The 115,343-nt window shown below is 32.9% G+C and carries 103 protein-coding genes and 1 tRNA gene (2 of these 104 cut by a window edge); 57 read left to right on the top strand and 47 right to left on the bottom strand.

Annotated elements, in window-relative coordinates:
• From ACEN2I_RS05735 to ACEN2I_RS05680, 12 genes are all read left to right on the top strand, one after another.
• On the top strand, positions 1–716 hold the 3' portion of the coding sequence (locus tag ACEN2I_RS05735; protein WP_441765131.1) for a sugar phosphate isomerase/epimerase family protein. It extends 172 nt beyond the left edge of the window; the window shows 716 of its 888 coding nt (coding positions 173–888); its start codon lies beyond the left edge, outside the window; it ends in the stop codon at positions 714–716.
• A 154-nt stretch (positions 717–870) separates the two neighbouring features.
• On the top strand, positions 871–3,603 hold the full coding sequence (locus ACEN2I_RS05730; RefSeq protein ID WP_441765130.1) for an alpha-d-galacturonidase: 2,733 nt from the start codon (positions 871–873) through the stop codon (positions 3,601–3,603).
• A 209-nt stretch (positions 3,604–3,812) separates the two neighbouring features.
• A complete protein-coding gene (locus ACEN2I_RS05725) occupies positions 3,813–7,310 on the top strand; it encodes a malectin domain-containing carbohydrate-binding protein (protein ID WP_441765129.1) in 3,498 nt (1,165 codons plus the stop codon).
• A gap of 73 nt (positions 7,311–7,383) precedes the next feature.
• The gene (locus tag ACEN2I_RS05720) at positions 7,384–9,819 is read left to right on the top strand and encodes a glycoside hydrolase family 2 TIM barrel-domain containing protein (RefSeq protein WP_441765128.1); all 2,436 of its coding nucleotides are present in this window, start codon (positions 7,384–7,386) and stop codon (positions 9,817–9,819) included.
• 45 nt (positions 9,820–9,864) lie between these two features.
• On the top strand, positions 9,865–10,086 hold the full coding sequence (locus tag ACEN2I_RS05715) for a hypothetical protein (RefSeq protein ID WP_441765127.1): 222 nt from the start codon (positions 9,865–9,867) through the stop codon (positions 10,084–10,086).
• Positions 10,087–10,152: 66 nt separating this feature from the next.
• Positions 10,153–10,404 carry a type II toxin-antitoxin system RelE/ParE family toxin gene (locus ACEN2I_RS05710; RefSeq protein WP_441765126.1) on the top strand — a complete coding sequence of 84 codons (252 nt, stop codon included), beginning with the start codon at positions 10,153–10,155 and terminating at the stop codon, positions 10,402–10,404.
• A gap of 309 nt (positions 10,405–10,713) precedes the next feature.
• The gene (locus ACEN2I_RS05705; RefSeq protein WP_441765125.1) at positions 10,714–11,472 is read left to right on the top strand and encodes an AAA family ATPase; all 759 of its coding nucleotides are present in this window, start codon (positions 10,714–10,716) and stop codon (positions 11,470–11,472) included.
• 181 nt (positions 11,473–11,653) lie between these two features.
• Positions 11,654–12,169, top strand: a complete 516-nt coding sequence (locus tag ACEN2I_RS05700; RefSeq protein WP_441765124.1) for a hypothetical protein — start codon at positions 11,654–11,656, stop codon at positions 12,167–12,169.
• Between the two features lie 41 nt (positions 12,170–12,210).
• Entirely contained in the window at positions 12,211–12,558 is a 348-nt protein-coding gene (locus tag ACEN2I_RS05695) for a DUF4160 domain-containing protein (RefSeq protein WP_441765123.1), read from the top strand.
• A gap of 59 nt (positions 12,559–12,617) precedes the next feature.
• Positions 12,618–12,983: a hypothetical protein gene (locus tag ACEN2I_RS05690; RefSeq protein WP_441765122.1), complete on the top strand. Its 366-nt coding sequence runs from the start codon at positions 12,618–12,620 to the stop codon at positions 12,981–12,983.
• A gap of 160 nt (positions 12,984–13,143) precedes the next feature.
• On the top strand, positions 13,144–13,314 hold the full coding sequence (locus ACEN2I_RS05685) for a hypothetical protein (RefSeq protein ID WP_441765121.1): 171 nt from the start codon (positions 13,144–13,146) through the stop codon (positions 13,312–13,314).
• Positions 13,315–13,920, top strand: coding sequence for a hypothetical protein (locus tag ACEN2I_RS05680; RefSeq protein ID WP_441765120.1), 606 nt, complete (start codon positions 13,315–13,317; stop codon positions 13,918–13,920).
• Positions 13,921–14,069: 149 nt separating this feature from the next.
• Here ACEN2I_RS05680 and ACEN2I_RS05675 read toward each other — a convergent pair whose 3' ends face one another.
• On the bottom strand, positions 14,070–15,332 hold the full coding sequence (locus ACEN2I_RS05675; RefSeq protein WP_441765187.1) for an MFS transporter: 1,263 nt from the start codon (positions 15,330–15,332) through the stop codon (positions 14,070–14,072).
• A gap of 603 nt (positions 15,333–15,935) precedes the next feature.
• On the opposite strand from ACEN2I_RS05675, the gene ACEN2I_RS05670 reads away from it, so the two are divergent.
• The 4 genes from ACEN2I_RS05670 (at position 15,936) to ACEN2I_RS05655 (ending at position 20,534) form a co-directional block, all read left to right on the top strand.
• Positions 15,936–16,292: a BlaI/MecI/CopY family transcriptional regulator gene (locus ACEN2I_RS05670; protein ID WP_441765119.1), complete on the top strand. Its 357-nt coding sequence runs from the start codon at positions 15,936–15,938 to the stop codon at positions 16,290–16,292.
• A gap of 12 nt (positions 16,293–16,304) precedes the next feature.
• The gene (locus tag ACEN2I_RS05665) at positions 16,305–18,200 is read left to right on the top strand and encodes a M56 family metallopeptidase (protein WP_441765118.1); all 1,896 of its coding nucleotides are present in this window, start codon (positions 16,305–16,307) and stop codon (positions 18,198–18,200) included.
• Positions 18,201–18,658: 458 nt separating this feature from the next.
• On the top strand, positions 18,659–19,849 hold the full coding sequence (locus tag ACEN2I_RS05660; protein WP_441765117.1) for a cation:proton antiporter domain-containing protein: 1,191 nt from the start codon (positions 18,659–18,661) through the stop codon (positions 19,847–19,849).
• A 316-nt stretch (positions 19,850–20,165) separates the two neighbouring features.
• A complete protein-coding gene (locus tag ACEN2I_RS05655) occupies positions 20,166–20,534 on the top strand; it encodes a hypothetical protein (protein ID WP_441765116.1) in 369 nt (122 codons plus the stop codon).
• A gap of 102 nt (positions 20,535–20,636) precedes the next feature.
• On the opposite strand, the gene ACEN2I_RS05650 is transcribed toward ACEN2I_RS05655, so the two are convergent.
• Positions 20,637–21,038, bottom strand: coding sequence for a DoxX family protein (locus tag ACEN2I_RS05650; RefSeq protein WP_441765115.1), 402 nt, complete (start codon positions 21,036–21,038; stop codon positions 20,637–20,639).
• A gap of 564 nt (positions 21,039–21,602) precedes the next feature.
• On the opposite strand from ACEN2I_RS05650, the gene ACEN2I_RS05645 reads away from it, so the two are divergent.
• Positions 21,603–21,920: a hypothetical protein gene (locus ACEN2I_RS05645; protein ID WP_441765114.1), complete on the top strand. Its 318-nt coding sequence runs from the start codon at positions 21,603–21,605 to the stop codon at positions 21,918–21,920.
• 122 nt (positions 21,921–22,042) lie between these two features.
• Positions 22,043–22,477, top strand: a complete 435-nt coding sequence (locus ACEN2I_RS05640) for a hypothetical protein (RefSeq protein WP_441765113.1) — start codon at positions 22,043–22,045, stop codon at positions 22,475–22,477.
• A gap of 404 nt (positions 22,478–22,881) precedes the next feature.
• On the opposite strand, the gene ACEN2I_RS05635 is transcribed toward ACEN2I_RS05640, so the two are convergent.
• Positions 22,882–23,076, bottom strand: coding sequence for a hypothetical protein (locus ACEN2I_RS05635; protein ID WP_441765112.1), 195 nt, complete (start codon positions 23,074–23,076; stop codon positions 22,882–22,884).
• 174 nt (positions 23,077–23,250) lie between these two features.
• Between ACEN2I_RS05635 and ACEN2I_RS05630 the strand changes: the two genes are divergently transcribed.
• Both ACEN2I_RS05630 and ACEN2I_RS05625 read left to right on the top strand, forming a co-directional pair.
• The gene (locus ACEN2I_RS05630; RefSeq protein WP_441765111.1) at positions 23,251–24,156 is read left to right on the top strand and encodes a LytTR family DNA-binding domain-containing protein; all 906 of its coding nucleotides are present in this window, start codon (positions 23,251–23,253) and stop codon (positions 24,154–24,156) included.
• Positions 24,157–24,257: 101 nt separating this feature from the next.
• The gene (locus ACEN2I_RS05625; protein ID WP_441765110.1) at positions 24,258–25,409 is read left to right on the top strand and encodes an acyltransferase family protein; all 1,152 of its coding nucleotides are present in this window, start codon (positions 24,258–24,260) and stop codon (positions 25,407–25,409) included.
• Positions 25,410–25,840: 431 nt separating this feature from the next.
• On the opposite strand, the gene ACEN2I_RS05620 is transcribed toward ACEN2I_RS05625, so the two are convergent.
• From ACEN2I_RS05620 to ACEN2I_RS05610, 3 genes are all read right to left on the bottom strand, one after another.
• Positions 25,841–26,539, bottom strand: a complete 699-nt coding sequence (locus ACEN2I_RS05620) for an abortive infection system antitoxin AbiGi family protein (protein ID WP_441765109.1) — start codon at positions 26,537–26,539, stop codon at positions 25,841–25,843.
• 172 nt (positions 26,540–26,711) lie between these two features.
• Positions 26,712–27,983, bottom strand: a complete 1,272-nt coding sequence (locus ACEN2I_RS05615) for a caspase family protein (RefSeq protein WP_441765108.1) — start codon at positions 27,981–27,983, stop codon at positions 26,712–26,714.
• A gap of 609 nt (positions 27,984–28,592) precedes the next feature.
• Entirely contained in the window at positions 28,593–30,290 is a 1,698-nt protein-coding gene (locus ACEN2I_RS05610; protein WP_441765107.1) for a reverse transcriptase domain-containing protein, read from the bottom strand.
• Positions 30,291–30,615: 325 nt separating this feature from the next.
• On the opposite strand from ACEN2I_RS05610, the gene ACEN2I_RS05605 reads away from it, so the two are divergent.
• Positions 30,616–31,989 (top strand): hypothetical protein, encoded by a 1,374-nt coding sequence (locus ACEN2I_RS05605; RefSeq protein ID WP_441765106.1) that lies wholly within the window; start codon positions 30,616–30,618, stop codon positions 31,987–31,989.
• A 368-nt stretch (positions 31,990–32,357) separates the two neighbouring features.
• On the opposite strand, the gene ACEN2I_RS05600 is transcribed toward ACEN2I_RS05605, so the two are convergent.
• The 11 genes from ACEN2I_RS05600 to ACEN2I_RS05550 form a co-directional block, all read right to left on the bottom strand.
• A complete protein-coding gene (locus ACEN2I_RS05600) occupies positions 32,358–32,822 on the bottom strand; it encodes a JAB domain-containing protein (protein ID WP_441765105.1) in 465 nt (154 codons plus the stop codon).
• Positions 32,823–33,559: 737 nt separating this feature from the next.
• Positions 33,560–34,468: a DUF5655 domain-containing protein gene (locus tag ACEN2I_RS05595; RefSeq protein WP_441765104.1), complete on the bottom strand. Its 909-nt coding sequence runs from the start codon at positions 34,466–34,468 to the stop codon at positions 33,560–33,562.
• A gap of 46 nt (positions 34,469–34,514) precedes the next feature.
• Positions 34,515–37,598 carry a type I restriction endonuclease subunit R gene (locus ACEN2I_RS05590; RefSeq protein ID WP_441765103.1) on the bottom strand — a complete coding sequence of 1,028 codons (3,084 nt, stop codon included), beginning with the start codon at positions 37,596–37,598 and terminating at the stop codon, positions 34,515–34,517.
• Positions 37,599–37,602: 4 nt separating this feature from the next.
• Positions 37,603–39,816 carry a GmrSD restriction endonuclease domain-containing protein gene (locus ACEN2I_RS05585; RefSeq protein ID WP_441765102.1) on the bottom strand — a complete coding sequence of 738 codons (2,214 nt, stop codon included), beginning with the start codon at positions 39,814–39,816 and terminating at the stop codon, positions 37,603–37,605.
• A 4-nt stretch (positions 39,817–39,820) separates the two neighbouring features.
• Complete coding sequence (locus ACEN2I_RS05580) at positions 39,821–41,620, bottom strand: DUF262 domain-containing protein (RefSeq protein ID WP_441765101.1); 1,800 nt, start codon at positions 41,618–41,620, stop codon at positions 39,821–39,823.
• A 15-nt stretch (positions 41,621–41,635) separates the two neighbouring features.
• Positions 41,636–42,985, bottom strand: coding sequence for a restriction endonuclease subunit S (locus ACEN2I_RS05575; protein ID WP_441765100.1), 1,350 nt, complete (start codon positions 42,983–42,985; stop codon positions 41,636–41,638).
• 1 nt (position 42,986) lies between these two features.
• On the bottom strand, positions 42,987–45,335 hold the full coding sequence (locus ACEN2I_RS05570) for a type I restriction-modification system subunit M (RefSeq protein WP_441765099.1): 2,349 nt from the start codon (positions 45,333–45,335) through the stop codon (positions 42,987–42,989).
• Between the two features lie 456 nt (positions 45,336–45,791).
• Positions 45,792–46,193, bottom strand: a complete 402-nt coding sequence (locus ACEN2I_RS05565; protein WP_441765098.1) for a hypothetical protein — start codon at positions 46,191–46,193, stop codon at positions 45,792–45,794.
• 23 nt (positions 46,194–46,216) lie between these two features.
• Complete coding sequence (locus ACEN2I_RS05560; RefSeq protein ID WP_441765097.1) at positions 46,217–46,450, bottom strand: hypothetical protein; 234 nt, start codon at positions 46,448–46,450, stop codon at positions 46,217–46,219.
• Between the two features lie 107 nt (positions 46,451–46,557).
• A complete protein-coding gene (locus ACEN2I_RS05555; RefSeq protein WP_441765096.1) occupies positions 46,558–46,815 on the bottom strand; it encodes a hypothetical protein in 258 nt (85 codons plus the stop codon).
• A 92-nt stretch (positions 46,816–46,907) separates the two neighbouring features.
• Positions 46,908–47,324, bottom strand: a complete 417-nt coding sequence (locus ACEN2I_RS05550; RefSeq protein ID WP_441765095.1) for a helix-turn-helix domain-containing protein — start codon at positions 47,322–47,324, stop codon at positions 46,908–46,910.
• Positions 47,325–47,497: 173 nt separating this feature from the next.
• On the opposite strand from ACEN2I_RS05550, the gene ACEN2I_RS05545 reads away from it, so the two are divergent.
• The 6 genes from ACEN2I_RS05545 to ACEN2I_RS05520 are packed head-to-tail and all read left to right on the top strand — an operon-like array spanning position 47,498 to position 51,303.
• Positions 47,498–49,135, top strand: coding sequence for a hypothetical protein (locus ACEN2I_RS05545; RefSeq protein ID WP_441765094.1), 1,638 nt, complete (start codon positions 47,498–47,500; stop codon positions 49,133–49,135).
• An 11-nt stretch (positions 49,136–49,146) separates the two neighbouring features.
• Complete coding sequence (locus ACEN2I_RS05540; protein ID WP_441765093.1) at positions 49,147–49,593, top strand: hypothetical protein; 447 nt, start codon at positions 49,147–49,149, stop codon at positions 49,591–49,593.
• On the top strand, positions 49,554–49,982 hold the full coding sequence (locus ACEN2I_RS05535) for a hypothetical protein (RefSeq protein WP_441765092.1): 429 nt from the start codon (positions 49,554–49,556) through the stop codon (positions 49,980–49,982). The genes ACEN2I_RS05540 and ACEN2I_RS05535 overlap by 40 nt, the downstream gene beginning before the upstream one ends.
• Positions 49,969–50,331, top strand: a complete 363-nt coding sequence (locus ACEN2I_RS05530; protein WP_441765091.1) for a hypothetical protein — start codon at positions 49,969–49,971, stop codon at positions 50,329–50,331. The genes ACEN2I_RS05535 and ACEN2I_RS05530 overlap by 14 nt, the downstream gene beginning before the upstream one ends.
• An 11-nt stretch (positions 50,332–50,342) precedes the next feature.
• Positions 50,343–50,906, top strand: a complete 564-nt coding sequence (locus ACEN2I_RS05525; protein WP_441765090.1) for a hypothetical protein — start codon at positions 50,343–50,345, stop codon at positions 50,904–50,906.
• Between the two features lie 52 nt (positions 50,907–50,958).
• The gene (locus ACEN2I_RS05520; protein WP_441765089.1) at positions 50,959–51,303 is read left to right on the top strand and encodes a hypothetical protein; all 345 of its coding nucleotides are present in this window, start codon (positions 50,959–50,961) and stop codon (positions 51,301–51,303) included.
• A 247-nt stretch (positions 51,304–51,550) separates the two neighbouring features.
• Here the strand turns inward: ACEN2I_RS05520 and ACEN2I_RS05515 are convergent, their stop codons facing one another.
• Both ACEN2I_RS05515 and ACEN2I_RS05510 read right to left on the bottom strand, forming a co-directional pair.
• Positions 51,551–52,708, bottom strand: a complete 1,158-nt coding sequence (locus tag ACEN2I_RS05515; RefSeq protein WP_441765088.1) for an IS3 family transposase — start codon at positions 52,706–52,708, stop codon at positions 51,551–51,553.
• Positions 52,709–52,743: 35 nt separating this feature from the next.
• Positions 52,744–53,844: an IS3 family transposase gene (locus tag ACEN2I_RS05510; RefSeq protein WP_441765087.1), complete on the bottom strand. Its 1,101-nt coding sequence runs from the start codon at positions 53,842–53,844 to the stop codon at positions 52,744–52,746.
• Positions 53,845–54,093: 249 nt separating this feature from the next.
• Between ACEN2I_RS05510 and ACEN2I_RS05505 the strand changes: the two genes are divergently transcribed.
• The 4 genes from ACEN2I_RS05505 to ACEN2I_RS05490 all read left to right on the top strand — a co-directional run bounded on the left by ACEN2I_RS05505 (position 54,094) and on the right by ACEN2I_RS05490 (position 56,957).
• Complete coding sequence (locus tag ACEN2I_RS05505) at positions 54,094–54,417, top strand: hypothetical protein (protein WP_441765086.1); 324 nt, start codon at positions 54,094–54,096, stop codon at positions 54,415–54,417.
• Between the two features lie 141 nt (positions 54,418–54,558).
• Positions 54,559–54,996: a conjugal transfer protein MobA gene (gene mobA / locus ACEN2I_RS05500; protein ID WP_441765085.1), complete on the top strand. Its 438-nt coding sequence runs from the start codon at positions 54,559–54,561 to the stop codon at positions 54,994–54,996.
• 298 nt (positions 54,997–55,294) lie between these two features.
• On the top strand, positions 55,295–55,450 hold the full coding sequence (locus ACEN2I_RS05495) for a hypothetical protein (protein WP_441765084.1): 156 nt from the start codon (positions 55,295–55,297) through the stop codon (positions 55,448–55,450).
• Positions 55,434–56,957 (top strand): recombinase family protein, encoded by a 1,524-nt coding sequence (locus tag ACEN2I_RS05490; RefSeq protein ID WP_441765083.1) that lies wholly within the window; start codon positions 55,434–55,436, stop codon positions 56,955–56,957. The genes ACEN2I_RS05495 and ACEN2I_RS05490 overlap by 17 nt, the downstream gene beginning before the upstream one ends.
• Here the strand turns inward: ACEN2I_RS05490 and ACEN2I_RS05485 are convergent.
• From ACEN2I_RS05485 to ACEN2I_RS05455, 7 genes are all read right to left on the bottom strand, one after another.
• Positions 56,948–57,022 (bottom strand) — tRNA-Val (locus tag ACEN2I_RS05485). The two genes, ACEN2I_RS05490 and ACEN2I_RS05485, sit on opposite strands and share 10 nt — an antisense overlap.
• A gap of 174 nt (positions 57,023–57,196) precedes the next feature.
• Complete coding sequence (locus tag ACEN2I_RS05480; RefSeq protein WP_441765082.1) at positions 57,197–58,423, bottom strand: bifunctional folylpolyglutamate synthase/dihydrofolate synthase; 1,227 nt, start codon at positions 58,421–58,423, stop codon at positions 57,197–57,199.
• Positions 58,424–58,481: 58 nt separating this feature from the next.
• Positions 58,482–59,279, bottom strand: a complete 798-nt coding sequence (locus ACEN2I_RS05475) for an energy transducer TonB (RefSeq protein WP_441765081.1) — start codon at positions 59,277–59,279, stop codon at positions 58,482–58,484.
• A 14-nt stretch (positions 59,280–59,293) separates the two neighbouring features.
• Positions 59,294–59,686: an ExbD/TolR family protein gene (locus ACEN2I_RS05470; RefSeq protein ID WP_441765080.1), complete on the bottom strand. Its 393-nt coding sequence runs from the start codon at positions 59,684–59,686 to the stop codon at positions 59,294–59,296.
• Between the two features lie 2 nt (positions 59,687–59,688).
• The gene (locus ACEN2I_RS05465) at positions 59,689–60,393 is read right to left on the bottom strand and encodes a MotA/TolQ/ExbB proton channel family protein (protein WP_441765079.1); all 705 of its coding nucleotides are present in this window, start codon (positions 60,391–60,393) and stop codon (positions 59,689–59,691) included.
• A 117-nt stretch (positions 60,394–60,510) separates the two neighbouring features.
• Positions 60,511–61,737 carry a Glu/Leu/Phe/Val dehydrogenase dimerization domain-containing protein gene (locus tag ACEN2I_RS05460; protein WP_441765078.1) on the bottom strand — a complete coding sequence of 409 codons (1,227 nt, stop codon included), beginning with the start codon at positions 61,735–61,737 and terminating at the stop codon, positions 60,511–60,513.
• 90 nt (positions 61,738–61,827) lie between these two features.
• Positions 61,828–62,415: a chalcone isomerase family protein gene (locus ACEN2I_RS05455; protein WP_441765077.1), complete on the bottom strand. Its 588-nt coding sequence runs from the start codon at positions 62,413–62,415 to the stop codon at positions 61,828–61,830.
• A 425-nt stretch (positions 62,416–62,840) separates the two neighbouring features.
• On the opposite strand from ACEN2I_RS05455, the gene ACEN2I_RS05450 reads away from it, so the two are divergent.
• From ACEN2I_RS05450 to ACEN2I_RS05385, 14 genes are all read left to right on the top strand, one after another.
• The gene (locus ACEN2I_RS05450; RefSeq protein WP_441765186.1) at positions 62,841–63,983 is read left to right on the top strand and encodes an acyl-CoA dehydrogenase family protein; all 1,143 of its coding nucleotides are present in this window, start codon (positions 62,841–62,843) and stop codon (positions 63,981–63,983) included.
• Between the two features lie 104 nt (positions 63,984–64,087).
• Positions 64,088–64,765 (top strand): Crp/Fnr family transcriptional regulator, encoded by a 678-nt coding sequence (locus ACEN2I_RS05445; RefSeq protein ID WP_441765076.1) that lies wholly within the window; start codon positions 64,088–64,090, stop codon positions 64,763–64,765.
• Positions 64,766–64,855: 90 nt separating this feature from the next.
• On the top strand, positions 64,856–65,452 hold the full coding sequence (locus ACEN2I_RS05440) for a peroxiredoxin-like family protein (protein ID WP_441765075.1): 597 nt from the start codon (positions 64,856–64,858) through the stop codon (positions 65,450–65,452).
• Between the two features lie 5 nt (positions 65,453–65,457).
• Positions 65,458–65,916 carry a YHS domain-containing (seleno)protein gene (locus tag ACEN2I_RS05435; RefSeq protein WP_441765074.1) on the top strand — a complete coding sequence of 153 codons (459 nt, stop codon included), beginning with the start codon at positions 65,458–65,460 and terminating at the stop codon, positions 65,914–65,916.
• A gap of 6 nt (positions 65,917–65,922) precedes the next feature.
• Positions 65,923–66,309, top strand: a complete 387-nt coding sequence (locus ACEN2I_RS05430) for a DoxX family protein (RefSeq protein ID WP_441765073.1) — start codon at positions 65,923–65,925, stop codon at positions 66,307–66,309.
• 2 nt (positions 66,310–66,311) lie between these two features.
• Entirely contained in the window at positions 66,312–66,800 is a 489-nt protein-coding gene (locus ACEN2I_RS05425) for a DinB family protein (RefSeq protein ID WP_441765072.1), read from the top strand.
• The gene (locus ACEN2I_RS05420; protein ID WP_441765071.1) at positions 66,788–67,498 is read left to right on the top strand and encodes an NRDE family protein; all 711 of its coding nucleotides are present in this window, start codon (positions 66,788–66,790) and stop codon (positions 67,496–67,498) included. Before ACEN2I_RS05425 ends, ACEN2I_RS05420 begins: the two co-directional genes overlap by 13 nt.
• A 10-nt stretch (positions 67,499–67,508) precedes the next feature.
• Entirely contained in the window at positions 67,509–68,543 is a 1,035-nt protein-coding gene (locus tag ACEN2I_RS05415) for a D-alanine--D-alanine ligase (protein WP_441765070.1), read from the top strand.
• 2 nt (positions 68,544–68,545) lie between these two features.
• The gene (locus ACEN2I_RS05410) at positions 68,546–69,202 is read left to right on the top strand and encodes a hypothetical protein (RefSeq protein WP_441765069.1); all 657 of its coding nucleotides are present in this window, start codon (positions 68,546–68,548) and stop codon (positions 69,200–69,202) included.
• Between the two features lie 28 nt (positions 69,203–69,230).
• A complete protein-coding gene (locus ACEN2I_RS05405; RefSeq protein WP_441765068.1) occupies positions 69,231–70,205 on the top strand; it encodes a M20/M25/M40 family metallo-hydrolase in 975 nt (324 codons plus the stop codon).
• 20 nt (positions 70,206–70,225) lie between these two features.
• Positions 70,226–70,903 carry an SDR family NAD(P)-dependent oxidoreductase gene (locus ACEN2I_RS05400; protein WP_441765067.1) on the top strand — a complete coding sequence of 226 codons (678 nt, stop codon included), beginning with the start codon at positions 70,226–70,228 and terminating at the stop codon, positions 70,901–70,903.
• Positions 70,904–70,942: 39 nt separating this feature from the next.
• A complete protein-coding gene (locus tag ACEN2I_RS05395) occupies positions 70,943–72,226 on the top strand; it encodes a hypothetical protein (RefSeq protein WP_441765066.1) in 1,284 nt (427 codons plus the stop codon).
• 38 nt (positions 72,227–72,264) lie between these two features.
• The gene (locus tag ACEN2I_RS05390) at positions 72,265–72,867 is read left to right on the top strand and encodes a SprT-like domain-containing protein (RefSeq protein ID WP_441765065.1); all 603 of its coding nucleotides are present in this window, start codon (positions 72,265–72,267) and stop codon (positions 72,865–72,867) included.
• 178 nt (positions 72,868–73,045) lie between these two features.
• Positions 73,046–73,600, top strand: a complete 555-nt coding sequence (locus tag ACEN2I_RS05385; RefSeq protein ID WP_441765064.1) for a hypothetical protein — start codon at positions 73,046–73,048, stop codon at positions 73,598–73,600.
• A gap of 77 nt (positions 73,601–73,677) precedes the next feature.
• Here ACEN2I_RS05385 and ACEN2I_RS05380 read toward each other — a convergent pair whose 3' ends face one another.
• The 6 genes from ACEN2I_RS05380 to gcvP all read right to left on the bottom strand — a co-directional run bounded on the left by ACEN2I_RS05380 (position 73,678) and on the right by gcvP (position 81,178).
• On the bottom strand, positions 73,678–74,439 hold the full coding sequence (locus ACEN2I_RS05380) for an ABC transporter ATP-binding protein (protein WP_441765063.1): 762 nt from the start codon (positions 74,437–74,439) through the stop codon (positions 73,678–73,680).
• Complete coding sequence (locus tag ACEN2I_RS05375) at positions 74,436–75,185, bottom strand: MlaE family ABC transporter permease (protein WP_441765062.1); 750 nt, start codon at positions 75,183–75,185, stop codon at positions 74,436–74,438. Before ACEN2I_RS05375 ends, ACEN2I_RS05380 begins: the two co-directional genes overlap by 4 nt.
• Before the next feature lie 80 nt (positions 75,186–75,265).
• Complete coding sequence (locus ACEN2I_RS05370) at positions 75,266–76,114, bottom strand: glycosyltransferase (protein WP_441765061.1); 849 nt, start codon at positions 76,112–76,114, stop codon at positions 75,266–75,268.
• 87 nt (positions 76,115–76,201) lie between these two features.
• The gene (locus ACEN2I_RS05365; RefSeq protein ID WP_441765060.1) at positions 76,202–76,729 is read right to left on the bottom strand and encodes a methyltransferase; all 528 of its coding nucleotides are present in this window, start codon (positions 76,727–76,729) and stop codon (positions 76,202–76,204) included.
• Positions 76,730–76,967: 238 nt separating this feature from the next.
• Positions 76,968–78,026: a 3-oxoacyl-ACP synthase III family protein gene (locus ACEN2I_RS05360; RefSeq protein WP_441765059.1), complete on the bottom strand. Its 1,059-nt coding sequence runs from the start codon at positions 78,024–78,026 to the stop codon at positions 76,968–76,970.
• 302 nt (positions 78,027–78,328) lie between these two features.
• Positions 78,329–81,178, bottom strand: coding sequence for an aminomethyl-transferring glycine dehydrogenase (gene gcvP / locus ACEN2I_RS05355; protein WP_441765058.1), 2,850 nt, complete (start codon positions 81,176–81,178; stop codon positions 78,329–78,331).
• A gap of 221 nt (positions 81,179–81,399) precedes the next feature.
• Here gcvP and ACEN2I_RS05350 point away from each other — a divergent pair, with 221 nt between their 5' ends.
• On the top strand, positions 81,400–82,206 hold the full coding sequence (locus tag ACEN2I_RS05350) for a hypothetical protein (RefSeq protein ID WP_441765057.1): 807 nt from the start codon (positions 81,400–81,402) through the stop codon (positions 82,204–82,206).
• A 451-nt stretch (positions 82,207–82,657) separates the two neighbouring features.
• Positions 82,658–83,071: a DUF1842 domain-containing protein gene (locus ACEN2I_RS05345; protein WP_441765056.1), complete on the top strand. Its 414-nt coding sequence runs from the start codon at positions 82,658–82,660 to the stop codon at positions 83,069–83,071.
• Between the two features lie 147 nt (positions 83,072–83,218).
• Here ACEN2I_RS05345 and ACEN2I_RS05340 read toward each other — a convergent pair whose 3' ends face one another.
• The 7 genes from ACEN2I_RS05340 to ACEN2I_RS05310 all read right to left on the bottom strand — a co-directional run bounded on the left by ACEN2I_RS05340 (position 83,219) and on the right by ACEN2I_RS05310 (position 87,097).
• A complete protein-coding gene (locus tag ACEN2I_RS05340) occupies positions 83,219–83,557 on the bottom strand; it encodes an SRPBCC family protein (RefSeq protein WP_441765055.1) in 339 nt (112 codons plus the stop codon).
• A gap of 118 nt (positions 83,558–83,675) precedes the next feature.
• The gene (locus ACEN2I_RS05335) at positions 83,676–84,587 is read right to left on the bottom strand and encodes a TIGR01777 family oxidoreductase (RefSeq protein ID WP_441765054.1); all 912 of its coding nucleotides are present in this window, start codon (positions 84,585–84,587) and stop codon (positions 83,676–83,678) included.
• A 1-nt stretch (position 84,588) separates the two neighbouring features.
• Positions 84,589–85,038: a hypothetical protein gene (locus ACEN2I_RS05330; RefSeq protein ID WP_441765053.1), complete on the bottom strand. Its 450-nt coding sequence runs from the start codon at positions 85,036–85,038 to the stop codon at positions 84,589–84,591.
• A 14-nt stretch (positions 85,039–85,052) separates the two neighbouring features.
• Entirely contained in the window at positions 85,053–85,409 is a 357-nt protein-coding gene (locus ACEN2I_RS05325; protein ID WP_441765052.1) for a hypothetical protein, read from the bottom strand.
• 53 nt (positions 85,410–85,462) lie between these two features.
• Positions 85,463–86,188, bottom strand: coding sequence for a YqjF family protein (locus ACEN2I_RS05320; RefSeq protein ID WP_441765051.1), 726 nt, complete (start codon positions 86,186–86,188; stop codon positions 85,463–85,465).
• A gap of 4 nt (positions 86,189–86,192) precedes the next feature.
• Positions 86,193–86,525: a hypothetical protein gene (locus ACEN2I_RS05315; protein WP_441765050.1), complete on the bottom strand. Its 333-nt coding sequence runs from the start codon at positions 86,523–86,525 to the stop codon at positions 86,193–86,195.
• A 68-nt stretch (positions 86,526–86,593) separates the two neighbouring features.
• The gene (locus ACEN2I_RS05310) at positions 86,594–87,097 is read right to left on the bottom strand and encodes a GbsR/MarR family transcriptional regulator (RefSeq protein ID WP_441765049.1); all 504 of its coding nucleotides are present in this window, start codon (positions 87,095–87,097) and stop codon (positions 86,594–86,596) included.
• Between the two features lie 505 nt (positions 87,098–87,602).
• Between ACEN2I_RS05310 and ACEN2I_RS05305 the strand changes: the two genes are divergently transcribed.
• Together ACEN2I_RS05305 and ACEN2I_RS05300 are read left to right on the top strand one after the other, a co-directional pair.
• On the top strand, positions 87,603–89,162 hold the full coding sequence (locus tag ACEN2I_RS05305) for a hypothetical protein (protein WP_441765048.1): 1,560 nt from the start codon (positions 87,603–87,605) through the stop codon (positions 89,160–89,162).
• Between the two features lie 138 nt (positions 89,163–89,300).
• A complete protein-coding gene (locus ACEN2I_RS05300; RefSeq protein WP_441765047.1) occupies positions 89,301–90,851 on the top strand; it encodes a hypothetical protein in 1,551 nt (516 codons plus the stop codon).
• A 44-nt stretch (positions 90,852–90,895) separates the two neighbouring features.
• Here ACEN2I_RS05300 and ACEN2I_RS05295 read toward each other — a convergent pair whose 3' ends face one another.
• Together ACEN2I_RS05295 and ACEN2I_RS05290 are read right to left on the bottom strand one after the other, a co-directional pair.
• On the bottom strand, positions 90,896–91,555 hold the full coding sequence (locus ACEN2I_RS05295; protein ID WP_441765046.1) for a SanA/YdcF family protein: 660 nt from the start codon (positions 91,553–91,555) through the stop codon (positions 90,896–90,898).
• A 141-nt stretch (positions 91,556–91,696) separates the two neighbouring features.
• Entirely contained in the window at positions 91,697–93,724 is a 2,028-nt protein-coding gene (locus ACEN2I_RS05290; RefSeq protein WP_441765045.1) for a M3 family metallopeptidase, read from the bottom strand.
• A 223-nt stretch (positions 93,725–93,947) separates the two neighbouring features.
• Here ACEN2I_RS05290 and ACEN2I_RS05285 point away from each other — a divergent pair, with 223 nt between their 5' ends.
• The gene (locus ACEN2I_RS05285; RefSeq protein ID WP_441765044.1) at positions 93,948–94,616 is read left to right on the top strand and encodes a hypothetical protein; all 669 of its coding nucleotides are present in this window, start codon (positions 93,948–93,950) and stop codon (positions 94,614–94,616) included.
• Between the two features lie 109 nt (positions 94,617–94,725).
• On the opposite strand, the gene purE is transcribed toward ACEN2I_RS05285, so the two are convergent.
• The 5 genes from purE to ACEN2I_RS05260 form a co-directional block, all read right to left on the bottom strand.
• Complete coding sequence (purE, locus tag ACEN2I_RS05280) at positions 94,726–95,211, bottom strand: 5-(carboxyamino)imidazole ribonucleotide mutase (RefSeq protein ID WP_441765043.1); 486 nt, start codon at positions 95,209–95,211, stop codon at positions 94,726–94,728.
• A gap of 117 nt (positions 95,212–95,328) precedes the next feature.
• Entirely contained in the window at positions 95,329–96,480 is a 1,152-nt protein-coding gene (locus tag ACEN2I_RS05275; RefSeq protein WP_441765042.1) for a 5-(carboxyamino)imidazole ribonucleotide synthase, read from the bottom strand.
• Between the two features lie 54 nt (positions 96,481–96,534).
• Positions 96,535–97,086, bottom strand: coding sequence for a hypothetical protein (locus tag ACEN2I_RS05270; protein ID WP_441765041.1), 552 nt, complete (start codon positions 97,084–97,086; stop codon positions 96,535–96,537).
• A gap of 19 nt (positions 97,087–97,105) precedes the next feature.
• The gene (locus tag ACEN2I_RS05265) at positions 97,106–99,202 is read right to left on the bottom strand and encodes a TonB-dependent receptor (RefSeq protein ID WP_441765040.1); all 2,097 of its coding nucleotides are present in this window, start codon (positions 99,200–99,202) and stop codon (positions 97,106–97,108) included.
• A gap of 89 nt (positions 99,203–99,291) precedes the next feature.
• Positions 99,292–100,566, bottom strand: coding sequence for a PQQ-dependent sugar dehydrogenase (locus tag ACEN2I_RS05260; RefSeq protein WP_441765039.1), 1,275 nt, complete (start codon positions 100,564–100,566; stop codon positions 99,292–99,294).
• A gap of 185 nt (positions 100,567–100,751) precedes the next feature.
• On the opposite strand from ACEN2I_RS05260, the gene hpt reads away from it, so the two are divergent.
• The 5 genes from hpt (at position 100,752) to ACEN2I_RS05235 (ending at position 106,905) form a co-directional block, all read left to right on the top strand.
• Positions 100,752–101,282, top strand: coding sequence for a hypoxanthine phosphoribosyltransferase (hpt, locus tag ACEN2I_RS05255; protein ID WP_441765038.1), 531 nt, complete (start codon positions 100,752–100,754; stop codon positions 101,280–101,282).
• A gap of 74 nt (positions 101,283–101,356) precedes the next feature.
• Positions 101,357–101,929 (top strand): adenylate kinase, encoded by a 573-nt coding sequence (locus ACEN2I_RS05250; protein WP_441765037.1) that lies wholly within the window; start codon positions 101,357–101,359, stop codon positions 101,927–101,929.
• A 201-nt stretch (positions 101,930–102,130) separates the two neighbouring features.
• The gene (locus tag ACEN2I_RS05245) at positions 102,131–103,405 is read left to right on the top strand and encodes a hemolysin family protein (protein WP_441765036.1); all 1,275 of its coding nucleotides are present in this window, start codon (positions 102,131–102,133) and stop codon (positions 103,403–103,405) included.
• A gap of 179 nt (positions 103,406–103,584) precedes the next feature.
• Entirely contained in the window at positions 103,585–104,586 is a 1,002-nt protein-coding gene (gene obgE / locus ACEN2I_RS05240) for a GTPase ObgE (RefSeq protein ID WP_441765035.1), read from the top strand.
• 174 nt (positions 104,587–104,760) lie between these two features.
• A complete protein-coding gene (locus ACEN2I_RS05235; protein ID WP_441765034.1) occupies positions 104,761–106,905 on the top strand; it encodes a S46 family peptidase in 2,145 nt (714 codons plus the stop codon).
• A gap of 112 nt (positions 106,906–107,017) precedes the next feature.
• Here ACEN2I_RS05235 and ACEN2I_RS05230 read toward each other — a convergent pair whose 3' ends face one another.
• Entirely contained in the window at positions 107,018–113,347 is a 6,330-nt protein-coding gene (locus ACEN2I_RS05230; RefSeq protein ID WP_441765033.1) for an alpha-2-macroglobulin family protein, read from the bottom strand.
• A gap of 129 nt (positions 113,348–113,476) precedes the next feature.
• Between ACEN2I_RS05230 and ACEN2I_RS05225 the strand changes: the two genes are divergently transcribed.
• On the top strand, positions 113,477–114,163 hold the full coding sequence (locus tag ACEN2I_RS05225) for a tetratricopeptide repeat protein (protein ID WP_441765032.1): 687 nt from the start codon (positions 113,477–113,479) through the stop codon (positions 114,161–114,163).
• Between the two features lie 69 nt (positions 114,164–114,232).
• A protein-coding gene (locus ACEN2I_RS05220; RefSeq protein WP_441765031.1) for a UDP-N-acetylmuramate--L-alanine ligase crosses the window boundary here: on the top strand, positions 114,233–115,343 show its 5' portion. Its footprint extends 245 nt past the window's final position; 1,111 of the gene's 1,356 nt are visible here — the first part of the coding sequence; it begins with the start codon at positions 114,233–114,235; the stop codon falls past the right edge of the window.

Genomic DNA, 115,343 nt, shown 5'->3' with positions numbered 1-115,343 from the left:
AAATCAAAGCCGACGGTATAGAACTCGATATGGGCGGTTTAGGAAACAGACCCACTTTCGACAGTAAATTGGGAGATCCAGTTGAAAGACGAAAGTTTTTAGACAAATCTAAAGAGTTCAATGTTGGAATAAGTTCCATTGCAATGTCCGGATTTTACGCACAGTCATTTGCAGCAAGAGAAATTATACCCATGATTACGGATTGTATAAAAACCATGAAGGATATGAAGGTGAAAGTGGCTTATTTACCACTTGGAACACAATGTGACCTGACAAAAAATCCTGAATTACGTCCTATTATTATCGAAAGATTAAAATGGGCAGGAAAACAAGTCGGTAAAATAGGAGGAGTGATCGCAATCGAAACGTCATTAGACGCTACCGAAGAGAAAAAACTATTGGAAGAAATTGGCTGTATGCATATCAAAAGCTCTTTCAATTTTGCGAATGCTGTAGATAATGGACGAGATATTTCAAGTGAATTAAAGATTTTAGGAAAAAAATATCTGGCACAAATTCATGCCTCAACAACAGATAGAGTCTGGTTGCAAAATGATAAAAATGTTGATCTGCCAAAAATTAAAAAAGCACTTGATGAAATGAAATGGAGAGGCTGGCTTATCGTAGAACGCTCAAGGGATGTAACAATGGTTCGCGATGTAAAAGCCAATTACGGAGCCAACGTAGCTTACTTGAAGAAAATTTTTCAGAATTAAAATAAAAAATCTGCAGAATCTGCGTGAGTAAAATTAGCACGCAGATTTAAAAAGATTCAAGTAGATTTAGCAGATTTTTTAATCTGTGACAAAAACATACACGATTGTAATTTGTGCTAATTTGTGCAATTTGTGGTCAATAAATAAAAATACAATGAAATATCTAAGTTTACTTTTTTTAGGACTATATGTAACTTTTGCATCAGCGCAAAACATCACCATCGTTCGTGATGCCAAAGCGCCAAGAGCAAAATTTGGTGCACAGAAATTAGCAGAAACAGCAACCGAAAAAGGATTCAAAGTAGCGTTCGCAGACAAAATGCCTAAAAAATCAAAAGATAAAGTAATCGTTATTGGCGAAAAAGGAACCGATTTTTGGAAGAAGAATGTCAAAACTGCCAAAATCGATGACAGCCTATTAACCAAGAAAGAAGGCTTTCAAATCCGAACGCAAAAAAATACCATTTTCATTGAAGGTAGCGATGCAACCGGAGCTTTGTATGGCGCTTTGGAATTGGCAGACCGAATCAAAACTTCAGGTGAAATCCCATCCGAAATCAATATCGAAGATAGTCCCGAAATGGTCTTGAGAGGTTCTTGTATTGGAGTACAGAAAACGACTTATCTTCCGGGAAGAGACGTTTACGAATATCCATACACACCCAAAACTTTTCCTTGGTTTTACGACAAAAAACTGTGGACCAAGTACCTCGATATGATGGTCGAGAACCGACTGAACTCTTTGTATTTGTGGAACGGTCATCCGTTTGCCTCTTTGGTAAAACTAAAAGAGTATCCTTTTGCATTGGAAGTTAGCGAAGAAGATTTCAAAAAGAACGAAGAAATCTATAAATATCTTACAGTAGAAGCTAACAAAAGAGGAATCTGGGTGATTCAGATGTTCTATAATATCATAGTTTCCAAACCTTTTGCGGAGCATTATAACATTAAAACCCAAGATCGTTCACGCCCGATAACTCCTGAAATTGCTGATTATACTAAAAAATCAATCACCGCATTTATTGAAAAATATCCAAACGTAGGTTTATTAGTTTGTTTGGGAGAAGCCATCAACACCATCGATGATGATGTAGAATGGTTTAATAAAACCATTATTCCGGGTGTTCAGGATGGTTTGAAAGCGTTGGGGAAAACCGAAGAACCACCAATCATCCTGCGTTCACACGATACCGATGCGCCGGCAGTAATGGCTCAGGCGTTGCCAGTGTACAAAAATTTATATACGATGAGCAAGTACAATGGCGAATCGTTAACGACTTATACACCGCGTGGTCCTTGGTCTGAAACCCACAAACAATTAAGTTCTTTGGGTTCCATTCACATCGAAAACGTCCACATTTTGGCAAACCTGGAGCCTTTCCGTTACGGATCTCCGGATTTTATTCAAAAAACCGTTCAGGCAATGCACAGTGTTCACGGTGCCAATGCACTTCATTTGTACCCGCAGGCATCGTATTGGGACTGGCCTTACACGGCTGATAAAACCAAAACGGGGGAACGATTATTAGAAATGGATCGCGACTGGATTTGGTACAAAGCCTGGGCAAGATACGCCTGGAATAGCAAAAGAGACAGAAACGAAGAAATTAAATATTGGAGTGAAGATTTAGCTGATAAATACGGAACTGATTTAGAAGCAGCAAATAACATCCAAAAAGCATACGACGAGTCTGGAGAAATTGCCCCAAAAGCATTAAGACGTTTCGGAATCACTGAAGGAAATCGTCAAACTTTATTGTTGGGAATGTTCGAAAGTCAATTAGTAAATCCAGCTAAATGGCGCGTGTATCCGGGATTCCACGAATCTTGCGGGCCAGTTGGTGAATTGCTTTTGGAGTATGCCAAAAAAGAATGGAATAAAGAACCGCACGTTGGGGAATTGCCAACGCAAATCATCGCTGAAATCACGCAACACGGAAAATTAGCCGTTGAAGCCATCGACAAAGCGGAGTCAAAAGTGACGAAAGACAAAGAAGAATTTCTGCGCCTAAAAAACGATATGCACGCTTACAAAGCCTTCGCCGATTTCTTTTCTGAAAAAGTGAAAGCCGCCATTTTGGTCTTGCGTTACAGTTATTCCAACGATATTTCTGATTTGGATAAAGCGCTTCCACATCTCGAAAAAAGCATTGAATATTATGAAATTTTGGTCAATTTAACCAAAGACCATTATTTGTACGCCAACAGTATGCAGACCGCACAACGCCGAATTCCGATTGGCGGTGACGATGGAAATAACAAAACGTGGGCTGAATTATTACCGCATTACGAAAGAGAATTAGCGAATTTCAAGCGAAATTTAGATTTGCTGAAAGCATCCAAAGACGGTAAAATCGTAACCAAGGAAGGCAAGCCGTGGAAAACCGCTGAGGTAACTTTACTAAGTGAAAGCAAAGGAACTTACGCTGTCAAAAACGGAACAAAAGTATACGGAACACCAATTTCAGAACTGATAAAAGTAGCTCCTGAATTGCAGAACCTAAGAGGAATTGCATTCGATGAAGCGTCGCAAAACGAAAAAGGAACACACCTGAAATTCAAAAATAACAAAGCTGTAAAACTGGTTATCGGTTATTTCAACAGTGACCAGAAAAGATTTTTATTTCCGCCAAGTTTAGAGACAGACGCAGCCGGAAATGCCCACGGTCAGGCTGAAGTAATCCTGGCAAGTGCGATGAATTTGAAGGAATTGCCGCGAATCAACATTCACACCTATACCTTCGAACAGGGCGAAAACAAATTGGATTTAGGCAAGGGAAGAGTCTTGATTTTGGGCTTCATCGACGCCAATCAAACCATAACAACCCGTGATGTCGGCTATATCGACGAAGGTGAAAAAGGGGCTGTAGACTGGTTGTTTTATTAAAATAATTTGTGCGTGACCCTCCGTGAAAAACTTCGGGTCGGGCTGTACGTTCCCGCTTTTTTTTGATCCCGTTTTTTTACGGGATCAAAAAAAGAGCTCCACTGCCATCCCTCACGCGAACCCAAATTAGTTAGACGATTAGGTTTCAAAATAATAAAACTTAAATGACCTTAATATCACTTATATGGTTTAAAAAAGGTCAAAATAATATGAAGAAAATAGTTTTTTTTATTTTTTGTTTTTTTGTAGGTGCTTGCTTTGTATGGAGTCAAAGTAGCAAGGAACCAGCGAAGTTTCGTAAAGAAATTTCGCTGAACTCCGCTTGGAACACTATTGTTTTGGATAAGCGTCCCGAGTCCGAAGAAACTTTTGTGCAAAATCCAAAAGTAGATGCACAATGGCAGCAAGTAAACGTACCCCACAACTGGGATCAGTATTACGGATTCCGAAGAACCAAACACGGTAATTTACACGGAACTGCCTGGTATCAAAAGACCTTAAAACTTGATAAAAAAGACAATTCCAAAAGACTTTTCCTCTTTTTCGAAGGCGTAAGTTCCTATGCAACAGTTTGGGTAAACGGCAAAAAAGTAGGTGAACACAAAGGCGGAAGAACCACTTTTACAGTCGATATTACCAAAGCCATTTCTTTCGAAAAAGCAAATGACATAATCGTCAAAGCCTCGCATCCATCTTTCATTGCCGATTTGCCTTGGGTTTGCGGAGGCTGTTCCGGAGAATGGGGATTCTCGGAAGGTTCACAGCCAATGGGTATTTTCAGACCCGTAACTTTGGTTGTTACCGACGAAGTTCGCATAGAGCCTTTTGGTGTTCATATTTGGAATGACAAAGCAACTTCCAAAGAAAAAGCAATCCTGAATATTACTACCGAAGTCAAAAACTACGGGACTTCAAACCGAAACATCACTATCGAAAACACCCTTTTTGATAAAAGTGGAAAGAAAGTTGTTGGTGTAAAAAATGATATCAAAAATACTTCAGGCGAAACAAAACAAATAGCACAAACGCTTCCCGAAATTGTAAACCCGAAATTATGGTCGCCAGCGGAGCCGTATTTATATGAATTGGTCACCACAATTTCGGAAAACGGAAAAAAAATTGACGAACTAAAAACACCTTACGGAATTCGTTGGGTCAGCTGGCCGGTAAGCCGCGTAGGAAAAGACAATCGTTTTTACATTAACGACGAACCTTTATTCATCAACGGAACCTGTGAATATGAACATCTCATCGGAAACAGTCATTCATTTTCAGATGAGCAAATCCATTCCAGAATCGAACAAATCAAAGCGGGAGGATTCAATGCTTTTCGCGAAGCACATCAGCCTCACAATTTAAAATATCAGGAAGAATTAGACCAAAACGGAATCCTGTTCTGGAGTCAGTTTTCGGCACATATTTGGTACGACACACCTGAATTCAAAGAAAATTTCAAAACTTTATTGCGAGAATGGATTAAAGAACGCCGAAATAATGCTTCGGTCGTAATGTGGGGATTGCAAAACGAAAGCACGATTCCGGCAGCATTTGCCGAAGAATGTACCCAAATCATCCGCGAAATGGACCCGATGTCCGCTTCTCAACGCATCGTTACGACTTGTAATGGAGGAGAAGGAACCGATTGGAATGTGGTACAAAACTGGTCGGGAACTTATGGTGGCGATCCATTCAACTACGATGTCGAAATGAGCACACAATTGCTAAACGGAGAATATGGCGCCTGGCGTTCACACGATTTACACACCGAAGGCGAATTCGACCAAAAAGGAACTTTAAGCGAAAACCGTTTCTCGCAATTAATGGAAATTAAAGTCCGCGAAGCCGAATCGGTAAAAGATAAAATCGCAGGACAATTTAACTGGATTTTTGCTTCACATGAAAATCCGGGACGTGTACAAAACGGCGAAGGATTTAGGGATATAGACAAAGTTGGACCAGTCAATTACAAAGGGCTTTTCAGTATTTGGGGTGAACCTTTGGACACTTATTATATGTACCGCGCTAATTATGTTTCGAACAAAACCAATCCAATGGTCTATATCGTTTCGCACACCTGGCCGAATCGTTGGGATGCTCCAGGAGTCAAAAATGGAATCGATGTTTATTCGAATTGCGATGAGGTCGAATTGTTCAATGATATCAATAAAGCATCACTCGGAAAATTAAAAAATCCGGGATTAGGTCAGCATTTTCAATGGAACAATGTCAATATTCAATACAATGTTTTGTATGCCGTTGGTTATGTAAACGGAAAAGCCGTTGCCAAAGATTATATCGTTTTGAACAGTTTGCCAAAAGCGCCAAATTTAAGTGCGTTGGAAACTAAAAAAGAAACACTTTTACAGCCTCAAAAAAACTACAACTATATTTACAGAGTCAATAGTGGCGGTAGTGAAATTACAGATTCTCTCGGGAATTTGTGGCAGGCAGATGTTCATAAAAGTGGGGGCAATTCCTGGGGTTCTTTGTCGTGGACGGATAATTTTAAACAATTACCTGATTTTTATGCCAGCCAGAGAAGTACTTTCGACCCAATTTCAGGAACAAAAGACTGGAGTTTATTCCAAAGTTTCAGATACGGAATCGATAAATTAAGTTATGCATTTCCCGCTCCGGACGGTGAATATTTAGTAGAATTATATTTCACAGAACCTTGGTACGGAACAGGAGGCGGACTCGATTGCAAAGGCTGGCGTTTGTTTGATGTCGCGATCAATGACAATATAGTTTTAAAAGATTTAGATATCTGGAGTGAAGCCGGACACGATTCGGCCTTGAAGAAAACTTTCACGGTAAAAAGCGTTAATGGAAAAATCAAAATCTCGTTCCCGACTGTAAAAGCAAGTCAGGCAATTATTTCGGCAATTGCGATTGCAACCAAAGATAAAACGGTAAAAGGTGCTTCGGCTTCGCCACGAAACATTCAAAACATTGCAAGTAAATCCGAAACTAAAATAGGGTCGTGGCTGGATATTAATTCCAAACAATATTCAGATTCAGAAGTTATTTTTACGCAATTGCCTGCCGAAGTTTATGGAGCCGATTATTTGCAATTTCCTTTTAAAACCAATGTCTCAGGTTCTTATGTAACCAAGGAAGATTCAGAAATTTATCTTTTTACCCAATCAAAAGATTCAATTTTGGGTTATAAAAGAATGACTGAAACAGCTAAAAATTCAGATAAAGTGGAGTTTTCTGTTTTCCATAAAAAAGTAAAAAAAGGAGAAAAAGTTGGTTTTGAAAATAGCACAATCGCTGTCGTTCCAACCTACGATATGGGCGAAAAAGACGATTCAAGACCGATTGTACTTTTGGAAGCAGAAACAGCCAAAACCACCGGAACCGGAATCGAAAAAGGCAATTTCAAAAAAGCAGATTATATTGAGTTTACACAAAAAACAAACAACAGCATTCAGTTTGAAGTGAAACCAGGAGTTGCGGGAATTTACCTAATGCGTTTCCGTTTTATGAACAGAAGCGAAACTCCGTTAAAAGTCAAATTCAAAATGGAAGACGCCTACGGAATCCTGATGCGAAACGACTCGATCGAGTTTCCTTCAGCAACAGAAAAATGGAAAATATTGAACACGACTTCCGGAGGTTACATCAATGCCGGAACCTATAAAATCACAATAGAATCAGAAGATATGAAAGGATTGCTTTTGGATTCTTTTGAGTTTCAGTAGAAGAAAATAGGGGAAAGTAAAGAAGAAAGATTTCAAAACTTATATGCCTTATATGGTTTTAAAAATATTTACAATGATAAAAAAATATCAAAACGTTTTACAAAAAATAACAATTGTATTGGCATTATCGCTTTTAGTTGCCTGTGCTTCAAAAAGTAAAAATCCCAGAATCGTCGAAGACTTCAATCAAAACTGGAATTTCAAATTAGGAGATTATCCAACAGCAATTCAATCGGATTTTAATACAACCGAATGGACAAGTCTGCAATTGCCGCACGACTGGAGCATCGAAGGTAATTTCTATAAAGACAGTAGAACCAAACAGGCACAGGCATTTTTACCGGCAGGAAAAGGCTGGTACCGCAAAACATTTACCGTTCCGGCGGATTGGGCGAACAAAACGGTTTCGGTAGAATTTGACGGCGTTTTCAAAAACAGCGAAGTCTTCATCAACGGACATTCGTTAGGAATACGCCCGAGCGGATATATTTCATTCTCGTATGAATTATCTCAATATTTACATTTTGGAAAGGAAAACGTCATTGCCGTAAAAGTCGATAACGATGCACAGCCCAACTCAAGATGGTACACGGGTTCCGGAATTTACAGGAATGTACGATTAGTGGCGAGTGAAAAACTGCACGTCGCACAATGGGGAACTTATGTGACAACGCCGGAAGTTTCGTCTGAAAAAGCATCGGTGCATTTGGAAGTAACCATCGAAAATAAAACTAATTCTGAGAAAGAATTCCAATTGGTGACTTCGATTTTGGATGCGAATAATAAAGAAGTAGCGAATGCCAAAACAACAGAAAAAATCGGTGCGAATACCAACGCAAAAAAGATTCACAACCTAAATGTAAACCATCCAAAATTGTGGGATACCGTAAATCCGAATCTGTACAAAATTGTTACTACTATTTACGAAAATTCAAAAGCGGTCGATAATTACGAAACACCTTTAGGATTTAGATTCTTTAATTTCGATGCCGAAAAAGGATTTTCATTAAATGGAAAACCAAGCAAAATATTAGGCGTTTGCCTGCACCACGACAACGGTGCTTTGGGAGCTGTGGAGAACATTCACGCTGTCAAAAGAAAACTAAAAATCATGAAAGAGATGGGCGCTAATGCTATTCGAATGGCGCACAATCCGCACTCTTTGGAGATGATGCAATTGTGTGACGAAATGGGATTTATTGTTCAGGATGAATTTACCGATGTGTGGAAAAAGAAAAAAGTAACCAACGATTATCATAAAGACTGGGATGCGTGGCACAAACAGGACTTGGAAGATTTTATCAAAAGAGACCGTAACCATCCGTCTGTAATCATGTGGAGTATCGGAAACGAAATTCGTGAACAATTTGACAGTACGGGAATTGCGATTACCAGAGAACTGGCTCAAATCGTAAAATCGCTCGACAAGACTCGTCCCGTTACAAGCGCTTTGACCGAAAATGTTATCGAGAAAAATTTCATTTACCAGTCGGGCGCTTTGGATTTGTTGGGATTCAATTACAAACACGAAGATTATAAAGATTTTCCAGTTCGTTTCAAAGGACAAAAAATATTATCTTCCGAAAGTGTTTCGGCCCTTGAAACCCGTGGGCATTATGATTTTCCTTCGGAGGGAATCAAGGCCTGGCCTCCAAAACACGGTGCGCCTTTTGATGGAAATGCAGACTGGACTGTTACTGCTTTCGATCAGGTACAATCCTATTGGGGAACCACGCACGAAGCCAATTGGAAAACCATCAAAAAACAGGACTTTATGGCCGGAACTTTCATCTGGACAGGATTCGATTATCTCGGTGAACCTGATCCGTATCCGTATCCGGCAAGAAGTTCGTATTTCGGAATCGTAGATTTGGCAGGCTTTCCCAAAGATGTATATTATATGTACCAAAGTGAATGGACGACACAACCTGTTTTGCATCTTTTTCCGCACTGGAACTGGCAAAAAGATCAGGAAGTCGATGTTTGGGCTTATTACAACAATGCTGATGAAGTTGAATTATTCCTCAACGGAAAATCATTGGGCAAAAAATCCAAACAAAATGACGATCTGCACATTTCCTGGCGCGTAAAATTCGAACCCGGAACGATAAAAGCCATTTCCAGAAAAGACGGAAAAGTAGTTTTGGAAAAGGAAATTCACACCGCCGGTCAAGCTTCCAAAATAGATTTGAAAGCCGATAAAGCAACCGTTAAAAATGATACTTATGATTTGGTTTACGTGACCGTTTCGATCACAGATAAAGATGGAAACCTAATTCCGAATGCCGATCATAAAATCGATTTTGAAGTAACCGGAGGCGGTAAACTCGTTGGACTCGACAATGGTTATCAGGCCAATCTGCATTCTTTTAAAGCTTCATCCTACAAAGTATTCAATGGTAAATGCATCGCCATCATTCAGTCTAACGGGAAGAAGGAAAATATTCAGTTAAGAGCTTCGACAGGTAATGGGATTTCAGGCAAAACGATTGAAATTAAAGTAGAATAAGGTTTTGAGGCAAATAATTTGTATTTTTGGATAAAATATGATGTTATGGATTTGCAAACCAGAAAAATAGAATTTGTACAGGAGTTTCTAAAGCTTCAAAGCGAAGAACTAGTTTCTCAGTTCGAAAATTTGCTGAAAAGTAAAATGCAAAAAAATACAAAACCAATGTCTGTTGCGGAATTAAATTCAAGAATAGACCAGTCCGAAAATGACTTTAAGAATGCTAAATTCAAGACCAGTGAGGAGCTTTTATCTAAGTATAAATAATGGCTTTTAAGATAATCTGGTCCGATTTTGCAGAAACTGAGTTAGACAAAATTTTTAAGTATTATATTGAAAAATGCAAGTTTACGGGTTGCAAAAAATGTAATTACGAAAATCATTCTCGACCCTAATAAAATACTTCCGCATCCGGAAATTACGCAAATCGAAGAATTATTGCTCAACAGAGAGAATGAATACAGATACTTAATCTGCGATAATTATAAAATAATTTACTCTATAGATTCAAAGCAAAAACGTATAATGATTGCCGATGTTTTTGATACCAGACAAAATCCGGCTAAAATTAAAAGAACAAAATAAATATTCAATGTAATTCTAAAAGGTTGTCCCAAAGGGTAGCCTTTTTTATTGAAAATACCTTACACCTAATTTTTACTATTTGGGCATATCCCTACGGGTCGGGCTGTCCATTATATCTTTTCTTTTCCTAAAAGGAAAACAAAAGGATGCCATTTCCATCCCTTATGCGAACTAAGTTTCATAAGAAGTTTTTTGGTTGTTTTGAGTTTAGCGGTTGTAATAAAAATAATGTTATATACGTAAAGAAATAACTTGGTTATAAAAAAGATTTTCAGTTAGTTACAATACTTAAAATAGAATAATTCAGATATGAAGTTTACAAAATTAGAAGTTGGCAATTTTCGACATATAAGTAATCAAACTATTGAAATAGGAAATGTTATTACTGCAATTGCAGGTCAAAATGGAACAGGAAAGTCCACATTGCTTGGTTGGATTGCACAAGCTTCTGACTTTAAATTTAAAAATAAGACTTTACTTGAAACATATTTTAAATCAAAATATTCAGAAATTTTCAGGTTTTGTCCCGAACAAGACTATAATAAAGAATATAATGTTTCTATCTACTACTTAGAATCAGAAGAAGTAGAGTGTAAAAAAATGTCTACAAGATTAATTGAAACCGAAAACAGATATAGGGTAGATTTTGATGGAAGGGGCACTGCCTTAAATTTTCCAGTTATATATTTAGGATTGAAAAGACTTATTCCTCTTGCATCTGAAAAAAATATTAGTCTCCAAGATTTTCAGTTAGATAATAACGATAAAAATCATTTTGCAAAATTATCAAAAGAAATTTTATACATAACAAGAGATGTAGTAGAAGCCGAATTTGTAAAATCAACTAATAAAAATATGTTTGCAATGAAAACAAATGATTATGGTCATTTGGGAAATTCTGCTGGACAAGATAATCTTGGTCAAATAATTTCTTCAATAATTTCATTCAGCAGATTAAAATCGGAACTTAAAGAAAGTTATAATGGTGGACTTTTATTGATTGACGAAATAGATGCTACCTTATATGCTGGTTCACAAGTAAAATTAATAGAAAGCTTTATAATTTAGCAAAATCTTTAAATGTTCAAATTATTTTTACAACACATTCTATTGAAATTCTTGAGCATTTATCAAAAAAGACTGGTGAAGAAACAAAAATCAATTTTTTAAAATGGAATAACAAAAATGCTGTTAATGAACTAAATCAAATATAGAGTTACTTAAGAATATAATTAAGGTTCAAACAGGTGTGTCTAAAAAAATTGAAAAAATTCAATTTATATGTGAAGATGAAGTAGCCGAAGTTTGGTCTAAAAGTCTTATTAATGGAACGGACTTGAAACAAAAAATAGAGATTATTAAAGGTCCATTTCCTGATGGGACTCTTATAGAAATGGCAAACTCAAAGCATCCTATATTTAAAACAACTAATTTTATCCTTGATGGAGACGCGAAAGAGAATCATAAAAAACGTAAAATACCTAGAACAGCATTTTTGCCAGGTATACGTTATCCTGAAAAAGTTTTATTTGATTTTGTCTTCAAACTTGACGACAATGACAGCTTTTGGGATAATGAAAGCAATTTTACTCATCAGACTTGCTTTGGAAATTTTGCAGATAAAAATCATAAAAAATGGTTTAAAGATGAATCTAATCAAAGATATTTTGGTAGAGGATGTACTAAACTTTTTAGCCGTTGGAAAAAAGATAATAAGTTAGAAGTTGATAAATTTATCGAAGAGATAAATGAAATTATAAAATAAAAATATTATAGATATTTAAAATTACCTTTAAAATCATAAAATTGGAAACAAATAACGAATACTCAATTTTTGAAAAAATGTTGTCTGAAATAATCGGATATTATTTTAGCAAAGATTCTATTGAAAGATATATTCCAGGTTATGAAACTAGGGAACGCGTTGGAACAGTTCACGGTATGCAAGTTATAATTTATTCAAACCACCATAATCCACCACACTTTCATGTAAAAACAAATGATAACCGCGTAAATGCAAAATTTAAAATTGAAAATGGAGAGTTTTTAAGCGGTGAGATAAGTTCAAAAGATTTAAAACGTATTGAATTGTTTTACAAGGATATTAAAACAAAAATGGTAATGGAAAAGATTTGGGCAAAAAAGAATAGCTAGGAAATCAATATAAATGAAGTTTGGATTGCTATGCATTCAATAATAAAAGCAGTACTATAATGATGAAACAACTTTATACTATAATTTTTCTAATTTCAATCCTCTTAATTTCCTGCGAACTAAAACAGGTAAAATTTGAAGAAAAAAAATGGAAACTCCGTAATGATATAGACTATAATTATCGTGAGTTTATGATTAAGGATTTAAAGGAAAACTATTTAAAACCGGGCATAAAATATAAAGAAGTAGGAAAGTTACTAGGAGAAAATTATAATGAACGTTCAGAAGATTCAATTCAGCTTCAATATGAAATTTATACAGATTTCGGGACAGATATTGACCCTGTAGAAACCAAAACATTTATTGTAAATTTCAATTCCGACTCCATTTTTGTTAACACAAGAATTGATCATTGGAGTAAATAATCCAAATTCATAGTGATCTAAAATATTTAAGAGCGTTTGCAACGAGGATTAATTTAATCAGTTTTAAAATCGCGCAAAATGTTTTAAGGTAAGTTTAAAAATAGGTGCACAAGAAATATTGATATATTTTGTATATTTGAAAAATAATTATTCCACAATTATGAAAACACAAACAGCATTGCTAATTGATCTGGCGAAAAAACTTGAAAAAAGACAAAGCTCTAAAGAATCAGCTATTAAATCTTTGAATTCTGCTGGGATTGTTACCAAAGAAGGAAAAATGACTAAATCTTTTCCTAATTTGGAGCGCGTACTATCTGTTGCAGAATAGATGTATAGTTCGAGGTCTAATCTCTTAATTGGATTTCATGGTTGTGATGAATCTATTGCACAACAACTTCTTACCAAACCCAAAAACATAAAAATTAGTGAAAAACCATTTGATTGGCTCGGTCACGGATTTTATGTTTGGGAAAACAATTACGACAGAGCTTTGCAGTGGGCTAAAGACAAAGAAAAAAAAGGAAAAATTAAAAAAGCTTCTGTAATTGGCGTCGTATTTACACTTGATTATTGTCTTGATTTGATTGATAGTGAATTCATTAAAATGCTTTCGGTTTATTATGAATTGATGCAAAAGGATTTTCATAGTATTGAAAAAGAACTTCCAAAGAATAAAGACGTAAAAGAAGACGAGCACAAAGATTTATTAATACGAGAATTAGATTGCGCTGTAATTCAGTATCTCCATCAAAAAATAAAAGAAGAAATCGAGCAGGACAATACAACTTCCTTAAAAGAATTTGACTCCGTAAGAGGTGTTTTTACAGAAGGAGGTCCTGCATTTCCGGGTGCAGGTGTACAAAAGAAAAGCCACATACAAATATGCATTCGCAATATGGACTGTATTAAAGGATTCTTTTTGCCTCGAAAATAGTTGTTATCGGCTCACTATCGAATATTATCGTATCATATCGTATCAAAACAAAATAGTGAAATGGCTGTATTTGCATTTACAATCTATTCAAAGTCAAATTTTAAATTTCTTAAAGTCACTAATTTTTCAGGATTCTTTTACTTATACCCTCAAATCTCATTCCCCTCAGTCATATCAATAGTTTTTGGATGCAGGCTAACCAGTTGTAAAACGATGGCAATTACAACTACAAATAACAGCAATACAAAAACATGTCGCATTCCTCCATTATCAGCGGCTTTTCCTAAAAATTCGGTGATAACAGCTCCCGCTGAAATTCCTACGAAATTCATAATTCCATATCCGGTAGCACGGTAGCGAGGCGCAACAAACTGGCAAAGAATAGGCATATTGTTGGTATCGTATATTCCAAATCCAAGTCCAAAAAGGATAGCGCCAAAAATAATAGCTGCTGTGTCACAGCAGTAGCCAAATAAAAACAAGGCCGGAATGGTCAGAAACAATCCAATAGCGCTGGTGTAAATTCTTCCTTTAAGATGTTTCATCACCCATCTGTCTGAAATTGCACCTCCAATTAAAACGCCAAAAAAGGAAGACATCGAAATGGTTACTGTTGCAATGGGTCCCGCCAAGGACATGTCTAGATGTAATGTTTCAGTAAATAAAGTGGGTAACCAGTTTTTGGCCGCCCAACCCGGTAAACTTGGTGCAGCGAAATAAAAGAGCAAAACCCAAAAGGAGATATTACCGAATAACATTCCCAATCCTTTGAACATTTGCCTAAATTCATAGCGAACAGATGACTTTTTTGCAGGATCAAAAAAGTAAGTTTTCTTTTCCTGTAGAAAAAACATAAGAACTAAACTGTAAAGTACACCAATTAAACCTACGGAATGAAAGCTGAAATGCCAGGAAAAATGCTTAGAAATAGTGGCTCCAAAACCACCCAGCGCCTGTCCTAAATAAATTCCGGTGGTATGAATGGCAATAGCAAAAGAGCGTGTTTTTTCCTGATGGTAATCTGCAATTAAGGATAAAGCAGCCGGAATATAAAAAGCTTCACTAAAACCCATAATACCACGCAAAATATAAATCTGATTGAAAGTTGTGGCATAACCCATCGCCATTGTAACCCCGGACCAAATAAAAAGACTCGCTATGATGATTCGTTTTCGGTTAAATCGATCCGCTATAATTCCGGAAACAGGGCTCATAAGCGCATATATCCAAAGGAAAATAGCCATTAAGAGACCGAAATTTTCAGCTTTGGCCAATTCAGGAATGTCATCCATCATCGCTGATTTCATGGTTGAAAGCATTTGTCTGTCTAAATAATTCAGTAAAGCGACAAACCACAACAAGCCCACAACAATCCATGGATAGGATTTTTTTTCATTCAATTTTGCAATCATTTTCTTTTTCAAAATAATGGGCGAATATACGAATATCAAACGTAGAGGAAGAATTGTTTTTCCATCTGACTTGTTTGTAATAAAGAAATTTAATTGTTGTCTCATTCAAAATAATCTATTTTCAACCATCACACTGCTGAAAAAGTTATTTTCCTTAAATCCTTTAATTTAAAATCTTAAAAAAAATTAGAGAACAAAAAAAATCCAGTATATCTTATCGAAGACCGCTATAATCCAGAACACGCGTCGGCAGTTTTGGCAGGCGAACAGCCCTCGCGAGCCCTAAGAATAATTAGTATAAAATCTTCAAAATGATTTTCTATTTTTAATTTCAATTCCAAATGCCAATGATAAAAGTCTGCTACAGTATTTGGAATAACTGCATAAGACTTCGGGAAATAATTGTATTCAAAACTTCATTAGCGATAATGGATTTTTTTTGTGAATTATAATTTCCAATTTGTTCCTTTAAATTAGATCAAGAATATAGAAACAAATAAAAAACTAAAAAAACAGTTAAATAACTATATTTGTAGTTTGATAACTAAAAATATAGTTGTATGTTTGTCCTGTATAAATATCAATAGTATTAAAAAAAACGCAATGCAAAAACTCACGAACAAAGAAGAAGAAATCATGCATATTGTATGGAAGCTCAAAAAAGCATTCGTAAAAGAGGTGATGGCCGAAATAACAGAGGATCAACCCCATTATAATACGCTTTCAACTATTATTCGGAATCTGGAAGAAAAAGGGTATGTAAGTCATAATGCTTTTGGAAATACGCATCAGTATTTTCCAATTGTAAGCATAGAAGAATACAGAAAAGGATTTATGAGTACTGCTATCGATAATTATTTTAACAGCTCTTATAAAAATATGGTTTCCTTTTTTGCAAAAGAAGAAAAAATAACGGCTGATGAGCTTCGTGAAATTCTAAACATGATTGAACAAAAATAATAACAACTGATTATGGAAACATTATTCCTGAATATTGCAAAATCCAGTGGTCTGATTGCAATTTTTTTCATTGCTTATTATTTGTTATTGCGAAAAGAAACATTCTTTTCTGCAAATCGTTGGTTTCTTTTAGCAGGTTTATTTACGGCTGTTATTTTACCCTGGATAGTGTTTACTACGATCGTTTGGGTAGATCCGGCTTCTGCAAATACAGACTGGTCTAATATTCCAAGCACTCCAATTCAGGAACAACGTTTCGAAATTAATTGGGTTTTAGTACTTGCAGGAATGTATATTATTGGTTTTCTGGCGTTTGTATTTCAATTTGTTTTTGACTTTTACAACCTTAATCAAGTTTTAAAAGACAAAAAAGCACACCGCCAGGCCGATCATAAATATATTGATGTACAGGAAAATATAGCGCCTTTTTCATACTTCAATACAATTGTTTATAATTCGTCTTTATACAGCGAATCAGAGATGCAAAGTATTTTAGAACATGAAAAAGTACACAGCGACCAATACCATACAATAGACGTTCTAATCACACGTGTGTTTTGTATTCTTTTTTGGTTCAATCCTTTTGTCTGGTGGTATAAAAAAGCCATTTTACAAAATCTGGAATTCATCGCCGATAGCGAAGCCTTAAAAAATATTTCAAACAAAAAAGCGTATCAACTCACGCTTCTAAAAATTACAACGCACGAAAGTTGGGTTGTTATTACCAATCATTTTTATCAATCATTAATCAAAAAACGAATTGTCATGTTAAACAAAAATCAATCAAAAAAGAGGAATTTCTTAAAGTATGCTTTGGTCATCCCAGTATTAGTCGCTTTTGTATTTGTTTTCCAAATGGAAGTCATTGCAAAAGAAAAAGACCTTAAGATAGTGACAGCGAATACAGCTGCAGTTTCTAACGATGCTGATATTTATAAAGTTACAAAAAACTCCACAGAAGCCGAATTAAAAGAAACGGCAGCAGCGATAAATAATAATTACGGACTGACAGTTCGTTTTTCAGGAACCAAAAGAAATGCTGACGATGAACTTATCGCGGTAAGTGTTGAAGTCAAAAAAGGCAGTGAAATGAATCAAAAAAGAGTTGTCAAAAGCTCGGAGCCAATAAAGACTTTTGCGATTATTATTAGTAAAGAAGCAGACGGAAAAATAAACGTTGATTTTAAAGAAGAAGGTAAAACTAACGAGAAAATTGTTGTTCATACTAATGGTAATAATCCCGTAATAAAAATAGATAAGGAAACAAAAGTTATCATAGATGGCGACGAATCCAGTAAAGAAGAAATGGATAAGTTAAATCCGGATGATATTGCAACTGTAAACGTCATTAAGAATAATGAAAAAAAAGAAATCAGAATCGTTACCAGTAAACGCATAAACGCACTTAACGAGAACGAAATCTATATTAATGACAAAAGGGTTTCAGCAGCTGATATTGATGAGTTAGATCCCAATGTAATTGAAAGTATGGATGTAAATAAAAAGACAAAAACCATAAAAATCATTACTAAAAACGGTGCCTACTTAATTAATGATAATAAAATTTCGCCAGCAGCTCCAACTCCTCCAGTACCGCCTGTTGCTCCAACAGCACCGGTTTTAAAAAACAATACACCGGCTTTTCCTGCTTTGCCATCTCCTCCGGCTCCACCAAAAGGAAATCCTGTAAATGGAGATAAAAAAGCGTGGAATGACTATGAAAAGAAAATGAATGATTATGAGGCAAAAATGGAAAAACTGCAGCCGCAAATCGAAGCTTATGAAAAAAAAATGGCGGATTTTGAAAAACAAATGAAACCTTTTGAGAAACAAATGGCTGAATATGAAAAACAAATGAAAGTTTATGAAAAACAATTAGAAAAATATTTTTCAGAAATAGAGAATTAAAAATAAATCGTCAATCAAGTAAAGCGAGGCTGTTCTTTTAGAGCAGTCTCGCTTTTTTATTGAATCAATTTAGGCATGATATAATGATTGTAATAAAATAATGTTTTATTTAGCTGTTGAATGCTGATTTATATTGTTACTGTCTATATTTGTTGTTTTTTTGATTACAGATTTTATAAAGAAAATAAAGTATTAATCATTCCAAAATAAATTATCGGATAGTGAGATAAATGTTTTTGGTCTGTTTTGACGAAAGAACACAAAAGAACATATTTGTTTTTAACAGATTAAAAGGATACATATGTTTTTATCTTTTAATTTGTTTTAATTTATTGTGAAAACGCTGTATTTACGGACTCATAATCCCTAAATTTGAATTCAGAATAAATATAAAACAGGCAATAATAAATTTTGAAATAAGCTTAACATAACCCGGTACTATAAAACAACTTTAGAAAATGACAACTTTAATAATTACAATCTGTGTTTTACTCCTATTGGCTTATGTTTTTGACATCACATCATCAAAAACAAAAATTCCGTCAGTTATTTTACTGTTAGTTTTAGGCTGGGCTGTAGGACAGGTGACTACTTATTTTGAGATTCCTATTCCTGACTTAACCCCAACCTTACCCGTTTTTGGTACCATCGGACTTATTTTAATAGTTTTAGAAGGCTCACTGGAGCTAGAACTTAACAGGTCGAAATTCTCTTTTTTAGGGAGGACATTTTTAGTTGCTTTTCTCCCCTTGTTGTTATTTAGTTTTGGTCTTGCGTTTGCCTTTCAATATTTCGGAGGAACAACATTAAAAGTAGGTCTCGCAAATGCAATTCCTTTTGCCGTTATTAGTAGTGCGATAGCAATTCCTAGTGTGCAAAATTTAGGGTCTAAGAATAAGGCTTTTGTTACTTATGAAAGTAGTCTTTCGGATATTTTTGGGGTTATATTTTTTAATTTTATAGTACTGAATGACATCATTGAGACTAAATCCATTGGATATTTTTTATTAGAAATAATAATCATTTTAATCGTTACTTTTATTTCAACAATTGGACTTGCTCTTCTGCTAAGTAAAATTAAGCATCCTGTTAAATTTGCTCCCATAATATTAATTGTTGTTCTGATTTATGAAATTTCTAAGATTTATAATTTACCGGCATTAATATTTATCCTTTTATTTGGGCTTTTTATGGGTAATCTTGACGAGATGAAACATATTAAATTTATTCAACGATTACAGCCGGATATTCTAAACAAAGAAGTCCATAAGTTTAAAGAATTAACGACAGAAATTGCCTTTTTGATTAGATCTTTGTTTTTTCTTCTTTTTGGTTTTTTAATAAAAGTATCAGAGTTGCTAAATCCTGAAACAATAATCTGGGCAGTTGCAATAACAGTAGGAATTTTTATTTTGCGATTTGTTTTTTTAAAATTATTCAAGCAGCCTGTAAGACCGCTTGTGTTTATCGCACCACGTGGACTGATAACCATCTTATTGTTTTTGACAATTCCGGTGGCCCAGGCAATAGGACTGTCCAACAAATCATTAATTATCCAAGTGATTATTTTAACCGCATTAATAATGATGGTAGGGTTAATGACCAATAAGACAAAAGATGCAGAGGAAGAGGAAACAAAGGAAGACTAGCCTTTAAATTTAGGTAACATTATAGAAATTTAAGTTTTTTAGAGAATTTCCTAATAGTTATTATTTCAGAAATCAGCAGTCATTTTTATTTATAAAATCCTGTCTAGGTAATCAACAGAAAGATCTATGTGAAACAGCAAGTTTTTTAAAATTGAAATACATTCTGTTTTAGAAAAAAACGTAGAATATTTATATAAAACCTAAAGCAGAAAAGATAATAATTTTTTGATTTTCAGATTATAAATAATTGATTTTAAGTATTTTGATTTTTTTTTTTTGTAACTTGTTTTTATGTTTAACCTATAATCTAAAAATCATGAAAAAATCTAACTTATTTATCTATGGGATTGTATTATTAGCAGTATTAATAGTTTCATGTCACAATGGGCGTAATAAATTGGTAAATTCCTGGAAAATTACGGCCGTAGAAGCAAAAATGCCGCTTTCGGATTCTGCAAAAAGTGCAATTCTGGATAACGGAATGTTGACCTTTACAAAAGATGGGCATGTGACCGGATACTTACAGAGAGAAATAACTGATGGCACTTATGCTTTAACAAAAGGAGGAAAAAGCCTGGTGATTAAAGATGAAACAGGAACTCCTTATCCTTGTGAAAGCACCATAACTGATGATAAATTGATATTAGACAGTAAAGAAATGAAAATAACACTGGATAAAATATAAACAGCAAAAATCTAAATTTTAAAAATAAAAACCTCCAAAAATTCTGAATTTGGAGGTTTTGTACATTTATACACTATAAGGTTTTGTTTTAACACCCCACCATTAATCCCATTGATTGCTTTTTGAAACGGCAATATTACCAGCTCCTGTAAAAAATAAACTCAGTGCGCCAAAGAAGTACAGGCCAATTAATTCTAATGCCCATCCACCTTGCTCTCCCAAAGAAAATATTTCAGAGCTGTGAACCATTAAAATAGCAACCAGACAATTAAAAGCATATATAGCTGCTGCTATCCTGGTTCTGAAACCTATTAAAATAGCAATAGGAGCAAGTATTTCGCCTATTATTACACCATACGCAACAAAATCAGGAATGCCTTTTTCTGCAAGCATCGTTTTAATGAATTCTAAACCGCCGCTAAATTTTGAAATGCCATGCAAAAGCATTAAAAAACCAACAGTAATTCGCAGTATCAATAATCCTAAGTCATTGTTTTTTCTCATAATTTTTAGTCATTAGATTGTTAATAGATTCAAATATATCGAATTAGTTTAATAGATGTGTTGTGAGTATGAAAACATATAAACAAGTTATTCGATGTTTTGGATTTCGTGTCTGCATTAACTAGTCAGTTTTGGTATTGTTTATGAAACTGTTTGTAATTTTTTTTTGGATGAATTAATTAAAGTTTCGATAAATTGATTTATATGATTTACCAAAAAAGTAATTGATTTTTGTGGTAAAATTAAATATATATATTAGCACAGACTAAAAGCAGGCATAATATCTTAGATGATAAAAAAAGTAGTTTAGTTGGCTGTTTTATAGTAATGTTTGAAAGATTTGTTATCAGATTATAGTTGTAAATCATTATTTAGAGTTTGACTTGCTGAAAGAATTTAATCAAGTAACCAAAAATAAGAAATACGGATGAATGCAGTAATTTGGGATAAAATTTGAATTAGATAATCCAAATGACGAATATGGATTTTTGACAAGAATAGCATTTGAAAATAAATGGACAATATATTTTACTGAAATAGCAATTTCTGGAATATAAAAAATTCATGTATTTAGCGACGACTTTAAATGAAATGGTTTCGTCTTCAGAAATTGTTGAGAGTGTCTTGCATCAACATTTGCTTTTTACCACTTCCTATTCAGATTTTTGTATTGTTTTGTCTAAAAGAATCGAGCATATTCCGTCGACTCATAACCGATCTGAAGCAGAGAAGTTTCAGAAGGCTAAAGAAAAGACAAAGGAATTGTATGAGCAGAATTTTGGAAAACAGCCGGAAGAAATTTGGAAGTATGGAGATGAACTTGATTCTTTGAATTTGGATAAAAGCAAGGTTGAAATTAGCCGACTAAAAAAATATTTATAGGATTATTTGCAGTTTTTATTTTTCCGGTTTCTTATGTAATCAAACCAATTTTAATACCAATTCAGAATCCTGATTTTTTGATCTGTTATATTTTATTGTTCGTGGTTGTAATTGTTTTGTTGATGCATTTTGTAAAAGCAGCTTGTAATTCACTTTTTGAAAGTATAAAGGCAAAATTTATTTTAGCAAATCTCACTCCTTTTGAACTCGTTTTTCTTCAAAATAATAAGTTGGAAATTGTTGTCCATGGAGTTGTAAATAATTTAATAGGCAATAAGAAAATTGAGGTTTTAGGTAATAATAGGTTAAACATGATTGATGAAAATCTAACTGACAATAAATATGAAAATTGTGTTATTGAAATCATGAGAGCATATGAACCAATGCCATATCCTCAATTGTTTAAAATAGTAGAACAAAAATCAATATTTGAAGAACTGAAAAATGCAATTGTTCAAATCAGGCAAAAAAATAAAGATTCTAAGCAATTTATGCAGATTATAAAAATTGCAATGTTGATTTTGGGATTAGTTTTAAGCATAGGCATAGCAGAATAATTTCCGGAATTTCCAGAGATAAACCCGAAATCTATTTGTTTCTTGTACTTTATGTTCTAGTTATAATTTCCGATTTTTATTTGAGTAAAATAAACTACCTGTTTAAACTATGGAACAAAAAGTTGAGTAAACTAGAATGTAATTGTGGTTATGCAATTGTTGATCAAACTAATAATTTGGAAAACACAGCATACTTTATTAGAGACCAAAACTATGAAGCAGGAAAAATTATTCTGCTGATATTAATTCATTTATAAATTCTATAAAAAATAATAATCGGAAGAAATGGATCGAACAATATTTTTTTGTTAATATTTATAAAAAACTTTGCGATTCGGAAGTAATAGATGATATAATTAGTTGGTAAAAATTAAAATATGAAAGCACAATTTATCAATACAAAATTATGAAAGAATAAAATTTTTTCTGCTCAACAGGTTTTCGTCTTGATCCCAGGTTTTCGTCTTGATCCCTTTTTTTGAAACTCTAAAATAATCTAAATCATAAAAAAAATAACGCCATTGGATTCCAATGGCGTTATTTGTCTTTGTGTGGACTGTCAGGGAATACAATCGAACACCTGATCTCAGTTTTGACATTTTTTGATAACTTAAAATAGTTTTATTCAAAGTTAATATTCCATTTAAGTCAAAAAAAAATAAAAGTACTTTTCAAAGTGTTTTGCTTTTTTTAGATATTATCAAATCTAAATAGTTCCAAAAGCTATACGCTTTCTATTTTTTGTATTTTTATTCCCAAAATAAATTTTTAATATGCGATTCTACATCAATACAGAACATTTGAGGAATGAAATTGAATATCCTCAACGATATAAGTTTGAAAGTCTTATCAAAAGCTCTATTGTTGTATTTCTTATCATTCTACTTTTTCTTTTAATGTTTAAACCATTTGGAGTTTATGATCCGGAACTGAAAATGCATTATTTCTTTATTTGTTTTTTACATGCTTTAGCTCCGGCAATAATTTTATTTGTTTATTTTGGAGTATTGAATTATTTCAGAAAAACGAAGAATCAAACTAAATGGACTTTGCTTGAAGAATTCATTCAAATTGGAGCGCTATTAGTTTTAATTGGTACAGCAAGTTTCTTGATGCGAGATTTACTTTATAACAATCCAAACAACTGGTCATGGAATTATTTCTTTGAAGAAATCAGAAATTGTTTTGTTGCGGGTATATTTTTCTATTTTTTTCTACGATTATCAACTTTCTATTTTGAGTCAAAAAAAGGATCGCCATTTGTTCTGCAATTTACCCCGCTGACAGTTAAACCCGAAAAAACAGTTTTAAAATCTAATATTTTTATCACCACACAGGTAAAACAAGATGATTTTTTACTGGATATGGACCAATTACTCTTTGCAAAAGCAGATGGCAATTACATTGAGTTAACAAAATCGAATGGCCATCAAATGACTACAGAAGTAAAAAGAATTTCTTTAACTCAATTTGAAACTCAAATAACAGATTACCCGCACTTATTTAGATGTCACAGAACCTATTTAGTAAATATGTATAAGATCAAACAAGTAGCTGGAAACTCCCAGGGTTATGTATTATCATTTAAAGAAACAGACATAAAAATACCTGTTTCAAGAAAGCAAATCGATAACTTTAATAGCTGTTATCAGCAGCTTCAAAATAAAAACATTGCCTAAGCTTGTTGCTTATCACAAAAGCTAGTTGCTAGTAACAACCCTTGCTCTGGCTGTATTTTCTTGTTGTACGTTTGCCATAAATAACGCAAAACCTATTTATTATGCCAACTGCAACAGCTGTTTCAAATGAAGATTCTGGCTCTTTAAACAAATTATTATATATAGATAATATCAAAGTTTTACTGACAATTTTAGTGGTACTTCATCACACTTTAATTGCTTACAGTTCTTCGGGAGGCTGGTATTATAATGAACCAAGCAGCTTTTTAGGTGCACGTGCTGTTATGACAATGTTCGTTAGTATCAATCAGTCTTTTTTTATGGGGTATTTTTTTCTATTGGCAGCCTATTTTACCGGTTCTTCGTATTCTAGAAAAGGAGCTTCAAAATTTATTAAAGACCGATTAACGAGATTAGGAATTCCTATAGTATTCTATTCTTTTATCCTTACACCATTCATGTGTTATCTGGTCTATTATTTTACAAAAAATCATATCACTTATTTTGAATATCTAAGCGGTTACGATAGTTGGATTGACTTAGGAGTTACATGGTTTGTGGCGGCACTTTTGCTTTTTACATTACTTTATGCAGCAGTAAAAAAAATATTCAAAATTAACTTCGACAAACCTGTGGCAGCACCTAACACGCGTGCCATATTATTATTTGCATTAGCATTAGGAATTATTAGTTTCTTGGTTAGAATTATATTTCCTGTTGGATGGGTTCTTGAACCAGTTGGATTTCAGCTTGGGCATTTTTCACAATATATTGCACTATTCATTATCGGATTACTGGCTTCAAAAAACAATTGGTTCGATCAACTTTCAGAAAAAACAGGCAGACAGCTGAAAAGATCGGCAATGTTATGTTTATTGTTTTTTCCATTATTTTTTGTCATTAGTTTCAAGCTAAACACACCCTCTTCTTGGTTTTCCGGAGGTCTTCATTGGCAGGCATTATTATATGCAGTTTGGGAACAATGGATCGGTATATCGATAATAACAGCATTATTAATTAAAGGAAAAAGAAACTGGAATATTTATTCAAAACTACTTACTAAAGTATCACGCTGTAGTTTTGCTGTTTACATTTTTCATCCGTTTGTAATTGTAGTACTTACATTAGCGGTAAGAAGCTGGTCTATTGATCCTGCAATAAAACTTCTAGCTATTGCTCCATTAATAGTGCTAAGTAGTTTTGTACTGGGATCACTTATTTTATTAATTCCAGGAATAAAGAAAATCATTTAGTATTTTATTTTAAATGATGGGATTAAAATCTTTCGCTGCAATAAATCATTCCTTCGGGATTTTATAAAGAGTTCCGGACGAACGAGATATAAAATTTCTCTTCAGATTTTGAGATTGATCCATAAAAAAATTAAGGCAAGCAATTTGTGAAGTATAAAAAACAACGCCATTGGAATCCAATGGCGTTGTTTGTCTTTGTGTGGGCTGTCAGGGATTGGAATCGAACACTTAATACCAATTTTAACGTTTTTAGCAAAAGTAAAAAAAAGTATATTCTAAAAAAGCAGGACATAAACGTTTCACTATTAACTGGTAGAGGTGGATCAAAGCATACTGTGTTCTCTCTTTTAAAATAGAAATTCTTCATGAAAATGAAATGCCAAGTTAACTAAATCTCCACGATTGCGTTTATACACTGTTATGTGATTTTTCTATTTCCAAGCTGATTTCTCGAATAAATTTATAAGTTCTGGGAATTTAATTTTAAGCTCTCGAAGGTTTTCTTGAGAGTCATAAAATATTTTGATGATTTTATTATGTGTAAATTTTAGCGGATAATCGAGTAATCTATTATTGTATGTGTCTGGATCTTTATAGAATGTATTTCTATTTTCAGAAATATAACCATTTCCAATTTGCTTTTTTGTTGGAAAATATCTCCATTCATTTTCTGTTTTGAAAACGAAATTATGTTTTTTGAAATAGCTATTATAACCAACTGTGTTTTTTATAAATCCCCTAATTGTCATTATTGGTAGTCGCAGTTTATTTCCTTTAGGTAATGTGCGTCGATGTTTTATTAAAAATGCTAATGAATTAGCCACTTGCGAATTTTTTTCAACATACATTACAGGCTGAATATTATTTTCAATAATCCAATCGGAAGTCAATGCTATTCCAAATTTTCCATATGTGATTTCTTTTGTATGAAGCTCTAGAATATTCTGTTCGCTAAAACTAACCATTGGATGAACATTTTTTGAAATCATTTTATCATTTGTTATGGTAAATTCTTCTTTACAATATTTTAATCTAAAATGACAATTCTCAATAATTGAAATTAGTTTTTCATTTGTATCAGTGAAATGTATTAAAATATTATCTGGATTTGCTTTGAAGTATTCGGTCATAAAAATATCACATAAAGTTTCGCGTGTAACTTCAGTCGCAGGTCAAAGCGAAACGAGTTATCTCTGCTAAGATAGAATTTCTTTATGAAATGAAAAATCGCAAATATTCCTAAATAAAAAATCAACTTTCGATAAGCCAAATACCCAAATCCGTTGTAGCTGTCGTTAATAGTTATTTATTGAAAAATTCTTCTAAAACTTCAATCAACAAATCGCAGTTAATTATTTCATTCATTGGCTCAATATTTTCCTTTAGAAATGTAAAATCATCCATAATGAAATGTTGGTTCTTCAAAATTTCGTTATCCAACTTAAATCCTATCCAAGTATTTTTTTTTATTGTTCTTTTAATGGATTTTAAATTTCCAAACTTATCGTTATGTCCAAAAATTGAACTATAATGTTCCATTGTCAATAGGATTTTTTGGTATTCCATTATTTCATCTTTTGGAAGATTTGGAGATTGATGTATTATTTCTCGGTCAATTTCTCTAAAGTTAATTAAACGTGTATGTGAACTAAAAAGATAAGTTGCATAGATGAGTTTTTGTAAATTGAATAAAACTGTAAATGCATCTCTAGGACTAATTGTTTCTTTGTACTCTTCAAATTGAGTCAAGAATAGTTTGGTTGCTTTGGAAAAAGGTAATTTTAAAGTGTCGAGATTATTCTCCGTAATAATATTAAACTCAATTTCATTTTGCATTAATTCATTTTGAGCAAAAATTAATTCCTTTTTTAAGTACATTTTCAAGGCTGTAGATTCTTTTACAAAAATATAATCCTCACCATGTAGTGAAGATTCTTCCCAAGGAATTTGTTTGCCACTAGTATCATTTAATACATCAGTTCGGGTATTCTTAAACATCCTTTCAATTGATATGTTTGGTACTTTAAGATTGTTTAATAAGTGTTTTGTATAAATACCGTTGTGTTCGTTTTTGCGCTCAACTGATGTCATATTTGGGCTTGTTGAGAAAGCAATCAAAGTTCCCATTGGTGCAATCATTCTAGCAAGACCTGCACTAAGGCTTTTGTTTCCTGATTTAAATGGATTATTCCGACATGCGTCTAAAATTATAAGATGCATTATTTTAGACTGAATATTTATGTCAAGTAATAAATCCGAGGCGTTTACACAAAAATATGGTATTTCTTCTGTAATTGTTATGTTGGCGTCTGCAGGAACTATAAAATTACTATTTTCAATTTGAATTCCATGTCCAGAAAAATAGATAATTGATATTGAATCTTCTGTTACTTCTTTTTTGTATTGTGCAAGAGCACTAATTATCTCTCGTTGATTCGGATTTAAAAGTAACTTAACTTCAAAATTGCATTTAATTAGAAAATTAGAAATATCAGTCGCATCATTCTCACATTTTTCCAAATGCTCCAAAGTTTGATATTGATTAATTCCAATGACTAATGCTGATTTTTTCATGCTATCGTGGTTATAATTACTCACAACTTATGTATACCTGTAACTTTATAGTCTATATCTGCCTCTTGATAGATGTATATGCTCTACTTAATTAAATGTAAAGATTTACAATACTACACAAAAAGAACAATATTATTGGCTTTTTTTGCAAATTGAAATTTATTTTTTCTTAATAAGTAAAAAATTAAGCTAAGCGATTTGTGAATTATATTAAGGAAAAAACAAAGCCATTGGATTCCAATGGCTTTGTTTGTCTTTGTGTGGAGTGTCAGGGCATGGAATCTAACACTTAATACCTATTCTGACGTTTTTTAGTACCTTAAAATAAAACCTGTTACTCATTCAGATTATAATGTTTCAGAACAATTTTCCTGATTAGTTTTGTTGTCCTAGCACAGATTTTTTCGATTATATTAAAAAGGTTAGAGTCCTATTTTCGCTAATAAGTAAATACCTTTATTAATGTTGTGTTGTTCTTAAAATAATATATATAATAACTTATAAATAGCTTCGTAGTAGCCTTGATTTGTAGTAGCGGGAAGCATCATAGCATGTACATGTTAAAGATTTATATCAAAATAGATTTCCAATTAATTAAATCTTCTTTTTTTATTTCTCAGTTAGATATTTGTTAATTGCAGAATATGCAACATGTTTACTCTTTTTTATCTGCTTTTGGAAAGAGTCAGTTTGAAATTCATCACAACATCGTTTAATGTAACTATGATAATTAGATTGTTTTTTGTTTTTTCTTTCACTGAATTTAAATTCATAAAATCCTCTATCATTTAAAACAAGTCTGTATCTCATTTTTTTCTGTATTTTTTTTTCCGTTAAATCTCCATCTTTGAATTTTATAGGCAAATTGTATATTTTTTTAACTTGGTTTTTAAATATTGCTTTCTTTGTATTGGGGTTTTTCTCAATCAGTTTTAGAGTTCTTTTTCCTTTTCTTTTAACTGTAGAAATGATTTTTCTATAATATTTCGAAAGATTAGTAGATTTTATAGCGGTATTATAACCGCGAAACTCAAAACCTAAGTATGACATTGATGATGAAACTTCTTTTTCTTCGTTAATTATTCTAAAACATTCCAATCTTGTACCATCTTTGAGATGTGGAACATTCTTAAAAATAAATTTTTCTGTTTTATCAGTACTGATTGTTATTTCATACTTTTCAATTAATTCTTTAATATCTTTTTCAATTTTGTCACAGTAAATCTTTTCGCAAACTATAAATATATCGTCTGAATATCTTCTGTAGTAAACATTATGAGCTTTTACCCATCGGTTAACAATTTCTAAATCAAAATTATAAAGATATAGATTAGCTAAAACCGCACTAATAGGCAATCCTTGCGGTATTCCGTTTTTTACTATTTTTCCATTTTCTAACTTTTTCAAGAATGAATTTGAATAAATAGGTAGTTTTCCAGCTTTTACATATTCTCTAAAATCTTCATTGGAGTCAAAAAAGCACCTAAATCCTTTTGTTTTTCTAATTTTAGCTAATTTGCTTTCATTATAGGGCGCTTTTTTGCCATTTTTATTTTTCCTAATTCGTAAATCATCCAGTAATACATATTTAAAATTTGTACAGGCTTTAAAAACATTATAATGATCATTAGGTAATTTGTCAGGCTCATCTAAAATATTCTTCCATTGTTCTTTTAAAATTTTATGATCTAAAGTTGAAAAAAAACTTTTTAAGTCAATTGCTAAAACGGATATTTCAGTGCAACTCTGTGTTCTGTTTTTGATCTCATCAAAACATTCTTTTGCAAAGTGAATATTAGATTTTCCTATTCCTGATCCTTGAGATGTTTCAATTTTTCTATAGGCAATTACAGCTTGATCTTGTAATGGTTCTTTTCTTAAAAGATTTTCGTATTTATCTCTTAATATGCTGGCATAATATCCGTAAACCAAAGCATCCATATGGCTAGCATAGTGCAAAGGTCTTTTTTTTGAATTTTGTTTTGGATGTGAACTTTTTAATCGGTAGTGTGTGTGTTTTCTTTTGTCTGTTGTGAATTTTTCAGAATTTCCTTTTTTAAACTTTCTTTCTGAGAGTATTGTATGTATTAAAGGATAAAAGGCGTATTGGGCAATATAATTTTTGTTAGTAATTTTTTTTTCAATTTTACGCCACTCACTGCCTAATTCAAGGGAAGGTGATAAATGTATATATCCTTTTTCTTTAAGCCAACTAGGTTTGTTCATATAAAAATAAATAAAGAATCTGCGGTCAGCAATAGCGTTAAAAATTACATACCTCATTTTATGAGTTGGACCGGTACCCATTTACTGAGTCATTGGTTTTGCGAATAAATATAAAAGAATTATGAACTCAACTGTATTATTATTACCTTTACTGAAATCCTGCATAACGCATGATGTATTTGGCATATTTATTGATGGTCTTATCCTTCTATTAGGAGCGGGTTTATCACTAAACAGCTCGAAAATTTATAAATCTTCTTCCCTCAAATATCTTTATATATTTGAGTATAACAGAATAAATCCTGTTATCTGATCCACACAGCTGTAATTGAACTCATCACGCAGATTCTTTTCAAATTTAACATTATAATTCATATATTCGACATCTTAACTATAAAAAGAAACTATGTCTGAATTTAAACCAGGAGAATTAATCGTCTTTAAAACGCATCCATTTTTACACAAACTCACTAATATTAAAATCGCAGCTTATTCTGAATATTCGTCCCCTATATTAATTGTAAAGGAAATAAAAGATAAGGTATTTGATAAACAAACGGGGAAAGATATTGGGCAACAATTACACTATATTTATTATAATTCAAGAGACGGAAAATTTACCGACAATTGGATAAATAGTAATCTGGTTAATAAAATCGAATTTTCCGTTTCGGAACATAAAATTCTAAACGAATTTAATTTTAAAAAAGAGTTAGATAAACTAGGAAAGGAACCCTCAATTAAAAATTATGAAAATCTTATTAAAGATTCTTACTTATATAAAAAAGTGGTTCTAAAAAGTGTTGATGTCGAGTTGTTTAAGAAAAGAGTTAATCGCACAAAAGAAAATGGCGATCTGGTAGAGAACAATCATTTAGAATTTTTACCACCTTTAATGACAATTATTGGATATAAATTTTCAGATGATAAAAATAAATTTTGTGAAAAATCGGGATTGCCATTAATTGAATTAAAATGTAAATGGTACAATTCAAGTTCTAAAACTTTCTCTGAATCTTTTTTTGAGTATGAGATTTTATATTCAGTTAGGGAGACGCAAGAATTGCTTTTAGAGAAAGATTTATTATCTGACATCAGTGACTCAATTGAAGAAAATAAATTTTTTATTTTGCCAATTAGTAATTCATTTGAATTAGAAGGAAGTGTAAATGGTAAATATGTCACTGATACGATAGGGCACTCAGAGGCTATAGTATACAAGCATTACTTCTATCAAATGAATTATTTTGATTATATGACTTATAATAAATCTATAATTACTATTGACCGCCCTTTTGCCGAAATTTCAGAAAAAGATATTTTTGGAAAAAAATATCCTAATTACGATAGAGGATACAAAACAAAAGTATCAGATTGTAAATTTAAGTTTGGCGAATATTATTCTATTGTATATAAAGATACATATGATAAAATTACTAGACGAATAATAAAAATTGCAGATTTATTTATTTACATAAAAGATTTTAATGAGTTTGTTGAAACATATAGAAGTTTAGAAAGTTGGAATCCCGAAGAAGAGCCTTCATTTGTTAGTTATGGTTATATGGAAGATGGTAAAGTATTTATTCATTCAAATGACGGATCAATTCCTAATAATACTTTACCTAAAGCAATATTTAATGATGAGAATGTTGAAATAATGCTCAATGCTAACTGCTTACTTAGAAAAGGAAAATACCGTAATTTTAAGCTTAATAGTATTTTGGAAGTTCGAGAAATTATAGATGGAGAAAATATTTTTGAAGGGGTGTTATTTTAAGAGAAAACTTAATTATTAACAATAAAAATGGTAACTAAGAAACAAAAAAGCCTGTAAACATTAAGTTTACAGGCTTTTTTGTGTAGTCGCCTGGAATCGACCAATTTTTCCTTACAAACTCTAATGGACTTTTTTTTTAATCATACAAGATTTATCCGAACCGAAAGATAGCCTGAGAATCAATAATTATAAGGCTTTTACTTTCGCCGAGTAGGAAGCATTAAAATATCTAACCATTTTATTGATTTTATTGCAGATTATTACGCTTGCGTCTTAAAATATATTTTGAAAACTCCTTAATTACGTGAGTACCTTTTTAGAGATATTAACAATGGTTTGAATTTAATCATTATTGTTTATAATGGCGCCTATAAAGCGCCTTCATCAGCAAAGGAATAATAAGATTCGGCAGTTATAATCAATGAATCCAATAATGTTATATCAAGAAGTCTTCCGGCTTCTTTTACTTTTCGGGTTATCTGTTTATCGGCTTCAGAAGCTATGAGGTTTCCTGAAGGATGATTGTGAATCATCATTAAAGATGTAGCATTTGCCTTAAGAGCTGACGAGAATATTAATCTAATATCTACAACAGTTCCGGCAATTCCTCCGGAAGAGATTTCGTAAATTCCAAGTGCCTTGTGAGCTTGATTCAAAAGTAATACTTTGAACTGCTCGAAGAATTCTATTTTATTATGATCCCAAGCTGAAAGAACAAGTTTATATGCATCTTTTGAAGATTTGATTTGTGGTCTTTCAGAGTTTTTTACTTTTGTTTTATAAGTCAGTTCAATTTCAGATACATTCTGCCAGTTTTGATTTAAAGTTTCCATAATTTCTATATTTTAAATTAATTATGGAACATTTCCGGGAATCGCCTAGCAAGCGCAAAAAGCAACGCAATAAAGCAGGAATTTTTTCCTGCATTTATGGGGGGATTTTTTGCAAGCGCCCGCAGGAGATTCTCGAACTTTGTGACGAAATTAAATAAGATATTAAGAAGAATAAAAAGCCGTTTGATTTAGCCCTAACGCGACACTTCTCGAACCATTTTCATGATGATTTAAAAAAAATAAATATTTAGTGTAATGATAAAAAGGTTTAATGTTAGGGAAGTCAGGATAAAAATGAGCTTTTGAATGAATAAGGATTTTATCTAAAAAAAAAGCTCCAGTTAGAAATATTTTAACGATTTTGCTTAAGGGGTTAAAGTAGATGTTTCTATTTGTTTTCCGGAAAAGCTCATCATAATATAGACGAACACGTTCACCCAAATCAGTTAATCTATAAAATAATTTTATTTCTCCACCTCTGAATTCATGATCATATTAAGGAAGCGATTATTGCTATGATGCTGTGGAGGTTCATGTTATAAATATACTGAAATAAAATTTCCATCAATAGTTTTTTGTCGTAGTAAATCAGTATGTGAATATCTATCGCAATGGATTTATTAGTGATAACATAATTTTAAGCGGACTGAATACAGTTTAACATTGTTGAGAGTAACATAGTTTGTAACCGCCAAACATTTGGACTTCCGCCTGCTTAGAAGGCAGGTGATCAATATTTATAGGATTGCTTGTTTAATCAGACTCATAATATACTCAATATTTGCGGTATTTGTTGCAATAGTTTCATAATCACCATTTCCCCAATGACCTGTTTCTGAAACATCTTTCATTAGCCCTTTAGGATCGTCTAATTGGCCTTTTTTTAGGTTGATAAAGATTTTAATTCCTTTTTTAAGGATAACAATATCGGCGATATTTTTATTTTTTTTGAAAGCAACATATAGTTTTTTAGGTACAATCTCAACATCATCTGTAAGGTTTAAAATGGCATTTTTGAACAATTCATACAATTCTATAATTTCCTCCGAAGAACCTTTTAAATGATCTTCTTCTGTATAAACTTTGATTTCGTCAGTGACTGACTTTATTAAACTATTTTGGTTTGTTAATGGTTTAATACTCTCTGCTGATTTCGTTTTCTTGATCGGGTTGATACTAATTAAATCATTTTCATAGCGTTTAACTTCCCATAATTCAATGGCAATATCTTTGAAGTTCGTCGCCAACCGTTGGTTTTCGGTAAAACTGGGAGAAACAAAAACAACTCTTGTTTGTGACCAATCTACCGAAGAACTATGTATCGATTTTTTTAAAGTTTCATTATAAGTTAATATGAAATCTGCTTTATTTTCCAGCATTAAACTTAAATAAGTAAAACCCTGATCCACTACGCTTACGTTTTTATCTCGTTTATATTCTATGATGACAAATGCTTTGGATTGCGGGTCATAGCCTAAAGTATCTATACGTTTTCCTTTTATCACAAATTCTGAATTCACCATTTCTAAACTCATTAATTCAGTAAGATTCTTTTCAAATAAGGTTTGAATTTCTTTCTCCAATTTAAAAGGTTTTTCTTTTAATAAAGATAAAGTTCTTGTGTTTTTGGATTGGTATAAATTCATAATTTGTTATTAAAAATATTACTGTTTAAGAATCGAACTTGACATATCACAAATTTGCTCCGACCATTCGTTTCATAGTATCCAAAAATGCTTGATGAAAAGCATCATCCTTTGCATATAAGCGGTACAAGTCTAATTCGGTTTTTCTTTGTTTAGACATTACTTCATCGAGAATTTTTCGAAAGGCTAAATCTCTATTGGTTACATCACCATTATCGGCAACTTTTGTTTGATAATCTGGATGTGCCTGAATGTATTTTCCAAGAGTTACAAATTTTATCCTTTGGTCTTCAGGTGTAGCTTCCCAACCTTGAAACCATTTTTCATTGAAGCTATTGATAATTAAATCTAATGGATCAATTTCTTCACCATCACTATGAGCCCCTCTCGGATTTGGGTTTTGCGGATCGAGTTCCGTTTCGTTTGCATCTAAAATGATGGACTCATTTAGTTTAACCCGTTCCAATCCATAAGTGGATAAGTCAACTGAATTTAGCAACTCGTCTAACGCATCCACAGAACTATCTGTGACAACTAATTTTGGAATTAAAAACTTTAAGAACCAAAATAATTTCTCCCAATTCAAAACTTCATAAGGAAGAATAGAAGCCATTTGACCATAAATTTTTACAAACTGTTTGGCCTTGATTTTAAAGTCGGCCTTTTCGCTATCTTCTAATTCCAGTTGAAAATTGAACCTATCAGAAGAAATATCAATTATTGCACTCAATTCCTGAGCATCTACTTTATTGAAATATTTTGTTACAAAATCTTCAACTTCATACCACTCATAAACCCCAACTTCATCCAATACTCCTTTTATCTCATGCAGTACATTCACATCGGTAGCACTGTTTAAAGAAGTAGCAGTATAAAATGGATCAAACGATTCTTTAATTTCGTCTACAGAATTAAAGAAATCCAAAACAAACAAATCTTCTGTTTTTTTACCCAATTTGTCGGCGGATCTGTTCAATCGTGATAATGCCTGAACAGCCAAAACACCTTGCAGTTTTTTGTCAACATACATGGCTGTTAACTTAGGTTGATCAAAACCTGTTAAATATTTATTAGCCACAACAAGAATTTTATACTCATCCATGTTAAAATATCTTGCAATCTTATCGCTTATATAACCTGGATCTGATGGTTTTGCAGTATCTAAATGGGGTGGAAAATCATTTAAACTATCTTCCGTATACTCGATGCCATCAATAGTTTTTTTGCCCGAAAAAGCTATGGTAATCTGAAACGGATTCCCTTTGTCTTTCAATATGTTTTTAAGCGCAAAGTAATATTTAATAGCTGATTCAATACTTTGTGTAACCACCATAGCTTTGGCTTTACCTTTCAGTTTCTTTTTGTTGACAATATTACTGATGAAGTGATCAAACATGATTTCGGCCTTGGTCGCTATCGTTTGTTTATCACGTTCTACATAAGCTCTTAATTTTTTCTGAGCTTTTGTCGTATCAAATAAAGGATTATCTTCTATTGATTTTTCTATTTCGTAATAACTCTTATAAGTTGTATAATTCGCCAGTACATCCAAAATAAAACCTTCTTCTATGGCTTGCTTCATGGAATACAAATGAAAGGGCTTAAAAGAAGCATCTTCCTGCGGAACACCAAACTTTTCTAGCGTATTATTTTTTGGTGTAGCCGTAAAAGCCAAATAAGATGCATTGCCACGCATCTTTCTCGAACGCATGGCTTCTAAGATTTTATCCTGTGGGTCAATTTCTTCCTCGGTTTCAGTATTCACTTTTCCCATGGCTCTATTCATATTGTCAGATGCCGAACCACTTTGACTGCTGTGAGCTTCATCAATAATGACAGCAAAACGTTTATCGCTCAAATCGGCAATTCCATCAATAATAAAAGGAAATTTTTGAATGGTGGTAATGATAATACGTTTACCGCTTTCCAGGCTTTCTTTCAGTTCTTTGGAAGAATATGCGGGAGCCACTATATTTTTTACTTCTGAGAATTCTTTAATGTTTTCTCGTAGTTGTTTATCCAATAATCGTCTGTCTGTAACCACAATTACTGAATCAAATAAAGGGTTAGAAATACCTTTGCTTCCCGGAATGGCATCGCTTTCAGGATAGGTTTCAATCAATTGATACGCTACCCACGTAATCGAATTCGATTTTCCGGAACCAGCTGAATGTTGTATTAAATAGTTCTGACCGACACCTTTTATACTTGCGTCAGCGATGATTTTTCGAACCACATTCATTTGATGATATCGCGGGAAGAATAAGTTTCGTTTAATCAATCCGTCTTTTTCTGAGCCGTCAAAACGGACAAAGTGCTGAATGATATTCGCCACGCTTTCACGGGTTAATACTTCATCCCATAGATAGGAAGTTTTATGGCCAAATGGATTAGGAGGATTGCCTTTGCCATGATTGTGTCCTAAATTAAAAGGTAGAAAGAACGTATTGCTACTATCTAATTTTGTGGTCATATACACTTCGTCGGTATCCACGGCAAAGTGAACCACGCAACGGCCAAAGTTTAACAATGGTTGCGTTATATCTCTTTTGAATTTATATTGATTTTGCCCGTGTACTTTGGCATTTTGTCCTGTCCAATGGTTTTTGAGCTCCATAGTGGAGAAAGGCAGACCATTGATAAACATTACCATGTCTATTTCCTCTCTTGGATTGGTTAACGAGTATCTGATTTGTCTTGTTACGCTAAATTCGTTTTTCTCAAAATTCTCTTTTACCGATTGGCTACTGCTTGCCAACGGCAACACATAAAACAACGTAAAATGTGCATCATCCACTTCCAAACCTTTACGCAACAAACGAAGTACGCCATATTTCTTAATCATTCTATCCAAACGATCCAGTATCTTTAACTTCCAATCGTTTTGTTTTTGGATTTTGCTTAATTCATCCTTTTGGGTGTTTTCCAGAAAGTGCCAAAAACGAACTTCATCAATGGCATATTTGGCATTGAAGTCGTTCGAATAACCAATGTAATAGCCATTTCCTGAACGGTATAATTCTTCTCGTTCTTGAATATGTCCTTCTTGCTTTAGATCTTCTAGACAAGAACCAGTAAGTTTTTTTTCTATGGTTGATTCTAGTGCGACTTCATTGGTTTGTGATTGCATAATATTATTCTTTTGACCAATGTAATAAATTGGCTAGGTTTTTTTTAATGGATTTATAATTATGTTGAGTCCATATCCCATGATAATTATTATAGCCAAAGTTATATCTCCATTGTTGATTGTATTTTTGAAATATTTGATTGTCATTAAAAAGTGAAAAAACGCCACTATTGGGATTATTGTTAAATATTCCAAAATTCCAATTATTATTCCAATTCCATTCTCCTTCAAGTCTAGTATTTAAAATATAATAAATATATAATTGTTTTTTTGAAGATGCTTCGGATGCAATATCATTTTCACTTTCATAATTTTTAATAAATGACCTTTGTTTGTTTACAAAGAACATATCAAGGTCATTATCCGGATTTAAAATCCTATCATAAACATAATTTAAAAATCCTTCCTTTCTAAACCATTGGTAAGAAACTAAAATTCTATCATTCTCTTTATAATAAATATCCGTATTTAAAAAATTACCCCAAATTGTGTTTTGATTATTCAATAATTCTTTATAATGATGTGCAACTTTTCTAAATATGTTATGCGAAAACTTTTTATTTTGTTCAATTACAATTTTGTTAGTTAAGTTTATAAGATGAGATATTCTACCTTCGGTTTCTTTAAAATCTTCACATACCCAAAATAAATTTTCAAGTTCAATCCTGTTTTCTGCAGTTTTAAGTAACTGAAATTTTAAATTTTCTTCGTCATTTAATAAAGAAATTGAGATTCCTTTTAAATCTAAAATACTTATAATATCTTGATTATCATTCATAATTGAAATCAAATCAATAGCATTTAATAACTGAACATCAGGAGTTTTACCTACAGTTGCGTCTTGCCTTAAATTGTAAAAAAAACGGATTACTCTAAATAAATTTAATACATCACCATTTTTAATATATGCAATATGATTATTTGTGTAATGTAAAATTGGTAAGATCCTAAATAATTGATTTTGATTAATGTAATTGTCTCTTGGTGACAACCAATCTAAATTCAATAAGTCAAATCTTTTGTATAAATTATAATTTTGTTTTAACTCATCTATATGATTTAAAAAATCTTCATATAAGTATTTTAAAGAATTAAAATATTTTTCGATTACTTCAATATTCAAATATTTAATCGGAAGTTTGATATCACTATCAGATTTTATTATTTGTTTTAACTCCGAATTCTTTCCGTTAATTGAATCTAAATTTTTACCATCTTTTATCATTTCGATAATAACAACCCATCTTAAAAATTCATTAAAACCTTTGTCAGCTGAATTTTTATTGAATTTTTTGTTTCTTTTTTTCCAAAAGAAATCTTGCCATTCTTCCCATTTTTTACTCCATTCTAATTGGTTTATCTTAACATCATTTGATTCAAATAATTTAGCTCTAATGTTTTCATTATCTGCTAATTGCTGACCTCTAGAGTTCATCGTAATGTATAATTCTTCTCCTTGAGAAGTTTCTTCTGTTTTAAAATGCCAAAATTTTATATGATTTTGTATGTAGTCAAAATAATTATTTGGTTCATCTTTAAAGTATTCGTGAATTTTAATAAATGTTCCAGCAAATTCTTCTGAACCAACAATTGATTTGATTGTGACATCATTTTTATAATTTGATAAAAACCAGTTTTTAGATGAAATATTTATTAGATCGGATAGTGTATTTACATTACTTATTACGTCAATAAAAAAATTATGAGTAAGTGTTCTAACTCTATAATCAAAGGCAATATGCTCAAGATTTTTATTAAATCTGAATAATTCTTCAAATTCTATTTTTCTGTTTTCCTTGATAGACAAATAAAAAAGTAAAAGAAATAAAGTTGTAAATCTTTGTTGTCCATCTATTAAATAAACATCTTTGTTAATATCATTATATACATAATAATCGGGTCTATATGAATATAAAAAACCAATATTTATTGCGTTTGAACTAATTCCTAAATTTAGCATCATAGATTTTATTGAATCTTTAGCAGTGTTATCAGCTTGATTCAATAATTCGTTTAACAAATCAATTTTATTTTTTGATTGTTTGCTGATTTCATGGTTTTTATTAAATCCTTCTTTAATATCTATAAAAAAGGTATCAAGTATATTCTGAAAATTCAAACCCCAAACGTACTCTCTTTGTATTTCAGGAACAATTAAGTTATAGTCTTTAATAAGCTCTTTGATAGAAACTTCTTCCATTGATTTCTTTTGACTCATAATTTTAATTGTTTAAGAAGTTTTTAAGTTCTAATGAAATTCTACTTGCATTTGCTTTTATATCTTCATTAGTCCAATGTTCATAATCGTTATTGTTGTTTTTTAAATCATTGAAATATCTCACAAATACTTTAAAAGTATGTGGCTGAATAAAGTTTCCATTATTAAAAAATTCAATAATCCTTGAACGTTTTTTTGAGTACAATGAATTGCTAATACTCCTGTTTAAAGAAGAATATAGTAAAACTAAATTCCCTATTGAATTTATCTTTATTGAACCAATATGGTTATCTATAAATTGATTCATATCATTTATATAATCCACATTCTCTTTTTTAGTTTCAAATTCATCTAAATCAAACTGTTTTCCATCTTTTACAATGTTTTTATTTAAAAATGCAACGTAGTCTTTTCGTTCTTTTATTTTCTCAGGGTTTTGTGGAAAGATATGTTCTATATCATTGCTTGATTTAGTGAAAGCCTTTGGAGGTAAAAATGGCTGGTTTTCTTTAAGGCAATGAATAATATCCATGACAATTAATGCAGAAACTAGTTTTCCTGATTCTTTATGATACCAATTTATATCACTATTTTCAAAATCAATTAAATCATCTTCGACTAATAATGAACTTTTTATTATGTTTTTTAGCTTATTACAAAATTCATTTCTAGTTTCTGATGATTCCCAATATTCCCAAATTACAGCAAAATTAATCTCCCTCTTTTGTCTTTGATTAAAAATATAACCAAGAAAATGATATATTTCTCTATCTTGAAACCAATCTTGTAATGTGCTATTAAGTTTTATTAATTCTTTATATAAACCTAAAGCATTATTATTGTTTTGTTCGATTAACTCTAACGTTAGCTTTTTTTCCTTCTTTTTCTCTGCAAAAAGCAGGTATAATACATTGATTGGATATTTTTCATCATTAAATAATTTGTTACCAACACCAATTTCTTCAGAGCGAATATTTACAAATTTTGAAAAATAATTCTTAATATTATCTTGACTCCACCAATTATTTATTTGGTCTAATTCCCATCCAATTTTTACTCTTCTTTCATTTACTCGAACAATATTTTTAATGTCTGCTTCTCTTTTTCCTTCTTCTTGCGCTACTCTAGTTATTAAAATTGCTCGAATTAAATCAGCGCCATCTAATGCAATTCTTTTTGAATTTAGGTTTCCAAATATTTTTTCTTCGCTTGTATTTGCATCGTCAATTTTATTGATGATAACTTTTACATGTTTTAAAAGTTTGGTTTTATAAAGTTCTTTGTCAAACGAAGGGGTTTCATTTATTTTAGCGCTAAACCAAATTTCTATTGTTTCATATACATTATATATGTGGTAAATGTCTTGATGGTCATAATTAGGATTGCTTTCACTAAAAAAATCCCAACTATGGTCAGGAAATATAGCTTCATTATTGGTAATTATTTCATTAAGAAATTTATTAGTTTCTTCTCTAATAGAGTTATTAGGAAATCTAACTTTGTTGTATACTAATGTTTTTTGATTCAAATAAGCCAGTAAAATAGTTAATGTTGTAAGTCTTTGTTGACCATCTATAACATTAAAGTAATTGTCTTTTTGAACAATTGTTATGTTTTGCAAACAATAGAATTTGGTGTCGGCATGTTCAAAATTATAAATATCATTCAATAATTTTATTACATGCTTGGATTCCCATTTATAACCTCTTTGATACAATGGTATGTTAAAGAATTCTTTAGATTGCTCTTTTAAATAACCATCATCTGAAAACACTTCTTCAACACTATATAACAATTGACTCATATGTTTTTATTTTTCTTAACTAACTTTTACTTTCCCAGTTACAACCTCATCTATCAAACTCATTTTATACTCCTTCAACTTCTCAATCTCTTGCTTTTTTAGGGAAATGGCTATGTCAATTTTTTTTGTAGAATTATCTAAATGATTTACTATTTCTAATTGTTCGCTTTTTGGTGGAACTAAAACTGATAATCCTTTTAAAATAGATTGAGTTATACTGTAAACCTTTACTCCCTTTACTTTTGCTTGTATTTGACTTCTAAAAACAAGTGAGTCAAATTCATAAGCAATAAATCTAGAAATTATATTATCACTTGGTCTTGCAATCACTGTATGATAGCCTGCAAATACTTGCTCTTTACTATTTAAATATGTAAAATTTCCAGATCCTTGTAAATCTTCGGATGTATCTGCAAATACAAAATCTCCTTCATTTATTAATGAACTTGAATTATTTATTAAGTAATCTGGATGAACACATTTCAGTTTATGGATTTCTGGATTTACTTCAAAACCAAATTTTGAATGTATTTCGCCATAATTAACACACAATATGCCTTCGTCAGTTAAATTTTCCTTTGTTATAGTTAATCCTTTGCCAAGTTTGAAAGTGTTTCTAAATCTTTTAATTTCCCAATGCTCCGGAATCTCCCCAATCCATTTTACACCACTTTCTTTTAGTTTTGCATTTGGGTTTAAACCTCTTGTAACTGCTTTATGAATCAGAATTTGACGACGTTCTTTGAGTAGTTCTATTTGGTTCTGTTTAAGGGTAACGGCTTGGTCTATCTTGGCAGTTTTGTCGTCAAGAAAATTGGCTATTGTTGCTTGTTCTGAGAGATTTGGAAATGGCAATTTCATCGAGCGTAAATCATCTCTTGAAACTTTTAGCCTCAAAGTGTTATATTTTCCTTCCCCCCGGTCAATAGCAATTAACCCTTTTCCAAGACTATACAAAACGCCTTGAACTGTTTTGCATCTAAATAAATACTCATAAAACTTGGAAGTATGAGAATTATTAAGACCTCCATGGTATGTATAATAAACAGGGCTTACACAGCCAAAATAGTTAGAAACACCAACTGCTCCCACAATCATATTCATACTATTAAACACTAAATCGCCTTTATAAGCTAACTTATACTGGGTAAAATCATCTTTAAATCGGTCTAAATTTGTAGTTTTTTCAGCATACAAAGTAACACCTTTGTCAATGGAAAGTGATAGTATCTCTTTACTCTTGATTGGTTGATTTTTTTCATTACGCTCTATTAAAATATTTTTAAAGGATTTAATTTCCCAATGCTCCGGAATCTCCCCCAACCATTCCACACCGCTGTTTTTATATTGGTCGTATTTTTTCATCTTACCAATTTAAAATTTCAGCGATTAAACCATCGCTTTCTTTTTCTAAAGCCAAAATATCTGCTGTTACTGCTTTAATGGCACGCAAAGGTTTACGTTGGTAGAAATATTTGTTAAAACTTATATCATAACCAATCTTAGTTGCATCAAGATTAATCCAAGCTTCACCTACATGTGGTTTTACTTCTCTTAAAAAGTAGCTATAAACATTTTCCTTTAGTGGTATGTTTTCGGTATCTCGCAAATCGCTTTCCGTTTCATAAGTTAGGTATTCCCCTTTTTTGGGTGTTGGGAAATAGCCATAATCAGGCAATTCTTTTTCTTTACAATTCAAATGTGTCAAGACTTTTTCTAATTTATCCCCAGTTAACTTTACAATGCCTTTTACCACTTTTTCGGCTTCGACATCATAATTACTTACAGCATTGAGTATCATATTTTTCTCTGAAGCAGAAAGTTTCATTTTTTCAGATTTGATTACCTCGTCTATTTGTGTGCGCAATTTATTGAAATCAGTAAATTCTTGTGTTCCTATTTTTTGCAGTAATTGCAAACCATTGTCCAATAAGAATTTTTGCTTTTCCCAAAGGGTTTTGCTTGTCAGTGCGATTGCTTGTTTGCTGTTTAAATTCAGTTCTTGCTTTTCTGCCCAATGTATTAGCTCTTTTTTATGCTTTGCAATATCGGTATAAACTTCTTCACCATACGTTTCATAAGCATAAACCATGGCTTCCTTTAATGACTTGTCATAACGTAATTCTTCAATCCTTTCTTTGGTAAATTGCGCTTTTAGACGTTTAGGTCTTTCGATAGTCACTTTATGGTAACCAAAATCACTATTATCAAATACTTTTGAGGCAATACTATCGTCTGTACTACGTTCAATTGGTTTTAAATCGGTATAAGTCTTCACTATTTCTGTTATGTGTTCGGGGGCAAATTCGCAGTTTTTATTTCCTAAACTCTTACGCAGTTTGCGGTATAATTGTCCGGCATCAATCAGTTGCACTTTGCCTTTTCGGTTAGCGGTTTTGTTGTTGCTCAATATCCAAATATAAGTGGCAATGCCTGTATTGTAAAACAAGTTGTTCGGCATTTGTACAATGGCTTCCAACCAGTCGTTTTCAATAATGTAACGGCGAATGTTGCTTTCGCCACCACCAGCGTCACCAGTAAATAAGCTGCTTCCGTTATGTACAGAAGCAATTCGAGTTCCGGTCTTGCTATGCGAAAGCGGTTTCATTTTGCTTACCATTTCCATCAGGAATAGCAACTGTCCATCGGATGAACGTGGAATGGCATCGACATCTTCTTCAACACCCCAATAGTTTTTCAGGCGAATTTGAAAACGGGAATCAATTACATCTTTTCCATCCTTAATATATTTTTGTTCACTTGCCCATGATTTCCCATAAGGCGGATTGGACAACATAAAATCGAAAGTAGTTCCTCGAAATTCATCAGTAGATAAGGTAGAACCAACACGGATATTCTCGGGATTATTCCCTTTAATCATCATGTCCGATTTGCAAATGGCATAGGTTTCATCGTTGATTTCTTTTCCGTACAAATAAACATCGGAGTTTATCGCACGTATTTCGCCATCTTCATCTTTAATGAAATTTTGCGCTTCAGTAAGCATACCACCGCTACCACATGCCGGGTCATAAATCGTCATAACGGGTTGAAGGTTGTTCTTGATTGGATCAAAAATTATATGTGTCATCAGGTCAATAACTTCACGAGGCGTAAAGTGCTCTCCAGCTTCCTCATTGTTATCCTCATTGAACTTTCGAATTAACTCTTCAAAAACATAACCCATTCCCAAGTTAGAAAGGGCGTGTAGTTTCCTACCGTTGCTGTCGTTTTTTTCGAAAGGCGTAAGGTTGATATCGGGAGAAGTAAATTTTTCCAGCACATCAAGTAAAACATCCTTAGTAGCCATGTGTCGGATTTGGCTTTTAAGTTTGAATTTTTCTATGATTTCTTTTACATTGCCACTAAAACCATTCAAATAATCTTCAAAATTTGCCTGTAATAATTGTTGACTGTTGGTAGCGGTATCGTGCAATCGTTGTAATGTCCATTCGCTTACATTATAGAATACATAGCCAGAAGCTTCTCTCAATCCATTTTCATCCCATTCGGTAAATCCTGCTTCATCGCGTTGAAATGCCAATTCTTCCATTACGGCATCTTTTGTCGGCTCAAGCAATGCATCCAATCGACGTAAAACAACCATAGGCAATATTACATCACGGTATTTTCCACGAACGTAAACATCTCGCAAACAGTCGTCTGCTATTGACCATATAAAAGAAACTAATTTGTTGTGTACGGCTGTATTCATTTTTAATTTTGGTATTTCGTAATCAACCAAACGTATCAAAATTAAATGAGTTTAACAAGTTTTAATTTGAATGTAAATTCCACTGATATTGACCACCCAATTCATGCAGTTGCATATGTCCATACTAAAGCTTATTGTCTCTTTGGCTGGAGAATTACTTAAACTTTTCAAAAAGCTCAAGAAATTATTTTCAATGTGTTTTGAAAGTATAAGCTTTTTAAAATCAAATGAATAAATTATAGAAAAAAGAAGTGTACTTTTTCAAAAATTATACTTTTAAAATCCATCAAATTCTGACTGCCTTTGGGAACATTTTTGTGTATATCTTGGGGGAGTCATGGTAATCAAAAACTCTTTAATTGTTTGTGCATAAAGAGTTCAATAAAAATTGCTTCGTTATTTTAAAGTTAAAATCAAAACTCTTTTCAAAAGATTGGAGGTTTCAGACTATAAAACTTATTTTATACGTTCTGCAGTAAAACTTTCTGCAATAACGTACGGCTGTTTAAGATAAAAATCATTCGGACTTACATCTTCGTTTCCAAATATCAAAATTTTGCTTTTTTGCCTATGTGCGTAGCGTTTGTCATCTCCAGTTACTTCATGGGTAACTTTAAATTTAAGGTTGTGTTTCGTACAAACTTCTCTAATGGGATTGCCTATCGACTTGGGAATACTTATATTTCTTTTGCTGAAAAGCCTATAATTCTCTTCACTGTTCCATAAAATGTCAGGGACAGTAATCCAGTTTCCGGTCTCTTTTTCAAGTATCATAGAAATATCAGCAATAAATTGATTAAGATCTTTGGGTACTCCAATTATTTCACATTCAAGTTCATTATGATTGTAGAAAAGCAATGCTGGATGTTTATCTAAAATTTTTAATTTAGTATATGGCAGGAGAATATTCCAAAAGAACCATTATATTTCTCAGTATTTCTGGAAATTATTTTCCACTCTTCATGTTCAACTGGAATATCATAACTGGTTTGATTAATTGAAAAAATCATCTCCACAGTATTATCCGATGTTTTGAAGTTGAATGATTCAAGTTTAAAATCACAGTTGTGATAAAAATCATCGGTTTGTGTCCTTTTAATTAAATCTTCTATCATTGAGCCTTTAGTTATAATTATTATATCAAGATTGTTATATGTAAATTAATTAGTAATCAGTCAAAAATAATTTCGTTTCTATCTCTATCAATTGAAGTAAAAAAATACTACTTAACAGTGCTGAGTAATCTAATAATATCATTTACGTTATGACAAGAAATATAATCTAATATATAATTTTCTGCATCTTTTTTTAGGTCTGTAGAAGTTGAAAAAGTGTTTACATAGAAATCTTCATTTTCATCTTCAATATGAATAATTTCTGTATAGCCTTTAGTAATTAATGTCCCTTTTAGTTTTAATACTTTAAGCTCACTTTCCCTGTCAATTTCTTTCTTTACTCTTAGCTTTATAGTTTTATTCATGGTATTTTATTTTATAATTTATGCAATTATTTGCCAACAAAAAAGAGACTCGAAAGTCTCTTTTTGGAATTAATATATCTTTTATAAAAGCGTTATTTTGCTTTTAGTAGTTTTTCCAAATATTCAACTTTATCTTGCTCGGCTTTCAATAATCTTTCGTAAAGTTTTTTATTCTCGTCTACGGATTCCATTAATTTATCTAAAGGATTAAAGTGACAAACATTGTGAGCCCCTATTGGTCCCTGATTAATACTATTGTCACTAAAATTATTGAAATAATTAAATACTCCTTCTTCCGAGAAATTTTTAATTGCTTCAACACTCACACCTAAAGCCTTTGCTACTTCGATAAGTTTTTCTTCTTCTATAGTTTCGCTGTTTTCCATAATAGAAATAGCCTGCTGATTTGTTCCCATAGCCTGTGCCAATGCTTCCTGCTTCATGTCTTTTAGTTCACGAATACGACTGATTTTTCGTCCTATGTGATTTGGTTTTGTTAGTGTACTCATAGCTCAAAGATAATAATTAAGAATAAAAAAGTAAGTCCTATGTATGATATAGAAATAGTCTTGTACGGTACAATACAAATTGATACGGTACAGTACGACTAATCACTTACTTGCTTGTGTGTTAGACAAAAATACAATTTTTCACACAAGTATTAATTAAAAAAATTAAAATTATGAGTAGTGCAATTCAATTTCAAGATCAGAAAGAATTGGAGAATGCCGTTAGAGAGCTCCAATCATTTATGGACATTACAGCGGTCACCCTGCATGAGGCAGAGACCGCAGGTAAAAGAGGTTATATACTTACTATAATCCTAAGGGAAGATTCACAGCAGATTGCATCGGAAATGTATGATTGGGCGGATAAGGTTTTAAAAAAATATCTGTCCGTTCCTTATGTAATTATAAATCTATGGGATGTACTGCATCGATTAAAGCATGGGAGTTTGTATTATCTAAAGTGGTATTTATCAAACATAAGCCTGTTTAAAAACGAGGAGTTTGATTTTAAGATTAAAAAAGATATTCCCACTGTATCTGTTCTGCTTAAAAAAGCAATAAAGAAAAACAGCGGGCTTTTAGCCAAAGCAGAATCATTAAGAAGAGGTTCCCAGCATTATGAAGGAACAAATAACCATTATATGGCACTATATACAATCCATCAGGCGGTAAACCTTCTTTTTGGTATAATCGGAGAACTGGTCATGGGAAAATCTCATTCGAATCATTATACACTAGATCACTTAAACATGATAAAGGACTATGCACCAATTTTGAAGCAGGTGTTCAATACTGATCATGATAAGGATAAAGAAATTGCCGATTTACTTGATAGAGCAAGGATTGAATTTCCTTATGGAGGCAAAACAAAGATTAAGAAAGATAGGGTTAAAGAAGCACAAAAGAAACTTTACCGCATCTTAAAAGATTCTAAAAAGATCTTTCAAGACCAGCTTTCTTACTGCGAGGAAAAATCCGTTTTTTTTATTGAGACAAAACTGAATAAAGATACTTTAAACGATGGAGTAATCGACTATGAGAAGCTTGTTAGTGATACCGTTACGTCTTATCTTAAAACTGAGGCAGTTTATTGTTTTGGAACAGCGGAAAAAAGGGTTAAACACTTTTATCTATTAGTGCTTGTCAAAGAAACTAAAGTAAATGCAGTGCATGATCTGGCTGATATTATTAAAAGCAGAACCAAAGAGCAGTGCACCGCAACACTTTTGATTCATCATATTTCAGAGCTTAAGAGCGCAACAGGCGATCAGAAGTATTTCTTTTTGAATGTTATAAAAAATGCAAAAGCTTTGTTTAAAAAAGAATCTGCTGTTCCGGAATTTGGAGATCTTCCAGTCCGCAGTATAACATCAGCAAAAGAATACCTGTGCTATAGAAATATTGTGGTAAACAATATGGAAAAATGGCAGGAAGATTATGAATGGGCATGTTATGCTCCCCTTAAAGGTTTGATGCTCCATACTATGGCAGAACAGATCTGTCTTGGGATGATCCGTTTGTTTATGGGGTATTCTCCAAATCATTTTTCCCTTTCTTATCTATTAGAAATCTGCGATCATTTTAACCCTGAAATAAGCAGTTACTTTCCGAGGGTTACAGAGCAGGACAAAAACTTGTTTACGATATTAAGCAGATCATATGCTCAGCTAAGATACAGCGGTGCAGATACTTTTTCTGAAGAGGATATGAATCTTTTACAGGATAGATACAATGATTTTGCGGGTTTCTGCACAGCTGTTGTAAAAGACGAATTAGGACGCATCGAGAACCTGATTTCGGATGAACCTTAAATAGGCAGATCATGTATTATAATATTTTAACAACGAAAGACCATCCTAAATATCGGGCAGTCAAAAAAACAGTGAAACTCTTAGTAGAGTTTGTAGAAGCTGAATGCATTTTCTTTTCAGAGTCTGCTGTAGAATCAAAAACAGGGATTCTGACAATTGTTGTGAGCAAAAAAAGCCCCCATTACTATGACGATGTTGTCTTCCATTTATGGAAAGTAATTGAAAACTACAATACTTTTTCATTCTGTTTTTTTGACAGGGAGTGTATAAAGAGAGAAGTCGGAAAAGGAAATTTATTTTTTCTTTTCAATTGTAAAGAAACAGATCTTGTGTATAGAAACACTGGAGGAAAACCTGTTCTGGATATAAAAAAATTAAATGTGAAACGGCTTTTGAAAAGACTGTTGCAAATTATCAAATGTGGATATCAGAGGCCAATACTATTGGCAGGGATTTAAAATACCACCGTGGAAACGAGAATCATTTAATGGCATTGTATGTTATACATGAGCAGTTTCGATATCTTTTTATTAATGCCTCATGGATTCTAACGGGTGAATGGGTGATAGATGGAAGCATTTCAGACCAGCAGGAGCGTATTGCGAAGTTTAATAGTGTCTTAGGCAACACTTTTGATTTAGATAACAAAGAAGAGAAAGAAGTTTTAAGAAAGCTTGATCTTGCCCGAAAAGCTGTCCAATGGGGAGAGGAAATTGAACCGCTAACTGCAGAAATTGTTGAATCAGCATATGAAAAAATGCAGTGGATGATGAGTGAAGTTAAAACAATGTATCAGCAGTATGCTGAGCAAACCAAAAAAATATTTAAAGAATATGGAAACCAATGAAAATAAAAAGGCGGATGATTTTATCAAAGAACTGAAAAGGAGTTTTTATTTTAGAACATTGATACCGCAGAGAGAAAATGAAGGTATTTATCATGCAGATATAAGATTTACGAGCTACATAAAACTCATTTATACAGTACAGGATCTGCTCAAAATAGCACTTCACACACTGGAGAATTCAGATCTTGAGAATTCCAGCCAGATCGAAGATCCCGCTTTTCATCTTACGAGTATTTTGGAAATTGCAATACAGCTACTTCCGTGCAGTGAAGTGGAAGGGCTTGATAAACTGCATAAGCTTTATTTAGAGATTAATAGTGAAAATAAAAGTGAACAAATGGATAACTAATTTTTTAAATCATGAAAAAGAAGAAAAAAAACTTTGAGACCAAGTTCTGGGCTGGATTTGAGGCAGGAAATCTATTTGAAGCATCTGATGCCCTTTTTGATTTTGCACATCTTGACTACTATAAGCGAAATTTAACGCAGGCAGTACTGTACAGCTTTAAAGAAGAAATCTGCAGTAATGATAGACCAAGCGAGATTTTTATATTCTATAAAGCAATATGCTCATTTTTGAAAACATACTACTCCCTGCATAAAAAAAGCAGTAAATGGAGAGTGAAAGAGTCAGTCCGCACCGAAAATGTATTTCATCTCACTTCATTGACAAAGCAGGAATATGATAATCCTTTTACAGTATTTCGAAAGGCATTTGCAGAGAAAAGCCTTAAGGAGTTTGAATTTTTCCTTTCTGAAATAGTGAGTCTTTCATTATCTCCATACAAAGAAGTGGGCGATATTGACCTTACAACTCCGTATATCCATTTAATAAAAATGCTTGATGCGGGAGAGCTGATGCGTGAAAGAGGGCTTGAAAAAATAAAAAAAGTTAATGAATCTAAAGAGAATGCCGAATGCTGAAATTACTGTATAATTTCAGAGATGCTTGATTTAATAAATAAAATATATTGATATGAAAAAAAATAAAATCAAATTAAATGATCTGGTTGCAAATCCGGAGCATTACTTTATAATGCTTAAACCTGCATCAAAAATGCGAAACGATATACACAATCTCGAAATAAATGTTCAGGGATATTCAGACTTGTTTTGTATGATTATGGATTTACTCAAAGCAGGAATGCTTGCATTAGACGGAATGGAAGTTAGTACCAATAATAGTCCAAGGCATGTTGAAAGATACGTTTACAGTCTGCTGAGGATAATAGAAATGCTTATCCCATTGGAAGAGGCAGATTTACTGGACATGCTTTACAGAAAATATTTAAAAGAAAATAAAAAAAGCACTACGAACTAATCTATGTCCAATTATAATTTTAATAAAACGCCGACTTCGGAGGCGTTTTCCAGCCCCGCAGGGCAAGTTGTTTTGAGATGCTGAATTCATTTCAAGCATCTCAAAACACAACTTGCCGTTGTCCCGTGACAACTTATTTAGGAATGGATTTAATTGAAAGGGCTTAATGCCCTTTTTTATTATAATCGTTATAAGATATTATGGCTATGCAAACAATGCATTGCCAGATTATTAATATACAATATGATTATATAAAATGTAATCTATCAAATTCTTCGATTGTTTTATAGTCTAAAAATGTATGCCTTCTTTCTTTATTATACCAATTTTCAATATATTCATATACATCAGCTCTCATCTGTTTCCTGGATAGGAGTTTGTTCCCTTTAATTAATTCTCTTTTAAAAGAGCTGAAAAAACTTTCACAAACGGCATTGTCAGTATGATTTTGCCTGCGACTCATACTACGTATTACACACTTATAAGAGTCTAATGTAGTGGCGAAAATTTTATTAGCATATTGAACACCTCTATCAGAATGAAAGATTAAATCTTTAGTAATTTTCCTGTTCTTAACTGCGATTTTCCAAGCTGGTAAAATTGTTGCTTTGGTACTCATTTTGGTGCTTAAAATCCATCCTATTATTTTTCTGTCGAATAAATCCATTATAATGGTAAGATATAAAAAGCCTTTTGTTGTTTGTATATATGTTATGTCTGAAACCCAAGCTTTAGCAGACTCACTAACGGTAAATTCTCTATTTAAAACATTTGGAACTACATAGTAATTATGATGTGAATCAGTTGTTACCTTGAACTTTCTTTTAACTTTTCTGCGCAAGCCCAACATTCTCATGTATTTTTTTACTGATGAGTTTTTTATTTTAAACCCTCTGCTTTGTAGCTCTTTTGTAATTTTGGTACATCCATATTCTCGTTTAAATTCATAATATATGGATGTAATTTCTTGTTTTAATAAAATTACTCGAGATTCTGTATCTGTAAGTTCTTGTTTTTTTCTTCTGTAATATGTAGTTTCTGAGACTTGTAATGCAGCTAACATTTTTGCTATTGAAAATTCGGATTTATTGTTTTCAATAAATTCTTTAGTCATTGCTTTTCCTTGAAAAACATATTTGGTCCCTTTACTTAAAATATCGAGTGTGATTTTTGAATTTTTAATTTTCTTTTCAAGGTCAGTGATTATGGCTTTTTCAGGAGTCAATTTAGGGTGACCCGATCCACAAAAACTTCCTGTTCCAAATTTTTCAAAGTCTTTTCGCCATTTATACAAATAATCTGGAGCTATTCCCAACTCTCTTGCAAGGCTTGCAGTTTCCCTCTTTCCTCGCTTATAACTTAATTTAACTGCATTTTCTTTGAAAGTACGTTCGTATTTTCTCATAGTTAGAAGTTTGATAATTTACAGCAGAATGTCTTTTAATGAAGATTTTCAATATATTCAGATATTTTTTCGTGCATTTGTTGTTTAGTCAGAAGCATATTTAAATTAACTAATTCAGATTTAAGGAAAATAAAAAAGCTTTTAGGTATCTCACTATCTAAATGATTTCCTTTTCGACTCATGCTTCGTGTAATATGTTTATAGTTTAATTTACGAGTAAACATCTTATTAGCATATTGAATACCTCTATCAGAATGAAATATTAGTCCCTTCTTGGTTTTACGATTACGAAGTGCCATTTCCCAAGCGGGGATCGAAGTTTCCTTTATTGTCAGCCCTTCACTCAAATTCCATCCAATAATTTTTCTGTCAAATAAATCGATAATAATTGTCAGAAATAATAGTCCTTTCAATATTTCTAACCTTGTCATACCCGATACCCAAACCTGAGAAGGTTCGTCAGCTTTAAATTGACGATTTAGAACATTAGGAAAAATATAAGGATTATGGGGAATAAATGATGAGCCAGATAATTTGTGTCTGCTACTAAGTTTACTGACAAGACCCGTTTTTTTCATGTAATCGGCTACTGAATACTTATTTAATGTAAAACCGCGACTTTGTAATTCGGCGGAAATTTTCCCGTTTCCATATCTACCCTTATATTCATAAAATATAGAAGTTATTTCTTTTTCAATTAAAGTTTTTTGAAGTTGTGTTGGAGAAAATATTTTATCTCTCCATCTATAATATGTAAGCATACGTATGCCTAAAACTTTACACATTTGCCAAAGGGGATATCTATCTAGATTCTTTTCAATAAAATGAAAAATCATTGGTTTCCCTTCAATAATATACTTACTCGCGCTTCTAAAAATCTCAATTTGAAGTTCTGCATATTTAAGTTCTTTCCTAAGTGTTCTTTTAAGGTCAGAAAATCTTTGTTGTTCGGAGGTTCTAAAATGACCTCCCCCACAAAAGCTATCTGTTCCATATTTTTTAAGTTCAGCTTGCCATCTGTAAATATTCGTTTTTGCTATGCCAAGTTCTTCTGCCACTTTAAAACCATTTGTTTTCAGCGTTAATTTGACTGCATTTACTTTGAAATCGCGGTCATAAATTTTACGTTTTACCATTTCTTAAATTTCAAATTCTATAATTATGTGAATTTAAGAAATATAATGGTGTTGATATATAAATAATAAAGATAATGTTGTGCTAAGTATTTTATTATCTGTGTGTTAAAAATTAATTAGGCTGGAATTAAAACTTAAAGTGGTAACCTGTGCATATAATTATTTATGCATGCAGGTAGACAAGTCCTAAGATATTCAAGCAATCAAGCAATAAGGCAATCAGGTATTCAAGTGCTCAGGTAAGGATGTATGCAGGTTGGCATTCCTGCCTGCAAGCCAGCAAGCAGTCACGCAATCAAGCGTGCATGTATACATAAAGGTCAGCAGGTGCTCAGCCAGTCCAGCAGTACCAATAAAAAAAAATTTTTCCAAAAGAAAACAGAAAAAATGAAAAAAGAAAAAGAAAGCAATCTCAAAGGACGGGATTCAGACAGGCCAAAAGGAATCGGAATAAGTCCCGAAGGGTGTCTTGAGAGGAACGAGCAAGGCATTATGCCGAAGTCTTTTTGCCAGACTGTTAAGCCCGTCATACCTTCGGTTTCTTTTATTATTTCGTTGGATAAATATAAATAAAAAGAATTCCAATATTAAAGGTTTACGACTGGGCTAGGAACAAATAAGCCAAATGCTTCCAACTGCTTCCGAACACTTCCAAATTGGATTGTAACTCTGAGTATATTTTATATTGGTTTTAAGAAATTGAAATAAGAAGTTATGGAAGATGAAGAAAAAAAGAATCGGAATAAGGGAGGAAGACCTTCCAAAATAGATCCCGCCGTCCACCGCTATTCCATCAGTCTTACTGCAGAGGAAAATGCCCGCTTCCTGACTCTTTTTGAAACCTCAGGGATGCATGTAATGGCACACTTTATTACAGCGTGTGTTTTTCAAAAAGGAATAAAAACAGTTAAAATTGATAAAGCGACAATGGATTATTATATGCGCTTGACCTCCTTTTACAGCCAGTTTAGGGCTGTCGGGGTAAATTACAATCAGGTTGTCAAGATTTTATATCAAAAATTTTCCGAAAAGAAAGCTTCGGCATATCTGTACAAACTCGAAAAGCAGACAATAGAACTCGTTATTTTATCCAAAAAGTTAATACAGCTGACGGAGGAATTTGAAGAAAAGCATATGAAAAAAGAGTCTTGATATGACGGCGAAATTCCAAGAGTAGTTGATCTTCAATAGTACTGATTCACGTCAAATGTATGTAACATGATTTTGAGTGTACCATATATAAAAAATTGATAGGATACATTATTGTATTTTTTTTAATTGCTGTTTAGTACAAATTACATCTTAGGTATATCTGTATAAAGTGTTTTAAGCCAAATGCAGTCACATTGTTCCATTAAAAGCAAAATAATTAAAACTGCAAAATTGTATTTTAAATTAGTTTTGGTTCCGTGAGATACACGGCGTCTTAATTAAATTTAATGATATTGATATGGAAAATTTAAAAGATGAACAGTTTGAAAATGATGATATTGTATCAAAAAATTATGAAGATTTAGAAAGGGAAAAAGAACAGAAATTAGTAAATCTGATGATTGAAATTATTGTTTCATTAACATTGAGAGAATTATATGAAGAGAGCGATTAGATATTTAAGATTTAGTCAATTGGGTCAGAGCAATGGCTCGATTGAAAGACAGGAATTGTACACTGACCAGTACCTGCAGTATAATAATATACAGCTGGTAGACTCTTTCATTGACAGGGGGAAAAGTGCAAAAAGTTTTGACCGTCCAGATTTTATAAAACTGCAGGCATTTATAGCCAAACATTATAAATCAGTTGATTATCTTCTTGTAGACCAGCTTGACCGCTTTAGTAGAGATGCTGGCGAAGCGATGAACATGGTTAAGCAGTTCCAAAAAAAATATAGTATTCAGATTATAAGTGTGACCGAAGGGATAGTCTTTGATTATGATACCCCGGGAAGCTTTTTCAGGGCAGGATTACAATTACTGCTTGCAGAAGAAGATAATATCAACAGGAGTATTAAAGTACGTGGCGGACTCTACACAGCCCGTGCTAAAGAAGGTCGTTTTCTTACCAGAGAAAAACCTTTCGGCTATACTAAAGTTGGAGAAGGAAAACAGCGACATCTCGAAGTTAATGAAATTGAGGCTAAAATTGTCCGATTAATTTATGATATGTTTCTTCGTAATGTGCCATTATATAAAATCAAGGAAATAGCTTACCAGTCAGGTTTTGACAGAAAAGGCAATATGGCAATTGACCGTGTGCTGGCAAATCCTGTTTATGCAGGACTCGTAAAGGTTGAGCCGTTCAAGGATCTGCCGGGTGGTCTTTTTCCAGCCATTCACGAGCCAATAGTGGATAAGATAACATGGACAATGGTGCAGTCCAAAATGAAAAAGGAAGATAAGGTAAAGGTAACCGTTGATGATGAGATACCATTAAGAGGCGTTGTAAAATGTCATTGCGGTACACCTCTTACAGGTGCTCCTTCCCGTGGCAAATCTGGAAAATACTTCTACTATTATAAATGCAAGCATTCCAAACATAACAACATAAGTGCTGTAAAAGCACATGAGCAGTTTTTAAATGCCTGCGACTTAATGAGTGTTTCAGAAAAACAGATTAAGGATATAAGACATGGCAGTTATGCTTCAATTGAGCAGGAAGTAAAAGCAAACACGAAAAAAGCAGTAGACAAAAAGCATGAACTTGAAGAAATACAGCAGAGATTAAATGCTGTAGAAGAAAAATGGTTCAGAGACGAAATAAATAAAGATACTTACGAAAGATGGTATTCTACATATAGTGATCATATCCTGACCCTTACAGCATCAATAGAAAGACTTAGCGCAAACCAAGGTAAAGCTTTTGAGATTTTAGAAAGTAATCTGGATTTATTGGTAGATATAAGACATATCTACACCAAATCAGATACATTACAGAAATGTGCGTTTGTGCAAATGGTGTTCGATGGCAACTTATACTATCAAGAGGGTATATATCGAACACCTACAATGATGGATATATTTTCTCATAATGCCAGTAAAATGGAGGAGAAAGGATATCTTTTATACAAAAAAAAGAGGGACAACATTTCTGTTATCCCTCAAAGTGGGCGATGAGGGGTTCGAACCCCCGACCCCCTCGGTGTAAACGAGGTGCTCTGAACCAGCTGAGCTAATCGCCCTTTCGGGTTGCAATGTCTTGCGTTATTGCGAGTGCAAATATACGTTAGTTTTTCACTTTTCCAAAGAATTTACATTAAAAATTAAAAGAATTTACAATAAAACTTATATTTTACTGGAATTGAATTTGTTATAAAAGTATTTTTTTTCACTTTTTTAATTGAATTTGATTTTGCTTAGTTCAAAGGCAATTCTGCAACAACAAAAGTGCTTCCACCAACATAAATAAAATCATTTTGTCTTGCATTTTTTTTTGCTGCTGTAAAAGCATCCTCAACTGAATCGTATTTTTCTCCAATTAAATCATGTTTTTCTGCAGCTTCCTTCAGTATTTCGGTTGGTAAACCACGAGACGAATCCGGTCTGCAGAAATAATATTGTGCTTTTTTTGGAAAAAGAGGTAAAATCAAATCAAGGTCTTTGTCATTTACAACACCTAAAACAATATGAAGGTTTTCAAAAATCTCTTCCTGAATTTGTTTTATTACAATTGCCAGACCGTGTTTGTTGTGTGCTGTGTCGCAGATTATTTTCGGATTTTCTCCCAATTGCTGCCATCTTCCTTGCAAACTGGTGTTTTTCGAAACATTTAATAAGCCGGTTTTTAAATTCGCACTAGAAATTTTAAATTCATTTTGAGCATTTAAAACTGCAATCGTTTGTTGCACTGTTTTCTTATTGTGAAACTGATAATCCCCAATTAAATCAGAAGGAAAAACTTCAGAAATTAAATCAGAGGCAAAATAAATTTTGGCTTTATTTTCTGTGGCTTTAGCCAAAAAAACAGGCTGAGTTTCCGGAGTGTATTCCCCAATAACAACTGGAACATTTGGTTTAATAATACCGGCTTTTTCGCCCGCAATTTCTCTTGGGGTATTTCCTAAAAACTGCATGTGATCTAAGTCGATGTTGGTAATTACCGAAACCAAAGGCGTAATAATATTGGTAGCGTCAAGTCTTCCTCCCAAGCCAACCTCAATAATAGCAATATCAACCTTTTTCGAAGCAAAATAATCAAATGCCAAACCAACAGACATTTCAAAAAAGCTCATATCGTTGGCTTCAAAAAAAGCTTTATGTTTAGCAATAAATTCAATAACAAAATCTTCTGAAATGTCATCACCGTTAATTTTTATTCTTTCCCTGAAATCTTTTAAATGTGGCGAAGTGTACAATCCAACTTTATATCCTGCTTCCTGTAAAACGGAAGAAAGCATATGCGAAGTCGATCCTTTTCCATTGGTTCCGGCAACGTGAATGCATTTTAGACTGTTTTGAGGATTATCAAGATGTGCAGCCAATACTTTAATATTGGTTAAATCTTCTTTATATGCCGAAGCGCCCTGAAGCTGATACATGGGCAATTGATTAAACATCCAATTGGTAGTTTCCTGATAGTTCATTTTTAAAATAAATAAAAAAAACTCAAAGATACTTGAGTTTTAAAATATTGAGTTATGATTATTCGCCTAATTTGAAATTGACTGTTATAAAACCAATTTGAGTTTCGGGAGCATTTGAATCCGGTTGCCATTTGTATTTTTTAGCAGTGGCAATAGCGGGTTCAATTAAACAGGGGTTGGTATTTGTGGTTCCCTTGGTATATTTGGCAGCAATTACATTCCCACTTCTGTTTACTGTAATTTGTACAACTACTGTTCCGTATTCATTGCATTTTTGAACTTCTTTTCCTGTTGAACTCAATTTCCTTCCGTTAAGTCCCCAGCCTCGGCCTCCGCCACTTCCGGATCCGCTTCCATAATAACTGTTGGCGTATGGATTTCCGTCTTGGCTTCCCTTGTCTCCTGCTAAATTATCATTACCTTCTCCACCTGTAGCTTTTCCATCAGATTTGGGGCCATTTATAAAACTGGAAAGAGCATCAGAAGTGCTTTTTGAAGGCTTAGGGCTTTCAGCTGCTTTTGGTTTTGCCTCTTCTTTTGATGTTGTTTTAGTAGGTTTCTCTTTTTTGGTTTCCTTCATGACAACAGCTTCTTCAATATCCTGAGATAACACTTCGTCATCACTGGCAGCAGTTGGCTGCGAGTTTGTGGGTTTAGGAGCTGATTGAATTGCTTCTGTAGGCTGGATGTTACCTGATCCAACTTCAGTAGTTCCAAAATTTATAGCTATACCATTTTCAGGAGGAGGATCCATATAAGTCAATCCTAAATAAAAAAACAAAAGAAACATAATCACGAACAAAACGGTTGTGATGGTAAATGATTTTTTTTCTTCTTGTGTTTCTAAATATTTCATAAAATATAAGGAATCTATTTTGGGCGTACTGCCAAAACAACTTTTATTTGATTTCTGTTAGCGATGTCTAAAACGCCTACTGCTTTTTCGATAGGCACACCTTCTTCTGCTCTTAAAATAATGGCTTTTGTCTTATCAGCAGCTAAAAGGCTTAGTAATTTTGACTCTAAATCAGCTTCCTGAATTTGCTCTTTATCGATAAAAAACTCTAAATCTTTATTAATACTTACTGCAATGTTTTTGTTACTGTCTGTTTTTCCTTTTGCTTTAGGCAGAACTAAATCTAATGCATTGGTTGTTACCATTGTTGATGTAAGCATAAAAAATATGAGCAGTAGGAATACAATGTCTGTCATAGATGACATATTGAATTCTGGCGATACTTTATTTCTTCCTCTTAAATTCATAACTAAGCAGGGTCATTTAATAAATCTAGAAAGTCTATAGCGTTGGCTTCCATCATGTGAACAACTTTATCTGTTTTTACAACCAGGTGATTGTAACCCACGTAGGAAACAATTCCAACAACCAGTCCAACAACAGTAGTGGTCATAGCAGTGTAAATACCTTCAGAGAGTGCTCCAACTTCGATTTGACCTCCTGAACTTGCCATTTTATGGAACGCCAAAATCATTCCCAAAACGGTACCAAGGAAACCGGTCATTGGGCCTGCTCCGGATATAGTAGCCAGCATACTCACATTTTTTTCAAGTTTGTATATTTCTAATTTACCAGCATTTTCAATAGCTGTATTGATGTCGTTTAGTGGTTTTCCAATTCTTGAAATTCCTTTTTCGATCAAACGTGCAACAGGCGAAGTAGAGTGGGCACATAACATTTTAGCATTATCGATGCGTCCGTTTCTTATATTGTCGCGAATTTGGTTCATGAAGTTTGCATCTATCTGAGTGGCATTTTTGATAGCCATCAATCGCTCAAAATAAAGATATAATGCAACGAAAAACATTAGGAACAGAGAAATCATAATTAGCTGTCCTCCTAATCCTCCGCTGGTTAAAAGTTCAATAATAGATAATGTTTTTTCTACAGGAACGGCATCGGCCATAGTTTGTTGTGCAACAGATAAACTATCTGTTTGAAGCAGTATACTCATATGAAATTGTCTTTGTAATTGAAACGCTAAGATATTACAAAAATTGTTAGTTACAGTCCAATTTTAGGAAAGTCCTAACAACTTAAGGAATAGCAGCGTTTCAATAAAAGACTTAAATTATACCAGTTGTTTCAGTGCAATTTCAAAAGCAGTTGCGCTGATATTTGTTTTTGACGGGTTTAAAGCATGAGCTTTTACAATCGCTTTTTTTATAATTTCTGAAGTATCATTAAAAATTGCCTCATCTGTCATTTGAACTTTTTTCTCCATGAAATAAGCAAAAACTCTTGCCATTCCACAGTTTGAAATAAAATCAGGAATCAAACTTACTTTATGATCCACTTCTTCCATAATAGATCCGAAGAAAATTTCTTTATCTGCAAAAGGAACATTCGCTCCGCACGAAATAACTTCCAGTCCATTAGCAATCAAACTGTCAATTTGAGTTTGCTGCACCAATCTTGAAGCGGCACATGGCGTAAAAATTTCAGCACCAATGGTCCATATTTTTGTATTTATTTCTTCAAACGGCATCATATTGTCAGCAACTAATTTATTTCCGTCCTTATTAAGGAATAAAGTTCTGATTTCTTCAAAAGAAAATCCCTCTTCTTTGATTAATCCACCATCGCGATCAATAATTCCGATAACTTTGGCCCCCATATCTGCCAAATAAAAAGCAGCAGCAGAACCTACGTTTCCAAAGCCCTGAACAATTGCTTTTTTTCCTTTAATATCACCGCCATATGTTGTGTAAAAATGGCGTACTGCCTCGGCAACACCAAAACCGGTGATCATATCGGCAACGGTATATTTGCGGATTACATCAGGAGAGAATTTAGGGTTTTCAATAACTTTGATAACACCTTGACGTAATTGCCCAATTCGGTTAATTTTATCAGCTTCAGTAGGTTTAAAATGTCCGTTGAAAACACCTTCCTGCGGATGCCATACCCCACATTCTTCCGTCATCGGAATTACTTCGTGAATTTCATCTACATTTAGATCTCCTCCAGTGCCGTAATAACTTTTTAACAAAGGTGAAACTGCTTTATACCAACGCTGCAAAACACCTTTTTTACGAGGATCGTTAGGGTCAAAGTTAATTCCGGATTTCGCGCCTCCAATTGCAGGACCCGAAACAGAAAATTTAACTTCCATTGTTTTGGCCAATGATAGAACTTCATTCATGTCAAGACCTTTTCTCATTCGGGTACCTCCACCCGCAGCTCCTCCACGAAGTGAATTAATAACAGTCCAGCCTTCGGCTTCTGTTTCAGAATCTTTCCAGTTAAAAACAATTTCAGGTTCTTTGTTTTCAAATTGCTGCAATAAATCTTTCATTTTGTTGAGATATGTTTATTTTAAGCAAATATATAGAATAGATTAATGTGAATTGTTTATTAATATGGAAATAATTCTGAACTATTTTGATTATTCATATTTCCCTAACAATTCCTCTTTTAATCCTTTGTCAACAGGATTTTCTGAAAGCCAGATACCAAAAAAGGCTTTTTTAAATTCAAAGCTTTCAATTTTCCCTTCGTATTTGTTATTTTTATAAATCCACAATGATTTATCTAAAGGATTATAAATTAAGTTAAAGAAGTCCCCGGCCTTGGTATCTTCCTTACTTAATAAAGTTTCTAATTCTGCTACTTCTTTGGCTAATTTTAAAATCCCCTGCTCCCCAACAGATTTTTCCATTCCTTTAGCTAGTGCTTTTGATAATTTTTTTGAAGTAACTAATGACGAAGTAACTTGAATTCTGATACCCATTTCAATATCACTTTCTAAAATAAGTTTTGGATCTTGGGTAAGTACAGTTAGATATAAAGCTTGTACATATAATTCTGTGAACATTTTTGAACGTTGTCCAACACCGTTTAGAGTCAAAGTTTTCCCTTCAAAATCTAATGTTCTGGGAACTTTAACCCCGTTTACTTCTAAGCTCTTTTGGGCATTTACTGTTGAAAATTGTACACTAAAAAGGAATGCGAGTAATAGTAAAATCTTTTTCATAGTCATTCTATATATTTATATCAGGCAAAAATAATGCTAATTTCTAAATTTGAGGCGGTTAAGCGCTAGTTTTTTTGTGATATTTTTTGAGTTTTATGATTTTATTAAGCTAAAAGATAATTTAACAAGGCTATTTTTGCTGTTAATGTATTTCGTCGGTTTATTCATTCATTTTGTCGATAAATTTTTTTAGATGATTTATTTTAATTTGGGGACTATAATTTATTCTCCTTTATTAATGATATTCGATAAAATTAAAATTATGCTGGATATTTTATAACGGAATTACGAAAACGTTATAGTATTTTTAGATTAAAGCTTAAAATACTATGCATGCATTGTTATTTGATATTTAAAATTTATCTTTGAAAAAGCTTTTTTATGCAAAACAAGAAGAGCACTTTAATAATCTAAAGAATACTATTATGGATTTTAATCTTACCGAAGAGCATTTAATGATTCAGCAAGCTGCTAGAGATTTTGCTCAAAATGAATTGTTGCCAGGTGTAATTGAAAGAGACGAAAAACAAATTTTTCCGACCGAGCAAGTAAAAAAAATGGGACAGTTAGGATTTATGGGTATGATGGTTGATCCAAAATATGGAGGAAGCGGTCTGGACACAATTTCGTATGTAATAGCTATGGAAGAGATTTCAAAGGTGGATGCATCGGCTTCGGTAGTCATGTCTGTAAATAATTCTTTAGTTTGCTGGGGATTACAGGAATTTGGAACAGAAGAGCAAAAACAAAAATATTTACCAGGTTTGGCTTCAGGAGAGATTCATGGTGCTTTTTGTTTAAGTGAACCTGAAGCGGGGAGTGACGCAACTTCACAAAAAACAACTGCCGTTGATATGGGAGATCATTATTTGGTAAATGGAACAAAAAACTGGATAACAAACGGAAATACAGCATCTGTTTATTTGGTAATTGCTCAAACTCATGCCGAATTGAAACATAAAGGGATCAATGTTTTAATTATGACTAAAGATATGCCAGGCTTTTCGGTTGGTCCAAAAGAACAAAAAATGGGAATACGAGGATCTGATACTCATTCATTAATGTTCAGTGATGTAAAAGTTCCTAAAGAAAATAGAATCGGAGAAGATGGGTTCGGATTTAAATTTGCAATGAAAACGCTTGCCGGAGGTCGTATCGGAATTGCTTCTCAGGCTTTGGGAATAGCTTCAGGAGCTTATGAACTGGCATTGAAATATTCAAAAGAGCGTAAAGCTTTTGGAACCGAAATTTGTAATCATCAGGCTATTGCTTTTAAATTGGCAGATATGGCTGTAAATATCGAAGCAGCTCGTCATCTTTGTATGAAAGCAGCCTGGGACAAAGACCAGCATAAAAATTATGACGTAAGCGGCGCAATGGCAAAATTATTTTCTTCGCAGGTCGCTATGGATACTGCTGTAGAAGCAGTTCAAATTCATGGAGGAAACGGTTACGTAAAAGAATATCATGTGGAACGTATGATGCGCGATGCGAAAATTACTCAGATTTATGAAGGAACTTCGGAAATTCAAAAGATTGTCATTTCGAGATCGGTTATCGCAGGATAACTTTCAGAAATAATCATTTACAACCCTTTCGAATTTAAGCTTCGAAAGGGTTTTGTTTTTTAGATGAAAAATTAATTACATTTACAAAAATAGATTTTGCTTTTATGTATGAAGATTTAAAATATTGGTACTTGCGTGATCATAAGTTATTTCGAACATTGAGTTTCGGACAAATTAAACAATTATGCATTATTACAGGTTTTAAGAAAGCATCAAAAGGTGAGATCATTTATTTTTCTTCTTCAGATGTACCTCGTATTTTTTTACTTAAAAAAGGAAATATTAAAATTGTAGCTGTGGACGAAGACGGCAATGAAGCCATAAAAGATATTATTAAAAAAGGCGACTTGTTTGGCGAATTAACTTTAGAAACTGATGATAAAGCCAATGAATATGCAAAAGTACTTTCTGATGATGTTGCCATCTGCAGTTTTCTTCTCTCAGATTTTGAAGATTTATTGTTGAGGAATCCTACACTGGCACTTTCATACACCAAATTCGTAGGTTTAAAAATGAAACGCATCAAAAATAGTTATTCTAATCTAATTTCTAAAGATGCCAAAACCAGATTATGTGAATTCCTGAAAGATTGGGCAAGACAGGAAGGCATCAGGATTGGAGACAGGGTAACAATTGAAAATTATTTAACCCAAAATGATATTGCTCAGATTATTTGTACATCAAGGCAAACTACAGCTCAGTTGCTGAATGAAATGGAAACTAATAATCTTTTAACCTACAGCAGAAAAGAAATTATTGTTCCTGATATTACACAATTATAATTATTTTGGTTCAAGTGTAAATTAGCCGACATTTTGCTTTTTCATAGTGAAGTAGTTTTACATCATTAAAAAGATGTAAAACCTTAAATTATGAAAAAAATACTTTTTATTTTTTTTGCAACCGTTATTACGATTGCTAATGCACAAAACGCAATTCCTAAATCTGCGACTGATATTGCTCCTTTATTAATAGGGGAGAATATTCCAAATCATATTTTAAAATCATCTGATAACCAGGATGTCAGTATTTCTGATTTGATAAAAAAAAAGAAAACCGTTTTAGTTTTTTACCGTGGCGGATGGTGTCCTTATTGTAATGTTCATTTGTCTGCACTGGCTGAGAGCGAAAAACAAATACTGGATTTAGGATATCAAATTATTGCCATAAGTCCCGATGCTCCTGAAAATTTGAAAATTACAGAAGAGAAGGATAAAGTAAAATATATCCTGCTGTCTGATTCAAAAGGAGAGTTGATTAAAACAGTCGGACTTGCTTTTGAAGCTCCTGAAAACTACAAATCAGTTATTAACGTACATTCTAATGGAGACAATACAGGTTTTTTGCCAGTCCCTGCTGTTTTTGTTGTAAATACAGATAGTGAGATTGTCTTTGAATACATTTCGCCAGATTTTAAGCATCGCATAACAGCTGAATTATTGATTTCGGTATTAAAAAACTTAAAATAAGGAATATGAAAAAGATACAATTGTTTTTGTTGATTTTGGTTTCAGTAACTTCATTTGCTCAAAATGATGCAAAACAAATAAGTCAATATAATTTAGAAAACAAGGTTGCTATTCAGGGCTATGATCCTGTTGGTTATTTTAATCAGAAAAAAGCAATTAAAGGAAAAAAAGAAATTTCAGTTTCTTATCAAGGTGTGATTTATAAATTTTCGTCAGTCGAAAACAAAGAAGCTTTTTTAAAAAATCCAACTAAATATGAACCGCAATATGGCGGCTGGTGTGCGTATGCTTTAGGAAGTTCTAATGAAAAAGTGGAGATAAATCCGGAAACTTTTAAAATTATCGACGGGAAACTGTATTTGTTTTACAATGCTTTTTTTAATAATACCCTGAAAAGCTGGAACAAAGATGAAACAAATTTAAAAGATCAGGCAGACAGTAACTGGAAAAAAATCTATAAATAAAGCATCATGAAAGCGGAAATTATAAAATGGATTTTTAGAATTGTGGCTTCATTTATTCTATTGCAAACTTTGTATTTTAAATTCACCGGAGCAGAGGAAAGTATTTATATTTTTTCGACTTTAGGAATTGAACCTTACGGAAGGGTTGGCTCGGGAATAGCCGAATTGCTAGTGGCAGTTTTAATACTGATTCCAAAAACATCACGCATCGGTGCTTTGGCTGGATGTGTGATTATGATTGGTGCTCTACTATCACATTTTTTTGTTTTAGGAATTGTGGTTCAAAACGACGGAGGACTTCTTTTTTCTCTGGGAGTGATTACTTTATTCTGTTGTTTAGGTTTGCTTTATTTCGATAAAAATAAGTTGTTTAATCTTTTAAATTTAAATTAGTCATGTTACTAAAATCCATACGCCAAAGTTTAGATGAATTAATCAGTCTGTTAGAGCAACTTTCTGATCAGGAGTATTCAAAATCTTGTGAAGCATTGAGTAACGCCACAATTGGTGAACATATAAGGCATATTATAGAAATGTTTCAATGTCTTGAAAATAGTTATGATTCGGGCATTTTAAATTATGATAGCCGGGAAAGAAATAAACAAATTCAGACTGAAACGGAATTTGCAAAACAACTCATTTTAAAAATTGAATTTGGGTTGAAAAGCGAAAATAAAACAATCTATCTGGAACAGATTATTGATGGACTTACAATGAGGATTCAAAGCAATTATTATCGGGAGTTGCTTTATAATCTGGAACATTGTGTCCATCATAAGGCTTTAATAAAAGTAGCAGTTTTGCAATCTGAAAATATTTTAATTAATGAAAATTTTGGGATAGCACGTTCAACCGTAGAATATAGAAAGCGATGTGCACAGTAAGTTTTGTTAATACTAACGGAAGTATAATTATTACTTCAAATCGTGATGAAAAAGTAATGCGTCCAAATGCAATTGCGCCAAAGAATTATTGCCAAAAAGGTAAAAACATCATGTATCCAAAAGACAAAAAGGCAGGAGGTACCTGGTTTGCAGTAGATGAAAACGGAACCGTTGCAGTACTTTTAAACGGCGGTTATACGAAGCATTATTCGATGTCAAAATATAGAAAAAGCCGTGGTTTGATTGTTTTAGATGTAATTTCAAGTCCCTCGCCTAAAGATTTTTGGGATCAAATAAATTTACAAGATATCGAGCCGTTTACTTTGGTTATATATCAAAATGGAGAATTGTACGAACTGATTTGGGACGGCCTTGTAAAGATTAAGATTTCGTTAAACGTCAAGAAAAGCCATATTTGGTCATCAGTAACTTTGTACTCAAAGGAAATTAGAAAGAAACGCACAAAATGGTTTTTTGATTTTTTAAAAGACAAAAAAGACATCTCACCCTCTGAAATGATCGATTTTCATCGCAATACGGAGAAGGATGATTCTGAAAACGGTCTAATAATTAATAGAGATAATTTACTAAAAACTTTGAGTGTAACTCAGGTTATGATAGAGCAAAATAAAGGGATGATGAAATATTACGACTTAGTTAAAACAGAAGATTTCTCGAACTCTTTTATAAGTATTTAAAAAAACTATAATGAAACTATTTATTCATAAAATAATCAATTGGGAGTATTGGCCCTATCAGATTTTATACGTTCCAATTTATTTTCTTTGGGCGTATTATGCAATTAGAGCGAGATCATTTTTTTTCTTTAATGCATCAAATCCCAAAATTAAGAATGGAGGATTTATCATGGAAAGCAAGAAGCAGATTTATGATCTTCTTCCTAAAAAAAACTACCCAAAAACTATTTTAATCAAAGAAAATACAAAGTTGAAAGAAATTTTGGAAGCCGTTGAAGATCAGAAAATTTACTTTCCATTAATTGCAAAACCGGACATTGGGCTGCGAGGTTCTGGAGTAAAAAAAATTAAAACAGTTTCAGAATTGAAAAAGTATGCTGAAAAAGCAAATTTTGATTTTTTAATTCAGGATTTGATTCCTTTTAAAAATGAAGTAGGTGTTTTTTATGTACGTCATCCACTTCAAAATATGGGAAAAATTACCGGAATAGTTTCTAAGGAATTTTTAATTGTTACCGGTGACGGAGAATCAACTATTGCACAATTAATTAACCAAACGCCAAGATTTCAGCTCCAGTTTGATGTTTTAAAAGAAGAATACGGCGAACAATTGTATCGAACTTTAGAAAAAGGCGAAACAATAAATTTGGTTCCGTTTGGAAATCATGCCCGAGGTGCCAAATTTCTCGATGGAAGCCATTGGATTACTCCAAAATTAACGGCAATGATTAATGAAATAGCAACTCAAATTCCGGAATTCTATTTTGGGCGTTTTGATATCATGTATCATACTTTTGAAGAATTAGAATGCGGGGAAAATTTTCAAATTGTAGAACTTAATGGAGCAGCCAGCGAACCTACACATATATATGATCCAAAACATTCGGTTTGGTTTGCCTGGAAAGAGTTGGCAAGACATATTACTTATATGTATGAAATTAGTGTTCAAAACCACAAAATGGGAGTTCCATACTTAGATTATAAAGTTGGAATGCGGGAATACAGATTGCATTTGGCACAGAATAATAAAATAATAAATTTTTAAAAATGAAAAGGGTGAAAAATATCTCTGTCGGATTTCTTGTTAGTTTTCTGGGGTCAATTCCGTTGGGATATTTAAATATAGCAGGATTGGAAATTTATTCAAAATTAGGAATCCATAGTTTGATTTTCTTTTTGTTAGGAGTGATTTTTATTGAAACCTTCGTCATTTATTTTACATTGCTTTTTGCAAAACAATTGGTCAGGAATCAGAAATTAATGAAAATTATTGATTTTTTTTCAATTGGATTTATGTTTGTCCTGGCTTTTATTTTTTTTTCGAATTTCAATCAAACTGCAAAATCAGATCATGATCTGCATTTCTGTTTAATGTATTCACCCTTTATAATTGGTGTCGTTTTGAACTGTTTGAATTTTTCACAATTGCCTTTTTGGACAAGCTGGAATTTGTATCTTCTCAGCAGAAAATATATTACTATTGAAAGAAAGTTAAAATATTATTATATTGCAGGAACTTTGATGGGCGTTTTTTTAGGAATGTTTAGTCTGATAGTGTTATTGCAGACTATTTCTCAAAAATCAGATCAGTTTTCAAAGTATATGATGCCTGTTTTTGTCCCTTTTCTTTTTATAATCTTAGGAAGTGTGCAGGTAGCTAAAGTGTATAAAAAATATTTTAAATCGTCTACTTTAGAAATGTAATTTCTGGAGTTTATCTAAATCTTTATTTATGAAAAAGTTTTACTTTTTTCTTCCGTTAATTTTATTAGCCTGCAAATCAACTCTGCCAATAACCCAAAAAACTTCAAAATCAGTTTCAAAACCAATTGAAGCTGCTTACAAAGTGAATCAAAATGAGGTTTCAGATTTTTTAAAATATCTTTCTTCAGATGAATTGGAAGGTAGAGAAACAGGAACATCAGGAATCGAAAAAGCAGCTGTTTTTTTAGAAGACTTTTTTAAGGAGAAGAAAGTAAAGCCGTATTTTAGTACTTATCGTGATACACTTACTAATTTTAAATCACCTGCGTATAATATTGTTGGTTTTTTAGAAGGAAGTGATCCCGAACTCAAAAAAGAGTTCGTGGTTTTAAGTGCTCATTATGATCATATTGGATTAGAAAAAAACAAGCAAGATGATCAAATTAATAATGGTGCAAACGATGATGCGTCAGGAGTGACAGCTGTGGCAGAAATGGCTAAATATTTTGCTAAGACAAAATTGAATAAACGAAGTATTCTTTTTGTGTTTTTTGCCGGAGAAGAGAAAGGGCTTTTAGGTTCTAAAAGTTTAGTTCAAAAACTGGAAAAGCAAAACTTTAACTTATATGCCCAGTTAAATATCGAAATGATTGGTGTGCCAATGAAACGGGATTATCTGGCTTATATTACAGGTTTTGATAAGTCGAATATGGCAGAAAAAATTAATGAGTATACAGGAAAAAATACTATTGGTTTCTTACCAAAAGAGGCTGAATACGAGCTTTTTTACCGTTCTGATAATTATTCCTTCTATGAGGTTTTCAAGAAACCCTGCCAATCAATCAGTACGTTTGATTTTGAAAACTTTGATTTTTATCACCATGTTTCAGATGAATTTAAAGCAATGGATATTTCACACATGACAAATTTTATTCAGGAATTTTTGCCTGCAGTTACTCAAATAGCAACAACTCCAACGCAGGAAATTACAATGACTAAATAAGATTTGTTTATTTTTGTTTTATGAAAAATATCATCATTACAGGAACTTCAAGAGGAATTGGTTATGAATTGGCTTTGCAGTTCGCCAATACAGGCCATCAGGTTTTAGCCATTTCCAGAAAAACGCCACAAGCTCTTTTAGAACATCCAAATATTATATGTCTTTCTGTAGATTTAGCAGATGAATCTCAACTGAATGTTGTAAGTGATTTTCTTTCTTCAACATGGAAGAAAGTAGATGCCGTTGTACATAATGCCGGAGCTTTGTTATTGAAACCTTTTGCAGAAACAACCCAGGCAGATTTTGAAAGTATTTACAAAGTAAATGTTTTTGCCGTAGCAAATCTTACCCGAATTTGTTTGCCGTATCTCCAGAAAGGAAGTCATGTGGTAACTATCAGTTCTATTGGTGGTGTACGAGGGAGTTTGAAATTTGCCGGATTAGCAGCGTATAGTTCAAGTAAAGGAGCTGTAGGAACTTTAACCGAATTACTCGCTGAAGAATATAAAGAAAAAGGCATTTCGTTTAATGTTTTAGCCTTAGGTTCCGTTCAGACTGAAATGTTAAATGAAGCTTTCCCGGGTTATCAGGCGCCCATCTCTGCACAAGGAATGGCAACTTATATTTATGATTTTACACTTAACGGAAATAAATATTTTAATGGTAAGGTTTTGGAAGTTTCTTCAACAAATCCTTAGCTTGTTTTCAATTTAATCCCCAATTTATATCTTAAATTTATGAAAAGAAAATTTTTAGTTTTTGCAATTGTTTTTTACTGCGTTTTTTTTTGTTCAAAGATTTCAGCCCAGGCTTATAAGTCAGAGAACATTAATTTTAATACTTATGTATTTCCTACAAGCTACATTCCCAAAGATTATCTTAATTATGGGGTAAAAATTAATCTTTCGGAAAGTCCTATTTCAGTGATAATAGATGGAGAGAAAAAGTCATCACGTGACCCACTTAGTTACCATGGCGGTGAATTTTTTTTTTCTGAAAAAGAATTAATACGTTTAATAGTAGGAACAGCTAATGAAGAAAATATTAAAATGGGTTTTGTTCCTACTATATTGGAGTTAGGGCATACAAATCAGCCAATTGAAGCGAAAAATCACTTTATAATAGATGTTTCCTTTGAGAATGTTGTTTATGGTGCTGATATAACTGAAAATAAATCTCTAGAAACCCCTTTTACATACACCATATATTATAGTTATGATACAGTATTTAAAATCATAAATAGTTATAGTAAGGAAGTAATTATGGAAAAAAAAGATAGTACTTATAATAAAGTGCTTTCTTATAGTTTTGAAGGTTACATTCCTGGCTTTAAAACAAAGCCAGAAGCAGTAAATTATTTAATTGCTAATATTGATAAAGGTTTTACTAACGACGTTGTGAATAATATTAAACTATACTTGAGGCCTAAGTTAGACTTTTGGTTAGATGTTCAATATAGTCAGGACAGATGTTTTTTTTCCAGAATTTCGAAAGAAGATAAAAACCCATTGTTCTTAAAATTAAACCAGGATGTTGATGCTATAGAAAAATGGTCACGTCAAAAGACAGAACCAATGTTTGATGATGCTCTTCTTTCTGCTAATACTGAATTTATTCAAAAAAATAATTTGACAATCAACAAAGATCAATCTATATACTTTAATGATCAAACTCGTTTGATGAATTATAAAAACTTTCTTACTGATAAAAAAGTTTTTACTGATTTTATTTTGAAAATGAATCAGTATACACAACAATTAGATGCAAATGATAAAGGTCAAAAAGTAGCTTTATGGGCCTGTTATGCAAATATTGCTTCAGGTTTTTATGTTTTGGGTAATTACAATAGCAGTTTAGAATACATACAGAAAGCAAGAGCATTAGATTATCAGGAAAGACAAATAAAAAATATTGAAGATAAAGTGACAGAAATGCAAAACAAGTATAATATTTTTTTTGACACTAATGGAGAAATAAAAAAAGATGTAAACTATTTATATTTTAGATATTTAAGGCTATAATAAAATAGTTTTTTTGTAATCTATTAATCATTATTACTTTGAACGAAACACTCGCAAGATATATTCCCGAACATGCAGTAAAGCCTGTTTTTGATTTGATAGTGGCCAATCAGGTGCATCTTAAAATCGTGAATGAGCGCCAGACGCGTCATGGTGATTACAGACGCGGACTTAGCGGTAAACATGAAATTACAGTAAATGCAAGTTTAAATAAATATCGTTTTTTGATTACGCTGATTCATGAGATTTCTCATTTGGTTGCTTTTGAAAAGTTTGGACGAAATATAAAGCCACATGGAAACGAATGGAAACATACATTTCAACTTATGATGGTTCCTTTTATACGCCCGGAGATTTTCCCGGTTCAATTGCTGCCGTTATTGGCGAGGCATTTTAAGAATCCATCAGCGAGTAGTGATACTGATACGACTCTTTCCTTAGCATTAAAGCAATATGACGCTGAGAATGATAAAAACTACATATTTGAGATTCCGTACGGAAGCATTTTCCGAATCAAAAACGGTAAAATATTCAAGAAATTAGCAGTCCGAACGAAGCGTTTTGAGTGTATTGAGATTAGTTCAGGTAGAACGTATCTTTTTAACCCAAATGCTGAGGTGGAATTAATAAATATTCAATAAACATTTTAAGTTCAATTTAGAATTTGCTTCGTATGTTTCTTTACAATTTTTTAATTTATAGTAATCGAATGTTTGCCTTACATTTATGCAATACTTTTTTCATTATTAAATTATTAGTTTCTACTTTATGATAAAAAAACTACTTAAGGTTTTCATGGTGTTGTTCTTTTCAAATTCAATGTTTAGTCAGCAAAATGATGATTTAGAAACGAAAGAAAAATTAAATCCAGTTATTTATTTAGAAGGCTTTGGTGGGCCGGCAATTGTACAAAATGTTGGTATTGTCGGGGGTGTTGAAATAAACTATCAGTATCAAAAAAGCCTTTTTAGTTTCAGATTTACAAATGCTGTAGGATATACAAAACAAGAAGATTTTATTATATTTCCAACGTATAGGAAATCAGAAGATTTTAAAGAATATAGTTTTTTATATGGCAGACGATGGTTGTATACTAATCATTCTTATAGTATTTCTGCGGGAATAAGCTATAATAATTTAGAGTTAAGTGTTATTATTGATGAAGAAGGGAATCATTATGAGCATACTAAATATTTGTATGGTGTCCCTTTTGAAGCTAACTATAAATGGTTTTACAGGAAAAAGAAATCAAATCTAATTTACAATATTCTAATTCCAAGTGTTGGGGTTAAATTTTTTGGGAATATAGGAGAATGTAGTTATGTTGGTGCAGGAGTATGTGTTGGTTTTGGACTTAGTAAAAATTATAAATAATTATTCAAATAAAAAATCCCAAATCCAATTTTTATAATAATTGGGAATCTGGGATTTATATTTTAAGGTTTGAAAAATTAACCTTTCAAATAAGCTTCTCGTACTTTTTTAAATAAATTAGAAGAGTACACAAACTTCACAATGTCTTTATTGTCTGTTCTAAAGATTTCTTCTTTGGTTCCCTGCCAGGCTTTTAATCCTTTTTTCAGAAATACAATATTCTCACCAATTTCCATTACGGAGTTCATGTCGTGCGTATTGATTACAGTGGTGATATCATATTCTTCGGTAATTTCTTTAATTAAGTTATCAATCAAGGTTGACGTATTTGGATCCAAACCTGAATTGGGTTCATCACAAAATAAATATTTTGGTTTGTTAACAATTGCACGCGCTATCGCTACACGTTTTTGCATACCACCGGAAATCTCAGAAGGCAATTTTTTATGGGCATCAATTAAGTTTACTCTTTCCAGAACAAAATCAACACGTTCTTTAATTTTAGCCCGATTATCTTTTGTAAACATTCTCAACGGAAAAGCTACATTTTCTTCAACAGTCATCGAATCAAATAAAGCGCTTCCCTGAAAAACCATTCCGATTTCAGTTCTTAATTCTCTTTTTTCTTCGTCATCCAGATTGGAATAAATGCGGCCGTCAAACTCAATTGTTCCTACTTCAGGATGATGAATTCCGAGTAAACTTTTAAGCAAAACTGTTTTACCGGAACCACTTTGTCCGATAATCAGGTTCGTTTTTCCCGTTTCGAAAACGGTTGAAATTCCTTTAAGGATTTTGCTTTCTCCAAATGATTTTTCTATATTTTTTATTTCTATCATGATCCTAGTAACAACTGAGTTAGTATATAATTAAAAAGTATGATGGAAACTGATGTCCAGACAAAGGATATTGTACTTGCTTTACCCACTTCTAATGCGCCACCTTTCATGTAATATCCGTGAAAAGATGGGATTGTTGCTAACAACATGGCGAAAATTAAAGTTTTTATGAAAGCATAAGTAATATGGAAAGGAATAAAATCCATTTGAGCACCCTGAATAAAATCCTGACTAGTCGAAAAACCTCCATATGCACAAGCAAGCCATCCGCCAAAAATACCCAAGAACATACTAATTCCGATTACGAAAGGATACATAAATAAGGCTACTATTTTTGGAAAAACAAGATAGTTTAATGAATTAACTCCCATAACTTCTAAAGCATCTATTTGTTCTGTAACGCGCATTGTTCCAATACTCGAAGTGATATAAGATCCCATTTTTCCGGCCATAATTACCGAAATAAAAGTAGGGGCAAACTCCAAAATCACAGATTGACGTGTTGCAAAACCAATTAAATATTTTGGAATTAAAGGATTAGTTAAATTTAGGGCTGTCTGTATGGCCACAACACCTCCAATGAAAAAGGAAATAAAGCAAACGATGCCAAGAGAGTCGATTATTAAATCATCGATTTCTTTGAAAATCAATTTTTTCATAACAGACCATTTAGTCTGTTTATTGAAAATTTCTTTCAACATTAAAAAATATCTTCCTATTTGAGATAAATAACGAATTAGCATCATAGTTTTTGAAATATTGGCTAAGGTAAAAAGAAGTTACGAGTTTTGTGTAATGAGTTAAGCTTTTTCGGTAGCTTTCCGATTCAAATTAACTTTTGTTTCATTTTTTGAAAACGATAATTTCGGATAAATTTAGCTTGTTCCGGTGTTACTAATAAAGGCGTTTTAGCTTTTTTAGCTTTCCAGAACCCTTTAATGTAGTCAAGAAACAGAAAAGGTTTTTTCTTCATCATCGCTAGTTTAGCCGAAGCAATTGCCGTAATCCAGAAACCATATCCTAATGTATAAAAAGCTTCACCTTGTTTGTAACGAGCTGTTTTGTTATAATTTGCCCCTGTTGGTTTCAGGTGTTTTACGTGTAAGGAGGCATCAGTTACAATTTTCCAATCATAATATTTGCAAAGTAATTCGTCTACCGTGTCCCAGCCCATAGCCGGTTTTAAGCCGCCAATTTGCTGAAAAGCTTCTTTTCTATACGCTTTCAATGCTCCCCGAATATGATCTTTATCGGTCAGGTTTTCTAAAATCCAGTCGCCATTTTTTTCGATGTAACAAAATCCGCCAGCCATTCCAATTTTTGCATCGGACAGAAAATGTCTGATAATGGTTTCAAAATAATTGTGAGGAAAAATTAAATCGCCATCTATTTTTACCATAATATCGTATTCTGAATCCAGGGTTTCAAAACCTTTCTGAAATGCCTGAATTACTTTGCTACCCGGCATGTGAATCGCATCTGAAGTTTTATTTACAATAGAAATAAATGGATTGTCTTTGGCAAAACCCAATACAACTTCTTCTGTTTTGTCAGTCGAGTTGTCGTTTACAACCACAACTTTTGTTGGTAAAACAGTTTGTGAAACCAAAGATTGTAAAGTCAGGCCAATTAAGTCCTGTTCATTGTGTGCGGGAATGACGATGTAGTATTTCATAAATTTTAATTTAAATTCCAATTTTTAAATTCCAAATTCCAATTCTTACCAATATGGCTTAAATTGGAATTAGATTTTTTTTGGAATTTACTGCTTGGCTTTTTCAGCATAAACAATATAATATCTATTGGTAAAGCTTCTTAAAAATGGACGGATTCCAAATTTTTTTACCGGGTTTGTCCATTTCTGCCTGTCGATGATTTTCCATCCGGTTTTTTCTAAAAGCCAGTCTAATTGCCAGTCTTCAAATTCATGATAATGCCTGTCCCACATATCAGTTTTGGAACGATATGCCGGAGAAAACCACAAACGCATCGGAATAGAAATTAAAAGTTTGTCTGACTTTATTTCGTTTAAAATGGTAAACGGATTCAATAAATGTTCGAAAATTTCGAATGCCGTTACCACATCCTGACGATCTGTTTTTAAAACGTTTTGATCCAAATCCAAATCTTCTCCGCTTGTGTTTTTTACTAAATAACCAGCTTCTTTCATGATTTTTGAAAACGGATTTTTAACTCCTAAATCAAGGATTGTTTCAGAAGTTTTAATGTGCTTTTGTAAAAATTCTAAAGTCAGTTTGAATCTTTTATTTGGAAATGTTTTTTCGTACATAGTTATTGAAGGGAACGATGCAGACTATCGTTCTTAATTTTTTATTAGGTCGCAAAGATACAAAGTTATCTTCTTTTTTTGGTGTTTTTTAGCCCAGATGGAAATGAAAAGCCCACGACTTAAAAAGTGTAGTTTTTATAGGTTTAAAGAAGCGACTAAAAGAAGCTTTTTTAAAGCGTAAAAAAACACATTTTTTAAGTGTGGACTTGTAATGGACAGCTGGATTAGCTTCTAAAAATTAATATCTGTAAACAAATGCATTCACATTCATTCCGGCTCCAACTGAAGCAAAAATAACGACATCGCCTTTGTTGATTTCATGATTCTCAATTTTACCCTGCAGTAATAAATCAAACAAGGTTGGTACTGTTGCAACGCTGCTGTTTCCTAAATCATGGATGCTCATAGGCATAATATCTTTAGGAGCTGTTTTGTCGTATAGTTTGTAAAAACGATCTATAATAGCTTCGTCCATTTTTTCGTTAGCCTGGTGAATCAGGATTTTTTTAACCTCATCAATAGGAATCCCACTTTTATCTAAACATTCTTTCATGGCGCATGGTACCTGGCTTAGTGCAAATTCGTAAATCTTGCGACCATACATTTTGATGTATTTAATGTCTGGATCTAAATCCGGATTGTATGATTTTCCAAAGTAAAGGAAATTAGCTTCGTCATTTGCAAAAGTGGCACTTTCGTATGATAATAAACCGGCTTCATCATCTGAAGCTTCTAAAATGGAAGCACCAGCACCATCCGAATAAATCATCGAATCGCGATCGTGGTCATCCACAACTCTTGATAAAGTTTCGGCCCCAATGACCAAAACTCTTTTTGCCATTCCTGATTTGATAAAAGCATTGGCTTGCAAAACTCCTTCAATCCAGCCCGGACATCCAAAAAGAATGTCATAAGCCACACATTTAGGGTTTTTAACATCCAGTTTATTTTTGACACGCGTTGCTAAACTCGGAATCATATCTGATTGATTGGTTCCTGATTTTACATCGCCAAAATTATGTGCAAATATGATATAATCTAAAGTCTCTTTGTCAATATTAGCATTTTCGATTGCTTTTTCGGCAGCAAAAAAAGCTAAGTCAGAAGTAGTGTGATGATCTTCGGCATAACGTCGGTTTTCTATTCCGGTAATACCTTTAAATTTTTTTATTACAACTTCGTTCGGGTATCCAAAAGGAGTTCCATCATCATTTAAAAAAACATGCTTATCAAAGTCTGTATTGCTAACTTCTTTATTAGGAATATAACTTCCTATACCTATTATTTTGATTTTCATTATTCTTTAATTATCCGATAAATTTATGGCTAAATTATAAATAATTTTATGATAACTATCATAAAAAATACTATGCACGCATATAATTGTGAAATAATAATTTTTTATGGAATATATTGTTTATTTTTTAATGAATTTTAAGTTTTGTCGAGATTTCAAACGTTTGAAATAAGAAGTTGGTTAAAAAAATGTTCAAATTTCAGGTTTCACGTCAGACTGAACCTGGAGCAAAAAATAAAAAACACAAAACCCGACAGGTTTTATAACCTGTCGGGTTTTGGATTGATATAAAAAAATATTTCTTAGTTTTCCATGTAAGCTTCGATAGGAGCACAGCTACAGATTAAGTTTCGGTCACCATAAGCATCATCAACACGACGAACTGATGGCCAGAATTTATTTTCAGCAATGTATTCTAACGGGTAAGCTGCTTTTTCTCTGGTATAAGGGAAATCCCAAGAATCTGTAGTTAACATTGCCAATGTATGAGGTGCATTTTTCAACACATTGTTTTTATCATCGGCTGTTGCAGCTTCAATCTCTTTTCTAATTGAAATTAGCGCATCACAAAAACGATCTAATTCTGCTAAATCTTCAGATTCTGTAGGTTCTATCATTAAAGTTCCTGCTACAGGAAAAGAAACCGTTGGAGCGTGGAAACCGTAATCCATTAAACGTTTCGCAATATCACCAACTTCAATTCCGTTTTCTTTAAACGAACGGCAATCTAAAATCATTTCGTGAGCCGCTCTTCCACATTCTCCGGTGTAAAGAATTGGGTAGTGTCCTTCGAAACGTGCTTTCATATAGTTGGCATTCAAAATAGCATGCTCTGTCGCACTTTTTAATCCTTCGGCACCCATCATGGTGATGTAACCATAAGAAATTAGGCATACTAAAGCAGAACCGTAAGGTGCAGATGAAATTGCTGTAATAGCTTGTTCACCTCCAACTTTTAAGATTGGATTTGTTGGTAAAAACGGAACCAGTTTTTCGTTCACACAAATTGGTCCAACTCCAGGTCCACCACCACCGTGAGGAATAGCGAATGTTTTGTGTAAGTTTAAGTGACAAACATCAGCGCCAATTGTAGCAGGGTTTGTTAAACCTACCTGAGCATTCATATTGGCACCATCCATATATACTAATCCGCCATTGTCATGTATTAGTTTCGTGATTTCAATAATTGAAGATTCGAAAACGCCGTGAGTAGAAGGATAGGTTACCATTAAACATGATAAATCGTCTTTATGTTCAATAGCTTTTGCTTTTAAATCTTCTACATCAATATTTCCTTCCGGAGTCGTTTTAGTAACAATGATTTTCATTCCGGCCATCGCTGCAGAAGCAGGATTGGTTCCGTGAGCCGATGATGGAATTAAACATACATTTCGGTGACCTTCGTTTCTTGATAAATGGTAAGCACGAATTGCCATTAAACCAGCATATTCTCCCTGTGCTCCAGAATTTGGCTGTAATGTTGTTCCGGAAAATCCGGTAATTACATTTAATTGCTCTTCTAATTTTTTAAGCATTGTGATATAACCTTCCGCTTGTTCTACTGGCGCAAAAGGATGAATGCTGTTCCAGTTTGGCATTGATAAAGGCAGCATTTCCGAAGCTGCGTTTAATTTCATCGTACAAGAACCTAGAGAAATCATCGAATGATTCAACGATAAATCTTTACGCTCTAATTTTTTGATATAACGCATAATCTGACTTTCTGAATGATGATTGTTGAAAACATCATGCGTTAAGAAAGGCGAAGTTCTTTCTAATGAAGCCGGTAATTGACTTGCAGTAGCTAATTCAGAAACAGTAAAAGTTTCTTTGCCTAAAGCCTCAGCAAAAATGGCAATAATTTGGTTGATGTCAGTAATTGAAGTCGTTTCGTTAAATGAAATCGAAATGGTATCTGCATCAACATAGTAGAAGTTTACTTCGTTTCTTTCTGCAACAGCTTTTACTTTTTGAGCATCTGCTTTTACCAGAATAGTATCAAAGAAAGCAGTATTGGTTTGATAAACACCTAATTTATTTAACGCTTCAGCCGCAGTAACTGCAGATGCGTGCACTTTATTTGCAATGTATTGTAATCCTTGTGGTCCGTGATACACCGCATACATTCCGGCCATAACCGCTAATAAAACCTGGGCAGTACAAATATTTGAAGTTGCTTTTTCACGTTTAATGTGCTGCTCACGAGTACCTAAAGCCATACGTAAGGCGCGATTTCCATTTACATCGATAGAAACTCCGATAATACGACCAGGCATGGAACGTTTGTATTCATCTTTAGTTGCAAAAAAAGCCGCATGAGGTCCGCCGTAACCCATTGGGACACCAAAACGCTGAGTAGTTCCAACCACTACTGCTGCTCCCATTTCTCCTGGAGAAGTTAAAGTCGCTAATGATAAAATATCAGCAGCAAAGGCAACTTTGATTTCATTTTCTTTTGCTTTAGCAACAAAAGTACTGTAATCGTTTACCTGACCATACTTTCCTGGGTATTGTAAAATAGCTCCGAAAAACTCATTTGAAAAATCAAAGGTTTCGTGGTTTCCAACAACTAATTCAATTCCAACAGGAGTTGAACGTGTTTGCAGAATTGATAAAGTCTGAGGTAAAATTTCTTCAGAAATGAAGAACTTGTTTGTATTGTTTTTCTTTTGGTCGCGCGTACGAACGTCAAACAATAATGCCATTGCTTCGGCAGCAGCTGTTCCTTCGTCAAGCAAAGAAGCGTTGGCAATTTCCATACCAGTTAACTCAATAACAGTAGTCTGGAAATTTAAAATTGCTTCCAGACGACCTTGAGCAATTTCTGCCTGATAAGGTGTATAAGCTGTGTACCATCCCGGGTTTTCAAAAATATTTCTCTGAATTGGAGCCGGAACGATTGTTGGGTGATAACCCAAACCAATATAGGATTTGAATACTTTATTTTTCTTTCCTAGTTCCTGAATATGATTTGCGAATTCGTATTCTGTCATCGCAGGATCTAAATTCAAAGGCGCTTTTAAACGAATATCGTCCGGAAGGGTTTCATAAACAAGTTGTTCAATCGAATCAACTCCAATAGTTTTCAGCATGTGCTGAAGATCAGTTTCTCTTGGACCAATGTGTCTTAAAGCAAAAGCATCTGTTTTCATTTGTAGCTATCTAATTTTTAAAAGAGAATGTAATCTGCAAGGTATATTTTCCGGTTTAATCGTAACTTATACAAGGTTTATTACATTTAATGGTAAATGTGTTGTTTTTTTGTGGCGCAAAATTAAGTATTATTAATAATTTAATGGGTATTTTTAACTTCAATTTTTATGAATTTTTCAACTAACGAGTTGATTTGTTAACAATTGATTAGATATAAAGCATGAAACTGTTGAAACATATATTCGATTTTTATCTCAATAGTAGTATTCACGTGGCTTTATCGTGTTATGCTCTGGTTCGGATTACATTTCATGTGTTTCATATTGAGTACGATGAACCAATGGCTTTTTTTGTTTTTTTCGGAACAATTGTGGGGTATAATTTTGTTAAATATGACGCCTTGGTCAGGGTCAAGAGAAAGCCGGTTGGGATTCAGTTAAAAATTATTGCTATATTAAGTTTTGTTTCGGTGATTTTAGTGGGTTATTATTTTTTTCATCTTAAACGAATTACACAAATTGTCTCTGTCGGGATTTTTGTCATAACAGCACTTTACACCCTTCCTTTTTTTCCAAATCGTAAAAATGCCAGAAACTGGGCTGGAGTAAAAATTTATATTGTAGCACTTTGCTGGGTGGGAGCAACATTGGTTTTACCGATAATAAATGCTGAAGTTGCATTTGATCCTAACTTCTTTATAAAATGTATTCAGCGGTTTATATTGGTTTTTGTTCTGATTTTGGTATTTGAGATTTTGGATCTGGCCAATGATGATCCGCATTTAAAAACTGTTCCTCAAACAATAGGTGTGAGGCGTACTAAAATTTTAGGTTTTTCACTTATGATTCCGTTTTGGATTGTTGGGATATGGACTTTTAGTCTTCATGAGCTTATAATTAATCTTATTATGGTAATCATGCTAATGTTGTTTATTCTTTTCGCCAATCCAAACCGATCTAAATATTATACTTCTTTTTGGGTCGAAAGTGTACCGATTCTTTGGTGGCTGATGATTGTTTTTCTGTAGAATCTGAATAAAAAATCCGATGTAATGATATCCGATTTTCTTAAATTTATCTGCAATAGCATTTTATTTAGGGCGTGTCCCTCCGGGTCTGGCTATCCGCTCCAAGTCCTAGCTCTTCCTTCTTCAGGCTGTGGGCTATCCGCTCTTATCCCTCACCAAACCTTAAAAAGAGAAAATTCATTTCAAAAGAATTATTGATTATCAGGTTATAAAAAAATACAAAACTAATCTATAGCACTATTTTGTCTTTCTCACACCTAAGAATCTTCATCCCATACCATTTTTTTATTTATAGCTCTATTTCTGATTTAACTTTGATATAGAAAATAAATATTATTTCTATCTGAGATATAGAAATAATGAGGCAAATAAGTGGAGCAGAACCCACTTAAAAAAACGAGGCGGTTCTGAAAAGCCTTATGAGTAAGAAGAAAATGTAAATTAAAAAGTCATGTCAGATTTATTAGCAGGTGCTTATTTAGCAAAAGGCACAATCGGAAATGTTGGAACGCCAGGTGCTCCAATCGCAAATTTTAGTTTAATAGTTGTACCATCACAAAATTCAGTTTCCGGTACAGTAGTAATTACTCAGGCTATACAAGGTCCTGATAGTCACATTGTAGTTCCGGTAAAAGGGAAAATATATGCAACCGGGTTTGGAAGCGTAACAAAAGTAGTTAGTCTTCACGGAGAATATGTCCATTCAGTTCCTCCACCAGCTATTGGATCTTTTCTAGCTGAATTTGATGCTCACTTAGCAATCGACAACGCATGGAACGGTAAAGGAGGCTTTTCTTACTACCAACACCAGGTTGAAAATGTACCGGTTGCTGCAACCAAAAATTTGCAGGAAGAATTAAATTAGTATAATGTAAAATTCTTAATTAAAATTCTATTTTGGGGAATGGAGTTGTAAATAAGAGTTTTGTTTATGTAAAAGATCATCTGAAAAAGATGATCTTTTTTGTTTGACTGACTCTATGATAATGGTTCTTTAAAGCAATTTTAATTATCAAATGATTGTATTATCCTCTGAAACTTCTTTGAGAATTTTATTTCTCTCTAAAAGGAAATTAACCATATGATTTTTTAAAAACAAAGTGTCGAATAATTTCCCAATAATGCCAAACGGAATTTCATATTGCAGTTTATCTGTCATTATGGTAATTCCGTTTTTTTCTTCAAAATAATGTTTGTGTTTGAAAGTTTTAAATTTCCCTTCTTCCATTTCATCCAGAAAATAGTCATACAAAACCATTGCAGTAATTCGGCTTTTATGTGTGAGATAAAATCCAAAATGTTTCCCACGCCAAGTTACAGTTTCGTTTAAATTGATTAAGCCTGAAGTCACGCCGTCGATTGCAGTTTCGTTTGATTTGCTGGCAGATTGCTGATGAATATCAATATTTCTTGAAGCATCGAAACGGTTTTTTGAGAAGCTTTTATTTTTGTTGTTAGGTTTATGGTTGTCATTTGTTCAATAAATTTTGAAAAGCATCATCAATATTTCCAAACTTAAATTGAAAACCATTCTCCAAAAGTCTTTTCGGAATCACATTTCGACTTTTCAAAACCAATTCGGCTTCAGTTCGAATGATATAAGAGCCAATTTTTAACAGAAAAGTATTCATCGGAATCCCGAAAGGAAAGCGCGTTGCTTTTCGAAGCTTTTTCATAAAATCTGAGTTCGGAATCGGTTTTGGAGAAACAACATTTACAAATCCTATAATTTCTTTTTGGATGATAAAATCGACCGCATTGGCAAAATCCTCTTCGTGAATCCAGCTGACAAATTGATTTCCTTTTCCTTGTTTTCCTCCAAAGCCAGTTTTTGACAACGTCTTCAGCGGAATAAAAGCCCCGCCGTTTTTACCCAGAACAATTGAAGTTCTTAAGGCAGTTTTTAAGGTATTTGGCGTTTCAGTTTTAAAAAATGCTTTTTCCCACGAAAGCGCCACATTTATAGAAAAGTCATTTCCAATTTCACCATTAATTTCATCCATTTGTTTATCCAAAGAAAAACGATAAATGGTTGCTGTTGATGAATTCAGCCAATGTTTTGGCGGATTTTTGCAATTTAAAACCGCTTTGTTTAAAATCTTTGTACTTTCAATTCTGGACAACAAAATGTTTTTTTTATTTTCTTTAGTATAACGGCAATCCACAGATTTTCCGGCGAGATTGATTAAGACGGTTGCGTTTTCCAATTCTTTCTCCCAGCCAGAAAACGTTCTGGCATTCCAGTTTACATATTTAATTCCGTCAATTGTTTTTGAATTTCCTCTTGTCAGAATTACAATTTCTTCAAATTTATTTTTGAAATGATTGACTAAGACCTGTCCTAAAAAACCAGTCCCGGCTGCGATGATGAGTTTTTTCATTTTAGAAATTTAAAATTAACAGTAGTGCAATAATTCTGTAAAGTATCCAGGTTAAACAAAGATAAAAAGGAAGTTGTAACACTTTAATTCTTCTAAAATGCTCTGTAAACATAATGAAAACGGTTAAGCCAAACCAACCTAGTACAAATGTTTGAGGAAGACTCATGTACTTATTGAGAATTAAAATCGGTATCAAAATTAAAGATCCCATTATAGAAACCGTCATTAGATTTCCTGCATAGTTGATGATTGTTTTTCTGTCTAATTTTAAAATAAATAATATTTGAAATAATATTTGTCCTAAAGCTAAAACAATTTCTCGCGTAATATTTGATTTTGGTAAAGTCTGAATCAAATTAGAATACTCAAATAAAGTAAAACTCGTTACCGTCAAAGCAAATCCGATAAAAAGGAATCTGTATTTATGATTGAAATCAGGTGTACATTGCAATTTGTTTTCTTCTTTTACATTTCCTGGATAATTACTTTTCTATTGTATGAAATAAAAGAATACATTTTTTTCAGGATAAAATGAAAGGGTTTTATTATTGCTATTTTTTCAATTATAGGAAAAGAAAATCCTACTACTTTTATTAAACTGTCAATTCCGTATATAACGGTTTTGGTTGTATTGTCAATTAAGGCAATTTCATTTGGTGCACGTTGTAAGTCCACAAAACGTTGTTCTTCGGCAGATAATTGACAATAAGATTTTCTTCCGTTTTCATCTAACATACCACTTTTTACAAATCCGGTTGTGTACAAACTACAAAGCGGACAATCTTCATCATAAAGTAAAGTTTGGTTTTCGAGCGTTTTCATAATACCTCATTTTGTTAATTAGTAATTGTTGTAAAGTGTTAATTTACAATCTCTTATAAAATTGGTTTTAGTTTCAGTTTTCGTTTGTTTCTAACGCTAATTACAGAACCTTTAACCAGGATAACGGAAGTTGGATTTGTATTTTGTAAAAATTCAAAACCTTCTCCATATATTTTTTTGAAATCAATATCAATTTTATGATTTAGAACTTCAAGTTGTTCCCATCTCGGATGTTGAACTTCATACTCAAAAGCTGTTTCTTCGTCAATTTTAGTATATCCAAAATAATGTTCCGTAATGAAATCAGCTTCAGAATCGACTTCAATTTCTTTTAGAACATTTGTAGTTTCTAATTGAATGGTATTCCATTTTTTGTCATTCTTCCATTGATAAATAAATATATTGGTGTTTTTATTTTCGATAATTTCATGTCTCATTTTTTGAGTTTCATAATGCTCCTGATACCAAGTATTGGCAATAAAAGTAATGGCTTTTTTTGGAACAATTTCTTTTATGAAAACTACACCGCGTTTCCATTCATCATTTTCAAAACGTTTTACGTAAAATCTCAAATTGACTTCTTCAAAATCGACATGAAACGGAACTTTAATTCCAAGAACTTTGGTGTTTTTAAACATAAAGCCCACTAAGCTTACATAACATTTGTTGTCCCAAATATCTATTTCTGTTCCTGCCGGAAGATATTTTTCTAAGATTTCAGCATCGACTTCGTAATTGAAAAGTGCTAAGTTTTTCCATTCTGCTTTTAAGAAGTTCATGTGGTCAATTTTTTTTATAGATTATTACTGAGATGTAGATAGCAAGAAAAAATGGAGTCGGAATTATACTGTAAGTGAGTATGTTGTTATAACCAATAAAAGCATTAAAAAACCAAAGGATAAAAAATAGTGCAACAAAAGTTATGTAAGTAATAAGATTTTTGTCTTTTGGATTATCAACAAGCATTTTAACTCCTATTGAAAATTGAAGAAAACCAGTAATCATTGTTGATAGTAAAGCTAATATTATAGCACCTTCTCCAAATATAATAGCACTCAGTAAAATTGTGAAAGGAAGAGCAATCGCGAATGTGTTGATTTTCTTTAAGGCTTTCATAGTTATTGATTATTTTAAACTTTCAGAAAAAAATGAAAGTTTTGATTAAATTTTTTTGAGGTTAAGATTTACTTCATGATTTTCAAAACCAAACGGCCTAGCCAGTTTTCGTTGAATTCAGTCATTTTGTCTAACATATTATCAGCTTTTAAAACAAAATCATACAATTTAGAAGTCTGATCAATAAAGTGTTTTTCTTCTGCAGCATCTTTTGCTTCGATAGTCGAAACTTCTTTCAAGATTTTAAGCGCAGGTTTAATTTCTCTTTTACTTCTTTCTCTGGCAATTTTCACAGCCAGTTCGTCCAGATCTTTTTCGGCAGTAAAAAACTCTCTTCGTTCTCCGGCTTTGTATTCTTTGTAAACAATTCCCCAATCTATTAAAGCTCTCAGGTTCATACTGGCGTTTCCGCGCGAAATCTGCAATTCTTCCATAATGTCTTCCATCGAAACAGGTTCGTTTGAGATCATTAATAAAGCATGAATTTGCGCCATGGTTTTATTAATTCCCCATTGAGAACCTAACGCTCCCCATGTTTGTACAAACTTATTTTTTGCTTCTTTGAATTCCATAGATCAAATGTAAGTAAAAGTTTTTAAACTTTCAAAAATAAATGAAAGTTTATTATAAATGAAATGATTTTTTATAATAATAATCTTATGTGAGTGATTTTATCTCTCATGCCAAAGAATCTTCATTTTATGACATTTTTTTATAAGGATCTGATTATCAGGTATAATTTTGATTGAGATAAAAAAGAATAACTTGATTTAATCATTAAAGTAATGGCTGGATTGTTTTTAGGCAATGCAGGATTAGAAGGCATATCCTAAAAATTATCTGTTTAATTATAAAAAAGAAATCATGAGCCGGTACTGCAGATTGGTAATGTGATTGAATCCAAAAATATTTTGATTGATTAAAGAAATGTATGATAAATTTCAAGTTTAACTAAAAAATTGTAAATCAGCTTAGTGGAGCAGAACCCACTGAAAAAAACGAACTGTTTCGCACAGTCTAAAAGCGAAGGCGTAACCTGAAAAGCCTTATGAGTAAGGACCCAAAAAATACTTTATCATGGAAACTTTACAAGAAATTTTACAAGAAAATGCAACTGTAAAAACTATTGGCACACCAGCAGAATATGATGTTTATGCTGAATATATGTCTAATATTATTAAACAGCTACCAAATCCGGGCAAGTTGAAATTATTAACCAATACTTCAAGCGCACAAGCATCATTCTATTTTTTAGATGACACAACGAGTGCTGTTAACTCAACTTTGTATAATAATTTACTGAACCAAAGAATTGAAGGTGAAGGAACAATTAACGGTGTTGATCAGGTTGCACTTACACAAGATGCATTTACGAACAGTTACCTTAGTGTTTATACAAAATTGAGATACCAATTATCGCCAAATGACAAAGCTACACAGCAAAGAGTGAATTCAGATGTTGCTTCAACAGTTAGAGCACTTATTCCAGTTTGGAATGCCTGGTTTGAAGCAATTGAGCCAAAAGATGTCAAAAAGCTTAATGCAACAAATACTGATATAGCTTTGATTCAAATGACCAATACTTTAAATACAGTTTGGCTAAATCCTGAATATAAAGAAACTTTACAAAAAGATTCTGCTTTTCCTTATACGCATTTAAATGATTTTAATACTATTTACAATAACATACCTCTTTCAGTTTCTAAACAAATGAGAGATTATATGATTGAGGTATTTAATAAATCAGGTGCAGCCGGGGCTATCACAGCCGATATCGCCAATGCAACCCAAACTTTAGCAGGTATTATTGATAACATTCAAAAACCAACAACAGGAGATGATGGAAACGGCGGAATGTCTATTACAGAATCTGATAAAGCAATTCCGGGATTAAAGTTTGAACCTGCGAGACCAAATGCTTTAGTGCAGCAGCTAAGTACTTATCCTGTTTCTTCAGTATACAGAATTTCAAAAAGAGTTACTAAATCCAGCGAGACCACATTGAATGTTGAAGCGTCTGTAAGCGCAGGAATATCAATTCCAATTTTATCATTCTTTTCAGTTGGAGTAAGCGGAGGAGCAAAAACGAGTATTTTTGAAAGAGATTATTCAGGATCAGATTTTAATGTAGAAATAGTGGTAAATAATGCAACCCTTAGTCCGCTTATGAGCAGCAGTCCATTACTTTATAATATCTCAACCAGACAAGGCTGGATGTCAACTTCGCCGGTAAAAGATGCTATTAAAAATGGGTACCCAGCTCCATCAGGTGTAACAGGATATGTATTTAACAGTGAACCGAATTTTAATTTTGACAAGGGTGCAGATTTTGGATATATTAACTCATTAATATTTAGCCAATTTCTTGAAATCAATATCAGTTTTGATAAATGTGATAGCAAACAAGTTAGAAAATATTTTGAAGAGCATATTGATACGGGAGTTTATTTCTTAGGAATTCGTTTAGGAGGAGCAAGTCAGTCTGCAAGTTATACTTATTCTTATAGTGAAGAAACAGCCACTTCTATTAAAGTTACTGTTAAACCTCAGGCTCCAGGATATCTTCCCGGAACCGATAGTATCAATCAATCATTATCTCAATTAGTTGCTGTAGGAGTAGAATATCCTTTTGCCTAATTTATTAGATTTAGAATAACAGAAGAGGGTTGTTAATCATTGACGATTGATAACCTTCTTGTTATTAAACTTTGTTTTTGTTGCTTTTTAAAACTTAACAAAGAACTGTTCATTAATTAGAACTTAAAAGGAATATTTATGGAGGCTTTTGTATCGAATATCTGTAATAAAAAAATTGCTGAAACTATATCTGATACTAATGCTGAATATCAGATCTATGCAGAATATATGTCTAATATTATTTTGCAATTGCCAAATTCAGATAAGCTGCAATTTTTAATAGGATCATCCAGTGGACAAGCCTCATTTTATTTTAAAAACAACCAAGGATTTGTAAATGCCAGTTTATATAATAATTTTTTAAACCAGAGAGTTTCAGGAGAAGGAGTTCAATACGGATTAAGGCAAGTAGGATTAACTTCAGATTCGTTTATAAATAGCTACTTAAGTGTTTATTTGAAATTAAGATATCAATTGTCTCAAAGTGACAAGGCTGCACAACAAAAAATAAATATTAACGTAGCCTCTACAGTCACACAACTTGTTCCAATTTGGAATACTTATGTAACTCAATTTGAGCCTAAAAGCATTAGTAAATTAAATGAAACGAATAATGATATTGCCTTAATTCAAATTACAGATGCATTAAATACAGTATGGATTAATCCTAAATTTATTTTAAAATTAAAAGAAAATCCTTCCTATCCTTATGAGCATATTGATGAATTTGCAGCTATTTATAATCAAATTCCAAAAACAGTTCCCAATGCGATGATCGAATTAATGATAAACATTTATAAAGTATCAGGAACTGCGGGAGAAATAACATCAAGTATTGCGTATGCCATTCATACTTTAGCAGTGATAATTAATAATTTATTAAGGCCTAATAATGAAAACAAAGGACTTTCCTTAACAGGGACAACGAAGTTTATTCCCGGATTGATATTTGAACCAGAGAATCCTCAAAGCATTATTGATCAGTTAAATGAAAATCCGGTTATTTCGTATACTAATAATAACAATGTAGTTAAATTGTCCTCAGGTTTTTTAAAAGTAAATTTATCAGATTTAGATGAAATCATAATTCCTCCATTGCGATTTTTATCCAATACTTTAGAAAACGGAACCAGCAGCAGTGTTTTTAAAGAAACATTTTCAGGAACATCCTATGTTGTTGAGGCAATTGTTAATAATCCTGTTATTAATCCACAGTTAAGAGTTACTCCGCAACCTTTTGATATCCTGACAAATACTGGCTGGATGTTTAGTGAACCCATAAAAGATGCAGTAAAAAATGGATATCCAGCCCCAACAGACATTACAGGATTTGTATTTAATAGTGAACCAAATTTTAATTTCAATGAAGGCGGGGATTTTGGATTTATAAATTCATTTGTATTTAGTCAGTTTCTTGAATTGTACATAACATTTACAGATTGTAATGTAAGTAAAGTAAAAAAATATTTTGAAACAAATAAGTCGTCAAAATTTAGCTTTCTAGGGAAGCCTTTTGGAAATTCATCGGAAACATTAAATTATAATTATGAGTTTGGAAATCAAACTGATAATTGTATTGTAGTGAAAATTAAACCAGAACCACCAGGATACAGACCTCCGGAAGTTAGTGTAGAAGATTCGTCCTGTCAAGTAGTTGCTGTTGAAATTGTTTATCCATTTGCTGAATAAGTTTTAAAAACCAGATACATTTTAATATTGCTTTTAGTTTTTTATTATCGCTTATCTTCTCTGGAATAATTAGATGGCCCATTAATATCAATAGAATTTCCTAAAAAACGAGGCTCCCGATTTCTCAAAACATCAAGAAAAGATTTAAAAGTTGAAAGATACTCTCTGAAACAAACATATTTATAACCTTTATATTCTCCTTTATTTGCAGCATAACCTGCCGATTTTATTCCGAGTTCCTGCCCAATATAAACGGCACGGTTCAAATGATATTTTTGAGAGATTAAAGTCGCTTTTTCGATTTTAAAAATATGTTTGGCACGATACATAGTAGAGTAGGTATCAAAACCAGCATAATCGATAAAAATTTTAGTGGTGTCAACGCCATGTTGAAAACAATAATTTTTCATGACAGTCAATTCATCATATTCATCACTGCCATTATCTCCGGAAAGTAAAATCTTGTTGATTCGCTTTGCTTTGTATAACAAAATTCCGGCATCCAGTCTGTCCTTTAAATATTTACCGGGTTGATTTCCATTAATTCCGGCACCAAAAATAATTCCAACATCATTCTTTGGGAATCTTCTCAGTGAATGATGAATATCTTTTCGGGTAGCAGACTTTATATGTGAATTTACACCCAAAATTAAGATTAATACAAGAATAAAAAGATAAAGAGCTATTTTGAAATACTTTTTCATGGAATAAATTGTATGATTTAAATTGGTAATTAGTGAAGATAAGTAAAATTAATTTAGTCTTCAAATTCAAATCCAATAAAAAAACCGAAGCAAAATACCTCGGTTTTATATCTAATCTAAAAAGTCTAAAATCTAACAATCTTAAAGAAGTCCCGCTCTCTTCAATAAAGCTTCCGGTTTTGGTTCCTGACCTCTAAAACGTTTGTACAAAATCATCGGATGTTCTGTTCCTCCTTTTGAAAGTACATTGTCTTTGAATTTTGTGGCTACTTCTTTATTGAAGATGCCATTTTCCTGAAAATATTCAAAAGCATCGGCATCCAGAACTTCTGCCCATTTGTAACTGTAATAACCGGAAGAATAACCTCCTTGAAAAATATGCGAAAAAGCGGTGCTCATGGCGTTCTCTTTTACATCCGGATACAATTGAGTGTTAGCAAACTGTTCCGTTTCAAAAGTTTTTAAATCGGTGATGTTTGTTGGATCTTGCCCGTGCCAGGCCATATCCAGTAATCCGAAACTCAACTGACGCATCGTTGCTAAACCTTCCTGAAAACTTGCACTTTCCTTGATTTTCTGCACATATTCCATCGGAATAATTTCTCCGGTTTCGTAATGATTGGCAAATAGAGCCAGCGCTTCAGGCTCGTAACACCAGTTTTCCATAATCTGACTTGGTAATTCTACGAAATCCCAATAGACCGAAGTTCCGGATAAACTTGGATAGGTTGTATTGGCCAGCATTCCGTGTAAACCGTGACCAAATTCGTGGAACAAAGTCGTTACTTCATTAAAAGTCAGTAATGAGGGTTTCGTTTCTGTTGGTTTTGTAAAGTTACAAACATTCGAAATGTGTGGTCTTTCGTTAACGCCGTCCTTTACATATTGTGATTTGAAGGAGGTCATCCATGCACCGTTACGTTTTCCTTTTCTTGGGAAAAAATCGGCATAGAAAATCGAAACCAACTCGTTCTCTTCATCTCTTATTTCATAAGTCATAACTTCTTCATGGTATTTGTCGATGTCAAAAACTTCTGTAAAAGTCAAACCAAATAATTTATGAGCCACAGTAAAAGCACCTTCTAAAACTTTCTCTAATTGAAAATAAGGTTTCAGTTTTTCATCATCCAACTGAAAAAGCCGTTGTTTTAATTTTTCAGAATAATAAGCACCATCCCATTTTTCTAACTGCTCAATTCCGTCCAGTTCTTTGGCGAAAGCGGTCAGTTCAGCAAATTCTTTTTGAGCCGCAGGTTTTGCTTTTGCTAATAAATCATTCAAAAAAGAGAAAACTTTCTCGGGATTTTGCGCCATTCTTTCTTCCAGGACAAAATGCGCATGTGTTTTATATCCTAATAAATTCGCTCTTTCGAAACGTAATTTGGCAATTTTCAAAACATTTTCCTGATTGTCAAATTCATTATTTTGAAATGATCTTGCACCAAAAGCAATTGCCATTTTTTTACGCAGTTCACGGTTATCTGCATACATCAAAAACGGAACATAACTTGGGTGATCTAAAGTGAAAATCCAGCCTTCTTTGCCTTTTTCCTTTGCTAATAATCGGGCTGCTTCAATGGTTCCTTCCGGCAAACCAGATAAATCTTTTTCGTTGGTTAAATGCAATTCGAAAGCATTGGTTTCAGCCAGCACATTTTCTCCAAATTGCAAACTCAACAGGGATAATTCTTTGTCAATTTCGCGCAATTGATCTTTCTTGTCTTCAGCTAAATTGGCTCCGTTTCGGGAAAAACTTTTGTATTTTTTATCTAAAAGTGTCGTTTGCTCCGAATTGAGATTGAAAGTTTCTTTTTGATCGTAAACCGTTTTTATTTTCGCAAATAAAGCCGCATTTAGTGTAATGTCATTTCCAAACTCCGAAAGTAAGGGCGAAACTTCCTGGGCAATTTTCTGCATTTCGTCGTTCGTTTCAGCCGAATTCAAATTGAAGAAAATACTCGAAAGACGATCTAATACATCACCGGCGAAATCCATTGCCACAACAGTATTCTCAAAAGTAGGTGCTTCCGGATTATTTACGATGGCATCGATTTCGGCTTTAGCCAAAGCAATTCCTTCCTGAAAAGCAGGAACATATTCTTCGATTTTAATTTTTGAAAAAGGGGCGGTGTTATGTTTAGTTATAAATTTTGAAAGTAAAACACTCATTAGGATATACTATTTTTTATTAATTGAAGTCAATTTTTTGAATTCCAAAGATAGCGATTTATAAAAATCTAATAGGCTATGTGAAATGGTTTATCAGCATAAAATCCTCTTAAAATGTGTTATAGATATGTTATTTATTCCTTTAGGCAGTTTTAAAAGCGTAAATTGAAAAAATACGATTGGTATTATAAACTACTAATCATAATTGAAAAAATAAAAAAGTATGAATTATCAAGTTGTAATAAAGAATATAGATACGGTGAATGAAGTAGAAGGATATTGGTCTGATGAAGATTTTATTCAGTTATTAGAAAAATTCAACTATCCGGATGGGGCAATAGCTGAGAAAAAGAATTTGCCGGAACTGCTGGAAATGGCAATTTCAGACTACGAACCAAATGAAGCTGCCGCAATAGTTTTGGAATATAAATTAGGGGATGAATTAAATGAAGGACAGATCGAGCAAATATCGCACAATATGTTAATTGATAAAGTTTGCGAGGAATACCCCGAAATACACATGCAAGGCACAATGTTTCATGTCAATCAATTGCTTTTTAAATCCTATAACGGAAAATTTCCAAATGCAAAAGCCTCTGTAGTTCATTTTTATATGAAACCAACGGATAGTGACGTACAAAAGCTGACAGCTGAAAACGTATTGAAATTATTGAATGATGGCTTGTCTGACAGAAATCTTATCAAAAGATTATTTGAAGATCAAATGTCTCAAAACATTCCATTTCCTGAAGCAGAAAGTATTATCTGGGAATTGACAACAGAAGATGACATTAATTATAATCTGGTTACTTCAGAGAATTGGATAAATAAAGAAGACATAAGGGAATCTGAATTTGAATCTGTTTTAGAAGAAGTCGAAGATGAAGCGTAATTTATAAATTTTTGTTTCACAGAGATTCGCTAAGAAAGCACAGAGATTCACAAAAAAAATCTTCGTGAATCTCTGCGTTTTATCTTTGTGTATCTCTGTGGAATAAATCTTATTTATTCAATCCTTCTGCCGCTTTACTAACCGCAGCTTTCAATTCTTCTTTATAAGCGATAATGGTATCAAGTACTTTTTTATCGTGGCTTCCGATGATTTGTGCAGCTAAGATTCCCGCATTTTTTGCACCATTCAAAGCAACAGTTGCAACCGGAACGCCGCCCGGCATTTGCAGAATCGATAAAACTGAATCCCAACCATCAATTGAATTGCTTGATTTTACAGGAACTCCAATTACTGGAAGCGGTGACATCGAAGCTACCATTCCAGGTAAATGCGCAGCTCCACCAGCTCCGGCAATAATTACCGAAATTCCGCGAGTATGTGCATTTTTACTAAAATCGAATAATTTTTCCGGCGTTCTGTGTGCCGAAACGATATCTACTTCAACTTCAATATTAAATTGTTTTAATATATCAATCGCATCCTGCATGACTGGCATGTCTGAGATACTTCCCATGATGATGGCTATTTTGCTCATGTGTGTTTTATTTTTGTTGTTTTTTGTTTGCTTCGCCAATTCGGCTAAAGCCTCGTCTCAGGTTGAAAGTTTCAAGTTGTTGGAAACTGAAAACAGTGACTGCGACTGAAAACTAAATTACTGACCACTGATCACTCTAATAGTATTTTTAACTTCTTCCGCAATTTTTCTGGCCTCCGCCATATCTTCGTTGACAATCGTAACATGCCCCATTTTTCTAAAAGGACGCGTTTGTTTTTTACCGTAAATATGAGGAGTAACGCCGTTCCATCCTAAAATGGTTTCGATATTTTCATAAACTACATCTCCAGAAAATCCTTCGGCACCTACTAAATTTACCATTATTCCGGCCACTTTACTGTCTGTGTTTCCTAAAGGGAGATCTAAAATAGCACGTAAATGATTTTCGAATTGTGAAGTGTAACTTGCCTCAATTGAGTAATGACCTGAATTGTGTGGGCGAGGAGCAACTTCGTTTACTAGAATTTCATCGTCGTTGGTTTGGAACATTTCAACTGCCAAAAGACCAACGTGGTTGAATTTCTCCGAAACATTCAAAGCGATTGCTCTGGCTTTTTCAGCAACTTTTTCATCGATTCTTGCAGGACAAATTACATATTCTACTTGGTTGGCTTCCGGATGGAATTCCATTTCAACAACCGGATAGGTTTTTATTTCGCCTGATGGATTTCGGCAAACAATAACCGCCAGTTCATTTTTGAACGGAATCATCGTTTCGGCAATACATTCTACGTTAGGTAAATTGTCTAAATCTGATGCTTGACGAATTACTTTTACGCCATTTCCGTCGTAACCAAATTCGGTGCATTTCCAAACAAAAGGTAATTGTAGTGTACTGATCTTCGATTTTAAACTTTCTAAGTTCTTAAATCTTTCAAAAGGAGCAGTTGGGATATTATTTTTATCGTAAAAATCTTTTTGAATTCCTTTATTCTGAATTCCTTTTAAAGTTTTTGGAGAAGGATATACTTTTAAGCCTTCATTTTCTAATTGGGTTAAAGCTTCCAGATTTACCAATTCAATTTCGAAAGTCAAAACATCCACTTGTTTTCCAAAATTGTAAACCGTGTCAAAATCCATCAAATCGCCCTGAAAGAATTTGTTGCAGGCAATTTTGCTCGGAGCTTCGTCACTCGGATCTAAAACGTAAGTTTGTATATCAAATTTTCGCGTATCAGACAATAGCATTTTGCCTAATTGCCCACCGCCTAATATTCCTAATTTAAAATCAGAAGAAAAATAATTCATTGTTGTGTTTTTGTGATGCGCAAAGATACTTTATAATGATTGAATAGGAAAATGCTATTTTATTTTCTTCAAAACTTCGCGTGCAACCGCTTTATATGCGGGAGAATGATCGCCGTAATCTTTATCCAAAATAATTTTTAGTTCAGGATGAATCCAGTCGTAATGATTTCCTAAAATATACAAAGTTCTAATCGAATAAGCTTTTGTGGCCACTTTTATATCATTAATAAGCCAGTCAAAGGAAGCTTCAATGCAATTCTGAAGATTTTCTTCAGAAAGAATGATGCCATTTTCGTCTTTTTTATAATGTGATTTTACTAGAAGCTGTGTCACTTTTGCAACGGGTCGAATGGCACTTTCATCTTTCAAATTCTTCAAATTGCAGAAGAAAAAATCAAGATGAGGTTGCAGCCAAAGTAACTCTTCATAAGAAACAAATTCTAAAATCCAGCAAGCTTTATGACTGTTTTTATCAAAAGGCGAAAAGCAAATGTTGATTAATTTGCTAAAAAGAGCTTTGTTTTCCAGAATTTCCTGCGCTAACATTAATCGATTTTCTCGAAATGCAGTTACGTAGTTTAATTTGTTTTGTAATTCTGAAGACATCTTTTTGAATTTTAGACCTCTAAAATAAGTAATTTAATGAAATGGTTCCGTAATAATTAACAGGAAGGCCTGGGTAATAATATCTCGGAGATGAAGTCCCAACCGGAAGTGCATTTGGCAAAATTAAAGAAGCATATTTTTCATTAGTCATATTGTTGATTCCAAAAGCTAAATTGGTATTCAGATTATGAAGAATTTCAAAACGATAACCGGTTTTTAAGTTTACAATAGTATAGGAATCGGAGAAAGATGAATTAGCATCATTCATCGGAATTTCATCCACAAATTGATAATCGGCATTAAAATAAATTCCAAAACGAGTATTTAAAATTAATCCGCTATTGACTTTATTGGCAGGAACTCCGGTTAATTTATTTCCGGAATAATCATTTCCGCTGTCGACGAATTCTTGAAATTCATATTTTCCGATGGAAGTTCCAATATAAGAATTGAGATTAAAAAGTCTATTGATTTGCCAATTGTGCTTCAACGTAATTTCAATTCCTTTATGCAATGTTTTCCCTGCATTCACGCCTTCGTATTGATCATCGCCGATTCTTTTGGCAACCAGTAAATCTTTAATTTCCATTCGGTAAACAGCCATTTCTGCATAAAGATTTTTGTTGAAGAAATAGAATTTTCCACCTACTTCAAAGTTATAGCCATTTTCAGGTTTGATGTCCGGGTTGATGGCTCCATTGCTGGTTAAAGTTTCTTCGGTTGCCGGTAAAGAAAATCCACGGCTGGCTGAAAAATAGATCGTTTGCTGTTGATTTGGTTTGAATAATACAGAAAGCTGTGGCGAAAAGATTCCGTCATAACTGTATTTTTCAGTTGAAGTTTTTTGAGGAAGAAAGTTTGTCAGTTCAAAATGCGTTTCATTATAATTTAAACCAAATTGAAGCTCCAATTTTTCAGAAACCATCGACCTGATTTGTGAAAATAAGTTGTAAAAATGTCTTTTCTGATCGGTTTCAGTCAATGGATTTCCTTCTAAACTGCCTTGCCCGTTATTTTGTTTGTATAGGTTTTCAAAAGTATTTCCGTTGTAATTATCGGAGAAATATTCCATTCCGAAAACGAATTGATTTTTAAGTTTTCCCATTTCAAAATTCCCTGAAAATTGCATTCTGGCACCAGTTGCAAAAGTATATTGGCGCAAAATATCAAAAGGTCGGGGTTCGTTACTGTCTTTATAATTGATGAAAACCGAAGTTGAATTGTTCAGATTATCCATTACCTTAAAATCATAAGCCAATCCGGCCAAAGTCGTTTTGTATTCTTTAAATCCTTTTGATGCCACCCAAGTCGAAGCACCCAATTTCGGGTTGTTTTCGTAATCCTCTTTGTTAATCGAACTCGGAATAAAACCTTTTAAATACGTGTAGTTAGAAAAATAAGTCAGTTTGCTGTTTGGTCTTCTGAATAATTCTCCGGCAAGCGTAACACCTTCTCGTTTGTAAGAGCTGTTATCACGCCAGCCATCACTTTTTAAATTGTGATAGCTTAAATTAAAGCTTGATTTTTTTTCATCTAAACTATAATTCAAACTATTTTTCAGTAATCCAAAAGAACCAAAAACAGAACTTATTCCGGCATTTTGTCCATTGTTTTTTGAAAGCTGTGGCGAAATCAAAATCGCTCCGCCCAAACCAGAACCGTAAATACTTGAAAGCGGGCCTTTGATAATTTCAATCTGGTTGAGGTTTTCTAGGTCAATATCATCAATAACCGTTTCACTATTTCCTGAAGTCAGCGGAATACTGCCGTAAAAAGCTCGTATTTTATTAGTTCCATAAGGTGTTCTGGCGCCAATTCCACGAATCGAAATTCGGGTAGTCGTAAAGTTGGAGGACTGCATAAAAACGCCCGGAATCGTATTCATTACAGTGCTAATATCGGTTGCATTATTTTGAAGAAGATCTTTTTTGGATAAAATTCCAATAGATGCCGGTGCATTTTGAAGACTGTCATTAATATGAAAAGAACTGATTATAACTTCTTCAAGTTTTTCAGTTTTTACAGCATTAGTAGATTTGCTTTTTTCTTTTTGGGCAAAAGTTTTTTGATAAACTATGATAAGAAGAATGAAAAAGCAATATTTTTTTAAAAGCATAAAGGGATAGTTAAGTTTTTGAGCATAATTAAACACATAGAAACATCGTGTTTCTATGTGTTTAAAATTTATTTGCCCAGAATTGGAATTTATTTCTTAGAAGTAACTTTCCAAATCGTATTTCCACTATCATCATTTACTAAAAGCGATCCGTCATTCATGACCGTAACGGCCACTGGACGTCCATAAACTTCAGCCTTGTTGGCATCAGAGATAAATCCGGTTAAAAAATCCTCTGGTTTTCCAGAAGGTTTTCCGTCTTTAAAAGGAACAAAAAGAACTTTATACCCCGAAATTACAGAACGATTCCACGAACCATGCTGTCCCACGAAAGCCCCATTTTTATATTTTGTAGGGAATTTATCTTTCGTATAAAAAGCCAATCCCAAAGAAGCAGTGTGAGCACCAACCGGAACATCAGGAACAATTGCTTTTGCTGCCAGATCCTTACGTTCACCTTTCATTCTCGGATCTAGAATATTTCCGAAATAAGAATAAGGCCATCCATAAAAACCATCTCTTTTCACACTTGTAATGTAATCCGGAACTAAATCGTCGCCCAATTCATCACGCTCATTCACGGCTGTCCAAAGTTCCTTAGTTACTGGATTCCAATCCATACCAACCGGATTTCTAAGTCCGCTTGCGTAGATTTTTTCACCCGTTCCATCAGGATTGATTTCAAGAATATCTGCCCGGCGAACTTCTTTATCAATTCCGTGTTCCGCAACATTGCTGCCTGAACCAACTGAAACATAAATTTTTGAACCATCGGTATTCGAAATTATATTTCTGGTCCAGTGATTGTTGTAACCGCCGGCAGGAAGTTCCAGAATTTTTTTACCTTTGGTTTCTAATTTCAGCGGACTATTTTTATACGGATATTTGTATAATCCATCTGTGTTTGCAATATAGAAAAAGTCTTTTAAAACAAGCATTCCAAAAGGTTTGTTCAGATCTTTAATAAAAACTTCACGAGTTTCAAACTTTCCGTCTTTGTCTTTGTCACGAAGCACGGTAATTTGATTTTTACTGGATCTTGTTCCGCTTTCTACTACAAAAATATCTCCGTTTGGCGCAATATAAGTCCAGCGCGGATTTTCAAAACCATCTGCAAATTTTGTTACCTTGAAACCTTCCGGTGCTGTAGGTGTTTTTCCTTCCGGCCATCCTATAACTTTGCTGTTGTTGCTTTTAGATTCGGTAGCAAAAGGAGGTGGTAACGTAATATCGCCAATTGCAGTTTTTACAACATTGGCAGGCTGTTTTGCCAGAGCTTCTTTTTCTTCCTTTTTTACTTGCCCGTTACAGGCTGTCATTATGGTTAATAATGATATAGATAATAATTGTATCGTAGTTTTCATAGGTGCTTTAGAGTTACATTTTTATAAAACAACAATTTAGTGAATTTTCGAATGGCTGTAAGAAATGATTTGTAGATATTAACTGATATTTAACATTTCAAAAAAGAACTTTTTCAGTACTATTTTCATACTGACAATTTGGTTGTAATTCTGTATCTTTGCCCATTATTTTAAATGTAAAAATAATGATACAACTTCACGATAAACAATTTGTTCCGTTTATTTCGGCTAAGGAAATTGATTTTGCTTTAACCAAAATAGTAGCACAGGTTGAAGATGATTTTGGAGATGATACTCCCATTTTTATCGGCGTTTTGAATGGTGCATTTATGGTTGTTGCAGATTTTTTAAAAAAATACAAAAAACCATGCGAGGTTTCATTTATCAAAATGGCTTCGTACGAAGGAACAGAAAGTACAAATGCCGTTAAAGAATTAATAGGAATCAATCAGGATCTTTCAGGTAGAACCGTGATCATAATTGAAGATATTATAGATACAGGAAATACAATCGAAGAATTAAAACACTTGGTTAAACAACAAAACGTAAAGCATTTTAAAATTGCGACTTTGTTTTTTAAACCTGAAGCATATAAAAAAGACATTAAAATAGATTACATCGGAATCAGGATTCCAAATAAATTCATCGTTGGTTACGGATTAGACTATGATGGTTTAGGAAGAAATCTAACCGAAATATATAAGTTAGCCGAATAATTTTTAAACAAACACACTAAATATTCATTTTAAACTTCTTACATGAAAATAAGAAGTCAAGTAACACTCACATTATGATTAACATCGTTTTATTTGGAAAGCCGGGAGCAGGAAAAGGAACTCAGGCAGAATTTTTAAAAGAGAAATACAAATTAACACATCTTTCAACAGGAGATATTTTTCGTTTTAATTTAAAAAATGATACAGATTTAGGTAAAAGAGCAAGAGTTTTTATGGATAATGGTGAACTTGTTCCTTGCGAAGTTACCACTGCAATGTTAATTGATGAAGTGAACAAACATCTAGATTCAAACGGATTTTTGTTCGACGGTTATCCAAGAACTTTAGATCAGGCTGAGGCATTAGATAAATTTTTGCCAACAATTGGCTCAAGCGTTACTGCAACTATTGCCCTGGAAGCTGATGATGAAATTTTGGTAGCCCGTTTGCTTGAAAGAGGAAAAACAAGCGGAAGAGTGGATGATCAGGACGAAGAAAAAATTCGCGTAAGATATCAGGAATACAACGAAAAAACAGCGCCATTAATAGGATATTATAAAGAACAAAATAAGTTTCATGCCGTAAATGGTATTGGAACGATTGAAGAAATTACAGAACGATTAACGTCAGTTATAGATAATTTGTAGAAGCTTATTCCAGCTGTACGTTTCAAGTCCTCACTAAAAAAACTATTTTTCCACACCATAAAACGAGCTTCCGCTGGTCGCTGTTTTCTGGCAGGAAAAATTAGTTTTTTTAGCTCTGGGCTTTTCACTGCCATCTGGGCTACAACACGATTGGGTTACAAATTACATTAACGAACTATTAAATAACAAATAAACTACAAATTGGAAATACTAATAATATTTTTTCTGATACTATTAAACGGAGTTTTCTCAATGTCAGAGATTGCATTGATTTCGGCCAGAAAAAACAGATTGGAGACTGCCGCAAAAAAAGGAAATAAAAGTGCCAAAACCGCACTCGATTTAGCCAATTCTCCAAACAAGTTTTTATCAACTGTACAGATCGGAATCACATTAATCGGGATTTTGACTGGTATATACAGTGGAGATAAAATTACGATGGATGTTGAGGCTTTTGTGGCCGGATTTTCATTTTTAAAACCGTATGCACATTCAGTTGCGGTTGGAATTGTAGTTGTTGTTTTAACCTTTTTCTCTTTGGTTTTAGGAGAATTACTGCCAAAACGTATTGGTTTAAATTATCCTGAATCAATTGCCAAAATGGTAGCAATGCCAATGAAAGTAGTTTCAATTATTACAGCACCTTTTATTTGGCTGCTTACATCTTCGACAGATTTTTTATTGAAGGTCCTGCAAATTAAACCATCAGCTGACGGAAAAGTTACCGAAGAAGAAATAAAAGCCATCATCAAAGAAGGAACAGAAGTTGGAGAAGTTCAGGAAATTGAACAGGACATTGTAGAACGCGTTTTTCATATTGGTGACCGAAAAGTAAATTCGTTAATGACCCATCGTAAATCGGTTGATATGTTACCATTAAATGCAGATAAAATCAGAATTAAGGAATTGGTTTTAGAGGATTTGCACACTATCTATCCGGTATATAATGAAAATTACGACGATATTGTAGGTATAGTAACACTTAAAAACATATTCGCTACTATTGAAAGTGATCATTTTGATTTGTCAGTAATTATGGTAGAAGCTCCTTATATAATGGAGCAGACAACGGCGTATAAAGCATTGGAAAATTTTAAAAGAACAGGCGTTCATTATGCTTTGGTTTCTGATGAATATGGCATTTTTCAGGGTATAATTACGTTAAATGATATTTTAGAAGCTTTAGTAGGTGACGCATCAGATTTTTATAAAGATGAATTCCAGCTTGTAGAAAGAGAAGATGGATCGTGGATAGTCGACGGACATTATTCGCTACATGATTTCTTAACCTATTTTGAGTTGGACGAATTAATAAATGATTATGATGTAAACACTGTAAGCGGAATGATTATGACCGAGCTTTCTCATATTCCAAAAGAAGGGGAAAAACTAATCTGGCAGAAATTTGTGCTCGAAGTCCTCGATATGGATGGTGTAAAGATTGATAAAGTGTTGGTGAAAACACTTAAAGAGTAAAGAGAATATAGTAGTTTTCAGTCACAGTATTCAGTCGCAGTTTGCACTGAAAAATGAGACTGAGACTGGAATAAAAATTTGTTTTAGGTTTTATTATGTTTCAGGTTTAAAGTTAAGTGGGTTGCGCCAACTTGAAACCTGAAACCTGAAGCTTTAAACTATACATAAACAAAAAGAAAATGACAGAAGGAAATTTTGTAGATTACGTTAAGATATATGTTTCTTCCGGAAAGGGAGGAAAAGGATCTACGCATTTACATAGAGAGAAATTTATTGAAAAAGGAGGCCCGGATGGTGGTGATGGTGGTCGCGGTGGACACGTATATTTAGTGGGAAATAAAGGTTTATGGACATTATTTCACTTAAAATTTGCGCGTCATATTAAAGCCGGACACGGTGGAGATGGAGGAGGAGACCGAAGCACAGGTGCTGATGGAGAAGATAAATTTATAGAAGTGCCTTTAGGAACAGTTGTAAAAGACAAAGAAACCGGTGAAACCTTATTCGAAATTACAGAAGATGGTGAAAAAAGAATCCTTTCAAAAGGAGGAAAAGGCGGATTAGGAAACTGGCATTTTAGAAGCTCAACCAACCAAACTCCACGTTACGCTCAGCCAGGTTTGCCGGGTGTAGAAATGGATGTGATTCTGGAGCTTAAAGTTTTGGCAGATGTTGGATTAGTAGGTTTTCCAAATGCCGGAAAATCAACTTTATTATCTGTTTTAACTTCAGCTAAACCAAAAATTGCCGATTATCCTTTTACAACCCTAAAACCCAACTTAGGAATTGTAGCTTACAGGGATTATCAGTCTTTTGTAATTGCTGATATTCCCGGAATTATCGAAGGTGCCGCAGAGGGGAAAGGGCTTGGACATTATTTCCTTCGCCATATCGAGCGTAACTCAACATTACTCTTTTTAGTTCCTGTTGACACACCGGATATAAAAGGAGAATATGATATTTTGGTTAATGAGTTAACGAAATACAATCCTGAAATGCTGGATAAAGAACGTCTTTTGGTAATATCAAAATGCGATATGCTGGACGACGAACTGAAAGCCGAATTGAAAACAGAATTAGACGTTGCTTTCAAAGATGTTCCATACATGTTTATATCATCTGTAGCACAACAAGGTTTAACCGATTTGAAGGACAAACTTTGGAAAATGCTTAATGAATAAAAAATGCTTACCAAGTATAAAAAGGTGTTCTAATTTTTAGAACACCTTTTTTGTTTTATAATGTTAAATTCTTAATAGATTGATGAAACAGCATTGGTATATTTAATTTTAGAATCGTTTGACATGAAATAATTATTAAAATAAGTTATATTCGCATCACTTAAATAAAATAACATGAAAAAAATAGTTTTATTCTTGACGATGTGTCTCATGGCTTTTCCTGCAAGAGCTGATGAAGGTATGTGGTTTTTGATGTTTATCGAAAGATTGAACCATAGAGATATGGAAAAAATGGGCTTGCAGCTAACAGCCGAAGAAATTTATAGTATCAATCATCATAGCTTAAAAGATGCTATTGTGCAGTTTAATGGAGGTTGTACGGCAGAAATTGTATCAAAGACAGGTTTGGTTTTAACCAATCATCACTGTGGATATAGTGCGATTGCTGAGCTTTCTACTGCTGAGCAAAATTACCTGAAAGACGGATTTTGGGCAAAAGACCGCAGTCAGGAAATGAAACCAAAATCGTTATACGTTCGTTTCTTTGTTCGTATGGATGACGTTTCTAAAAGAATTTTATCAAAGGTAAATGATACAATGACAGAAACGGAAAGAAACAAAATCATTCAGCAGGAAATGGCTTTAATCGAAAAGGAAAATAATGAAGGAGGAAAATATACCGTTTCAGTGCGTCCTTTCTTTCAGGGAAATGAATATTACTATTTCGTGTACCAGGATTATACAGACGTTCGTTTAGTAGGGACACCTCCGGAAAGTGTGGGTAAATTTGGCGGCGACACTGATAATTGGGAATGGCCTCGTCAAACAGGAGATTTCTCAATGTTCAGAGTATACGCTGATAAAGACGGAAATCCTGCAGCCTATTCTAAAGAAAATGTACCATTACAGCCAAAACATTATTTACCTGTAAGTATTAAAGGTGTAAAAGAGAATGATTTTGCTATGATTCTTGGATATCCTGGAAGAACAAACCGTTGGATGCCTGCTGGCGGAATCGAACAAAACATAAAATTTGCTTATCCTGCCTGGGTTGAGGGTGCTAAAACCGGAATGGACCAAATGAAAAAGTATATGGATAAAGATGCTACTGTCCGTTTACAATATGCGTCAAAATATGCTTCGACAGCTAATTACTGGAAAAACCGTCAGGGAATGATTGATGCTTTAACAAAAGCAGGAACTGTTGATACAAAAGCTGAACAGGAAGACAAATTCTACGAATGGGCCAGTAAACCTGCTAATAAAGAAAAATACGAAAATGTAATTCCGACTATTAATGAGTATTATCGAGCAACAAATTTAAAAGCAACCCACGATAATTATTTAATGCAACTTTTGCGTACCTCAAGCTATGCAACGGGACCTGCGAATTTAGGAAACGCATTGATTGCTTACTATAACGAAAACGAGGCTAAAAAAGCAGAGATGTTGCCTAAAATTAATGCGCTGATTGATAATATTTATGGAGAATTTTATGCGCCACTTGAAAAAGATGTATTGACAGCTCAATTGAATTTATATACAGCAAAAGGTGCGGAATATGGTTTACCTGTACAGATAGCAAAAATGAAATCAGAGAACAATGGTGATTTTGCTGCAGATGTCAACAAAGCAACTGAAATAAGTTATTTTACGACTAAAGAAAAAGTATTGGCATTTATGGCTAATCCAAAACCATTGGCGATTGTGCACGATCCTTTGTATATTATTTCTAATGATCTGTTGACAAAATACCGTACTAAAACAGATGACCAGATCAAATCTGATGACAATTTTGCAACGGCTTACCGTCTATTGGTAGAAGGTTTAAGAGAGTCAAAATTAAATGCAGTGAAATATCCTGATGCTAACTCAACATTGAGATTAACATACGGAAAAGTTCGTGCCTTACCTGCAGATTCACGTAACGATGCTAAAATCAATAATTATACGGATATGGCAAGTATGGTGAAAAAATACAAAGCAGGAGATGCTGAATTTGATTTGCCAGCGCGTTTATTAGAGTTAAGTAAAGCAAAAGATTTCGGTCAGTATGCTGATAAAGCAGGATATATGCCTGTTAACTTTTTAACTGATAATGATATTACAGGAGGAAACTCTGGTTCACCGGTTCTTAACGGAAAAGGAGAATTAATCGGAATTGCTTTTGATGGAAATATCGAAGCGATGGCCGGAGACGTAATTTTTGATTCTAATTTACAAAGAACTATCAATGTAGATATTCGTTACGTACTTTGGATTATAGACAAATATGCCGGAGCAAAAAATATTATTGATGAATTGACTATTGTAAAATAATCTCAATTTATTAATAGAATTAAACCCGACAAGTTTTAAAGCTTGTCGGGTTTTTTTGTTGCAAAAAATTTTGGAATTTGGAATTTTCTGGCTGGAATTTTATAACACTTACTTATTGAACTTTTACACGTATTCCTTTGGTATGACTTGTAAATTCAGGAGCGTACATACTTTGAATTGTTGTAATACCGTTTGAGAATTCACCGATGTTATTGACTCTTATATCGTATTCAATTACATAAGTTCCTTTGTCAATTCGATCAAAGAAGAAATGTGTTGCAGCATCTTTAGTACTCATATAATAACCTAATCGGTCTTTGTATTGATATTGAGAAAGCACATTTACGGGTTCAAAACAGGAAGCTCTCATATCTTTTAAATGAACATATTCCATATCTTCTTTTGCTGAAATAATTAATCGTACGGTAACTAAATCACCAGTTTTTAATTCATATTTGGAAGTTATTTTTTGTAATTCATCACCTTTCATGGTGTTTTTCTTTAGATATAATTCTTTTGAAACCGATAAAACAGCACCGGAATTAGTTTTTATTTTATCTAAATCCTCAAAATATTGCCAGTAAACCCCGCCAAACCCCGGAACTTTTGATTTGTTTTGAATGTTGATGGTTGCCATTTCTTTTTTCACTTCATCAGTTTTCCAGTTCATTTTGATATAGCCCGTTTCAGCTTCTTTTTCGTTTTCGGCTAATTTTTTGGTTAGGATTTTTTCATTTCCAATTTTAATAACGGTATTGTCCTTTATAGAAAGCCAGTCATTTCCTTGCATCAATAAGGCATAAATAGCTTCGGTACTAGATTTTGTGGTTGGCCAGTTTTTGGTCTGTTTGTTTTTTAATAACCAGACTTTCATGGCATCAACAGATTTTGTGTCGTGAGAAACTTCGGCGAAAGCCTCAATCAGCAAAGCCTGTGTTTCTATTGGTGCCTGATACCAATACCATCCTGCTTTATTGGCAATCCAGTACATTCCCCAATCTTCATTATTGGATGCCGTTTCTTTTAAGCTTTCAATAATTTTCTTAGCAGCATCTTTTTCTTCAAATCGATTTAGAGTTAAAGCCGCTAATCCTTTTTCATAAAGAGAATAATTCAGCCAATCTTTTTTGGCAGTCTCTGTATATAATTTCACAGCTTTTTTTAGTGTATCAGACAAAGGATATTTATCTAGATAAAAACTTCTGGTATACAGATAATGCAAATCAGAATAAGGATTGATCCAGATTAATTTATCGTTTGTTTTTAAATTCTTGGTTCTGGATTTATAATATTCTAAGAATTTATCATCCAGAAACGGAATCCCGGTTTTAGCGATTTCATCGATTTTTTCATCATTATCTTCTGTTTTGTTCAGTTTTGATAAGTGACCCAAACCAGCCAAAATATGTCTGGTTATATATTCGCTTTCACTACCTCCGTCAAACCAGGCAAATCCTCCGGATGGTTTTTGTTTTTGTTTCAGTTTTTGGAATGTATCTTCTTGCGAGGTTTTCATTTTCTCTAAATCAAACAAAAGTGCCAGATTTTTTTTCTTTTCGTCTTCGCTTTGGGCATCATTTAGCCAGGGAGTTTCTGCCAGAATAATTGATTTTAATTCTTCGTTTTCTTCCAGTTTCGAATTCAATTTTCTATTTTTTCTCCAATCTTCAAAAACCGCTGCTATTTTGGGGTTACTTGTAATAATATCTGACGCCAGAGCATTGGCATAAAAACGGGCAAAAGTCTGTTCAGCACATTCGTGTTCGTATTCCATTAAATAAGGCAACGACTGAATCGCAATCCAGGCTGGATTCGAGGTGTATTCGAATGTAAACTGATGGTTTTTTAAAGTCGATGAAGTATTATTTTTTAAATTCTCAAACGTATATTGTTTCGTAGCATTCTCCCGAACCCAAATCGGAATACTCTCTGTAACCAGCATATTATTTGTCAAAACCGGAAGTATATTTTCTTCTCCATCAGAGAAATTACCTGATTTCGCCAAAATTTTATATTGAACGCCTTGCAAACCTTCCGGAACTGAAATTGTCCAGGTTGCTGTTGTATTTCCAAAAGGACTTACGGTAAAGTTTTTAATGTTTTTTGCATTCATCATTTTGGCATCTATAGGCTGCATCGTTGTCGCATCAAAGAATTGTAAGATGGCAATTCCGGTTTTAGCTTCAGCAGTAACATTCGAAATTTTAGCACTGATTACAATCGTATCTTTTTCTCTAAAGAAACGAGGAAAATTAGGCATGACCATTAATTCTTTTTGAGTCACAATGCTTTTTTCCAAATAGCCTGAAATCGCTTCTTTGTTATGTGCCAATAAACGAAGTTTCCAGGCTGTCAAAGCTTCAGGAGATGTAAAATTGAAACTTACTTTTCCTTTAGAATCAGTTTTTAAATTGGGCAAAAAGAATGCTGTTTCAGATAAATTTTTTCTGGCTTTTACCTGTGTTAATTCTTCAAGTGCTTTTTTGGTTGTGATCATTATTACGCCGTTTGCTGCTCTGCTTCCGTAAATAGCGATAGCTGATGCATCTTTTAAAACATTTATTGAAAGAATATCTTCAGTATTTAAATTGTTAGCCTCATTTTCAGTAGCAATTTCTCCATCAATTATAAACAAAGGATCAGAAGAAATTTTTTCATTACCTTTTATTTTGAAAGAAGATTTTTCTGAAAGACTACTATATATTAAGGCTTTTTTTGTTTTGTATGTTGCTGCTGACATATATACTGAATCTTTCTCAATTACAATAGCATTAGGAGCAGCACCCACAGGTTCATCAATAGTTAAAACATCATCTGCATCACCTTTAATAGTTTCACTGCCTACTTTTTTGTCTTTAATTTCGGCTATAGAGTAGAGAAGAGAATCGCCATATCGACTATTGTTGAAATCAAATCCAAACCAGTTTAAATGTGTTTCTTCTCTATAGAATTTAGTCAATGGAAGAATTTGATTTAGATTTTCAAGAGATGAATATACGCGTTCAAAACCTAAACCAGATTTGAAATTAGAAGAATTATAATGATAATTATTTATGTTTAAAGTATTCCAATTTGTTTTTGTAAACTGGTCTAAAGAGCTGTCGTACATAGAGGCTAAAACTTCCGCTTCGGTTTTGGCATTGATTGATTTTATTTTAAACGACCAGGTTTCTTTACTTCCGGGCTCGATTTTATTTCTAAAACTTTCTACCAGTAATTCTAGTTTAGATTCTTCTGTTTTTAGTGCAATTTCTATTTGGTCATCAAATATTTCGTTCTCAAAAATGCTTTGAAAACTTACTCGTACCGATTTTTCGAATTCTTTTTTTATTGGAATTTTTATCGTTATTTCATTGTTTTGCAAATGATACGTGTTTTCAAAATAGGTTTGATTGCCATAATTTCCACTTGTATTAATATAAAGATCCGGAATTACAGAAGAAAGTTTAATTATTATAAATCCATCCTTTTTTGGATCTGTATTTATTTGTTCTGCCGTAAATAATTTACCTAGATTGAATTTGTCTTTACTTTGCCTGATTTCAAAAGGTGTAACAGATTCTATATAATTATCAAAAGTATCTTTTGCTGAAAATACAATTTTATAGTTTCCTGATTTATAATTTGAAATAAAATCAAGCGCTATTTTTTTGTCTTTTTCGGTGTCTACTTTCTTCGAAAACAATAAAATTTCGCTTGCTTTATCCGTTTTGATTTCTCGATTTTCGTAAGGAAACAATCTTTCAAAATCTAATGCCGAAATAGTCTCGATTTCAGGTTTTGGAAAAGCTTCTTCTTTAAATTTATTGGAAAAAGGGCTAGCGAAATACAATTTGATTTCGCCTTTTGCGGCTAAAAATTCTTCGTTTAAGTTCGTACTTGTAAGTATGATTTCATTTTTGTTTTTAGTTTCAATACGATTTGTAATACTGGCATTGATTATCAAATCATGGTAACCCACTTTTACGATGGTTTCTGAGGTATGCGTTTCGCCATTAATGTCTGTTACATCTGCAGTTATACTATAATTAAAAACAGGCAATTGTTCTTTTACTGCATTTTTTGAAGGTTCAGCAGTAAATTCAATTACAAATTTTCCTGAAGCATCTGTTTTGGTTTCTCCGGTTGCAATAATTTCATTTTGTTCCTGACCCCAATAATCACTATAATTTCTTGAATAATGCATAAATCGATTTACAGTGTAGCTTACTTTTGCATCAGAAATATTGCTTCCTGAAAATGCTTTTGCAATTCCATTTACTTTAATGGATTGATTTACTTGAAAACTTTCTTTTTTAGAATCAAAATCTACCTTAAATTTAGGACGCTTGTATTCTTCGACTCTAAAACTTGTTTGAGAATTTTCAAGTCTTACACTTTTCCAAAACGATGCATTTGGTTTGTTTTTAAGCGTAGTGTCTTTATCTGCATAATTATCTGGTTGTGCTGTGTAAATATTAAAGTTGCCTGTTAAGCTGTTTTTAGGTAAAATGAATTCACCTGTAAATGAACCAAACTCATTAGAAATAACTTCAAACTCTTTTAAAGGTTGATAATTAGCGTCTCTAACAATGATTTTAAATGCGGTATTTGAGACAATACTGGTTTTGTTTTTTTGTTTTTGAATTGCAATTCCTTTATAATATACAGTTTGCCCCGGGCGATAAATGGCACGGTCCAAATAAAATTCGACTTTACCGGTTAAGGTTTTGTCTTGGTTTTGATTGTATTGCTGGGTATATCGAATATAATTTTTCTTAGTTAAAATTGTATCATTTGCTAATGAAAATTCTATATGCTGACCGTAATCGTTGCTACTTGAGCCGATATAAGAAGCTAATCCGTTTGAATCTGTTTTGAGGTTATAGTGTGATGATTTTATGATCACATTTTCAAGAGGTTTTCCTGTTTTTCGATCTAGAACCTGAAAGTTTTCTTTATTATTTTCCTGAGATGCCAGAATGCTTAGGTTTGAAACTGTAATGGTTTGAGAAGAAGATGCTTTCTCGTTTTTTATATCAGAATCACTTTCAAAATAAACTAGATAGCTCCCTGTTTCCAATTGTGGTAAAAGAACTTCTGTTGTATATTCAAAATAGTCTTTTTTGTTTTGAAGCTGATAGTCTTTAGAAGCTATTTTAACTTGATTTCTTATAATGGCAGATACTAAACTATCTTCGTCGGAATATGAATCTAGAAATATTTTCAGTTTTTTTTGGTCTATTTTGTAAAATGATATTTTTAAGTGATCAAGATTTTTATACCTGATAAAAGCTCTTATATTCTCTTTATTGTAAGTGAATTTTTGAAGCTGAATATTCAATGATTTTGAAGTAACATTATGTTTTTGCTCCAAAGCATTTTGAGATGTAGATGTCTTATCATTAATTTTTATGATATGATCGTATATTTTTAAGGCTTCGATATTGTAATCCGGATGTGACTCCTTTGAAGCCTGACTAAGTAGGATTTCTGCCTTTTTTAATAGAATTTTTTGAGTAAGCATCGGCTCATTTGAAAGTTTTTGGAAATCATTTAAATACTTTGTTAGATCTTCATTAGATTCCGGCAGAAAATCAGTGCAAAAAACAATACGGTTAAATTGATTTTCTAATGAAGGATTCCCTGATTCGAGCTTTTGATATAAAGAGAGTACTTTTTTAAATTTTTCTTCTTTTATAAAATTGAGATCAAGTTTCAAAAAAGCTTCTGAATCTCCTAAAAGTTCATTTTTATATGCTGAAGTTTGACTATTTTCAATTTCCCATCGCTCAATTTTTTCAGTAAAAAAATCTATATTTTCCTTTAGTAAATAATCATATAAATTTTCGTTTTTTAGTTTTTCTAAAGTCAAAAAACTAAAAATAGCTAGATACTTAGTTAAAGATGTCTTTTTGAGTATTGATTCATTGTCCAGTGTTTTTTCAAAAAGTGCAATTATTTCTTTTTCAGATGTAAAATTAATGCTAGTCTCACTTGATATTGGAACCGCTATTCCGTCAACAGCAGAAGTATCTATTGTTGCAACAGCAGAATCTATTAATGAAGCTGCATCGTCTACTGCTACCGCAGCACTATCTACAACTACGACATCATAATCATAATTTGAATAATTATTTAAACATTTCGCATAAATCAGGTTCAATATAGCCTTTGATGGAATTGAAACACGATTAATATCTGTTTTAAGATTGTTTAAGATTTTGGTTTTTGCATTTTCATCAACAACCTGCAAATATTTGGATTGATAAAAAAAACATTTTATCATTTGAACTTCGTCTTTTCTTGAAACTGCTTTTTTATAAATTTTATCAACTATTTCATTAGCCGATTTTATTTTTCCTTCATTTTCATAAGAGGAAACTTTGCCCCATCTTTTATCAGTTTTTTGAGCAAATAAAGTAGAAGTAAACAATAAGAAAACAAATAATATTTTTTTCATAAAGTAGTTTTAGTATATAGAGAGTAGTTTTTGAAAAAAGGTTGGGCGATGGTTAAATGATTTTCGTACAAATTAGTAATTTATCTCTAAAATCAAATAATGCATTTTATATTTCCTTATTTTTGAGAAATGAGAAAATTAATATTTTTTTTCGTTTTGACACCTTTTTTTTTATGGTCACAATCTACTTTTGAAAAAGGGGAGAAGTTATTTTATGCCAAAAAGTACAAAGAAGCCGAAGTGATTTTTCAGGAAAACTTAAAGTATTACCCCAATGATGTTAAAACACTTGAACGTTTGGGTGATATTGCTTCAGAGGAAAAGGAGTGGGAAAAAGCTGCATCCTGTTATAAAAAACTAAAGCAGTTAAAACCCAATGAAGCTGATTATTTTTATAAATATGGAGGATGTTTGGCTATGAGAGCTATGGAAGTGAATAAGTTTAAAGCCTTAGGGTTGGTAGACGACATGAAAGAGGCATTTGAAACAGCAATTGATTTGAATCCAAAACATATTCCGGCCAGATGGGCATTAATAGAATTGTATCTGCAGTTGCCCGGAATTGTTGGTGGCAGTGAATCAAAAGCAATTTCATATTCAAATGAATTAGCTAGGATTTCAACTGTCGACGGGTATTTATCTAAAGGCAGAATAGATGAATATTTTAAGAGATATACATCGGCAGAAAAAAATTATTTAAAGGCGCATGAAATTGGCAAATCAAAAATTACATTTCAAAAATTATATAATTTATATTTGAATAAATTAAAAGACCCTAAGAAGGCACAGGAATTGAAACGAAAATTTGAAGCGTAAACAATCAAATCTCAAATACTGAATTCTGATAAATAATTGGAATTCAGAACTTAATAATTGGAATTTTAAATGAAAACACATTTCATCGCCATAGGCGGAAGTGCCATGCACAACTTAGCATTAGCATTACATAACAAAGGATATCAGGTTACAGGAAGCGACGATGCTATTTTTGAACCGTCAAAATCAAGATTAGAAAAAAAAGGAATTTTACCGGCCGAAATGGGTTGGTTTCCTGAAAAAATCACTTCAGATATTGAAGCTGTAATTTTAGGAATGCACGCAAAAGCAGACAATCCCGAATTATTAAAAGCACAGGAATTAGGATTGAAAATTTATTCATATCCGGAATTTTTGTATGAACAAGCCAAAAATAAAACACGTGTTGTTATTGGAGGTTCTCACGGAAAAACAACCATAACTTCAATGATTTTACACGTGATGCATTATCACAATATTGAAGTTGATTATATGGTAGGAGCACAGCTCGAAGGTTTTGATACGATGGTGCATCTTACCGAAGAAAATGATTTTATGGTTTTAGAAGGGGATGAGTATCTGTCTTCTCCGATAGACAGAAGACCAAAATTTCATTTATACCAACCCAATATTGCTTTAATTTCAGGAATTGCATGGGATCATATTAATGTGTTTCCAACGTATGAAAATTATGTTGAGCAGTTTGAAATTTTCATAGGAAAAATTACCAATGGCGGAATTTTAGTTTACAATGAAAATGACCCTGAAGTAAAACGTGTTTCAGAAGCCGCAACAAATCCAATTCGCAAACTACCTTATCATACTCCTGAATATAGTGTTAGTGATGGTGTAACTTTATTAAAAACTCCCGAAGGAGATATGCCAATTGAAGTTTTTGGAGCCCATAACCTGAATAATTTAGCCGGAGCCAAATGGATCTGTCAAAATATGGGCGTTGATGAAGCTGATTTTTATGAAGCAATTGCTAGTTTTAAAGGTGCTTCAAAGCGCTTGGAAAAAATTGCCGAAGGAAAAGGAAAAGTAGCCTATAAAGATTTTGCACATTCGCCAAGTAAAGTAGCAGCGACAACAAAAGCAGTAAAAGAACAATATCCAAACAGAAATTTAGTAGCTTGTCTAGAGTTGCATACGTACAGCAGCTTAAATGCGGAGTTCCTCAAAGAATATGAAGGAGCATTAG

Origin of the sequence: Flavobacterium sp. W22_SRS_FK3, assembly GCF_052113665.1 — a bacterium.
Taxonomy (GTDB): domain Bacteria; phylum Bacteroidota; class Bacteroidia; order Flavobacteriales; family Flavobacteriaceae; genus Flavobacterium.
Note: the sequence above shows the minus strand (reverse complement) of the source record. Positions and strands in the feature narration are given on the sequence as shown.

Bases quoted from the DNA above. Each gene is read 5' to 3' on its own strand.
- ACEN2I_RS05375 (WP_441765062.1), bottom strand. From the start codon at position 75,185: ATGATGCTAATTCGTTATTTATCTCAAATAGGAAGATATTTTTTAATG.
- ACEN2I_RS05435 (WP_441765074.1), top strand. From the start codon at position 65,458: ATGAAAAAGATACAATTGTTTTTGTTGATTTTGGTTTCAGTAACTTCA.
- ACEN2I_RS05440 (WP_441765075.1), top strand. From the start codon at position 64,856: ATGAAAAAAATACTTTTTATTTTTTTTGCAACCGTTATTACGATTGCT.
- purE (WP_441765043.1), bottom strand. From the start codon at position 95,211: ATGAGCAAAATAGCCATCATCATGGGAAGTATCTCAGACATGCCAGTC.
- ACEN2I_RS05270 (WP_441765041.1), bottom strand. From the start codon at position 97,086: ATGTCTTCAGAATTACAAAACAAATTAAACTACGTAACTGCATTTCGA.
- ACEN2I_RS05310 (WP_441765049.1), bottom strand. From the start codon at position 87,097: ATGGAATTCAAAGAAGCAAAAAATAAGTTTGTACAAACATGGGGAGCG.
- ACEN2I_RS05475 (WP_441765081.1), bottom strand. From the start codon at position 59,279: ATGAAATATTTAGAAACACAAGAAGAAAAAAAATCATTTACCATCACA.
- ACEN2I_RS05650 (WP_441765115.1), bottom strand. From the start codon at position 21,038: ATGAGAAAAAACAATGACTTAGGATTATTGATACTGCGAATTACTGTT.
- ACEN2I_RS05490 (WP_441765083.1), top strand. From the start codon at position 55,434: ATGAAGAGAGCGATTAGATATTTAAGATTTAGTCAATTGGGTCAGAGC.
- ACEN2I_RS05690 (WP_441765122.1), top strand. From the start codon at position 12,618: ATGATGAAACAACTTTATACTATAATTTTTCTAATTTCAATCCTCTTA.
- ACEN2I_RS05505 (WP_441765086.1), top strand. From the start codon at position 54,094: ATGCAGGTTGGCATTCCTGCCTGCAAGCCAGCAAGCAGTCACGCAATC.
- ACEN2I_RS05295 (WP_441765046.1), bottom strand. From the start codon at position 91,555: ATGAAAAAGTATTTCAAAATAGCTCTTTATCTTTTTATTCTTGTATTA.
- ACEN2I_RS05685 (WP_441765121.1), top strand. From the start codon at position 13,144: ATGAAAACACAAACAGCATTGCTAATTGATCTGGCGAAAAAACTTGAA.
- ACEN2I_RS05720 (WP_441765128.1), top strand. From the start codon at position 7,384: ATGATAAAAAAATATCAAAACGTTTTACAAAAAATAACAATTGTATTG.
- ACEN2I_RS05645 (WP_441765114.1), top strand. From the start codon at position 21,603: ATGTATTTAGCGACGACTTTAAATGAAATGGTTTCGTCTTCAGAAATT.
- ACEN2I_RS05555 (WP_441765096.1), bottom strand. From the start codon at position 46,815: ATGAATAAAACTATAAAGCTAAGAGTAAAGAAAGAAATTGACAGGGAA.
- obgE (WP_441765035.1), top strand. From the start codon at position 103,585: ATGACAGAAGGAAATTTTGTAGATTACGTTAAGATATATGTTTCTTCC.
- ACEN2I_RS05715 (WP_441765127.1), top strand. From the start codon at position 9,865: ATGGATTTGCAAACCAGAAAAATAGAATTTGTACAGGAGTTTCTAAAG.
- ACEN2I_RS05420 (WP_441765071.1), top strand. From the start codon at position 66,788: ATGTGCACAGTAAGTTTTGTTAATACTAACGGAAGTATAATTATTACT.
- ACEN2I_RS05345 (WP_441765056.1), top strand. From the start codon at position 82,658: ATGTCAGATTTATTAGCAGGTGCTTATTTAGCAAAAGGCACAATCGGA.
- ACEN2I_RS05225 (WP_441765032.1), top strand. From the start codon at position 113,477: ATGAGAAAATTAATATTTTTTTTCGTTTTGACACCTTTTTTTTTATGG.
- ACEN2I_RS05395 (WP_441765066.1), top strand. From the start codon at position 70,943: ATGAAAAGAAAATTTTTAGTTTTTGCAATTGTTTTTTACTGCGTTTTT.
- ACEN2I_RS05260 (WP_441765039.1), bottom strand. From the start codon at position 100,566: ATGAAAACTACGATACAATTATTATCTATATCATTATTAACCATAATG.
- ACEN2I_RS05530 (WP_441765091.1), top strand. From the start codon at position 49,969: ATGGAAACCAATGAAAATAAAAAGGCGGATGATTTTATCAAAGAACTG.
- ACEN2I_RS05545 (WP_441765094.1), top strand. From the start codon at position 47,498: ATGAGTAGTGCAATTCAATTTCAAGATCAGAAAGAATTGGAGAATGCC.
- ACEN2I_RS05675 (WP_441765187.1), bottom strand. From the start codon at position 15,332: ATGATTGCAAAATTGAATGAAAAAAAATCCTATCCATGGATTGTTGTG.
- ACEN2I_RS05580 (WP_441765101.1), bottom strand. From the start codon at position 41,620: ATGAGTCAATTGTTATATAGTGTTGAAGAAGTGTTTTCAGATGATGGT.
- ACEN2I_RS05360 (WP_441765059.1), bottom strand. From the start codon at position 78,026: ATGAAAATCAAAATAATAGGTATAGGAAGTTATATTCCTAATAAAGAA.
- ACEN2I_RS05315 (WP_441765050.1), bottom strand. From the start codon at position 86,525: ATGAAAGCCTTAAAGAAAATCAACACATTCGCGATTGCTCTTCCTTTC.
- ACEN2I_RS05620 (WP_441765109.1), bottom strand. From the start codon at position 26,539: ATGACCGAATACTTCAAAGCAAATCCAGATAATATTTTAATACATTTC.
- ACEN2I_RS05265 (WP_441765040.1), bottom strand. From the start codon at position 99,202: ATGCTTTTAAAAAAATATTGCTTTTTCATTCTTCTTATCATAGTTTAT.
- ACEN2I_RS05630 (WP_441765111.1), top strand. From the start codon at position 23,251: ATGCGATTCTACATCAATACAGAACATTTGAGGAATGAAATTGAATAT.
- ACEN2I_RS05515 (WP_441765088.1), bottom strand. From the start codon at position 52,708: ATGAGAAAATACGAACGTACTTTCAAAGAAAATGCAGTTAAATTAAGT.
- ACEN2I_RS05425 (WP_441765072.1), top strand. From the start codon at position 66,312: ATGTTACTAAAATCCATACGCCAAAGTTTAGATGAATTAATCAGTCTG.
- ACEN2I_RS05665 (WP_441765118.1), top strand. From the start codon at position 16,305: ATGGAAACATTATTCCTGAATATTGCAAAATCCAGTGGTCTGATTGCA.
- ACEN2I_RS05560 (WP_441765097.1), bottom strand. From the start codon at position 46,450: ATGATAGAAGATTTAATTAAAAGGACACAAACCGATGATTTTTATCAC.
- ACEN2I_RS05370 (WP_441765061.1), bottom strand. From the start codon at position 76,114: ATGAAATACTACATCGTCATTCCCGCACACAATGAACAGGACTTAATT.
- ACEN2I_RS05365 (WP_441765060.1), bottom strand. From the start codon at position 76,729: ATGTACGAAAAAACATTTCCAAATAAAAGATTCAAACTGACTTTAGAA.
- ACEN2I_RS05445 (WP_441765076.1), top strand. From the start codon at position 64,088: ATGTATGAAGATTTAAAATATTGGTACTTGCGTGATCATAAGTTATTT.
- ACEN2I_RS05725 (WP_441765129.1), top strand. From the start codon at position 3,813: ATGAAGAAAATAGTTTTTTTTATTTTTTGTTTTTTTGTAGGTGCTTGC.
- ACEN2I_RS05615 (WP_441765108.1), bottom strand. From the start codon at position 27,983: ATGAAAAAATCAGCATTAGTCATTGGAATTAATCAATATCAAACTTTG.
- ACEN2I_RS05480 (WP_441765082.1), bottom strand. From the start codon at position 58,423: ATGAACTATCAGGAAACTACCAATTGGATGTTTAATCAATTGCCCATG.
- ACEN2I_RS05635 (WP_441765112.1), bottom strand. From the start codon at position 23,076: ATGTCAAAACTGAGATCAGGTGTTCGATTGTATTCCCTGACAGTCCAC.
- ACEN2I_RS05705 (WP_441765125.1), top strand. From the start codon at position 10,714: ATGAAGTTTACAAAATTAGAAGTTGGCAATTTTCGACATATAAGTAAT.
- ACEN2I_RS05610 (WP_441765107.1), bottom strand. From the start codon at position 30,290: ATGGGTACCGGTCCAACTCATAAAATGAGGTATGTAATTTTTAACGCT.
- ACEN2I_RS05350 (WP_441765057.1), top strand. From the start codon at position 81,400: ATGAAACTGTTGAAACATATATTCGATTTTTATCTCAATAGTAGTATT.
- ACEN2I_RS05430 (WP_441765073.1), top strand. From the start codon at position 65,923: ATGAAAGCGGAAATTATAAAATGGATTTTTAGAATTGTGGCTTCATTT.
- ACEN2I_RS05320 (WP_441765051.1), bottom strand. From the start codon at position 86,188: ATGAACTTCTTAAAAGCAGAATGGAAAAACTTAGCACTTTTCAATTAC.
- mobA (WP_441765085.1), top strand. From the start codon at position 54,559: ATGGAAGATGAAGAAAAAAAGAATCGGAATAAGGGAGGAAGACCTTCC.
- ACEN2I_RS05575 (WP_441765100.1), bottom strand. From the start codon at position 42,985: ATGAAAAAATACGACCAATATAAAAACAGCGGTGTGGAATGGTTGGGG.
- ACEN2I_RS05285 (WP_441765044.1), top strand. From the start codon at position 93,948: ATGAATTATCAAGTTGTAATAAAGAATATAGATACGGTGAATGAAGTA.
- ACEN2I_RS05470 (WP_441765080.1), bottom strand. From the start codon at position 59,686: ATGAATTTAAGAGGAAGAAATAAAGTATCGCCAGAATTCAATATGTCA.
- ACEN2I_RS05625 (WP_441765110.1), top strand. From the start codon at position 24,258: ATGCCAACTGCAACAGCTGTTTCAAATGAAGATTCTGGCTCTTTAAAC.
- ACEN2I_RS05590 (WP_441765103.1), bottom strand. From the start codon at position 37,598: ATGCAATCACAAACCAATGAAGTCGCACTAGAATCAACCATAGAAAAA.
- ACEN2I_RS05510 (WP_441765087.1), bottom strand. From the start codon at position 53,844: ATGGTAAAACGTAAAATTTATGACCGCGATTTCAAAGTAAATGCAGTC.
- hpt (WP_441765038.1), top strand. From the start codon at position 100,752: ATGATACAACTTCACGATAAACAATTTGTTCCGTTTATTTCGGCTAAG.
- ACEN2I_RS05585 (WP_441765102.1), bottom strand. From the start codon at position 39,816: ATGAGTCAAAAGAAATCAATGGAAGAAGTTTCTATCAAAGAGCTTATT.
- ACEN2I_RS05415 (WP_441765070.1), top strand. From the start codon at position 67,509: ATGAAACTATTTATTCATAAAATAATCAATTGGGAGTATTGGCCCTAT.
- ACEN2I_RS05730 (WP_441765130.1), top strand. From the start codon at position 871: ATGAAATATCTAAGTTTACTTTTTTTAGGACTATATGTAACTTTTGCA.
- ACEN2I_RS05525 (WP_441765090.1), top strand. From the start codon at position 50,343: ATGAAAAAGAAGAAAAAAAACTTTGAGACCAAGTTCTGGGCTGGATTT.
- ACEN2I_RS05400 (WP_441765067.1), top strand. From the start codon at position 70,226: ATGAAAAATATCATCATTACAGGAACTTCAAGAGGAATTGGTTATGAA.
- ACEN2I_RS05680 (WP_441765120.1), top strand. From the start codon at position 13,315: ATGTATAGTTCGAGGTCTAATCTCTTAATTGGATTTCATGGTTGTGAT.
- ACEN2I_RS05290 (WP_441765045.1), bottom strand. From the start codon at position 93,724: ATGAGTGTTTTACTTTCAAAATTTATAACTAAACATAACACCGCCCCT.
- ACEN2I_RS05540 (WP_441765093.1), top strand. From the start codon at position 49,147: ATGTATTATAATATTTTAACAACGAAAGACCATCCTAAATATCGGGCA.
- ACEN2I_RS05450 (WP_441765186.1), top strand. From the start codon at position 62,841: ATGGATTTTAATCTTACCGAAGAGCATTTAATGATTCAGCAAGCTGCT.
- ACEN2I_RS05325 (WP_441765052.1), bottom strand. From the start codon at position 85,409: ATGAAAACGCTCGAAAACCAAACTTTACTTTATGATGAAGATTGTCCG.
- ACEN2I_RS05305 (WP_441765048.1), top strand. From the start codon at position 87,603: ATGGAAACTTTACAAGAAATTTTACAAGAAAATGCAACTGTAAAAACT.
- ACEN2I_RS05605 (WP_441765106.1), top strand. From the start codon at position 30,616: ATGTCTGAATTTAAACCAGGAGAATTAATCGTCTTTAAAACGCATCCA.
- ACEN2I_RS05465 (WP_441765079.1), bottom strand. From the start codon at position 60,393: ATGAGTATACTGCTTCAAACAGATAGTTTATCTGTTGCACAACAAACT.
- ACEN2I_RS05335 (WP_441765054.1), bottom strand. From the start codon at position 84,587: ATGAAAAAACTCATCATCGCAGCCGGGACTGGTTTTTTAGGACAGGTC.
- ACEN2I_RS05460 (WP_441765078.1), bottom strand. From the start codon at position 61,737: ATGAAAGATTTATTGCAGCAATTTGAAAACAAAGAACCTGAAATTGTT.
- ACEN2I_RS05455 (WP_441765077.1), bottom strand. From the start codon at position 62,415: ATGAAAAAGATTTTACTATTACTCGCATTCCTTTTTAGTGTACAATTT.
- ACEN2I_RS05235 (WP_441765034.1), top strand. From the start codon at position 104,761: ATGAAAAAAATAGTTTTATTCTTGACGATGTGTCTCATGGCTTTTCCT.
- ACEN2I_RS05495 (WP_441765084.1), top strand. From the start codon at position 55,295: ATGGAAAATTTAAAAGATGAACAGTTTGAAAATGATGATATTGTATCA.
- ACEN2I_RS05380 (WP_441765063.1), bottom strand. From the start codon at position 74,439: ATGATAGAAATAAAAAATATAGAAAAATCATTTGGAGAAAGCAAAATC.
- ACEN2I_RS05300 (WP_441765047.1), top strand. From the start codon at position 89,301: ATGGAGGCTTTTGTATCGAATATCTGTAATAAAAAAATTGCTGAAACT.
- gcvP (WP_441765058.1), bottom strand. From the start codon at position 81,178: ATGAAAACAGATGCTTTTGCTTTAAGACACATTGGTCCAAGAGAAACT.
- ACEN2I_RS05405 (WP_441765068.1), top strand. From the start codon at position 69,231: ATGAAAAAGTTTTACTTTTTTCTTCCGTTAATTTTATTAGCCTGCAAA.
- ACEN2I_RS05275 (WP_441765042.1), bottom strand. From the start codon at position 96,480: ATGAATTATTTTTCTTCTGATTTTAAATTAGGAATATTAGGCGGTGGG.
- ACEN2I_RS05640 (WP_441765113.1), top strand. From the start codon at position 22,043: ATGCATTTTGTAAAAGCAGCTTGTAATTCACTTTTTGAAAGTATAAAG.
- ACEN2I_RS05230 (WP_441765033.1), bottom strand. From the start codon at position 113,347: ATGAAAAAAATATTATTTGTTTTCTTATTGTTTACTTCTACTTTATTT.
- ACEN2I_RS05520 (WP_441765089.1), top strand. From the start codon at position 50,959: ATGAAAAAAAATAAAATCAAATTAAATGATCTGGTTGCAAATCCGGAG.
- ACEN2I_RS05385 (WP_441765064.1), top strand. From the start codon at position 73,046: ATGTTTAGTCAGCAAAATGATGATTTAGAAACGAAAGAAAAATTAAAT.
- ACEN2I_RS05655 (WP_441765116.1), top strand. From the start codon at position 20,166: ATGAAAAAATCTAACTTATTTATCTATGGGATTGTATTATTAGCAGTA.
- ACEN2I_RS05550 (WP_441765095.1), bottom strand. From the start codon at position 47,324: ATGAGTACACTAACAAAACCAAATCACATAGGACGAAAAATCAGTCGT.
- ACEN2I_RS05570 (WP_441765099.1), bottom strand. From the start codon at position 45,335: ATGAATACAGCCGTACACAACAAATTAGTTTCTTTTATATGGTCAATA.
- ACEN2I_RS05410 (WP_441765069.1), top strand. From the start codon at position 68,546: ATGAAAAGGGTGAAAAATATCTCTGTCGGATTTCTTGTTAGTTTTCTG.
- ACEN2I_RS05660 (WP_441765117.1), top strand. From the start codon at position 18,659: ATGACAACTTTAATAATTACAATCTGTGTTTTACTCCTATTGGCTTAT.
- ACEN2I_RS05250 (WP_441765037.1), top strand. From the start codon at position 101,357: ATGATTAACATCGTTTTATTTGGAAAGCCGGGAGCAGGAAAAGGAACT.
- ACEN2I_RS05600 (WP_441765105.1), bottom strand. From the start codon at position 32,822: ATGGAAACTTTAAATCAAAACTGGCAGAATGTATCTGAAATTGAACTG.
- ACEN2I_RS05595 (WP_441765104.1), bottom strand. From the start codon at position 34,468: ATGAATTTATACCAATCCAAAAACACAAGAACTTTATCTTTATTAAAA.
- ACEN2I_RS05670 (WP_441765119.1), top strand. From the start codon at position 15,936: ATGCAAAAACTCACGAACAAAGAAGAAGAAATCATGCATATTGTATGG.
- ACEN2I_RS05535 (WP_441765092.1), top strand. From the start codon at position 49,554: ATGTGGATATCAGAGGCCAATACTATTGGCAGGGATTTAAAATACCAC.